The following is a 113,622-nucleotide window of genomic DNA, read 5'->3' as shown; positions in this document are numbered from 1 at the left end:
CGGACTGGGCCTGGCCGAGGACGTCGCCCTCGCGGCGCTGCTCCAAGTCGATCCGGGAGAGCTCGAAGCCGTCGAGGGTGGAGGCGACGGCGGCCAGGCGCTGCCGGGCGGGGCTCGCCTCGGGCATCTCGGTGACCAGCAGGCACAGCCCCGGCGCCGAGCCGCGGCCGACACGGCCGCGCAGCTGGTGGAGCTGGGAGACGCCGAAGCGGTCGGCGTCCATGATCACCATGGCGGTGGCGTTCGGGACATTGACGCCGACCTCGATGACGGTCGTGGCGACGAGGACGTCCGTGTCGCCGGCGGCGAAGCGGCGCATCACGGCGTCCTTGTCGTCGGGGTGCATCCTGCCGTGCAGCACCTCGACCGTGAGGCCCTTCAGGGGGCCCTTGACGAGCTGGTCGGCGACGTCGAGGACGGCCAGCGGCGGGCGCTTCTCGGCCGCGTCCTCGGGCGAGGCGGCCTTGGCCTTCTTCGGGTCGTCCTCCTCGTCACCGATGCGGGGGCAGACGACGTACGCCTGGTGCCCGTTCTCCACCTCCTCGCGCACCCGCTGCCAGGCGCGGGTGAGGAAGTGGGGCTTGTCGGCGGCCGGGACGACATGGGAGGCGATCGGTGAGCGGCCGGCGGGGAGCTGGTCGAGGACGGACGTCTCCAGGTCGCCGAAGACCGTCATCGCGACCGTGCGGGGGATGGGGGTGGCCGTCATGACCAGCAGGTGCGGGGGTTGTTTGCCCTTGCCGCGCAGGGCGTCGCGCTGCTCCACGCCGAAGCGGTGCTGCTCGTCGACGACGACCAGGCCGAGGTCGTGGAACTGGACCTTGTCCTCGATCAGGGCGTGGGTGCCGATGACGATCCCGGCCTCGCCGGTGACGAGGTCGAGCAGGGCCTGGCGACGGGCGGCGGCCCCCATGGACCCGGTGAGCAGCACGACCTTGGTGGCGTGCTCGGCGCCGCCCAGGGTGCCGCCCTCGGCGAGGTCGCCCATCATCTCGACGATCGACCGGTGATGCTGCTGCGCCAGCACCTCGGTGGGCGCGAGCATCGCGGCCTGCCCGCCGGCGTCGACGACGGCGAGCATCGCGCGCAGCGCCACCAATGTCTTGCCGGAGCCGACCTCGCCCTGGAGCAGCCGGTGCATCGGGTGTTCAGTGGCCAGGTCGGCGAAGATCTCCCGGGAGACCTGCTGCTGGCCGTCGGTGAGGGTGAAGGGCAGGCGGGCGTCGAAGGCGGTGAGCAGCCCGTCGGGTGCGGGGCGCCGGGCGACGGCGGGGAGTTGGGCGTCGGCGTGCCGGCGGCGGGCGAGCGCGACCTGGAGGACGAAGGCCTCGTCCCACTTGAGGCGGGCGCGGGCGTCCTCGATGTCCGCCTTGGTGTGCGGGCGGTGGATCTTGAGCAGGGCCTCCGGCAGGGGGACCAGGCCGCGGCCTTCGCGCAGGGACTCCGGGAGCGGGTCGACGGCCTCCTGGGCGCTGGGCAGGACCGTCTGGATCGCCTTGCCGATCTTCCAGGACTCCAGTTTGGCGGTGGCCGGGTAGAGCGGGATCAGCGCGCCGGCCCAGGTCTCGACGGCCTCCTCGGAGTCCGCCCGCAGCAGTTCGTACGCGGGGTGCGCGAGTTGGAGGCGGCGGTTGAAGACGGAGACCTTGCCGGCGAACATCGCGCGGGTGCCGGGCAGGAGCTCCTTGTGCGGCTTGTGGACGCCGTTGCCGAAGAAGACCAGTTGGAGGCGGCCGCTGCCGTCGGTGATGGTGACCTCCAGGCGCTGGCCCTTGCCGCGCGGCGCCCGCGAGGAGGCGAAGCTGTGCAGCCGGGCGTCGGCGACCATGGCGACCACGGTGACGTGCTCGTCCATGGGGAGGTCCGCGAGGTGGGTGAGCTGGCCGCGCTCCTCGTATCTGCGGGGATAGTGGTGCAGCAGGTCCCCGACGGTGTGCAGGCCGAGGTGCTCGGCCATCACCTTCGCGGTGGGAGGGCCGAGCACCTTCTTCAGTGGTTCGTCCAGTGCGGGCACGAGATCCATTCCACACCACGGCACTGACATCGCGGCGGGCGCCGCCGTGAGCTTGTGGGTAAACGTCCCGGAAACCCCTGGTCAGCCGGTTCGTCTCGGATCTAGGATGACGCGCCCCGGCCATCCCTTTCGCGGTCACCGCCCAACCGGGACCGCCCGACCCCGCGCCGTCGCCCCTCCCCCCACCGGCGCTGCGACGATGGACTCCCAGACCCCACAGTCATCCCAGGCCCCCGCGGCCTCCCCGTCTCCCCGTTCCTTCCAGGTCGACCTGCGCGGTCTGGTGGACCTGCTCTCCCACCACCTGTACTCCAGTCCGAAGGTCTACCTGCGCGAACTGCTCCAGAACGCGGTCGACGCCATCACCGCCCGGCGTGCCGCCGAGCCGGACGCGCCCGCGCGCGTGCGGCTGTTCGCCGAGCCGGGCGCGCTGCGGGTCGAGGACTCCGGGATCGGGCTGACCGAGGCGGACGTGCACGACCTCCTGGCGACGATCGGGCGCAGCTCCAAGCGGGCGGAGGGGCTTCAGGAGGCGCGCTCGGACTTCCTCGGGCAGTTCGGCATCGGGCTGCTGGCCTGCTTCGTCGTCGCCGAGCGGATCCGGGTGGTCAGCCGCAGCGCGCGTACGCCGGACGCGGCGCCCGTGGAGTGGACGGCGACCGACGACGGTTCGTACACCGTGCGCACGCTGCCGGACGAGGCGCGCCCCGAGCCCGGCACGACCATGCACCTGGTGGCCCGGGCGGGCGCCGCCGAGTGGCTGGCCGAGGACCGGGTGCTGGCGCTGGCGCGGGACTTCGGCTCGCTGCTGCCGTACGACGTGCGGGTCGGCGAGGAGGCGGTCACCGATCTGCCGGCGCCCTGGGACCGGCCGTACCCCTCCCCCGCCGCCCGCCGGGTGGCGCTCGGGCGGCACTGCCACGACCTGTTCGGCTTCACGCCGCTGGACGCGATCGAGCTGGACGTGCCGCTCGCGGGGATCCGCGGGGTGGCGTACGTCCTGCCGTCGGCGGTCAGCCCGGCGCAGCGGGCGGGCCATCGCGTCCACCTCAAGGGCATGCTGCTGACCGAGCGGGCCGAACAGCTGCTGCCCGACTGGGCGTTCTTCGTGCGGTGCGTGCTGGACACCGACAGCCTGCGGCCGACGGCGTCCCGCGAGTCGCTGTACGAGGACGAGACGCTGGCGGCGGTGCGGGAGGCGCTGGGGGAACGGATCCGGGCCTGGCTGACGGGGCTGGCGGCCGGTGACCCGGAGCGGCTGGCCGCGTTCCTCGCGGTGCACCATCTGGGCGTGAAGTCCCTGGCGCGGCACGACCGGGAGATGCTGCGCACGATGCTGCCCTGGCTGCCGTTCGAGACGACCGACGGCCGGCTCTCCCTGGAGGAGTTCGCGCGGCGGCACCGGGTCGTGCACTTCACCCGGACCGTCGAGGAGTACCGGCAGGTCGCGCCGATCGCGTCCGCGCAGGGCGTCGGCGTGATCAACGGCGGCTACACGTACGACAGCGAGCTCGTCGAGGCGCTGCCGTCGGTGCGGCCGGGCACGGTCGTCGCCGAGCTGGACGCGGACACCGTGACCGCCCATCTGGACGCGGTCGACCCGGCGGTGGAGCTGGCCCTGTCGGGTTTCCTGGCGACCGCGCGGGCCACGCTCGACCCGCTGGGCTGCGACGTGGTGCTGCGCGCGTTCCATCCGCTGTCGGTGCCCGCGCTGCACCTGGACGACCGGGCCGCCCGGCACGAGCAGGCCCGTGCGCGGGCCGAGGAGGAGGCCGACGACCTGTGGGCGGGCATCCTCGGCTCGCTGCGCGGCGAGGCGCCCCGCGCGCGTCTGGTGCTCAACCACCTCAGCCCGCTGATCCGGCGGATCGGTTCGCTCGGCGGGCCGGAACTGATCGGCACCGCCGTGGAGTCCCTGTACGGGCAGGCGCTGCTGATGGCGCAGCGCCCGCTCAGGCCCGCGGACTCGGCGCTGCTGAACCGGGCCTTCATCGGCCTGCTGGAGTGGGCCACGAACGGGGAGGGGGACCGCTGATGACGGAGATCACCGACCTCGACGCGCTGCGCCGGGCGATGGCGGAGAACGGCGAGCAGCCGGAGGGCCCGGCCCGCAACGCGCGCGCGGAGCAGCTGCTCGCCGAGGCGGAGCGGCTGGGCGAGCCGCTCGCCGTGATCGAGGCCCTTGGGCACCAGCTGAAGGTCTACAACTACAGCTCCGAGAAGGCGAAGATGTTCGTCCCGTTCGCGCGGCTGCTGCGCATGTGGGACGAGCGGCCCGAGGACTTCGACGAGTACGAGACGCACAGCCTGCACTGGGTCTTCAAGTGGATGTCGGCCGGGATGCTCGACCAGCCGCACATCCCGCTCTCCTCGATCGAGAAGTGGCTCGGCGAGATGGAGCACCGCTACCGGCTGGCCGGGCACTCCGAGCGGGCGGTGCGCGGCGCCGAGTTCAGCGTGGCCGCGCACGTCGGTGACCTGGAGCGGGCGGAGCGGGCGTACGCGGCGTGGCTGGCGGCCGACCGGGACTCCATGGCCGACTGCCACGCGTGCGAGCTGCACGGGCAGGGCTGGTGGCAGGCGGTGCGGGGCCGGGACGCGGAGGCGGTCCGGCTGTGGCGGCCGGTCCTGGACGGCGAGTACGCCTGTGCCCACGAACCGCACACCGTGCTCGCGTCCTCGCTGGCCCCGCTGCTGCGCCTGGGCCGGGTGGACGAGGCCCGCGCCAACCATCTGCGGGGCTTCCGGCTGGTGCGGCCGATGGAGAGCATGCGGGGCGCGTACGCGGACCATGTGGAGTTCTGCGCGCTGACGGGCAACGAGGCGCGCGGTCTGGAGCTGCTGGCGGAGCGTCCGGCGTACTTCACGGACGACGGGCAGCCGCGCAGCAGGCTGGACTTCATGGCGGCGGTGACGCTGCTCATGGACCGGTTGACGGTGCTGGGGCTGGGCGGGCAGCAGGTGCCCGGCCCGGCGGACCGGACGTGGACGGCGCGCGAACTGGCCGCCCACGCGCGTGCGGAGGCGCTGGCGCTGGCCGCGCGCTTCGACGAGCGCAACGGCACGTCGTACACGAGTGAGCGGGTGCGGCTGCGTATGGCGCAGGAACCGCTGGTGGAGCGGCTGCCGCTGGGGGTGCGGACGGCGAACCGCCCGGCGCCGGCGGCCCCGGCGGCTGCCGTGGTGCCTTCCCCCGCTGCCAAGGAGGCGCCGGGTCTGCCGGAGCTGCTCGCGGAGGCGCGGCGGCTGTCGGACACGCTGCGGCCCAGTGCCATCGAGGCGTGGGCGGCGGTGTCGCGGGCCGCCGAGGGCGTCGAGCTGGAGGCGCGGGACCGGGCGGAGATCGCCGACCACCGGGGGATGGACCTCGGCCCGGAGGGTGTCCCCCTGTTCGAGGAGGCCGCCGCGCTGTACGCGGAGGCGGGCGATCCGGGCGAGGCGCTGGCGGCACGCGCGCGTGGGGCGTACGTCGAGGCGCTCACCGGCGAGGTGTCCGCGGCGATCGAGGCGGTCGGCGCCCTGTACGACCAGGTTCTGGCCCTGTACGCCGAGGACGGCACGGGTGTGCGGCAGACGGCGGCCGTCCTGATGAGCCGCGCGCGGATCCTGATGCGCCGGGTGCACGAGGCGGAGGAGGGCGCCGAGAGCGCCGCGCTGTCCGCCGCGGAGTCGGCCGTCCGGGAGGTGCTGGCGTTCGTCTCGGGGCGCACCGGGGACGACGTACGGCTGCTCGCGCGGGTCGCGGAGGCCTGGGCGATGCTGGCCGAGCTGGCGGCGCTGTCCGGTGACGTGGAGGGGGCCGCGGAGCTGTTCGCGCGGGCCTCGGGCGAGTTCGTCGCGGCGGGGCTGCCGTGGTTCGCGGTCGAGTACGAGGCCCGGCTGGCCGGTCTCGCCCACCATCTCGGCGACACGGCCAGGGCCGAGCGGGCGCTGCGGGCCGCCCTGGAGCACGGCGGGCCGTACCTGGAAGCGACCGGGCGGGCCCAGCTGCATCTCCAGCTGGCCGAGGTGCTGGGCGGCACCGGGGTGTCCGAGGAGGCCGCGGAGCACGCCCTGGAGGCGGCGCACTGGGCGGACGAGGCGGGTGAGAGCCGCACGCTGGGCGCCTGGGCGCGGCACCAGCTCGGGGGGTTCCTGGTGCGGCAGCAACGATTCGCCGAGGCGGCGGAGGTGCTGGAGTCCGCGCTGCCCGACCTGTCCGCCGAGACGCACGGCGACGGGGCGGTCGTCCAGACGCTGTGGTGGCTCGGTGACTGCCTGGAGGAGCTCGGCGACCACCGGGACGCGGCGGAACGGCGGCTGCAGGCGGCCGCGATCGCCCGGGAGTGGCCCGAGCAGCACGACCACGCGACACTGGCGCACCTGGCCGCCGAGTCGCTGGGCCACGCGGGGCTGCACACGGACGCCGACCGCGCGTACACGCGCGCGGGCGAGCTGTGGCGCTCCCTGGGCAACGTCCACGGCCTGGTCCGCTCGCTGCGCGCCCGCGCGTGGCTGGCGCTGCGGGTGGAGGACGGCGACGGGGCGCGGGCGGCCGAGCTGATGAAGGGCGCGGTCGAGGAGTGCGCGGCGGCGCTGGACGAGGCCGACGACGAGGAGGCGCGGCAGCGGCTGGTCGCCGAACTCGGCCAGACACACCGCCAGTTCGGGGACCTGCTGGCCCGCTCGGCGGCCGAGGACGCGGAGGACGACTCGATCCGCACGGCACTGGAGGAGGCCCTGGCGCAGATGTCCCGGGCCGTGACGGTGTTCGCGTCCCTCGGCGACGACGCCCTGCACAGCCGCACCGGCGCCGAACTCGCCGCCGGCTGGCTGCAGGCCGACCTCAGCCGCCCCGCCGACGCGGCGGCACACGCGCGTGCCGTGCTCGCCGCCTACGAGAACGCCGACGGACGGGACGACACGGTCCGCCGACGCCGGGCCGAGGCCGAACAGATGCTCCAGGTCGTGGCGGAACAGGACCAGGAGTGACGCGCGCCGGGGTCACTCCACGCCGATGAGCAGGAGCGCTCCCTGGCGGCCGCCCCGGTACACCACCGTGTCGACGGCGAGGTACGCCTCCCGTACGCGGCTCTCGAGGTGCTCGGCGATCGGGCCGGGGGCGTCGTCGCCGAGGACGAGGGTGACGAGTTCGCCGCCGGCGGCGAGCATGCGGTCGAGGACGGTCTCGGCGACGGCGGTGACGTCGGCTCCGATCACGGCCACGTCGCCGTCGATGAGCCCGAGGACGTCCCCTGCCTGGCAGATGCCGGCCGAGGTCCAGGACCGGTGCTCGGCGACGGCGACCTCGGCGTGCCGGGTGGCGCCGGCCGCGGAGGTCATCGAGACGACGTCCTCGTCGAAGCGGCGCTCGGGTTCGTGCACGGCGAGCGCCGCTATGCCCTGGACCGCGGAGCGGGTGGGGATGAGGGCCACGCGGATGCCTTCGGCGCGGGCCTGCTCGGCGGCCGCGGCGGCGGTGTGCCGCAGATCGGCGTCGTTGGGGAGCAGGACGACCTCGCGGGCGTGGGCCCGCCGTACGGCCTCGACGAGCTCGCCGCTGGCCGGGGGCTCCCCGGGACGGGCCAGCACGGTGGTCGCGCCGGCCTCGCCGTACAGCCCGGCCAGTCCCTCACCGGGCACGACGGCGACGACGGCCCGCTGGACCCGTTCGCGGGGCGTGCGCTCGCCGGTGCTGTGCGCGTCCCCGGCCCCGAAGTGGGTGATCCGGATCCGGTACGGCCGTCCGGCCTCCACGCCGGCCTCCACGGCGGCGCCCGCGTCGTCGACATGGACGTGGACGTTCCACAGGCCGTCCCCGCCGACGACCACGAGGGAGTCGCCGAGAGCGTCGAGGCGGTCCCGCAGCCGGGCCACGGCCGCGTCCTCCGCCTCCAGCAGGTAGATGACCTCGAACGCGGGGCCGCCCTCGCCGGGGCCGTCGGCGCAGTCCTCGGCACCGGCCGGCCCGTCCCCCGCACCGGCACGCGCGCGCGTGGCCGTCGCCCCGGCGACCACGGGTGCCGCCTCCCCGGTGAACGTCTCGACCAGCGCGCCCAGGACCGCGACGAGGCCACGCCCTCCGGCGTCGACCACCCCGGCGCGCTCCAGCGCGGCCAGTTGCCCGGGGGTGGCGGCCAGCGCCGCGCGCGCCCCGTCGAAGGCGGCCCGGGCGATCGCCCCGCAGTCCTCGCCGGTGGCCGCGCCGGCCGCGTCGGCGGCGGCCGAGGCCACCGTGAGGACCGTGCCCTCCACGGGGTGGGCCACGGCCTGCCGGGCGGAGTCGGCCGCGGTCCGCAGCGCCAGCCGCAGCCCGGTGCCGTCGGTGTGGGCCGTCTCCCCCTCGGCAGCGAGCACCTGGGCCATGCCCCGCAGCAGCTGCGCGAGGATCGTCCCGGAGTTGCCGCGCGCCCCGATCAGGGCGCCGTGCGCCATGGCGCGGACGGCGTCGGCGAGTGTGGGCTTGCCCACGTCGTAGGCGGTGAAGACGGCCTCCACGGCGGCGGCCGCGGACTCCACGGTCAGGTACAGGTTCGTCCCGGTGTCGCCGTCCGCCACGGGGTAGACGTTGATCGCGTCGATCTCCTCGCGCGCCCTGCCCAGCGACTCCAGCGCGAGGCCGCACCAGGTACGCACCGCGAGAGCATCGAAGAATGTCTGCGGCACCTGCGCCACCTGCGCCTCCTCGGACTGCTGGACGTGGGACGCAGCGTAGACCCAGGGCCGGGGCCCGCCGGAGGTGGGCCGGGACCGCCCCCCGGGCAGCCATGGTAGTTTCGTTGTACTGGCGCAGCCGTTGTATGCTGCTCCGGTTGCCCGATCCAATCGGGCCATTCCCCTGGCAACGCCACTCAGATCTCTGATCCTACGATCTCGATCCCGGCCTGCCGGGATCAACCGTAAGTGCATCTGAAGTCTTTGGAGTGACCCGTGGCTGCCAACTGCGACGTCTGCGGCAAGGGGCCGGGCTTCGGCAACAACATCTCGCACTCGCACCGCCGTACGCCCCGTCGCTGGAACCCGAACATCCAGCGCGTGCGTACCGTGGTCGGCGGGACGCCGAAGCGCGTGAACGCCTGCACCTCGTGCATCAAGGCCGGCAAGGTCTCGCGCTGACGCCCACAGCTGAGCGCGCGGCCACTGCTGGTTCGCTGCAAACAGCCGGTCCACCCTCGGGTGGGCCGGCTTTTCGCATGCCCTAGCTCAGGTTCCAGCCGTGGTGCACGGGCCCGATCCCGGCGCCCAGGGCGAACCCGGCGGCGATCGCCCCGGTGACGTACTCCTTGGCGGCCTTCACGGCCTCCGGCACGGACTGCCCCTTGGCGAGCTGGGAGGCGATCGCGGAGGCGAGGGTGCAGCCGGTGCCGTGGGAGTGCCGGTTGTCGTGGCGCGGGGCGCGCAGCCAGTGCTCCTGCGAGCCGTCCGTGAGCAGGTCCACGGCGTCCCCGGCGAGATGGCCGCCCTTGATCACGACCCAGCGCGGCCCGTACGCCAGCACGGCCTCCGCCGCCCGCCTCAGGTCGTCCTCCGACGCGACCCGCACCCCCGTGAGGTGCGCCACCTCGTCGAGGTTGGGCGTGGCCACGGTCGCCACCGGCAGCAGCGCGGTCCGGACGGAGTCGAGGGCCGACGGGGCGAGCAGCGGGTCCCCGTGCTTGGAGACCCCGACCGGGTCGACCACGGCCGGCGCGTCCGTCCCGGCGATCAACTCGGCCACCGCGTGGACCAGTTCGGCCGAGGACAGCATCCCGGTCTTCACGGCCCGTACGCCGATGTCGTCGACGACGCTGCGGTACTGGGCGCGGACCGCCTCGACCGGCAGTTCCCAGGCCCCCTGGACGCCGAGCGAGTTCTGCGCGGTGACCGCGGTGACCACGCTCATGCCGTGCACGCCGAGCGCCAGCATCGTCTTCAGGTCGGCCTGGATGCCGGCCCCGCCCCCGGAGTCGGACCCGGCGACCGTGAGCACGCCGGGTATCACGACTCGATGCCCCCTCCGAAGTGGTCCCAGCCGCCCTTGCGGGTCCAGGGCGCGCCGTCGACCGTGACCTGCGGGAGCGCCGACGGGTTGAGGACCTCCCCGATGACCTTCCAGCGGGCCGGGAGCTTCACGTCGGGCGGGAAGGTCGCCACGATCGCGTGGTCCTCTCCCCCGGTCAGCACCCACTGCATGGGGTCGACGCCGACGGCCTGCCCGATGTCGTTCATCTGGGTGGGGATGTCGATGGCGCCGGAGCGGATGTCGATACGGACCTTGCTGGCCTCGGCGATGTGCCCGAGGTCGGCGATCAGCCCGTCGCTGACGTCGCACATGGCGGTCGCGCCCAGCCCGGCGGCGGCCGGGCCGGCGTGGTACGGCGGCTCGGGGCGCCGGTGGGCCTCCACGAAGGCGCGGGGCGAGCGGAAGCCCCGGGCGAGCACGGCGTATCCGGCGGCGGACCATCCGAGCCAGCCGGTCACGGCGACGAGGTCGCCGGGCTGGGCGCCGGCGCGGGTGACGGGCTCCTGGTTGCGCAGATCGCCGAGCGCGGTGATGGACACCGTGATGGAGTCGCCGCGCACGACGTCGCCGCCGACCACCGAGGCGCCCGCGACCTGGCACTCGTCGCGCAGCCCGTCCATCAGTTCGCTCGCCCAGGTCACCGGGAGTTCGGCCGGTACGACCAGGCCGAGCAGCAGCGCGGTGGGCACCGCGCCCATGGCGGCGATGTCCGCGAGGTTCTGGGCGGCGGCCTTGCGGCCGACGTCGTAGGCGGTCGACCAGTCGCGGCGGAAGTGCCGCCCCTCGACCAGGATGTCGGTGCTGGCCACCACCCTGCGGTCGGGGGCGGCCACCACCGCGGCGTCGTCGCCGGGGCCGACCCGGACCGCCGGGGTGGTGGTGAGACGGGAGGTGAGCTCCCTGATGAGCCCGAACTCCCCTAGCTCACCAACAGTGCCCTTCATTGCCCTTACGCCCCTTCTATCCCTGTTCGCACCCGGTCGCGCGTCCCTGCTGCCCTCGCTACGGTCGAGGTGCACGTCAACTTCTGCCGTGCGTGCACCCCGGCGCGCAAGCCCCGGCCCTCGCGGGTCTCCCCGCGGCGAGCGGCGACGCGATACCGTGGCGTTCCTTTTCCCCACATGATCCTCGTGGCCGCCCTGGAGGTTCCGTGGTACAGGCGTACATCCTGATCCAGACCGAGGTCGGCAAGGCGTCGACCGTCGCCGAGACCATCGGCAAGCTCCCTGGAGTCATCCAGGCCGAGGACGTGACGGGACCGTACGACGTCATCGTCCGCGCCCAGGCCGACACCGTCGACGACCTCGGTCGCATGGTGGTCGCCAAAGTCCAGCAAGTGGACGGCATCACCCGCACCCTGACCTGCCCCGTCGTCCATCTGTAGCCCCCGTCTACCCTTGGCCGGTGAACTCTTTCCGTCACCGGCGCGCTGTCGTCCTCGGGCTGCCCGCACTCGCCGTTCTCGTCACCGCCGCGGGCTGCTCCTCGGCAGACGGCGGTGCGTCGGCTGCGGTTCCCAGTCCCGGTGCGAAAGCCACGGAGCTGTGCCGGAACCTCGACAAGGTGCTGCCGGCCGAGGTGGACGGGGCGGACCGTGAGGATCCCTCGCCCGCGTCCGCGTTGACCGCGGGCTGGGGAGACCCGGCGATCATACTGCGGTGCGGTGTCGAACGGCCGCCCAAGATGCTGGACCCGAAGGTGGCCGAGGGCAGGGACCCCGACGCGGTGGCCGGCGGCGTGGAGGGCGTCCGCTGGCTGATGGAGAAGCGCGACGACGGGGGGTACCGGTTCACCTCGGCTCTGCGCAAGGCGTACGTCGAGGTGGACGTGCCCGAGGGCCGGGACACCTCGGGCGTGCTGATCGACCTGGCCCCGGCCATCAAGAAGGCGATCCCCGAAGGGATCGCCGACTGAGGTTCCGGAGCTGCTGTCAGCGCAGTCCGGTCGAGCGCCGCAGCGCCGCCTTGATGAGCCGGTCGATCAGCTCCGGGTACTCGACCCCGGTGGCCTGCCACATCTGCGGGTACATCGAGATCGGCGTGAAGCCGGGCATCGTGTTGATCTCGTTGATCACGAACTCCCCGTCCTCGGTGAGGAAGAAGTCCGCCCGCACCAGGCCCTCGCACGAGGCCGCCTCGAAGGCGTCCACGGCCAGGCGCCGCACCTCTGCCGTCTCCTCGGCCGTCAGCGGCGCCGGGACGATGCCGGGCGTGGAGTCGATGTACTTGGCCTCGAAGTCGTAGTACGCGTGGGCGTCGGGCGGCGGGATCTCGGCGGGGACGGAGGCCCGCGGGCCGTCCTCGAACTCCAGCACCCCGCACTCGATCTCCCGGCCGCGCAGGGCCGCCTCCACGAGGAACTTCGGGTCGTGCCGGCGCGCCTCGGCGATCGCCTCGTCCAGCCCGGACAGGTCGTCGACCTTGGTGATGCCGATGGAGGAGCCCGCGCGCGCGGGCTTCACGAACAGCGGCCAGCCGTGGTCGCCCGCCAGGTCGATGATCTTCTTGCGGGCGGCGGACTCGTCCTGCTCCCACTCACGCGGCCGGATCACCACGTACGGGCCGACCTTGAGCCCGAACGACGTGAACACCCGCTTCATGTACTCCTTGTCCTGGCCGACGGCCGAGGCGAGCACACCCGAACCCACGTACGGCACACCGGAGAGCTCCAGCAGCCCCTGCAGGGTGCCGTCCTCGCCGTACGGGCCGTGCAGCACCGGGAAGACGACGTCGATCTCGCCCAGCGCCTTGGGCACCGAACCGGGCTCGCTGTAGACGACTTCGCGGTTCGCCGGGTCGACGGGCAGCACCACACCGCCGTCGTGGGACTCGGCGAGCTGGTCGACGCTGGGCGTACGGCGGTCGGTGATCGCCATGCGGTCCGGGTCGTCGGCGGTGAGCACCCAGCGGCCGCTCTGCGTGATGCCGATCGGCAGGACGTCGTACGTGGTCCGGTCGATCGCGCGCAGCACGGCCCCCGCGGTGACCGCGGAGATCCCGTGCTCGGAGCTGCGTCCGCCGAAGACGACGGCCACCCGCGGCTTGCGCGCCGGCCGGTCGGGGCTCTGGGGGAGGTTCTCGGTGCTCATATCGCGATGAGAGTACCCGGTGGTAGGGCGCCGAGTCAGCGTCCGTTGACGGGTGGCGGTTCGAGAGATGCCCCGAAAGGGTGGCTCAAGCGGAACCGGTCGCTCAGCGCCGCTCCGGTTTCGCGCTGCGCGACATCAGCTCCTTCAGCGCGACGACCGGCGGCTTGCCCTCGTGCACGATGCCGACGACCGTCTCCGTGATCGGCATGTCCACCCCGTGCCTGCGGGCCAGATCCAGCACGGACTCGCAGGACTTGACGCCCTCGGCGGTCTGCTTGGTGACCGCGATGGTCTCCTGCAGGGTCATGCCCTTGCCGAGGTTGGTGCCGAAGGTGTGGTTGCGCGAGAGCGGCGAGGAGCAGGTGGCCACCAGGTCGCCGAGGCCGGCGAGCCCGGAGAACGTCAGCGGGTCGGCGCCCAGCGCCATCCCGAGCCGGGTCGTCTCGGCGAGGCCGCGGGTGATGAGGGAGCCCTTGGCGTTGTCGCCGAGACCCATGCCGTCCGCGATGCCGACGGCGAGGCCGATGACGTTCTTCACGGCACCGCCGAGCTCGCAGCCCACCACGTCGGTGTTGGTGTACGGGCGGAAGTACGGCGTGTGGGAGTGCGCCTGGAGGCGCTGGGCGACCGCCTCGTCGGTACAGGCGACGACCGCGGCGGCAGGCATCCGCGCGGCGATCTCCCGTGCCAGGTTGGGTCCGGTGACCACGGCGATGCGGTCCGGGCCGACCTTGGCGACGTCCTCGATGACCTCGCTCATCCGCATCGCGGAGCCGAGTTCGACGCCCTTCATCAGGGAGACGAGGACGGTGCCCGGGGCGAGCAGCGGGGTCCAGTCGGCGAGGTTGGCGCGCAGCGTCTGCGAGGGGACGGCGAGGACGGTGAAGTCGGCGTCGCGGGTGGCCTCGGCGGCGTCCGTGGTGGCCCGCAGATTGCGGGGCAGTTCGACGCCGGGGAGGTAGTCCGGGTTGGTCCGGGTGGAGTTGACCGCGTCGGCCAGGCCGGCGCGCCGGGCCCACAGGGTCACCTCGCAGCCGGCGTCGGCGAGGACCATGCCGAAGGCGGTGCCCCACGATCCCGTGCCCATGACGGCCGCCTTGACGGGCTTGCTCACGTGCCCTGCCCCTCCTCCTGCTCGGCCTGCTCCTCCCGAGCCGGCCGGCTCTGCGCTGTGGTCCTGCGGCGCTGCTCGATGCGCTCACGGCGCGGGTCGTAGGGCACGTCGGGCGCCTTCTCCCCGCGGATCTCCTCGAGCTGGCGGGTGATCGCGGCCATGATGACCTCGGTCGCCTCCTTCAGCAGCTCGGGAGTCATCTCCTGGTCGTAGAACGCCGAGAGGTCGACCGGGGGTCCGGCGAGCACGCGGTGCGTCTTGCGCGGGAACAGGTGCGGCTTCTTGGCGTAGGGCGGCAGCAGTTCGTTGGCGCCCCACTGGGCGACCGGGATCACCGGGCACCTGGTCTGCAGGGCGACCCGCGCGGCACCGGTCTTGCCGGTCATGGGCCACAGGTCCGGGTCGCGGGTGAGGGTGCCCTCCGGGTAGAACGCCACGCACTCGCCGCGCTCGACCGCGTCGATCGCCGCGCGGAAGGCGCTCAGCGCGTCCGTGGTCTCCCGGTAGACGGGGATCTGCCCGGTGCCGCGCATCGCGGCGCCGACGAATCCCTTCTTGAAAAGGCCGCTCTTCGCGAGGAATCGCGGAACCCTGCCGGTGTTGTACTGAAAGTGCGCGTACGCGAAGGGATCGATGTGCGAATTGTGGTTCACCGCGGTGATAAATCCGCCCTCGGCCGGAATGTGCTCCATTCCACGCCAGTCCCGCTTGATCAGAGCCACCAGCGGTGGTTTGCAGATCACCGCGGCGAAGCGGTACCAGAAGCCGATTCTGCGGCGGGGCACGCGGACACCTTCCTCTAGGAAATCGACGACATCGGGCCGGGGGGCCGCACAAGTGTCGCCCCAGGCCGCCGGTCTGTCGAGAACACTACGCCCGCCCGTTGCGCGCCCCCACCCCTCCAGGGCCCTCCGTCCGCCGCCGCGCCCCGCGGCCGCCGGACGCCTCCGGGGACGGCTGGGCGACAATGACCGCGACGAGAGAGGGACGGAACACCGGTGCAGTGGACCTTGGTCGTACCCCTGAAGCCCTTGGCACGGGCGAAGAGCAGGCTGTCGGACACCGCGGCCGACGCGCTGCGCCCGGAGCTGGCCCTCGCCTTCGCCCAGGACACCGTCGCGGCGGCACTGGCCTGCTCGGCGGTGAAGGATGTGGCCGTCGTCACGGACGACGAGCGGGCGGGCCGCGAGCTGGCGCTGCTCGGCGCCCACATCGTCTCCGACGAACCGCGCGGCGGTCTCAACGCGGCGCTGGCGCACGCGGCCGCCGCCGTGCGCGCCCCCCGCCCCGAGGCGGCGGTGGCCGCCCTGAACGCGGATCTCCCCGCCCTGCGCCCGCTGGAATTGGCCCGGGTCCTGGACGCGGCGGCGGAATTCCCGCGCGCCTTTCTCGCGGACGCGGCGGGCATCGGTACGACCCTGCTGGCGGCGGCGCCCAGGAATGCGCTGCGGCCGGAGTTCGGGGAGAACTCGCGCGCCCGGCACCGCGCCTCCGGCGCATGGGAACTGCCCCTCCACGATGTGGACTCCGTACGCCAGGACGTGGACACCGGCGCGGATCTGCGGGCCGCCCTGGCGCTGGGCGTCGGCCCGCGCACGGCCCAGGTGGCGGCGCGGCTGCTCACCGAGGGCGCGTAGGACGGGCGGACGCACCGCACCCGGCGAACACCCCCTCGCGGCCCCCCGGCAGAGCGCATAGGCTGCGAACATGCAGGCCACCGCATACACCTACGACGCCGACACCCGCTCCGGCAGCGTGCTCCTGGACGACGGGACCCCCGTCCCCTTCGACGCCCCGGCCTTCGACGCGGGCGGCCTGCGGCTGCTGCGGCCCGGGCAGCGGGTCCGCATCGAGACGGAGGGCGACGGCGGTTCGCTGCGCGTGACGCTGGTGACGCTGCAGACCTTCTGACGGGGCCCGGGAACGCCGCGGGCCGGACTCCGTGCGGAGTCCGGCCCGGCGCGTGAGTGCCCCTGCGGTTCTACCTCTTGCGGGCGGTCGCCTTGGCGGTGGTCTTGCGAGCCGTCGACTTCTTGGCGGGCGCCTTCTTGGCGGTGGCCTTCTTCGCCGGGGCCTTCTTCGCGGCCGTCTTCTTCGCCGTCGCCGTGGTCTTCTTCGCCGTCGTCTTCTTGGCGGCGGCCGTCGTCGTCTTCTTCGCCGGCGCCTTCTTCGCGGCCGTCTTCTTCGCCGTCGCCGTGGTCTTCTTCGCAGTCGTCTTCTTGGCGGCGGCCGAGGTCTTCTTCGCGGCGGCCTTGGTGGTCTTCTTGGCGGCGGCCTTCTTGACCGTGGCCGAGGCGCCGCCGGTGAGGCTGCCCTTGGGTGCCTTCTTCACGGAGACCTCTCCGCCGCGCGGCAGCTTCTTCGAGCCGCTCACCAGGTCCTTGAAGCCCTGACCGGCGCGGAAGCGGGGAACCGAGGTCTTCTTGACCCGAACCCGCTCGCCCGTCTGAGGGTTGCGGGCGTACCGGGCCGGGCGGTCGACCTTCTCGAACGAACCGAAGCCGGTGACCGAGACCCGCTCCCCCGCCACGACGGCGCGGACGATCGCGTCCAGTACGTGGTCGACAGCATCGGCGGCCTGCTGGCGGCCGCCCATCTTGTCGGCAATCGCTTCTACGAGCTGCGCCTTGTTCACGTCTTCCCCTTCGGAGACATCGCCAGAACGAAAGTGTTCAAGCTTTTTCGCACGTTAGGCAGATATATACCGCAAATCAAACACGAAACGGGCTAATCACCCTTGTGCCGCAACAGACTCGACTGCCTCGAAGGTGTTCTCAGCGTTCCTCTTCGGGGAATCGCCCCGCGTCGAGGTCCGCGACGAACCGCTCCAGACGCCTTGCCGCTTCGGCGACGTCGTGCTTGGCCGCGGCCGTAATGACCAGCAGCTTCCGGGTCAGCGCCATCCGTACGCCCTCCGGGACTTGCAGTGCGCGCACGCTCGCGTGCGCTTCCTTGAGTTGGTCCGCGACCGCCGCATAGAGCTCGAGTTGGCCGTCGTGTTCCATGCACAGATTGTGCCATCTGGGGCGAGTTGTCGCCTGCCAGGGGTGCAACTCCGGCCTCAGTTGGCCTTCCGGGCACTTGCGGAAGCCGCGGTGACATGTCTCGCGTACCCCGGCAACACCCTTCGTAACGTGGGGTGTTGTGAGCGGCGCCCCGATCGCGCAGGGCCGTTCGGGTGCAGACATGGCAGTACCCCCGATCGGACCGATCGGGGGTACTGCGGGTGTGTTGGGGTGGCCGAAAGTCGCCTTGCGCGACGTCCGGATCAGCCCTGGAGGGTGCGCGGCTTGAACGACGGCCGCTTCGCCTCGTAGGCCGCGATGTCGGCCTCGTTCTGGAGGGTGATCGAGATGTCGTCGAGGCCGTTCAGCAGCCGCCAGCGGGAGTTCTCGTCCAGCTCGAAGGCGGCGGTGATGCCCTCGGCGCGCACCTCACGCGCCTCGAGGTCCACCGTGACCTCGGCCGTGGGGTCCTTCTCGGTGAGCTCCCACAGCGCGTCCACGATCTTCTGGTCCAGCACGACCGTGAGCAGGCCGTTCTTCAGCGAGTTGCCGCGGAAGATGTCGGCGAAGCGGGACGAGATCACGGCCTTGAAGCCGTAGTTCTGCAGCGCCCACACGGCGTGCTCACGGGAGGAGCCGGTGCCGAAGTCGGGGCCGGCGACCAGCACCGTGGCGCCTTCGCGCTCGGGGCGGTTGAGCACGAACTCCGGGTCCTTGCGCCAGGCCTCGAACAGCCCGTCCTCGAAGCCGTCCCTGGTCACCTTCTTGAGCCAGTGAGCAGGGATGATCTGGTCGGTGTCGACGTTGGAGCGGCGCAGCGGGACGGCCCGGCCGGTGTGCTTGGTGAATGCTTCCATGACTGATCAGACTCCAGCGGGCGTACGGGTCTCGGCGTCGGACAGGTCGGCCGGGGAGGCCAGGTGGCCCAGGACCGCGGTGGCCGCCGCGACCTGCGGCGACACCAGGTGCGTACGGCCGCCCTTGCCCTGCCGGCCCTCGAAGTTGCGGTTGGACGTGGACGCCGAGCGCTCGCCGGGGGCCAGCTGGTCGGGGTTCATGCCCAGGCACATCGAGCAGCCGGCGTGCCGCCACTCGGCGCCGGCCTCCTTGAAGACGACGTCCAGGCCCTCGGAGACGGCCTGCAGACCGACCCGGGCGGAGCCGGGGACGACCAGCATCCGTACGCCGTCGGCGACTTTGCGGCCCTTGACGAGCTCGGCGGCGGCGCGCAGGTCCTCGATGCGGCCGTTGGTGCACGAGCCTACGAAGACGGTGTCCACCTTGATGGAGCGCAGCGGCTGACCGGCCTCCAACCCCATGTACTCCAGGGCCTTTTCGGCGGCCAGACGCTCCGAGGCGTCTTCGTACGAAGCCGGGTCGGGGACGGACGCCGAAAGCGGCGCGCCCTGGCCCGGGTTGGTGCCCCAGGTGACGAACGGCGACAGCTCGGAGGCGTCGATGACCACCTCGGCGTCGAACTCGGCGTCGTCGTCCGTCCTCAGCGTCTTCCAGTACGCGACGGCCGCGTCCCAGTCCTCGCCCTTCGGCGCGTGCGGACGGCCCTCGAGGTAGTCGAAGGTGGTCTGGTCGGGGGCGATCATGCCCGCGCGGGCGCCCGCCTCGATCGACATGTTGCAGATGGTCATGCGGGCCTCCATCGAGAGCTTCTCGATGGCGGAGCCGCGGTACTCCAGGACGTAGCCCTGGCCGCCGCCGGTGCCGATCCGGGCGATGATCGCCAGGATCAGGTCCTTGGCGGTGACGCCCTCGGGCAGCTCGCCGTCGACCGTGATGGCCATGGTCTTCGGGCGGGCCATGGGCAGCGTCTGGGTGGCCAGCACATGCTCCACCTGGGAGGTGCCGATGCCGAACGCCAGGCCGCCGAACGCGCCGTGCGTGGAGGTGTGCGAGTCGCCGCAGACCACGGTCATGCCGGGCTGCGTCAGACCGAGCTGCGGGCCGACGACGTGGACGACGCCCTGCTCGACGTCGCCCAGCGGGTGCAGCCGGACGCCGAACTCGGCGGCGTTCTTGCGCAGGGTCTCCAGCTGGACGCGGGAGACGGGGTCCGCGATGGGCTTGTCGATGTCGAGGGTCGGGGTGTTGTGATCCTCGGTCGCGATGGTGAGGTCGAGCCGGCGCACCTGCCGGCCGCTCTTGCGCAGACCGTCGAAGGCCTGCGGACTGGTCACCTCGTGCAGCAGGTGCAGATCGATGAAGAGGAGGTCGGGCTCGCCCTCGGCGCGCCGGACGACGTGGTCGTCCCAGACCTTCTCCGCGAGTGTCCTACCCATCGCTTTCCCTTCGGCCGGTCTACGGTCCACCGGCCCAACTAGAGATCTTGAGAGGGCGACCGCCGTCCGTGCCCCTGCTTCCGGACGTCCGCCGCCAGGCCCGTTCTGGTCCACGGGCCGCTGTGCCTTCGTGACATCCAGAGTGGCGTGTTCCACGGGAAATTGAACTTGCGTTTCACAGAGTGAGACGCGAGTATCGTTGCATGGACAACAGTAGCGGCGTCGGCGTCCTGGACAAGGCAGCCCTTGTCCTGAGCGCCCTGGAGTCCGGACCGGCCACCCTCGCGGGACTCGTCTCGGCCACCGGACTCGCACGACCCACGGCCCACCGGCTGGCCGTGGCATTGGAACACCACCGGCTGGTGGCGCGCGACATGCAGGGCCGATTCATTCTCGGCCCCCGCCTCGCGGAACTGGCCGCGGCGGCGGGTGAGGACCGTCTCCTCGCGACCGCCGGCCCGGTCCTCACGCATCTGCGGGACGTCACGGGCGAGAGCGCCCAGCTCTACCGCCGCCAGGGCGACATGCGCATCTGCGTCGCCGCGGCGGAGCGGCTGTCCGGCCTGCGGGACACGGTCCCGGTCGGCTCGACGCTGACGATGAAGGCGGGTTCCTCCGCGCAGATCCTGATGGCCTGGGAGGAGCCCGAGCGGCTGCACCGCGGCCTGCAGGGCGCCCGCTTCACGGCCACCGCCCTCTCCGGCGTACGGCGCCGCGGCTGGGCCCAGTCGATCGGCGAGCGCGAGCCGGGTGTCGCCTCGGTCTCCGCGCCGGTGCGCGGCCCGTCGAACCGCGTGGTGGCCGCCGTGTCGGTCTCCGGCCCCATCGAGCGCCTCACGCGCCACCCCGGCCGCATGCACGCCCAGGCGGTCATCGACGCCGCCTCCCGCCTGTCCGAGGCCCTGCGCCGCACGGGCTGACCCCGCCGGCGACGACGTACGCACGCCGTCGGTCCTGGACGCGCCTCAACGCCGCGGCGCCTCCCGGACCGACGGCACCGATCTCTCAGGAGCCCGCGCCGCCCGACCGGTGGGCGAAGCGGTCCTTCGCGGACCGGCCGCGCCGCTCCACCGGCACCTGTCCGTGCGCGGCCGCGAGGCCGAACGCCGGCATGTCCCCGTAGATGGACTCGTACGACCCCTCCGGCACGACGTACGACTCGTGCCAGATCCCCACGTGCCCGCGGACCCTGCCGGCCCGCTCCTTGCGGTTCACGATGCCCCACACCTTGTGGTGGAACATGTCCGGCGAGGCGGCGTACGCGTACAGCTTCTCCTTGGACTCCCAGTACTGGACGACGTAGTACGTCCGCGGCGAGGCCGTCAGGAGCACCCGCCCCAGCAGCCCCCGGTCGCCGTCCTTCGCGAGCTCCGCCAACATGCGGAACATCGCCAGCATGACCGGGAGCCACTGGTGCACCGCCCAGAAGTGGTTGATCCGCATGCCGATGAGCAGCACCACCACATCGCCCTCGGTGTCGGCCGTCGTACGCCCCAGCACCGGTTTCGCGACCATGTCGCCCCCTGGTTCCGCCATCGGATAGCGGCACTATCCATCTGTTCGGTGGTTGGATAGTGGCACTGTCCAAGGGGAGGCGCAAGAGATGCGGCTGGCGGAGCTGAGCGAGCGCAGTGGCGTGCCCATCGCGACGATCAAGTACTACCTGCGCGAGGGCCTGTTGAGCCCCGGCCGCCAGATCAACGCCCGCACCGCCGAGTACGACCAGGAGCACCTGCGCCGGCTGCGGCTGGTGCGCGCCCTGATCCAGGTGGGGCGGCTGCCGGTGGCGACGGTCCGGGAGGTGCTCGGGCACGTCGACGACGACGCCCTGCCCCGGACGATCCGGATGGGCGCGGCCCTGTGGGCCCTCCCCCAGGTCCCGGAGCCGGACGAGGACGACGAGTACGTCCGGGGCGCCCACGAGACGGCGGACCGGCTCCTGGCGGAGCTGGGCTGGTCCCACGCCCAGGCGCTGGTGTCGATCTCCCCCGCCTATCGCTCGCTGGTCGTGGCGGTGGCGGCCCTGCGGCGCCTCGGCTACGACTGGGACCCTCAACTGCTGCTGTCCTACGCCCGGTTGATGCACGGGGCGGCCGTCCTCGACCTGGACTTCGTGGAGACCCGGGCGTCGGAGGCGGAGAAGGTCGAGACGGCGGTGCTGGGCGCGGTCCTGGTGGAGCCGATGCTTCAGGCCCTGCACCGGCTGGCGCAGGAGGAGGAGTCCGCGCGGCGCTACGGCTTCGAGTGAGCGGAGACACGAGCGAGCGGGGACACGCCGAAGGCCCCCCGCCGAAGCGGAGGGCCTTCTCGCTGTACCCCCGACCGGATTCGAACCGGCGCTACCGCCTTGAGAGGGCGGCGTGCTAGGCCGCTACACAACGGGGGCGAGGATCGTACGTTTCCGCAGATCCGAGCTGGTCTACCTGGACTCGAACCAAGACTAACTGAACCAGAATCAGTCGTGCTGCCAATTACACCATAGACCAATGTGGTTTAGACCAGTTTGTACCCCCGACCGGATTCGAACCGGCGCTACCGCCTTGAGAGGGCGGCGTGCTAGGCCGCTACACAACGGGGGCCCTAGCGATCCTGCATCGAGGTCGGTGGGAGCTACCCGAGCCGTCCTCGCGGGAAGGATCTGTACCCCCGACCGGATTCGAACCGGCGCTACTGCCTTGAGAGGGCAGCGTGCTAGGCCGCTACACAACGGGGGCTTTGCGGATGGAACTCCGCGGCGCAGATAAGCTCTGCGAGCTGGCCTACCTGGACTCGAACCAAGACTAACTGAACCAGAATCAGTCGTGCTGCCAATTACACCATAGGCCACTGGAACGCAAGCCCCTGAGGGGATCTTGTTCTAGTTCGCTCCCCCGGTTCCCGGCCTTTCGGCCCGCTCCCCGGCGGCGCAGGAAGAACATTACCTGAACGTGGGCCGGGCTCCAAAACGGGTATCGGCGCCGAGCAGGGCGGGGAGTTCGGCGAGCGAGGCGATCCGGTGGGGGCCGGAGGCCCCGTCATCGGCGGTGTGCACGCCGTCACGGTCGATCCAGACCGACAGCAGCCCGGCGTCCGCGGCGCCCCGCCCATCGATCAGCGGATGGTCGCCGACGTACGCCACCTCGTGCGGGGCGAGCCGCAGGGCGGCGCAGGCGGCGTGGAAGGCGCCCGCCTCCGGCTTGGACACGCCCAGCTCGGCCGCGCACAGGATGGCCTCGAAGCGGTCGTGGACGCCCAGCACCCGCAGTTTGCGGTCCTGGACGTGCAGGCTGGAGTTGGACAGCACCGCGTGCCGGTGGCTGGCCGCGAGGGCGTCCAGGACCGGCAGCACGTCCGGGAACAGCGCCCAGGCCGTCTCGTAGTGCGCCACGTACCGATCGAACCAGGCGTCCGCCTCGGTGTCGTCCAGTTCCTCGCCGAGGAAGACCCGCACCCGGTCGCGGCGCTGCGCCGGGAAGGTCGCCTCGCCGGCCGCGTAGCGGGCCCACTGCGCCTCGGTGACCTCGCGCCACAGCGTCAGGGCCCGCTCGGCGCTCCCGTACCGCTCGAGCAGCCCCTCGGCCGCCAGGTGCGCGCGCATCCCGGCCCGGTCGGCCGCGGTGTAGTCGAAGAGGGTGTCGTCCACGTCCCAGACCACCGCGCGAATGCCCATGATCCGACGGTAGCGCGCGGCACCGGGGCGTGTCCGGGGATCCGCCGGGGGGCCGGTCAGACCAGGGTCTCCGCGGGGTCCGGGGCCACGAAGAAGTCGGTGACGAGGCAGGTGACCTCCCCGTCGGCGCCCCGGCCCGTCCAGGTCGGGTAGGCGCCGTCGCCCCAGCCCGAGGTGAAGGCGGCCAGGGTGTGCCCGGTGGCGGGGGACCTGACCAGGTGGGGTCCGCCGGACCAGTCGCTGTCCTCGAAGGCGTCCCACAGCGGCCCCTCGTCCGCCTGCGCCTCCGGGAAGCCCTGCTCGGCCGCGGCGTCGTAGAAGCAGCCGGTCCCGGCGTCGACGCCGTAGCCGTAGAACTCGTCCTCCCCGAGGTCGGCCGGGTCCTGGCCGGGGAGCAGGGCCGGCTCCCACGTGACGGTGGGTTCGTCGCGGATCACCAGGCGGGCCGCCGCCACCCGGCGGTGGGGGCGGTCGGAGGGGGCCTCGCCGGGGTGGGTGAGGGTGGCGACGGCGGCCTCGACGCGGTAGCGGCCGGGGGCGACGGTGACCGTGAAGGGCTCCACGTCGCCGGTGCCGAGGCAGACGAAGGGGTCGCAGGCGACGATCCGTCCGGTGGGCAGGTCCAGCTCGCCGCCGTCGGCCACGTGGATCACGCCGGTGGGACCGGAGGGGTGGCTGAACGTGCTGCCCGGCGTGAACAGCCAGGTGTAGTCGCGAGGGGACATCGGCATGACGGCGCGCCTTCCTGATCAAGGAACTTGATGCCAGGAACCGTAGCCGCGCCCACTGACATCGGCGCCGATGCCTGAGGGGCGGCAGCCGCGGTCCGCGGCTGCCGCCCCTCGGGGCCGTGCGTGGGATCAGGCGGCGGACAGCTTCGCCAGCGCCGCGTCGATCCGGGCCAGCGTCTTCTCCTTGCCCAGGACCTCCAGGGACTCGAAGAGCGGCAGGCCGACCGTGCGGCCGGTGACCGCGACGCGGACCGGGGCCTGGGCCTTGCCGAGCTTGAGGCCGTGGGCCTCACCGGCGGCCAGGACGGCCTCCTTCAGCGACTCGGCGGAGGACCAGTCGGCGGCCTCCAGCTTCTCGCGGGCGGTGCGCAGCAGGGCGTCGGAGCCCTCCTTCATGGCCTTGGTCCAGGACGCCTCGTCGAAGACCGGCTCCGGCAGGAACAGGAAGTCGACGTTGTCGGTGATCTCGGAGAGGACCTTGAGCCGGGTCTGCGCGTGCGGGGCGATCGCCTGCCACTTCGCCTCGTCGAACGCCTCCGGGGCCCACGGGGCGACGGGGGCCTGGAGCCACGGACGGCAGCGCTCGGCGAAGTCCTTCACGTCGAGCATCCGGATGTGGTCGGCGTTGATCGCCTCGCACTTCTTGAGGTCGAAGCGGGCCGGGTTCGGGTTGACGTCCTCGATCTCGAAGGCCGCGACCATCTCGTCGATGGTGAAGATGTCCTGGTCGGCGGAGAGCGACCAGCCGAGCAGCGAGAGGTAGTTGAGCAGGCCCTCGGGCAGGAAGCCGCGCTCGCGGTAGAGGTTCAGCGAGGACTGCGGGTCGCGCTTGGAGAGCTTCTTGTTGCCCTCGCCCATCACGTACGGCAGGTGGCCGAAGGCCGGGGTCCCCTTGGCGACGCCCAGTTCGGTGAGCGCCTTGTAGAGGGCGATCTGGCGGGGGGTGGAGGAGAGCAGGTCCTCGCCGCGCAGGACGTGGGTGATCTCCATGAGGGCGTCGTCGACCGGGTTGACCAGCGTGTAGAGCGGGGCGCCGTTGGCCCGGACGATGCCGTAGTCCGGCACGTTCTCCGGGAGGTAGGTGATCTCGCCGCGGACCAGGTCCGTGAAGGTGATCGGCTCGTCGGGCATCCGGAAGCGGACGATCGGCGTGCGGCCCTGGGCCTTGTACTCCTCGATCTGGGCGTCGGTGAGCTCGCGGCAGTGCCCGTCGTAGCCGGACGGCTTGCCGGCGGCGCGGGCGGCCTCGCGGCGGGTGTCCAGCTCCTCCTGGGAGCAGTAGCAGTGGTAGGCGTGGCCGGCGTCGAGCAGCTTGGCGGCGACGTCCTTGTAGAGGTCCATCCGCTGCGACTGGCGGTACGGCGCGTGCGGGCCGCCGACCTCGGGGCCCTCGTCCCAGTCGAAGCCCAGCCAGCGCATGGCGTCCAGCAACTGGTTGTAGGACTCCTCGGAGTCGCGGGCCGCGTCGGTGTCCTCGATACGGAAGACCAGCGTGCCCTGGTGGTGCTTGGCGAACGCCCAGTTGAACAGGGCGGTGCGGACCAGGCCCACGTGGGGGTTACCGGTGGGCGACGGGCAGAAACGGACGCGTACAGGTGCGCTAGCCACGCTTGACAACCTTGTTGGTGAGAGTGCCGATGCCTTCGATGGTGACGGCGACGTCGTCGCCGACGTTGAGGGGTCCGACGCCTGCCGGGGTGCCCGTGAGGATGACGTCGCCGGGGAGCAGCGTCATGGCCTCGGAGATGTTGACGATCAGATCCTCGATGCCGTGGATCATCTCGCTGGTGCGGCCCAGCTGGCGCTGTTCGCCGTTGACCGTGAGCTGGATCGTCAGGTCGGAGGCCGTCCCGATGTCCAGTCCGGTCTCCACCCAGGGGCCGAGCGGGCAGGAGCTGTCGAAGCCCTTGGCCCGGGCCCACTGCTTCTCGCGCTTCTGGACGTCCCGCGCGGTGATGTCGTTGGCGCACGTGTAGCCGAAGATCACGTCCTTGACGCGCTCGCGCGGGACCTCGCGGCACAGCCGGCCGATGACGACGGCGAGTTCCGCCTCGTGGTGGAGGTCCTGGGTGAAGGACGGGTACTGGATCTCGTCGCCGGGGCCGATCACCGAGGTGGACGGCTTGAAGAAGGCGAACGGGGCGTCGGGCACCTCGTTGCCGAGTTCACGGGCGTGCTCGGCGTAGTTGCGGCCGAAGGCGACGACCTTGTTGGGGAGGACCGGCGGCAGCAGCCTGACCTTGCTCAGCGGCACCTTCGTGCCGGAGAGCTCGAAGTCCGTGAACGGGATGCCCTTGATGATGTCGAGGACGTGTTCGTCCGGCCTGTCGCCCTCGACCGCGCCGAAGGCGACGTTCCCGTCGATGGAGAATCTGGCGATGCGCACGGGATCCTGCGCCCCTCACTTGAAGCCGGCTGGAGTCTGACGCTCCAGGCTAGCGCGGTGAGGCGTCCGCGCCTCGCGCGAGCGGCGCGGACGCCGGGGCCGTCGTGACGGATCCCTCCGACGGGCGGTCGTCCGGCGATGAACGACATGCCGCCCGTGTCCGTACTAACCGGCGACGGTGGTCGCGGGGAGTTCCTGGAGGATGGTGCGCTTGGGGTTGGCGGTCTGAGCGGGGAGGTCGAGGGAGTGCTCCGGCTGCTCGGGGAGACGCAGTTCGTCGGCGCTGTCGAGGTGGGCCAGCTTCGTGCGCCGCGGGTTGGCTATCGTGTGGATCATCGTCGTCTTCACGGTCGTACTGAGTCCTGTCGTGACGAAGCGCCCGGATACGGGCCTGTCGAGGCCTGCGTCCGGACGCGGGTGGGCAGAAACATCCCTCTTGTAAAGCGTCAGGCTAAACATCCGCTTCCCGGAGAAGTCGTGAAGACCCCTTGATCTGGGTGTGAGTTTCCTCACGCCCCGATGCATAATCCGGGCAATTCAGGCCTGCCCCCCTGGGTGGAGAAACGGACAATCGCCCCCTGAACCCATCATTCCGCTCCTGATCATGGCGACTTGGGCACCTTGCGCCGTAAAGCGACTCGCGGACCTATGTCCGTTCTGAGGTGAATGACGATCCACGGCAGGTAATTCCCCCCTCACGCGGTGTCACGTATGTCACGGCTCGGCCTACGGGCCTTGTTGGCGATCCTGCACTGTGCTGGAATTCCACGGACCGCCGCAGGATCGAGCCGGCGCACAGGGGGCGCATCGACGCGCCGAGTGGCGGCGAGAAGGGGGAGCCAGCGCCGGTCACTCACGACCACCAGGGAGCGTGTTCAGGACGCTCCCCAATACGCCGACACCGTGTCCGACCGCTCACGCGGAAGGGCGCCTGGTCCAGAGGTTGCGACGCTAGTGCAGGGACGTTTCAAGAGGGATGGCAGCGCTTCGGCGGAGCCGGAGCACGGCGGGACCGACCGAGGTCCCTCGCCCCAGCACGCCCAGACCCAGGGCCCGGCCCCGTCGGTCGACAGCGGTGAGCGCTCCGGGCGCCCCGCCGTGTCGGCGTCCCCGGGTGCCGCGGTTCCCCCGCCTCCGACGAAGAAGCCGGCCAAGGGCGAGGTCGGCCCGGGCTCACGAATAGCCCTGCGCAACTGGCGTATCTCCACGCGCCTCGTCGCGCTGCTGACGCTCCCCGTGGTCGCGGCCACCTCGCTGGGCGCCCTGCGTATCAGCGACAACATGGACGACATCCAGCAGCTGGAGAACATGCGGCTGCTGACGGACATGACCAAGCGGGCCACCGAGCTCGCGCACGCGCTCCAGGAGGAGCGCGACCAGTCCGCCGGTCCGCTCGCCCACGGCGCCAAGTCGACCGACTACACGGTCAAGGGCTACCGCGACAAGACGGACCGCGCCGCGCAGAGCTTCCGGGACGCCTCCGAGGAGATCGACGACCAGAGCAAGGACGGCAGCCTCAAGGGCGTCCGCGACAACATCGTCCAGCTCATCCGCGAACTCGGCACGCTCTCCGAGGTCCGCGGCACGGCGTACCAGGCCGACGGCAACTCCACGCAGACCGTCGAGGCCTACCACCGGCTGATCACCCACCTGCTGGACCTCTCCCAGGACATGGCCGAGGCGACCAGCAACCCCGACATGATCCAGAGCACCCGCGCCCTGGCGTCGTTCTCCTCCGCCAAGGAGTACGCCTCCATCCAGCGCGCGGTCCTCGCCGCGGCCCTCCCGGCGAACAACACCACCGACGCCGACCTCTCGGACAACGACCGCCTCTACGCCGACTCCGCGCTGGAGAGCCAGAAGTCCGAGCTTCGCTCCTTCAAGAGCATCTACGGCAGCGAGCCCGCGGACGAGCTGCTGAAGCCGATCGGCGACGGCAACCCGACGATCAAGGCCAGTGACACCTACGCCACCCGCGCCCTGACGTCGGCCACCGGCCTCGCCTCGCTGGACAAGCGCTCCTACCGGGACTGGGTGGACGACAGCACCACCAAGATCCAGGGCATGCGCGCCATCGAGACCACGCTGCTCGAGGAGATGGAGCAGAAGGCCCGCGAGCTGCGCAACGAGTCCGAGCGCGAAGCGATCATCTCCGGTGCGCTGATCCTGCTCGTGCTCGGTGTGTCGCTGGTCGGCGCCTTCGTCGTGGCCCGCTCCATGATCCGCTCGCTGCGCCGGCTGGAGGAGACCGCCACCAAGGTCGCCCAGGACCGTCTGCCCGAGCTGGTCAAGCAGCTCTCCGAGGCCGACCCGCAGGACGTCGACACGTCCGTGGAGTCGGTCGGTGTGCACTCCCGGGACGAGATCGGCCAGGTGGCCGCGGCCTTCGACGACGTGCACCGCGAGGCGGTCCGCCTCGCCGCCGAGCAGGCCCTCCTGCGGGGCAACGTCAACGCGATGTTCACCAACCTCTCGCGCCGCTCCCAGGGCCTCATCCAGCGTCAGCTCTCGCTCATCTCCGAACTGGAGTCCCGCGAGGCCGACCCGGACCAGCTGTCCTCGCTCTTCAAGCTCGACCACCTCGCGACGCGTATGCGCCGTAACGGTGAGAACCTCCTCGTCCTCGCGGGTGAGGAGCCCGGCCGCCGGTGGACCCGCCCGGTCCCCCTGGTCGACGTGCTCCGCGCCGCCGCGTCCGAGGTGGAGCAGTACGAGCGCATCGAGCTGGCCGCCGTGCCGACCACCGAAGTGGCCGGCCGTGTGGTCAACGACCTCGTGCACCTCCTCGCCGAGCTGCTGGAGAACGCGACCTCGTTCTCCTCGCCGCAGACCAAGGTCAAGGTCACCGGTCACGCGCTGCCCGACGGCCGCGTGCTGATCGAGATCCACGACACCGGTATCGGCCTCTCCCCCGAGGACCTCGCGGCGATCAACGAGCGGCTCGCCTCGCCGCCCACCGTGGACGTCTCGGTCTCCCGCCGCATGGGTCTGTTCGTGGTCGGCCGTCTGTCGCAGCGCCACGGCATCCGCATCCAGCTCCGCCCGTCCGACTCCGGTGGTACGACCGCGCTGGTCATGCTGCCCGTCGACGTCGCCCAGGGCGGCAAGCCGGCCGGCGGCAAGCCCGGCCCGAACGGCCCCGGTGCCTCCGGCGGTCCCGCCGCCGCGCAGGCCGCCGCGGGTGCGGCCGCCGCGCGCCGTCAGGTGCAGTCCGGTGGCGGTGCCTTCGGCGGGGGTGCGCCGGGTGGCGGTGCCCCGGGCGGTGGCCGGCTCGGCGCCGGTCAGGGCCCGCGTGCGGCGCTGCCCGGACGTGACGGCGACGGTATGCAGGGCGGGCCGGGCGCGCCGCGCGGACCGCAGGGCGGTCCCGGTGCTCCCGCGCAGGGCCGGCCGGCCCAGGCCGGTGCCATGTTCGGCGGCCCCTCGCAGGGCGCCGGGCAGGGCATGCAGAGCAACGGTGCCGGTCAGGACATGTTCGGCGGCTCCCGCGGGACCGCCCCCGGACGCGACCAGTCCCGTCAGAGCGCCCCGACGCCTCCGCAGGCGCCGCCCGCCGGCGGCGAGCAGGGCCCCCGCCGTGGCCGCCGGCCGCAGCTGCCGCCGCGCGGTGGCGCGCGGGCCGAGCTGCCGGGCGGCAACCAGCCCTCGCGTCCCAGCTGGAGCGACGAGAACGCGCAGCCCCCGGTGCCGCGCGCCTCGCTCGACGCCCCGCGCGGGCACGACGAGGACCCGGCGCAGCAGACCTCGCGGATGCCGCGGATCGACGACCGGCAGGGCCCGGCCTCCACCTCGGAGTTCGCCCGCCCGGACTTCGACGCCCAGGCTCCCGGCGGTTACGACCCGCAGAACACGGGTCAGTTCGCCCGCCCCGGCGCCGACGCGCAGCAGGACACCGGCCAGTTCGTCCGCCCGGACGTCTTCGGCACCAACGGCTCGGGGCAGAACAACGCCTCGCAGACGGGCCAGTTCGCCGTGCCGCAGTCGTACGACAACAGCTCGACGGGCCGGCACTCGCTGCCGGGCCGCCAGAGCCCGGAGTCGACCGGCCAGTTCGAGCGGCCCCAGGTCAACGGCGGTTCGTACGGCGGCAACAACGGCTACGGCGCGGGCCAGCAGCCCCCCGTCCCGCCGCAGCGTCCGCAGCAGCGTCCCGTGCGTCAGGAGCCCGAGGCCCTGCCGCCGGCGACCGGTCCCGGCGACGGCCGTACCCCGCTGTACGACACGCTCGAGACCAACTGGTTCCACGGCGGTCCGCAGGGACGCCAGCCGGGCACCGACACCCCGGCCGCCGCTCCGCAGCAGGAGCGTCCGGCCCCGGCGGAGCGGCCCCAGCCGTCCTCCGCCCCCCAGCGCTCCGCGTCGACCGCCTGGCGCAGCTCGCCGAACGACGACCTCGTCCGGCAGGCTGAACGCGTCAGGCAGCCCGCCGCGGGCGGAGTCACCACCTCCGGCCTGCCGCGCCGGGTGCCCCGGGCGAACCTCGTCCCCGGCACGGCTCAGCAGCAACAGCACCAAAGCGGTCCGCAGGTCTCGCGTGCGCCCGATGACGTACGCGGCCGGCTGACCAATCTCCGTCGGGGCATCGCTCAGGGCCGTCAGGCCGGCAGCGGCCAGACCGGCAGCTTCCCGAGCCCCACTCACCAGCAGGAGCGTTAGTTGAGCCAGATGAGCCAAGCGGCACAGAACCTCAACTGGTTGATCACCAACTTCGTGGACAACACCCCCGGGGTGTCCCACACCGTCGTCGTGTCCGCCGACGGCCTTCTGCTGGCGATGTCGGAGGGGTTCCCCCGCGACCGTGCCGACCAGCTGGCGGCCGTCGCGTCGGGTCTGACCTCGCTGACGGCGGGTGCCAGCCGGATCTTCGAAGGCGGGGACGTCGCACAGACCGTCGTCGAGATGGAGCGAGGATTCCTCTTCCTCATGTCCATCTCGGACGGGTCGTCCCTCGCCGTACTCGCTCACCCGGAGGCGGACATCGGCCTCGTCGGGTACGAGATGGCACTGCTGGTCGACCGTGCGGGCGCGGTCCTCACCCCCGACCTGCGTGCCGAGCTCCAAGGCAGTCTGCTCCACTGACATCTCCCGGATCCACCCGTCTCACCAAATCACCGTCCGGCCGCCACAATCCCCCCACTGGCCCCCTCACGACGGCTTGACCGACCGACTGTGTTCCAGCCCGGAGGATTCATGACCCCGCCCACCGCCTCTCATGATCCGTACGCGGAGCCGTACGAGGATGAGGGCGACCAGCCGCTGGTACGTCCGTACGCGATGACCGGCGGCCGGACCCGGCCGCGTTACCAGCTGGCCATCGAGGCACTGATCAGCACCACGGCCGACCCGGCGGCGCTGATGGGGCTCCTCCCGGAGCACCAGCGCATCTGCCACCTGTGCCGCGAGGTGAAGTCGGTCGCCGAGGTCTCCGCGCTCCTGTCCATGCCTCTCGGCGTGGCCAGGATCCTCGTGGCGGACCTCGCGGAGGCGGGCTTGGTCGCCATCCACCAGCCGGGTGGCGACGAGAACAACGGTGGCGCACCGGACGTGACGCTGCTCGAAAGGGTGCTCAGTGGACTTCGCAAGCTCTGAACCAAGCCGGGCGACCACCTCCGCGAAGATCGTGGTGGCGGGTGGCTTCGGCGTGGGCAAGACCACGTTCGTGGGTGCCGTCTCGGAGATCAACCCGCTGCGCACGGAGGCCGTGATGACCTCCGCGAGCGCGGGGATCGACGACCTCACGCACACCGGGGACAAGACCACCACCACGGTGGCCATGGACTTCGGCCGTATCACCCTGGACCAGGACCTGATCCTCTACCTGTTCGGTACGCCGGGTCAGGACCGCTTCTGGTTCATGTGGGACGACCTGGTGCGCGGTGCCATCGGCGCCGTCGTGCTGGTGGACACCCGCCGTCTCGCGGACTGCTTCCCCGCGGTCGACTACTTCGAGAACAGCGGCCTGCCGTTCGTCATCGCCCTCAACGGCTTCGACGGGCACCAGCCGTACACACCGGACGAGGTGCGCGAGGCGCTGCAGATCGGACCGGACGCGCCGATCATCACGACGGACGCCCGGCACCGCGCCGATGCCAAGAGTGCGCTGATCACGCTGGTGGAGCACGCGCTCATGGCACGACTGCGGTAGTGGAAGTCTGCGGGCACATACGGCAGTTGTCGTAGATGTCCCGGAGCCGGCTGTGGCCTTTGACACGGTCGGCTCCGCTGTTCATAACGTTTCGGCAGAGGAATCGGGTGGTACGGCAACTCGTCGCGGTCAACCGGTCTCGCTGCGCGCACAACCGCCCCGTCTTTTGACGGGGCTCGCTCTTTATGACCGTTTTATCTGGGACTTACATCGCGCGGAATCCTCCTCTTCCACTGTTTGGAAGAGCGCGGGCCCCCGTGCTGGAATGCCAGAACTGCCCACTGGTCGAAGACGTACTCATCAGTAATGCGTACTTCAAGGCGATGGGCTCTGAGACACAGCGGCACGACCTAGGTGCCGACCCCGCCGGAAGGTTGTTGGTCGAGTGAGGCGAAGCAAGAACAGTCCCGAGCCGTCGGCCCGGGGCAACTTCACCCCGCCGCCGCGCGGAGCGGCGCCCGCCCCTGTGCCCGGATCCGAGCCCACGGCCGCGCCGGCCCGCAGCGGCGGCCGCTTCTCGCCGCGCAACTGGCGCGTGCCGACCAGGCTGAACGCGATCCTGCTCATACCCGTGATGGTCGGCCTCGTCATGGGCGGCTTCCAGGTGAAGAGCTCGATCGACACCTGGCAGGAGGCCGAGGACGCCGAGAACGTCGCCCTCCTCGTGCGCTCCGCCGCCGAGTACGGCAACGCCCTGCTGGACGAGCGCGACCTCACCGCGGCCGACCTGCTCCAGGGCAAGGGCACCACGGACACCGTGACCCAGCTGCGCTCCGCAACCGACAGCGCCAAGGCGAAGTTCGACGAGGCCGCGCAGAACCTCCCGCACACGGCCGCGCTCGACCGCCGTATGCAGCTCTTCCGGTCCAACGAGACCAAGCTGGCGCCCCTGCGTCAGGCGGCCTACACCAAGTCCATGGACCCGGTGAAGACCGAAGAGGGATACGTCGCCGTCCAGCACTCCCTGATGGAGTTCGCCAACGAGCTCAGCCTGGGAACCGGCAACGTCACCTCCTACGGCCGTACCGTCTACGCCGTGGCCCTCGCCAAGGCCGCCACCTCCCTCCAGCGCTCGATCGCCGTGCACATGCTGATACGGCCGAGCACCAAGGAGGCCGTGGTCCGCCAGCAGGGCATCTCCCTCGTGTCGTACCGCTACCTCGAGGGCATCGCGATCAACGAGTTCGTCTCGGGCGCCACCCAGGACGACGTCGACCAGCTCGACGACATCATGGCCGCGCAGCGAAAGAAGATCGGCGACAAGGGCACCGCCGTCAACGCCGGTGACAGCAGCTCCACGCAGGGCGGCGCCTACACCGCCATGCCGGCCGCCGACGCCATGCTCCAGGGCATCGCCGCGGGCACCTTCACCCCCGAGCAGCTGGCCGCCAAGGGCGTCACGCCCAAGGCGTGGCTGGGCGCCTCCACCGCCAAGTACGAGGGCTACCGCGAGATCGAGACGGACCTCGTCAGCAAGGCCGTGAACGACGCCGCGACCGTCTCCGAGGACGCCAAGACCGACGCCCTCATCACCGGTGCGGCCGTCGTGGTCGCCCTGCTCGTCGCGTTCATCCTGGCCGGCGCGGTCGCCCGCCAGATGTCCCGCTCGATGCGCCAGCTGCGCAACGCCGCCTTCGGTATCGCCGAGCAGCGTCTGCCGATGCTGGTCGACCAGCTCTCGCGCACCGACCCCGGCCGGGTCGACACCCGGGTCGCGCCCATCCCGATCACCACCCGCGACGAGATCGGCGAAGTCGCCCGCGCCTTCGACCAGGTCCACCGCGAGGCCGTCCGGCTCGCCGCCGAGCAGGCTCTGCTGCGGGGCAACATCAACGCGATCTTCACCAACCTGTCGCGCCGCAACCAGTCGCTGATCGAGGGCCAGCTGACCCTGATCACCGACCTGGAGAACAACGAGGCCGACCCGGACCAGCTGGAGAACCTCTTCAAGCTGGACCACCTCGCGACCCGTATGCGCCGCAACGGCGAGAACCTCCTCGTCCTCGCCGGCGAGGAGCCCGGCCGCCGCTGGGACCAGCCGGTCCCGCTGGTCGACGTGCTGCGCGCCGCCTCCTCCGAGGTGGAGCAGTACGAGCGCATCGAGCTGTCCGGCGTCCCGGAGGCCGAGATCCACGGCCGCGCGGTCACCGACCTCGTGCACCTGCTGGCCGAGCTGCTGGAGAACGCCACCACGTTCTCCTCGCCGCAGACCAAGGTCCGCGTCACCGCGACCCGTCTCCCCGACGGCCGCGTGATGATCGAGATCCACGACAAGGGCATCGGCCTCACCGCCGAGGACTTCGCGGACATCAACCACAAGCTGGCGAACCCGCCCACCGTCGACGCGGCGATATCCCAGCGCATGGGTCTGTTCGTGGTCGGCCGGCTGTCCGACCGGCACGGCATCCGCGTCCAGCTGCGCCCCTCGGGCGAGCAGGCCGGCACCACCTCGCTGGTCATGCTGCCGGACGCCATCACGCACGGTGGCGGCGGCGGTGAACAGCAGCCGTCGCAGGACGAGTTCACCGTCTCGCAGATCATCCCGGAGCAGCAGTTCCAGGGTGAGAACTTCGGTCAGCCGATGCGTACCGCGGCCGAGCTCGGCTTCGACGACAGCGCCTACACCGAGGTCCCGGACGACATCCGCGAGCTGGACCCCGTCGGCCGCTCCCTGATGCGCGAGGAGCGCCGGGCGGCCCTGGAGGCCCAGTCGCACGGCCCGGAGGGCTCCGAGGCCCCCGCCTACGACGAGTTCGGCCAGCCCGCCTACGACGAGCACAACGGCTACGCGGGGCAGCAGGACGGCTACGACCAGCAGCAGGCGTACGACGACCAGCGGCAGCAGTCCTACGAGGACCAGCAGCAGGCGTACGGCGAGCAGCAGCACTCCGGCTACGAGGAGCCCCAGCAGGCGTCGTACGACGACACGTACTACGCGCCGAACGGCGGCCTGCCCCGCGACGACTCCTTCTCGTCCCCCAACGGCTACCCGGACTCCGGCTATGCGGAGCCCGCCGCCGAGGAGCCGGTGGCCCGCAACGGCTCCGCACAGGACGGCTTCACGGCCTTCGACCAGCGGCGCCACCAGGACGACTGGCCTCAGCAGAGCGGCTACCGCGACGGCTACCAGGAGCAGTACGCTCCGGAAACGGAATCCGCGCAGGCCGGTGACGCGGGCGAGTCCGACGGCGTAGGCTTCGACCGTCCGGGACCGGCGCAATCCGCGCCCCACGCACTGACCGACGCCGGGCTTCCGCGTCGCGGCGCCGCCGCGAGCGGCACCAACGGCACGCGGCCCGTGCGGCAGGACGCGCCGGCGCCGGCTCCCACTCCGGAGAGCAACGGCGACAGCGCCTGGCGTTCGCAGAACGACGAGCGCTGGCAGCAGGCCTCGCAGCTCCGGAAGCCCAAGGCGGGCGGGGTCACCTCCTCCGGCCTGCCGCGGCGGGTCCCGAAGGCCAACCTGGTCCAGGGAGCCGCCGAAACCACCCCCCAGGGGGGCCCACAGGTCTCCCGTGCTCCCGAGGACGTCCGGGGCAGGCTGAGCAACCTGCGCCGCGGTGTCCAGCGGGGTCGCAGCGCGGGAAGTGAAACGAACGGCCAGGGCTTCGGTCCTGACAGCACCTACAACCAGGAGCGTTAGTGTGAGCCCGATGAGCCAGGCGGCACAGAACCTGAACTGGTTGATCACCAACTTCGTGGACAACACCCCCGGGGTGTCCCACACGGTGGTGGTCTCCGCCGACGGACTCCTTCTGGCGATGTCCGAAGGCTTCCCGCGCGACCGCGCCGACCAGCTCGCGGCCGTCGCCTCCGGTCTGACGTCACTGACGGCAGGCGCCTCCCGCATCTTCGAGGGCGGCAGCGTGAACCAGACGGTTGTGGAGATGGAGCGGGGATTCCTCTTCATCATGTCCATCTCCGACGGTTCGTCCCTCGCGGTCCTCGCACATCCCGAGGCGGACATCGGCCTCATCGGGTACGAGATGGCGCTTCTGGTCGACCGTGCCGGTACGGTCCTGACGCCCGATCTGCGGGCGGAACTCCAAGGGAGCCTGCTCAACTGAACGGACAGCGGTGCGTTTTGGCGTCCCGGGGCCGTAAGGTTTCGGGACGCGGCTCCACATGATGGGTGCCAGGCACAGTCGGAGGAGGAGAGAAAGTGGCAACACCCCCAGACGGTTCGTCATCGGGCAACTGGTCGTACGGCCCTGCCCAGGGCCAGAACGACGGTTCCCAGAACCGGTACTTCCCCTCCCAGCCGAACCAGCGGCAGCCGTACGCCCCGCAGGGCCCCGGGCCCTCGCCGTACGACCAGCCGCCGGCGCCGCGCATCCAGCCGGTGCAGCCGCAGCGACGCGCCCCTGAGCCGACGCCCGCCGGGGCGTCGAACAACCCCCTGGTGCGTCCGTACGCCATGACCGGCGGCCGGACCCGCCCGCGCTACCAGCTCGCCATCGAGGCGCTGGTGCACACCACCGCGCAGCCGCACCAGATGCAGGGCCAGCTGCCCGAGCATCAGCGGATCTGCAACCTCTGCCGAGAGATCAAATCGGTGGCCGAGATCTCGGCCCTCCTCACGATCCCCCTCGGCGTGGCCAGGATCCTCGTCGCCGACTTGGCGGAGGCAGGACTGGTCGCGATCCATCAGCCCGGCGGCGACGAGAACGCCGGCGGCCAGCCAGACGTGACACTGCTCGAAAGGGTGCTCAGTGGACTTCGCAAGCTCTAGCGGCGGTCCTTCCCGCTCCACCACCTCCGCGAAGATCGTGGTGGCGGGCGGCTTCGGCGTGGGCAAGACCACGTTCGTCGGCGCCGTCTCGGAGATCAACCCGCTGCGCACGGAGGCCGTCATGACGTCTGCTTCGGCGGGCATCGACGACCTCACCCACACCGGGGACAAGACGACCACGACGGTCGCCATGGACTTCGGCCGTATCACCCTGGACCAGGACCTGATCCTGTACCTCTTCGGTACGCCCGGCCAGGACCGCTTCTGGTTCATGTGGGACGACCTCGTGCGCGGCGCCATCGGCGCGATCGTGCTGGTGGACACCCGCCGTCTCGCCGACTGCTTCCCCGCGGTCGACTACTTCGAGAACAGCGGCCTGCCGTTCGTCATCGCGCTGAACGGCTTCGACGGCAACCAGCCGTACAACCCGGACGAGGTGCGCGAGGCGCTGCAGATCGGCCCCGACACCCCGATCATCACGACGGACGCCCGGCACCGCGCGGACGCCAAGTCGGCGCTGATCACGCTCGTGGAGCACGCGCTGATGGCGCGGCTGCGCTAGACACGGGTCTCCTCGCTCCACAGGGATGCCCCGGACGGTCGTTCACCGTCCGGGGCATCCCTGTGTCCGTCGCGCGGCTCCAGGCGCCCCTCAGGGACGCGGAAGGGCCCCTCTCCCGGGAGAGGGGCCCTTCGTGGTCGGTCGCGGGTCAGCGCCAGCTGTGGGGGGCGCGGAAGCCGCCCTCGCGCTCCAGGCGGCGCCAGCCGGCCTTCGGGCGGCCCCGGTGGGCCGGGGCGGCGGCGGGCCGGGCGGCGGCGCGGGCCAGGAGGATCGCCGTGATGGCGGCGACTTCCTCGGGCTCGGCGTGGCCCTTCTCGACGCGGATGTCAGGGACGTTCATGGGCTCAGTCTCCATGGATGAGGTTTCCGCACGGATACCGGTGGGTTACTGCGGAGGGTTGCCGTGCTTGCGGGACGGCAGGTCGGCGTGCTTGGTGTGCAGCATCGCCAGGGAGCGGACGAGGACCTCGCGGGTCTCGGAGGGGTCGATCACGTCGTCGACCAGGCCCCGTTCGGCCGCGTAGTACGGGTGCATCAGCTCGGACTTGTACTCCTTGACCATGCGCGCCCGCATGGCCTCGGGGTCCTCCGCCTCGGCGATCTGCCGGCGGAAGATGACGTTGGCGGCGCCCTCGGCGCCCATCACGGCGATCTCGTTGGTCGGCCAGGCGTAGGTGAGGTCGGCGCCGATGGACTGGCTGTCCATGACGATGTACGCGCCGCCGTACGCCTTGCGCAGGATCAGGGAGATCCGGGGCACGGTCGCGTTGCAGTAGGCGTACAGCAGCTTGGCGCCGTGGCGGATGATGCCGCCGTGCTCCTGGTCGACGCCCGGGAGGAAGCCGGGGACGTCGAGGAACGTGATGATCGGGATGTTGAAGGCGTCGCACATCTGCACGAAGCGGGCGGCCTTCTCGGACGCCTCGATGTCGAGCACGCCCGCCAGCGTCTGGGGCTGGTTGGCGACGATGCCGACGACCTGGCCGTCGAGGCGGGCCAGCGCGCAGATGATGTTCCGCGCCCAGCGCTCGTGGACCTCCAGGAACTCGCCGTCGTCGACGATCTCCTCGATGACCTTGGTCATGTCGTACGGCCGGTTGCCGTCGGCCGGGACCAGGTCGAGGAGCGTCTCGCTGCGGCGGTCCGCGGGGTCCGACGGCTCCACGCGGGGCGGGTTCTCCCGGTTGTTCTGCGGGAGGAGCGAGAGGAGGTAGCGCACCTCGGCGATGCACGTCTCCTCGTCGTCGTACGCGAAGTGGCAGACGCCGGAGGTCTCGGCGTGCACGTCGGCGCCGCCGAGGCCGTTCTGGGTGATCTCCTCGCCCGTCACGGCCTTGACCACGTCGGGGCCGGTGATGAACATCTGCGAGGTGTCGCGGACCATGAACACGAAGTCCGTGAGGGCGGGGCTGTAGGCCGCGCCGCCCGCGCACGGGCCGAGCATCACGCTGATCTGCGGGATGACGCCGGACGCCTTGGTGTTGCGCTGGAAGATGCCGCCGTACCCGGCGAGGGCGGAGACGCCCTCCTGGATACGGGCGCCGGCGCCGTCGTTCAGGGAGACCAGCGGGGCACCGGCCGCGATGGCCATGTCCATGATCTTGTGGATCTTGGTGGCGTGGGCCTCGCCCAGCGCGCCGCCGAAGATCCGGAAGTCGTGCGCGTACACGAAGACCGTGCGGCCCTCGACCGTGCCCCAGCCGGTGATGACACCGTCGGTGTACGGCTTCTTGGACTCCAGGCCGAAGCCCTGGGCCCGGTGCCGGCGCAGCTGCTCGACCTCCCGGAAGGTGCCCGGGTCCAGGAGCAGCTCGATGCGCTCCCGGGCGGTCAGCTTCCCCTTGGCGTGCTGCGCCGCGGTGGCCTTCTCGCTCGGGCCGGCCAGCGCCTGGGCACGGATCTCGTGCAGCTCGGCGGTCCGTCCACGGGCGTCGATCGGCTCACCCGGTGCCTCATCCAAAACGGTCATGTAGTGACCTTACGAAGGACCCGGCGCAATGCGAGCCGTCGACTCCTCACAGTCTCCGGAGCGTTTTCCTGGTAGCACTGAACAGAACCACGGCGGCATGCAGCCTTTCCGACTGCTCAGAGGGCCTGTGCGTTGTGGGGGTCGCACAAACCCGTCAGGCGAGAACCACCTCACATCGGTGGGTCCGGCATACCGTCCCCGGAGTGACGCGGAGCCTGAGCCGGGGTCCGGTGGCGACGATCGCGACCGTCTCGTCGGCGTGCGTCACGTGCCGTACGGGGTGGTCGAGGACGATCTCCAGGGGCTCGCCCGTGCGGGGCGGCTCGCTCACCCAGAGGGTAGCGGTCCGGCCGCGGCGCCGGAGCAGCACGCTCGCTCCCGCGTCGGCCGTGAGGGGGCCCGCGGTGCCGGGCTGCCGGAACAGGGCCGCCGTGACGCCGAGGGAGGGGACGTGGACGGCCTGGCGGGCCGCGTCATTGGCGAGGACGGTCAGCCAGCCGCGGTCGGCCGCCCGCGCGGCGACCTCCCGCCGGCTCGCGCCCGGCATGAGCACGTACTGATAGGTCGCGTCCCGCGGATCGGTGCCGTGGTCGAGCCAGAGGGTCTGCCAGCGGCGGGTGCGGCGCTCGGTGGTGCTGGTCGTGTTGATGTCGGCCCACGCGCCGGTGCGGTCCTCGCGCAGGGCGCGCAGCCGGCCGTACGGGACGATCCAGCCGCCGTGGCCCTCCAGGTGGGCCCAGCCGGGGCCGCGCGTCAGGGCCTGGGTGCCGTTCTCGCCCAGGTTCCGGTTGTCGACGACGGTCTCCACGGGGACGCCGTCGGCGCAGCTGATCCCGGCGCCGAGGCAGACCACGGCGTCCGCGAGGCAGAACCACGCCTTGTGGGCGCGGAGTGTGGAGCCCAGGCCCTCCAGCTCCTGGCCGATCGCCGCGTACGTGCCGTCCGTCGTGCCGCCGACCCAGCGTGCGGCGGGCCGGGCCTCGCCCCATTCGCCGCCCGCCCGGTCGGGCAGGCGGCGGGTGGAGACGGTCGTGCCGGGCAGCCGGTACCAGTCGACGGTCGGCCAGTACCAGTCGGTGTACTGGTCGCCGAGGCCGTCGGCCCACCAGGAGACCATGCCGGCGCCGGTGTGCCAGCCGCGCGGGTTCTCGCCGTTGCCGCACTCGTAGTGGGCGATCCGGTCACTGGCCATGGCGATGCTCGCGACGAAGCGCGGGCGGCGGTGGACGGCGCGGTCCATCGCGGCGAAGAGGTGGTGCCCGGTCGGCTCGGGTGCGGCGGGGACCGGCGCCCGTGCGACGGCGTGCAGACGGGCGAGGTCGGCCACCCCGAACTGACGTGACGTCAGGACCGGTGTCACGGCGTCCCGTTCGATCCAGCCCTTGACGCGCGCGTGCCACCGGTCCCGTTCGGCCGGACTCGCGCCGTCGGCGAGAAGGGCGATCGCGGCGATGAGGCCGTGCCCGTGGTAGTGGTCGCCGCGCATGACCCGCCGCTCGTCGTTCTTCAGGTACCCCCGGCTGATGGCCCGCCCGTTGACGGCGTCCACGACCAGTCCGTCGTGGATCAGCGGGGCGTAGGCGCGTTCGACGCTGTCGAGGACGATCCGCCGGTTCGGGTCGGTGACCTCCCAGGCGGAGCCGGCGAGCAGGGCGAAGAGACGTCCGAGTCCGTCGAGGAGGACCTGGCCGTAGGTGCCGGAGTAGGCGACCCAGGTGTGCTGCACGAAGGAGCCGTCGGCGTACAGGCCGTCGCCCGCCGTGACGTACGGGAAGACCGGGGAGAGCGCGTCCCGCGCGAGCGCGATCCGGTCCGGGGCGCGCCCGAGGACGCCGCGCAGGACGACGGAGCGGCACAGGTCGACACGGTTGGCGCCGGTGGAGGTGCCGGAGTAGTCGGTGAGCAGGGTGTCGGGGACGAAGTGGTCGACGGCGGCGCAGGCGGCGTCGATCCGGGCCTGCCCGAGGTGGCCGTACAGGGCCGCCGTGATGTCCATGAGCAGGCGCGGGCTGCCGATCTGCCACTCCCACCAGTTGCCGTAGCGGGTGGTGCCGGGGTGGTAGACGGTCGCGGAGAGGTGGTCGAGGCCGCGCAGGACGTCGGCGAGCAGGGCGGGGTCGGCGGTGGCTCCGGTGCCGGGCTGGACGTAGGCCTGGGTCATGGTCCACAGGCGGGTGTAGCTCTGGGTGATCCCGGCGGGCGGGTCGAAGGGGTGGCCGGGCCACAGGGAGGTGGGGGTGGGGTCCATGGCCCGCTGGAACGTGCGGGCGAGCGTGCCGGTCTCGGCGAGGCGCCCGGCGTAGGGCTCGGCGGCGGGGTCGTAGCCGGTGCCGAGGGCGATGCCGAGCCAGCGGGCGCGGAGGGTGTCGTAGGGGTCGGCAGCACCGGCGTGGGCCGGGGTCGCGACGGTGCGGCCGAGGGCCGCGGCGAGGGCGGCGGCGGTCAGCAGGGCTCGGCGCGAAGGGGTCATGTCCATGCCCTACCACGTCACGTCGGGTGACACCAGGAACACACCGCGGATGATGTTGAAAGTTGAAGGGAATGCGTCTACGGTGATGTGCGTTAGGTGGTTAAACATTCAACGAACCCCCTCCGAGGAGAACGTCATGGGCATCTTCAACCGCAAGGACTCCGCCGCCACCGCCACGGCCGCCCCGGCCGCCGTCGCCCCGGAACTGGCCGCGCTGACCGGCGACTACACGATCGACCCGGCGCACTCGACGCTCGGGTTCGTGGCCCGGCACGCCATGGTCACCAACGTCAAGGGCAAGTTCCTCGACTTCACCGGCTCCCTGCACCTGGACGGCACGGACCCGGCCGCGTCCACGGCGTCCCTGGACATCACGATGGACAGCATCGACACCGGTTCGGCGGACCGTGACGGGCACCTGAAGAGCGCGGACTTCTTCAAGACGGACGAGTTCCCGACGATGACGTTCCGCTCCACCAAGGCGGAGGCCCTGGGCGGCGAGGACTACCGCATCACCGGTGACCTGACGATCCTCGGCACCACCCGGCCGATCACCATCGACCTGGAGTTCAACGGCGCCGCGAAGGACCCGTTCGGCAACGAGCGCGTCGGCTTCGAGGGCAAGGCGGAGCTCCTGCGCTCGGAGTGGGGCCTGACCTGGAACGCCGCGCTGGAGACGGGCGGCGTGCTGGTCTCCGACAAGATCAAGCTGAACTTCGACATCTCGGCGATCAAGAACGCGTGACCCTCGCGACCTCCGGGTCGCCGTTTCCGAGCACACCCGTCCCCCGGTTCCCGCCGGGTGGGCGGGTGCTCTGGTTCTCGGCCACGGGACCGACGCCGCGACCCGTTGTCAGTGCCGGGTGGCAGGCTCTGGCGTCATGGACAGAGAGCGGTTCTGACACCTTGGCGGACCTTCCCGTCGTGCGGGCGTGTGCGGCCGACGGCGGTTTCCTCGAGTGCGAGGACGTCCTGGGCGTCGCCTGGAACGCGCATCTCGCCGCGACCGGTGAGCGGATTCCCCAAGGTACGTGCACCATCCGGTACCCCACGCCGGCTCCCGCCTGGGACTTCGACGATGCCGGTGAGATGGCGCGGCGGCTGCCCCGGCTGGCGGGGCTCTTCCTGGAGTAGGGAGCCGGCCCCGGCCGGGGGGCGGGTGGCCGGAATCCGGCTCTTGTGGGGGGTGTCACAGGGTTCTCATAATCCAGCAACGGAAACGGCCGGGGTGTGCCAGCCGCGCTTGGTTGACATGTTCCTGTCATTTGCACTTCTCGCGTTCGTATGTCGAACCCCCCACGGAAGGCATCACGTTGAAGAAGCTCCTCACCGCGCTCAAGAGATGCGCGGTCCTCGGCGCCGCCGCGCTCGCGATCGTCAGTCTCCAGCCCGTGTCCGCCGCGCAGGCCGCGGACTCGCGGGTCGTCGGCGGGACTCGCGCCGCGCGGGGCGAGTTCCCGTTCATGGTCCGGCTCTCCATGGGCTGTGGCGGCGCGCTCTACACCCAGCAGATCGTCCTCACCGCCGCCCACTGCGTCGGCTCGACCGGCCGGAACACCAGCATCACGGCCACCGCCGGTGTCGTGGACCTCCAGAACAGCAGCGGCCGCGTCCAGGTCCGCTCCACCTACGTGTACCGGGCGCCCGGCTACAACGGCACCGGCAAGGACTGGGCGCTCATCAAGCTCGCGCAGCCCGTGAATCTGCCGACGCTGAACATCGCCACCACCACCCAGTACAACACCGGCACCTTCACCGTCGCCGGCTGGGGCGCCAACCGCGAGGGCGGGGCCCAGCAGCGCTATCTGCTCAAGGCCGACGTGCCGTTCGTCAGCGACGCCCAGTGCCGCTCCTACAGCGGCTACAGCGGGCTCGTCGCGAACGAGGAGATCTGCGCCGGGCTGCCCTCCGGCGGCGTGGACACCTGCCAGGGCGACTCCGGCGGCCCCATGTTCCGGCGCGACGCGAACAACGCCTGGGTCCAGGTCGGCATCGTCAGCTGGGGCATAGGCTGCGCCCGGCCGAACGCGCCCGGCGTCTACACCGAGGTCTCCACCTTCGCCTCCGCCATCGCCTCGGCGGCGGCCGGCCTCTGAACCGATGAATGGACGGGTCCGGTACCGCGGGGCGCCGGGCCCGTCCGCCGCGTTTCAGAAGCCGCCGCCGTCGAAGCCGCCTCCCCCGCCGAAGTCCCCGCCGCCCCCGAAGCCTCCGTCGCCGAACCCGCCGCCGAAGTCACCCGGGTCGAAGTCCGCGCCCGAGACGTCACCGCCCCCGTACCCACCGAAGTCGCCGTACCCGGAGCCGTAGTCGGCCCCGTACGCCGGCCCCGCCATCATGCTGCCCAGCAGGGTGCCGACGAGCAGGCCCGGGAGGATGCCGCCGCCGAAGTAGCCGCCCGCCCAGGGCCCGTACGCCGGCCCGGCCTCCCAGTACGGCCGCCGGCCGTACTCGGTGTCGACCTCGCGGACCTGGGGATCGCGACCGTCGGCCAGCCGGGCCCGGTCCGCCGCGCACACCGGCACCTCGCGCGGCGCGCCACCGGGCGGCGTCCAGGTCTCGTCGGCCACCGACGGGCCGTGACGGGGGTCGAAGAAGCAGGGCGGCCGGCGCTCGGGCAGCGGCCGGCCCTCCCGGCGGGCGGCCAGCTGGGCGAGGGAGAAGCGGCCGTCCGCCAGGGCCTGGGTGACCGCCTTGACGTCCTCCGGTCTGCGCGCGGTGTCCATCAGCCGCTTGGCCTGCTCGTAGGAGTCGAGGGCGCGTTCGTAGTCCGCGCGCATCGCGTCGTCGGCGCCGGGTTCGGCCGGGTGGAAGTCGAGCCGGTCGAGTTCCTCGCCGTAGGCGGTGATGTCCTCGTCGACGACGACCCGCAGCTTCTCCAGCGCGGCCCGCTGCTCCTCCTCGTGGCGCCGCCGGTTGCGCCGGACCAGGGCGTAGGCGCCCGCGCCGCCCGCCGCGACCACCGCCCCGGCGACGATGAGGCCGCCGGTGTCCACGCCGCCTCCGCCGCCGTCGCCCCAGGAGGCGGGGGCCGAACCCCGGGCGCTGCGCAGCGCCGCGTCGACGAAGTCGTTCAGCTGGGCCTTGGGGTCGTCGACGCCCCGGACGGCCGTGACGAGGTTCTGGACCCCGCGCGGCGGCAGGACGACCGTGTCGGCCCGCGCGCCGAAGCGGTCGCCGCTGCGGATCGCGTACAGGCCGGTGATGCCGGTCTCCGTCCGCAGGTTCAGGAAGATGTCCCGGTCGGGCTGGTCGGCGGGCAGGACGGCCACGAAGACCGGTTTCCCGGCGTCCTTGATCTTGTCGGAGAGCGCCTCGGCGTCCGCCGACGACAGCTGGTCCGAGGCGGCGGGATCGACGTACACGGGATCCTCGCGGAGCGCCTCGGCCACCGTGGAAAGGTCCGTGGCCGCATGTGCGCCGGGCGGACCGGTCAGGAGCACCATCGCGGTGGCGGCGACCGGCACGAGCAGGGAGCGCATGAGGCCCCTCAAGCGCGGAGTCCTCATGTCTTCGACGCTACCCGATGAGGCGGCCCCGGGCGTCCGGGACCGCCGTGCGCCCCTACCGGGCGGGGGCGACGCCGGCCCGCAGCAGGCCGTACGTGTACGCGTCCTCCAGGGCCTGCCAGGACGCGGCGATGACGTTCTCCGCCACCCCGACCGTGGACCACTCCCCCGCCCCGTCCGACGTGGAGATCAGGACGCGGGTGGTGGACTGGGTGCCGTGGACGCCCTCCAGGATGCGGACCTTGTAGTCGACGAGGTCGAGGGCGGCGAGCTGGGGGTAGATCTTCTCCAGGGCGACGCGCAGCGCCCGGTCGAGGGCGTTGACCGGGCCGTTGCCCTCCGCGGTGGCGACGATCCGCTCGCCCTTGGCGAAGAGCTTGACGGTGGCCTCGTTGGCGTGGCTGCCGTCGGGGCGGTCCTCGACGATCGCGCGCCAGGACTCGACGTCGAAGTACTTCAGCGGCCTGCCCTCGACCTCGGCGCGCAGCAGCAGCTCGAAGGAGGCGTCAGCGGCTTCGTAGGTGTAGCCCCTGAGCTCGCGCTCCTTGACGCGCTCGACGACCCGGCCGACCAGCTCGCGGTCGCCGCCGAGGTCGATGCCGAGCTCCTTGCCCTTCAGCTCGACGGAGGCGCGGCCGGCCATGTCGGAGACAAGCATCCGCATGGTGTTGCCGACCTGCTCGGGGTCGATGTGCTGGTACAGGTCCGGATCGACCTTGATCGCGGAGGCGTGCAGTCCGGCCTTGTGGGCGAAGGCGGAGACGCCGACGTACGGCTGGTGCGTGGAGGGGGTGAGGTTCACGACCTCGGCGATGGCGTGCGAGATCCGGGTCATCTCGCGCAGCCGGCCCTCGGGCAGGACCTTCTTGCCGTACTTGAGCTCCAGGGCGGCGACGACCGGGAAGAGGTTGGCGTTGCCGACGCGCTCGCCGTACCCGTTGGCCGTGCACTGGACGTGGGTGGCGCCCGCGTCGACGGCGGCGAGGGTGTTGGCGACCGCGCAGCCGGTGTCGTCCTGGGCGTGGATGCCGAGCCGTGCGCCGGTGTCGGCGAGGACGGTGGAGACGACCGCCTGGACCTGGGCGGGGAGCATGCCGCCGTTGGTGTCGCAGAGGATGACGACGTCGGCGCCGGCCTCGGAGGCGGTCCGTACGACGGACTTGGCGTACTCGGGGTTGGCGCGGTAGCCGTCGAAGAAGTGCTCGCAGTCCACGAAGACGCGGCGGCCCTCGCCGACCAGGTACGAGACGGTGTCGCGGACCATCTCCAGGTTCTCGTCGAGAGTGGTGCGCAGCGCCAGCTCGACATGCCGGTCGTGGGACTTGGCGACCAGGGTGATCACCGGGGCGCCGGACTCCAGCAGCGCCTTGACCTGCGGGTCCTCGGAGGCCTTGCCGCCCGCGCGCCGGGTGGCGCCGAAGGCGACGAGCTGGGCGTGCCGGAAGTCGATCTCCTGCTGGGCGCGGGCGAAGAACTCGGTGTCGCGCGGGTTGGCGCCGGGCCAGCCGCCCTCGATGAATCCCACGCCGAAGTCGTCCAGGTGCCGGGCGATGGCCAGCTTGTCGGCGACGGTGAGGTTGATGCCCTCCCGCTGGGCGCCGTCGCGCAAGGTGGTGTCGAAGACGTGGAACGAGTCGTCGAGCTCGTTGGTCGGCGTCATGGTCGTAAGGCTCCTGTATTGGATCTCGGTCTACCGGAATGACCGGCTCCACCGTCCCCACCTATGGTCCCTCACGCTCTCCGCCCGGCTGCTGGTGGGCCGGGAAACAGAAAAACCCCTCGCGGGTGCGAGAGGTCTGCGCGCGGGTCGAGGACGACGGTGTCCACCCGTACCTGGTCGTACGTGGTGGTCACTGCGGACCGGCGCGCCTGCTGCCAATAATCATGGCGAACGAGAGCACGGAGGCAGTCTGGCACACCCGCACCCCGCGCTCACCGTCCGTCTCAGGATGCGAACACTGCGCTGATCATCGGCGGGGCGGTCTCAGGCGTCCGCGACGAGGCTGTCGTCGAGGAACTCCCGCACATGGCGCAGGACCCGCGCGCGGTCGGTGCCGCGCAGGCCGATCGCCACATGGATGGAGAAGCCGTCGAGGAGGGCCCGCAGCCGGGCGGCGAAGCGGTCCGGGTCGACCGCCCGGAACTCCCCGCGCGAGACGCCCTCCGCGACGAGCGCCACGAGGTCCCGGTGCCAGGCGCCCTCGATGGCGGCCTGCCGGTCGCGGGCGTCGTCGTCGGCGTTCTGCGACCGGTTCCAGACCTCCAGCCACAGGGTCCAGTGCGGGTCGCCCCGGCCGTCGGGGACGTACAGGTCCACGTAGGCGTCGAGCCGTTCCCGCGCCGGGGAGCCCTGGGCGAGCAGACGGCCGCGTTCGGCGCCGAGCCGGCCCTCGCTCCACTCCAGGGTGCGCAGCAGCAGCTCGTCCTTGGAGCGGAAGTAGTACAGGAGGTGGCCGCTGCTCATGCCGACCTCGCGGCCGAGCGCGGCCATGGTCAGCTTCTCCAGACCGCGCTCGGCGATCATCTCCATGGCGGCGGCCAGGACCCGCTCGCGCGGCGGGGCGTTCCGGCGCGCACCGGCCATGGGTCAGGCTCCTAGGGTTTCGGCTGCTGCTGGGTGATGCAGTGGATGCCTCCACCGCCCGCGAAAATGGTACGGGCGTCCACCAGGGTGACCGTGCGCCCGGGGTACAGGCGGCGCAGGATGCCGGCCGCGATCTCGTCGTGCGGGTCGTCGAAGGCGCAGAGCACGACACCGCCGTTGCAGACGTAGTGGTTGATGTAGGAGTAGTCGGCCCAGTGGCCGTCCTCGTCCTTCAGCACGGCCGGCGCGGGCACCTCGACGACCTCCAGGCGGCGTCCCCGGGCGTCGGTCGCGCCGCGCAGGATCTCCAGGTACTCCTGGGAGCGGGCGTGGTCCGGGTGTCCGGGGTCGCGCTGGCTGTGGACGACGACGGTGCCGGGCCCGGCGAAGGCGGCCACGATGTCGACGTGGCCCTGGGTGCCGTAGGTGCCGTAGTCGCCGGTCAGGCCGTGCGGGAGCCAGATCGCCTTGGTGGTGCCGAGCCGGGCGTGGATCTCGGCCTCGACCTGCTCGCGGGTCCAGCCGGGGTTGCGTCCGGCGCCGAGCTGGACGGTGTCGGTCAGCAGGACCGTGCCCTCGCCGTCGACGTGGATCGCGCCGCCCTCGTTGACCAGGGGCGAGGAGTGGACGGGGACGTCCGCGAGGCCGGCGACATGGCGGGCGATCCCCGCGTCGTGCTCCCAGCGGGCCCAGTCCTGGCCGCCCCAGCCGTTGAACACCCAGTCCACGGCGGCCAGTCGGCCGTCCTCGTCCTGGACGAAGGTCGGTCCGATGTCCCGCATCCACGCGTCGTCGAGGTCGCCCTCGGCCAACTCCACGTCCGGGCCGAGCAGTTCGCGGGCGGAGGCCGCGTCGCCGGGGGCGTGGACCATGGTCACGGGCTCGAACCGGCGTACGGCACGGGCGACTTCGGCCCAGGCGGCGCGCGCCTCGGCGAGTTCGGCGTCGGTGGTGAAGGTCGGGTTGGGGCGGGGCCAGGCCATCCAGGTGCGCTCGTGCGGGGCCCACTCGGGGGGCATGCGGAAGGTCATCACCACGTCCTAGAGGACTAGAGGACTAGAGGAAGTACAGGCGGTTGAGGGGGACGGAGTCAGCGGGGTCCGAGCGCAGTGGCTCGCCGTCGAGGGTGACCAGGCCGGTGCGCCGGTCGACGTCGACGGCCCCGGTACGGGTGTTCAGGCGCAGGTCGGCCGGTCCGATGCCCCGGGTGCCGCGCACGGCGACCCGGCGCCGGCGGGTCGGCATCGAGTCGGCGCCCTGGTCGAGGGCCGCCTGGGCGACGAAGGCCACCGAGAGGTCGGCGGGGGTGGCGCCGTACGCCCCGAACTGCGGTCCGAGCACGAGGGGCTCGCAGGTGTCGGTGGCCGCGTTGGGGTCGCCGACCACCCCGTACGCGGGGAAGCCGGCCTTGAGGACCAGCTGCGGCTTGGCGCCGAAGAACTCGGGGCGCCACAGCACGATGTCGGCGAGCTTGCCGATCTCCAGGGAGCCGACCTCGTGGGAGAGGCCGTGGGCGATGGCGGGGTTGATCGTCAGCTTGGCGATGTAGCGCAGGACGCGCTCGTTGTCGTGCTCCGCGGGCGCCCCGAACCGGGCCTTCATCTTCCCGGCCATGGCGAGGGTGCGCCGGACGGTCTCCCCTGCCCGGCCCATGCCCTGCGCGTCGGACGAGGTGATGCCGATGGCGCCCAGGTCGTGCAGGACGTCCTCGGCGCCCATCGTCCCGGCGCGGATGCGGTCGCGGGCCATGGCGGCGTCGCCGGGCAGGTCGGTCTTGAGGTCGTGGACGGAGACGATCATGCCGTAGTGCTCGGCGACGGCGTCCCGGCCGAACGGCAGGGTGGGGTTGGTGGAGGACCCGATGACGTTCGGCACGCCGGCCATCTTCAGGACGTTCGGGACGTGCCCGCCGCCGCAGCCCTCGATGTGGAAGGCGTGGATGGTGCGGCCCTCCAGGACCCGCAGGGTGTCCTCGACGGACAGGCACTCGTTGAGGCCGTCGCTGTGCAGGGCGACCTGGACGTCGTGCTCCTCGGCGACGCGCAGCGCGGTGTCCAGGGCACGGGTGTGGGCGCCCATGTCCTCGTGCACCTTGAAGCCGGACGCGCCGCCCTCCGCCAGCGCCTCCAGGAGGGGCGCCTCGTGGGAGGACGAACCCCGGGCGAGGAAGCCGATGTTGACCGGCCACGCGTCGAAGGCGCCGAACGCGTGCCGCAGCGCCCAGGGCGAGTTGACGCCGACGCCCCACACCGGCCCGAACTCCTGGCCGATGATCGTGGTGACGCCGGAGGCGAGCGACGCCTCCATGACGCGCGGCGACAGCAGATGGACATGGGTGTCGACGGCGCCCGCGGTGGCGATCAGCCCCTCGCCGGACACGATGGACGTGCCGGTGCCGACGACGACGTCGACCCCGTCGAGGGTGTCCGGGTTCCCGGCCCGCCCGACGGCGCTGATGCGCCCCTGCCGGATGCCGATGGACACCTTGCGGATGCCGAGGACCGCGTCGACGACCACGACGTTGCTGATGACGACGTCGCAGGTCTCCCGGACCGGCGCGGCCTTCAGGTGCAGCCCGTCCCGGGCGGTCTTGCCGAACCCGGCGAGGAACTCGTCGCCGGGGCGCTGGGAGTCGGACTCGACGCGGATCGTCAGCCCCGAGTCGCCGAGCCGGACGCGGTCGCCGGCGCGGGGGCCGTGGGTGGCGGCGTACTCGTGCGGGGTGAGGCGGCGGGCCTCGGCGGGATGTCCTCCGGGACGGCTCATCGGCCGGCCTCCTTCTCGTGTACGCCCAGGTAGCCGCAGGCGGCGGCGCGGCGCAGTGCCTCCTCGCGGGCGCCGGGCGCGTCCAGCGGCCCGTCGACGAGGCCCGCGAAGCCGATGGCGATCCGGTCGCCGCCGAGGGGCACCAGGCCGACCTCGGCGCTCTCCCCCGGCCCGAACCGGACGGAGGACCCGGCGGGTACGGCGAGCCGCATGCCGTACGCCCGCGCGCGGGGGAAGTCGAGGCGCGGGTTGGCCTCGAAGAAGTGGAAGTGGGAGGTGACGGAGACCGGCACGTCGGCGGTGTTGGTGACCGTCAGCCGCAGGGCGGGCGCGGGTTCCTCGTGCCCGGGGCCGGGGAGCAGGGCGCCGGGGGCGCGGTCGCCGAGGCCGCCGCCGATCGGGTCGGTGACGACCGCGAGCCGGGAGCCGTCGTCGAAGACGGCCTCGACGTGCACCTCGGTGACGATGTCCGCGACGCCGGGCAGCACGTCGTCCGGGCCGAGCACGGAACGGGCCCGCTCGATGGCGTCGGCGAGCCGGGCGCCGTCGCGGGCGGCCTCGCACACCGTGTCCGCGATGAGCGCTGTCGCCTCGGGGACGTTCAGGCGCAGTCCGCGCGCACGGCGGGCCCGCGCCAGTTCCGCGGCGCCGAAGAGCAGCAGCCGGTCACGTTCCGTGGGCGTCAGTCTCATGCCGCGGCCTCTCCCTGCATGACGAAAGTTAGATCGACACTCTAAACATGGAAAGCCCTGCGATCCAAGGGTTGACGACGACCACATCCCTCCCCCAGATTGAACGCCACTCTAACCGAGGGAGATCAGCCATGCCGAGGGAACAGCGCGGAGTCGACACCATCCCGGAGGAGGAACGCACCAGCGGACCGAAGGACCTCGTCTCGATCCTGCTCGGATCGAACCTGTGCCTCGGCGTGATCGTCTTCGGCTGGCTGCCCCCGTCGTTCGGGCTCGGCTGGTGGGCCTCGGTCAGCTCGATCGTGCTCGGCACCCTGGCCGGTACGGCCCTCACCGCCCCGCTGGCCCTCGTCTCGCTGCGCACGGCGACCAACCTGTCGACCTCCTCCGGCGCCCAGTTCGGGGTGCGCGGCCGCCTGGTCGGCTCGGTGGTCGGGCTGCTGCTGGCGCTCGGGTACTCCGCGCTCACCGTGTGGATCGGCGGCGACGTGATGGTCGGCGTCCTCGGCCGCCTGACCGGCATGCCGGCGAACGACGTGTCGTACGGCGTGATCTACGCGCTGCTGGCCGCCGCGACCGTCGCGGGCGCGGTGTACGGCTACCGCGTGCTGCTCGCCATGTCCCGCGTCCTCGCGTTCGGCATGACGGCCCTGCTGGTCCTCGGCGTGCTCGCCTACGCCCCGCACTTCACGACGGCGGCGCTGCCGGAGGCGGGCGGCCATCTGCTGGGCGGCTTCTGGCCGACCTGGCTGCTGGCGGCGGTCGCGGCCGGCCTGTCGGGGCCGATCGCCTTCATCACCCTGCTCGGCGACTACACCCGCTACATCTCACCGGTCCGCCACTCCCCGCGCCGGGTGCTGCACGCCACCTGGCTCGGTCTGATCCTGGGGCTACTGGTGCCGCAGCTCTTCGGCACCTTCACGGCGTACGCGGCGCGCGCTGCGCTCGACTACGCGGGGCCGCTGGTCGACGCCTCCCCCGGCTGGTACCTGCTGCCGCTGCTGCTGGCCGCCTCGGCCGGGTCGGTCGGCAACGCGGGCCTGATGCTCTACTCCATGGGCCTGGACCTGGACGCGATCCTGCCGCGCGCCTCCCGCGCGACGGCCACGTACGCGGTCGCCGTCGTCGCCACCGTGTGCGTGTTCGCCGGTCACTACGCCTCCAGCACCCAGGACGCCATGACGTCGTTCGTCCTGCTGCTGACGGCGATCGGCACGCCCTGGGCGGTGATCACCCTCATCGGCTTCGTCCGCTGCCGGGGCGTGTACGACGCGGAGGCCCTCCAGGTGTTCAACCGCCGGGCGCGGGGCGGGATCTACTGGTACCGGGCCGGCTGGAACGTGCGGGCGACGGTGTCCTGGGCGCTGGGCGCGGTGGTGGGCGTGCTGGCGGTCGCGCTGCCGTCGTACGAGGGGCCGCTGCTGGGCCTGACCGGCGGGGTGGACTGCAGCTTCCTGCTGTCCGGTCTGGTCGGGGGTGTGGCGTACGCGCTGCTGACCGGTCGCGGCGGCGCGTCCGCGGACGGAACGGCCGCCGTGGACATGGGGTCCGCGGCGGCCGTGAAGGTCCCGTCCGAAAACTAGGCCAGCTTGTGCATCCAGCCGTGCCGGTCCTCGGACGTGCCGCGCTGGATGTCGAGGAGGGCCTGGCGCAGCTTCATCGTCACCTCGCCGGGCTCGCCCCCGCCCTGCTGCCACTGGGCGCCGGTGCGCTTGACGGTGCCGACGGGGGTGATCACCGCGGCGGTGCCGCAGGCGAAGACCTCGGTGAGGGTGCCGTTCTCCGAGTCGCGCTGCCACTGGTCGACGGAGACCCGGCCCTCCTCGGCGGTGTAGCCGAGGTCACGGGCGACCTGGAGCAGGGAGTCACGGGTGACGCCCTCCAGGATGGAGCCGGTCAGGGACGGGGTGACGATCCGGTCGCCGTACACGAAGTACAGGTTCATGCCGCCGAGTTCCTCGACCCACTTGCGCTCGACCGCGTCGAGGTAGCAGACCTGGGCGCAGCCCTCGGCGGCCGCCTCGGCCTGGGCCAGCAGGGAGGCCGCGTAGTTGCCGCCCGTCTTGGCGTCGCCCATGCCGCCGGGCACCGCGCGGACGTGGTCCTCGGAGACCCAGATCGACACCGGCTTGACGCCGCCCGGGAAGTAGGCGCCGGCCGGGGAGGCGATGACGATGAACAGGTACTCGCCGGCGGGCTTGACGCCCAGGCCGACCTCGGTGGCGAACATGAACGGACGCAGGTACAGGGACTCCTCGCCGCCGTGCGCGGGGACCCATCCCTGGTCCTGCTTCACCAGCGCGTCGCACGCCTCGATGAACGTCTCGACCGGAAGCTCGGGCATGCCGAGCCGGCGGGCCGAGCGCTGGAAGCGTTCGGCGTTCTTCTCGGGGCGGAAGGTGGCGACGGTCCCGTCGGGCTGGCGGTACGCCTTCAGGCCCTCGAAGATCTCCTGCGCGTAGTGCAGGACCATGGTGGCCGGGTCGAGGGAGAGCGGCGCGTACGGCACGAGCTGGCCGTCGTGCCAGCCGCGGCCCTCGGTCCACTTGATGGTCACCATGTGGTCGGTGAAGTGGCGGCCGAACCCCGGGTTGGCCAGGATCGCGTCGCGCTCGGCGGAGGAGAGCGGGCTGGCGGAGGGCTTGAGCTCGATCGTGGGCGTCGTCATGAGTGGTTGTCCTTCACCGGTTGTGTGTGACGGGCCGCGCTCACGCCTGTACTGCCCGTGGCCAGTGCTAGGACGTCCGAGCATTGCCTCATTCCGCGGCTCCTTGTTCGATTATCGCAAGAGCGAGCCGTGGACGAAATCGGCCTGTTCGGTGTGATCGGCGTGGTGTGCGACCCAGGGTCGATGGTGTCACCCGGCGGCGGACATGCGGAAGCCGCCGGGTGCGATGTGACCCGGCGGCTTCGAGGTGTGCGAGCGGCGCGGGTCAGCCGGCTACTCGTACGGCCAGCGCGTCGCCGATCTCCGACGTGCTGCGGGCGGGCTTGCCGGTCCGCTCGGCCAGGTCGGCGGAGACCGCCTCGTCGATCCGGGCGGCCTCGGCCTCGTAGCCGAGGTGGCGCAGGAGCAGGGCGACGGACAGGACCGTGGCGGTGGGGTCGGCCTTGCCCTGGCCGGCGATGTCGGGCGCGGAACCGTGGACCGGCTCGAACATCGAGGGGTACGCGCCGGAGGGGTTGATGTTGCCGCTCGCGGCGACGCCGATGCCACCGGAGACGGCCGCGGCGAGGTCGGTGATGATGTCGCCGAAGAGGTTGTCGGTGACGATCACGTCGAACCGCTCGGGCTGGGTCACCAGGTAGATGGTGGCCGCGTCGACGTGCATGTACTCGGTGGTGACCTCGGGGAACTCCTCGGCCACCCGGTTGAAGACGTCGGTCCACAGGTGACCGGCGAAGGTCAGCACGTTGTTCTTGTGGATCAGCGCGAGCTTCTTGCGCGGGCGGGCCTGGGCGCGGGCGAACGCGTCCCGGACGACACGCTCGACACCGAAGGCCGTGTTGACGGAGACCTCGGTGGCGACCTCGTGCTCGGTGCCCTTGCGGATGGTGCCGCCGTTGCCGGTGTACGGGCCCTCGGTGCCCTCGCGGACCACGACGAAGTCGATGCTCGGCTCACCGGCGAGCGGGGTGGCCACGCCCGGGAGGAGCTTCGAGGGGCGCAGGTTGACGTGGTGGTCGAAGGCGAAGCGGAGCTTCAGCAGGAAGCCGCGCTCCAGGACGCCGGACGGCACGGACGGGTCCCCGATGGCGCCGAGCAGGATGGCGTCGTGGCCCTTGAGGGCGTCGAGGTCGGCGTCGGTGAGGGTCTCACCGGTGGCGTGGTAGCGCCGGGCGCCGAAGTCGTACTCCTTGGTCTCCAGCTTCACATCCTGCGGGAGGACGGCGGAGAGGACCTTCAGGCCTTCGGCCACGACCTCCTGGCCGATGCCGTCACCGGGGATCACTGCGAGATCGATGCTGCGAGACATGTCGGCACCCTACTGCTCGTCCCATGGGATGACACACGCCGTCCGCCATACGGACAACGTGTGTCGGGCGAACGAGGGCCGGGGGCTACGCGCGGGCTACGCGGCCTGGTGGCCGGTGGCGCCGCCGTTGTCCCTGCGGTCGAGGGCGCGCTGGAGGGCGGCCGCGGCGTTCTTGCGGTCGCTGTCGCTGGTGCGGGAGAGGTGACGGACTCGACGGCGGGCGGTCGTCTCGGCCATGGGAAATCGACTCCTTCGGCAAGCACGGGAGTGCGGGAGGGGTTACGAGACGCCGGAAGGGGCGGGGAGCGGGCCGCAGGGGTTGCCTGCGCGGGGCCCGGCTCACGACCGCCATTCGCTGGATCGAGCGAGACGTTCGGCTCCTACAAAGCTAAGGGAGCCGGGCGCGTCTGTCTCCACAATTACTCGGACTTCCTACTATCTGAGACGGCGGATCGGGTCACACCGCGCTGAGCTGCGGTTTCCTCGTCCACCCGGCAGAGCGCGTCAGCCGGTCGGCTGATCCTCCGGGCGGTCCGGGAGGCGGCGCCGCGCCCCTCGGGGAACGCTGGGTGCATGAACGACACGGCGAAGGTGTTCCTGGAAGGCGGCCCGGACGATCTGCCCGACCGCGTCGTCCCGGCCCCGTCCCCCGGCCCGGACGTGAAAGTCGAACTGCGAAACGGCTACGAGCACTTCCGGCCGACGTCGCGCCGCACGGACACCCCGCAGGGGGAACTGCCGGTGTACGAGTGGTGGGAGCGCACGGAGATGCCCGGCTAGCGGGACGGAGACGCGGAAGGGGCCGGGCGCAGAAGCGCCCGGCCCCTTCTCACGCACGTCGGACGGTCAGCCCATGTGCGGGTACGCGTAGTCGGTCGGCGGGACCAGCGTCTCCTTGATGGCGCGGGTCAGCGTCCAGCGCATCAGGTTCTGCGGGGCACCGGCCTTGTCGTTGGTGCCGGAGGCACGGCCGCCGCCGAAGGGCTGCTGGCCGACGACGGCGCCGGTCGACTTGTCGTTGATGTAGAAGTTGCCGGCCGCGTAGCGCAGCTTCTCCATGGTGTGCGCGGTCGCCGCGCGGTCCGTCGAGATGACCGAGCCGGTCAGCGCGTACGCGGACACCGACTCCATCTGGTCCAGCATCTCCTCGTACCTGTCGTCCTCGTAGACGTGCACGGCGAGGATCGGGCCGAAGTACTCGGTCGTGAAGACCTCGTTCTCCGGGTCGGAGCACTCGATGACGGTCGGGCGGACGAAGTAGCCGACCGAGTCGTCGTAGGAGCCGCCCGCGACGATCGTGCAGGACGGGTCGGCCTGGGCGCGGTCGATGGCGGCCTTGTTCTTGGCGAAGGCGCGCTCGTCGATGACGGCGCCGATGAAGTTCGACAGGTCGGTGACGTCACCCATGGTCAGGTAGTCGACCTCGGCCGCGAACTCCTCCTTGAACCCGGAGTTCCAGATCGACGCCGGGATGTACGCCCGGGAGGTCGCCGAGCACTTCTGGCCCTGGTACTCGAAGGCGCCACGGGTCAGGGCGGTCTTCAGGACGGCGCGGTCGGCGCTCGGGTGGGCGACGACGAAGTCCTTGCCGCCGGTCTCGCCGACGATGCGCGGGTACGAGCGGTACTTCTCGATGTTGTTGCCGACCGTCTTCCACAGGTACTGGAAGGTCTTGGTCGAGCCGGTGAAGTGGATGCCCGCGAGGTCGCGGTGCTCCAGCGCCACCTTGGAGACCTCGATGCCGTCGCCGGTGACGAGGTTGATGACGCCCTTGGGCAGCCCGGCCTCCTCCAGGAGCTGCATCAGCAGCACGGCGGCGTGGGTCTGCGTCGGGGACGGCTTCCAGACGACGACGTTGCCCATGAGCGCGGGCGCGGTCGGCAGGTTGCCCGCGATGGCCGTGAAGTTGAACGGCGTGATCGCGTAGACGAAGCCCTCCAGCGGGCGGTGGTCGAGGCGGTTCCACACACCCGGGGAGTTCGCCGGGGGCTGCTCGGCGAGCAGGTCACGGGCGTACTTGACGTTGAAGCGCCAGAAGTCGACGAGCTCGCAGGGGGTGTCGATCTCGGCCTGCTGCGCGGTCTTGGACTGGCCGAGCATGGTGGAGGCGGCCAGCGTCTCGCGCCAGGGACCGGCCAGCAGCTCGGCGGCGCGCAGGATGATCGCGGCGCGGTCGTCGAAGGACATCGCGCGCCAGGCCGGCGCGGCGGCGAGGGCCGCGTCGATGGCGTCCTGGGCGTCCTGCTGGGTGGCGGTGCCGAAGGTGCCGAGGCGGGCCTTGTGGTTGTGCGGCTGCACGACGTCGATCCGCTCGCCGCCGCCCATCCGCTTCTCACCGCCGATGGTCATCGGCAGGTCGATCGGGTTCTCGGCCAGCTCCTTGAGCTTGGCCTCCAGCCGGGCGCGCTCGGGCGAGCCGGGGGCGTAGCCGTGCACCGGCTCGTTGACGGGGGTGGGGACCTGGGTCACAGCGTCCATGGGTTCCGTAACTCCTTACTGAGCGGTGTGTGTCGAGCCGTTGTGCAGGGGCCGGGGTCGGGCCGCTGTGCGGGGGCTCAGCCCTTGCTGACCATGGAGCGGACGAAGAACCGCAGGTTGGCGGGCTTCTCCGCGAGCCGCCGCATGAAGTAGCCGTACCAGTCGGTGCCGTAGGCCGTGTAGACGCGCATGCGGTGGCCCTCGGCGGCCAGGCGCAGGTGCTCGTCGCTGCGGATGCCGTACAGCATCTGGAACTCGTACTCGTCCAGTTTGCGCCCGGCGCGCCGGGCGAGCTCCTGTCCGATGGAGATCAGCCGGGGGTCGTGGGAGCCGATCATCGGGTAGCCGGAGCCCTCCATCAGGATCCTGAGGATCCGGACGTACGCCTTGTCGATGTCCTGCTTGCGCTGGAGGGCGACCTCGGCGGGCTCCTTGTAGGCGCCCTTGACCAGGCGCACCCGGCTGCCGTTCGCGGCGAGGCGGCGGGCGTCGTCCTCGGTGCGGAACAGGTAGGCCTGGATGACGCAGCCGGTCTGCGGGAAGTCCTTCCGCAGCTCCTCGTGGATGGCGAACATCGAGTCGAGGGTGGTGTGGTCCTCCGCGTCCAGCGTGACCGTCGTGCCGATGGCGGCGGCGGCCTCGACGACGGGGCGGACGTTGGCGAGGGCGAGCTCGTGGCCGCCCTCCAGCGCCTGGCCGAACATGGAGAGCTTCACGGACATCTCGACACGCTCGCCGAGCTCCAGGTCCTTGATCCGGTCGACGAGGCGCAGATAGGCGTCCCGGGCGGCGGCCGCCTGCTCGGGGCGGGTGATGTCCTCGCCGACGACGTCCATGGTCAGCTCCAGGCCCTTGCCGGTGAGCTCCTGGACGATCGGCACGATCTCGTCGACGGTCTCGCCGGGGATGAACCGGTCGACGACCTGCTTCGTCACCGGGGCCGCCGAGATCAGGCGTCGCATCCGGTCGCTGCGCGACGCGGCGAGAATCACGGGACCCAGCACGGGGCACCTCCACAGACAACGAAAGGCGGCCGCGATCCCGACCATTCGGGTACGGCACGGAGAACCACCGTGAAACCTAGGGATCCCTCCGATCGTGGGCCATCGACAGCTGTCACGCATCCGTGCCGGAGATCTCAGACAGATGTATGAAGGCCCCGGGGGAATGAGGGAGAATGCCCGGGTGACGCCCGCAGACAAGGCCGACTATCAGGAGCTCGTGGACGAGATCTCGGAGCTCCTGGGCGCCCCCGCGACGCTGGAGAACCGCGACTTCGAGCTGATCGCGTTCGGCGCGTACGACAGCGAGGACGACCTCGACGCGTCGGCCCTGGATCCCGTGCGCACCCGCTCGATCCTGACCCGGCGCTCCACGGCGGCCGTGCGGACCTGGTTCGAGGGGTTCGGCATCACCCGGGCGAGTGGCCCGGTGCGCATCCCCCGCACCCCGGAGGCCGGCGTCTACCGGGCCCGGATCTGCCTCCCGGTACGCCATCGGGGTGTCGTCCTCGGCTATGTGTGGCTGCTGGACGGCGATCCCGGCCCCACCGACCGGCAGCTGGACGACGCGATGGCGGTGACCGCGCGGATCGGCGCGCTGCTCGCGGACGAGGCGCAGCACGGGGCGGACCTCAGCCGGGAGCTGCGCGCGGTGCTGACCGCGGAGCGCGGCTGGCAGAGCGACATGGCGGTGGCCGAGCTGCGCACGGCGCTCGGCTCGCGCGCGGACGGCGTCCACACGGTGGTCTGTGTGGCGCCCTGGCCCTCGGCACACCCGGACGACGCCCCGTCGGTCCGGACGGTCCCGCACGCGACCGCGCTGTGCACGGTGCCGTGGGGCGCGGCCGGGCACAGCCTCGCCGTCCTCGTCCGGCTGCGCTCGGCGGACGTGCGGACGGCGGCGCACGCGGCGGCGGCCCGGCTGCTGAAGGACGACACGGGTCCGGCCCGCCCGGCGGCCGGCCTCGGTGAACCGCGCACCGGGCTCGCCGAGTTGGCCGGGTCCTGGCGGGAGGCGTCGGCGGCGGCCCGCGCGGCGCTGGCGGAGCCGCGGCTGGGTCCGGTGGCCGAGTGGTCGCGCGTCGGCCCGTACCGCCTGCTGACCGCGCTGCCTCCGGAGGCGTCCCGCGACGCGGCGATCGCCCCGCTCCTGTCCCCCGCCCAGCGCGAACTGGCGCACACCGCCGAGGTCTACCTGGACCGCGCGGGCCAGGCGGGCCGCACGGCCGCCGAACTCGGCATCCACCGCCAGACCCTGTACTACCGCCTCTCCCGCGTCGAACAGCTCACGGGCCTGGACCTGGACGACGGCGAGGACCGGCTGCTGCTGCACATGGTCCTGAAGGGACGCAGGCTCGACTCCCCCTAGCGGGCGACGGCCTCCGCTCGCCAGTGGTCGACGTTGCCCCGCAGGACGGACACGTCCACGTCGTCGAAGCCCAGCGGCCCGAGATCGTGGTCGAGCAGCCCGGCGAACGCGTCGGCCGCTCCGGCGGCGTCCCCCTCCTTGGCCCGGAGCATGCCGAGGAACCAGCGGGTCGTGAGCGTGTTCGGATGGCCGGGCCCGGACGCGCGTTCCTGCTCCGCGAGGCGCTGCTCGTAGGCGGGGAGTGTGCCGGGGTGGTCGGGGCTGAGGATCGGGTACTGGCCCGCGCGTGCCTCCGTGGACGCGGCGGCGGCTCCGTGCGTGTCGCCCTGCCGCTCCCGCCACTGGGCGAGGCTCTTGCGGGTGGCGAGCGTGGCGGTGTGGCCGGGGCCCAGCACCCGCTCGTAGTCGGCACTCAGGCGGGTGAAGGCGGAGACCGCTCCCGCCACATCCCCGGAGTCGCCCCGCAGCCAGGCGAGTTCGTAGCGGGTGTCCAGGACCTCGGGGTGATCGGGGCCGAAGATCCGCTCCTGGTCCGCGCACAGGGCACGGAACGCCGCGGCGGCTCCGGCCTTGTCCCCTGCCTGGGCCCGCAGCCAGGCGAGGTTGTGACGGATACCGAGGGTGCCCTCGTCGTCCGGGCCCACGACCCGGGCCGCGTCGACGGCCAGCGCCTCCAGGATCTCCACCGCTCCCGCGTGGTCCCCCGCCTCGGCGTGCAGGGTGGCGAGCTGGGCCCGGGCAGAGAGCACCTCGGGGTCGTCGGCACCCTTCTCCCGGGTCAGCACGGCGATCTCCCGCTCGTGCTCGGCGGCCATCGCCGTGAGGACCTCCGCCTCCCGGAACAGGTCGGCGGGGGTCTTCAGCCCGGTGACCCAGTCCGGGGAGTCGGAGCGCTGGTGACGGCACATGTGGGGCAGGAAGACCTCGACGAAGTGGACGCGCCAGCTGTGGTGCGCCTTGCGGTACCGGACGTCGCGGTCCTCCCACATGAACGGGCCGTACGCCGGTGCCAGCACTTCCTCGCGCACCCGCTGGACGTACTGCTGGATGTAGGGCAGGCGCAGCGAGGTGGTCATCAGGCGCCGCGAGGCGCCGTCGTCACCGCGCCGGAACGCGAGGTCCCCGAGGATCGCGATGGCCGAGTAGTAGGCCTCGCACGCCTCGGTCGCGCGGCGTGCGCCGTGCCAGGCCGTCACGCGGTGCCGGCCGTCCCACTTGAGCCGTCCGAGGGTGCCCAGCAGGCCGGTGGGCCGTTTGTTCGTCATGAGCCACACGCCCACGAAGTAGTTGAAGCATGTCGTGAACGTCGCCGCGTCCGCCCGGAGCTCCTCGTTCTCCTCGTCGGAGATCCGCAGATGCGGGGCGAGGCGCTCGGAGAGGAACGCCTCCGTCTCACGGCCCTCCACGGACAGCAGATCCCCGTGGTCGAGGTGGGCGAGCTCGTGCGCGAGGGCGAAGGTCATCGCGGCGATATAGAAGTCACGCGGCCCACGCGCGTGCGTGGTGGCCCCGTGCTGCATCGCGACGTCGAGCGCGCTCAGCGACACCGGCCCGCCGTCGGGCACCTCCAGGGCGCGCACATAGCGCTGAAGGTTGAGGGCGAGCGATTCCTGCGCGTGCATGGTGGCCGCCTCCCATCCGCGGGGAAGCGCCTCGGGCTCGTAGGGGTGTGCCAGTTCCAGGCCCCAGGCGATCTCGGCGGTCAGCTGGACGGCGGCCGGGGAGATGCCGATGAGGTGGCCGGGCGTCCCTCCGGGACTGGCGAAGACCCGTGATTCGAGCGCGCCGGAGGGCAGCACGAACGCCTCGACGGAGCCGGCCAGTTCGGCCGCGCGGTCCCGGTCCTCCGGGGGGAACGTGGCAAGGAGTCCGTCGAGCAGCCCGCGCACTTGGGGCTGGGTGTGGGCGAAGTACATCTCCCACGCACGCTCCGGGTCCTCCTCACCGGTGGCCCGGCGCAGATGGGCGAAGTCGGCGAAGGTGAGGCTCATCTCGCGTGCCTCCGCCATCAGTTCCGGGTTCTGGTGGTGGGCGAACAGGACGCTGCGGCCGGGGTCGCCGCCCGGGTCAGGCACCGGAACCGCCGCTGCCCTGGCCCGTGCCGTCACCGCCGCGCGCGGGGAGCGCCGCGGTGATGACGTCGGTCAGCCCGGCGCCGTCGCGCACGGTCACCTCGCCCGACTTCGAGCGGACGACGACGAGGCCGCGCGGCAGGGCCGAGTCCTGCCGGATGGTGATCCGTCTGCCGATCGCGTCGATCACGACGCCCTTGCTCCACGCCTTGCGCAGGGTGTTGACCAGATAGGCGAGCGCGTGCGTCGCGACCGAGCCGATCAGCAGCACGTCGCCCAGGGGGACGGTGCCGCGGGCCTCGACGTCCTTGGCGACGCTCTCGGCCTGGCTGAACGCCTCCCTGGCGGCAGCCAGCGACTCCGGATCTCCGGGCGCGAAGACGTTCACCTGGATCCGATCGGTCCCCACCACGTCCACTCGATCCCCCATTGAGCGTACGAACTCGGTCAACGCGACTGTAACGCAGATCACTTACCCGGACGGGCGGCTTCCATCACCCGGCGCAGGCCCTCCGTGAGGTGGGCCGCATCCGGGGCGCGGTCGGGGTCGAAGGTCCACTGCATCATCAGTCCCATGAGCAGGGTCGTGTAGAACTCGCCGAGGGTGTCCGCGGCGTCCTGGGTGACGTCGTCCTCGGAGCCGCCCACGAAGAGCGCGACGATGCCGCGCGAGGCCTCCCGCTGAGCCTCCGCCAGATGAGCCCTGACCTCGGGCAGTTCGTCACCCATGGCCACGATCTCCACGCTGAGCCGCCACAGCGAGCCGGGGTCCTTCATGGTGCCGATGATGTTGGACCACACCTCCTCGAAGCGGTCCAGGGACCCCGGTTCACCCCGGATGCCGTCCACCCCGTCGAAGGCCTCGGACATCCCCTCGACCAGGGAGACGTACGCCTGGGCGAGCAGCGCGTCCTTCGAGCCGTAGTGGTAGCCGATCGAGGCCAGGTTGGTCCCCGACTCCTTGACGATGTCGCGCGCGGTCGTGCGCGCGAACCCCTTCGCCAGCAGGCAGCGCTTGGCGCCTTCGAGCAGATCCTCACGGTGTCCCATACGGCACACCCTACCGCCGATCCATACAGCCGTCCTATACAGCCGTCCTATACAACCGTTCTAGACAAGCGTTTGAGACGCGCGTACATTCACCGTCATGACTTCCGAAGCGAAGAGCACCACCCCTGCCAACGCCCGCGCCGGGCGCCGTGAATGGACCGCCCTGGGCGTCCTGATGCTGCCGCTGCTGCTGGTCTCCATGGACGTCTCCGTCCTCTACTTCGCCATCCCGGCGATCAGCGCGGACCTGCGGCCCAGCGGCACCCAGCAGCTGTGGATCTTCGACATCTACGCCTTCGTCCTCGCCGGACTGCTGATGACGATGGGCTCGCTCGGCGACCGCGTCGGACACCGCCGGCTGCTGCTCGCCGGCGCCGCCGCCTTCGGTGCCGCCTCGCTGGCGGCGGCCTACGCCGGCAGCGCCGAGATGCTGATCGCGGCCCGCGCGGTCCTCGGCGTCGGCGGCGCGACCCTCATGCCGTCCACCATGGCCATGCTGCGCGCGATGTTCACCGACCCCGGGCAGCGCGCGAAGGCGATCGGCCTGTGGTCGGGCGTGATGACGGCGGGCATCGCCCTGGGCTCCGTGATGAGCGGGGTGCTGGTGGAGTTCTTCTGGTGGGGCTCGGTCTTCCTGGTCAACCTGCCCGCGATGGCCCTGCTGCTGGTCCTCGGCCCGCTGCTGCTCCCCGAGTCGCGGACGGCCCGCCCCGGCCGCTTCGACCTGCTGAGCGTCCCGCTGTCGCTGGCCGCGGTGCTGCCCGTGATCTACGGGCTGAAGGAGATCCCCTCCGAGGGCTGGAACGTCCGCTACGTCGTCTCGATCACCGTCGGCCTGCTCTTCGCCGCCCTGTTCGTGCACCGCCAGCGCACGGCCGCCGCCCCGATGATCTCCCCCGCGCTGTTCCGTGGGCGGGGCTTCGCGCCCTCGGTCGCCCTGAACCTGCTCTCGGCGTTCGGGGTGATGGGGTCCGCCTACTTCACCACGCAGTACCTGCAGTCGGTGCTCGGCAGGAGCGCCCTGGAGGCGGCCCTGTGGGCGCTGCTGCCGTCCGTGCCGATCGGCGCGGCCGCCCCGATCGCCGGGGCGCTGGTGAGCCGGGGCGTGCCCCGGGCCCATGTCGTCACGGTGGGCTTCGCCGTGGCCTCCGCGGGCTTCGTGGTGCTGTCCCTCGCGGGCACCGACTCGCTGGCCGTGGTGCTCACGGCCAGCGCGATCCTCGCGGTCGGCGCCGTCGTCGTGATGTCCCAGATCATGGACCTGGCCCTGGGCACCGTCCCCGTGGAGCGGGCGGGCGCCGCGTCCTCCCTGATGGAGACGTCCAGCGAGTTCGGCGGGGCGATGGGCATGGCGGTGCTCGGGTCGATCGGTGCCGCGGTCTACCGCCACGAGATCCCCGCGTCGGCGCCGGACGCGGCCCGGGAGACCCTGGGCGGCGCGCTCACCGTCGCGGACGGGGTGCCGGGGCTGGCGGCGGCCGCACGGGAGGCGTTCACCAGCGGGATGCAGGGCGCGGCGATCGCCGGGGCCGTGGTGCTGGCCGGGGCGGCGGTGCTGGCCGGCCTCACCCTGCGGCGGGTCCGCGACGGTGAGCGGACATGCGGAACGCCGGACGAGCCGAGCACGCTCAGCCCGTCCGGCGTATGAGGACGGAACCCCTCCGGGGCGCCGGGGCGGGCCGGGACGACTGTCCCGGCCCGTCGGCTCAGGTCAGGTTCACCGCACGCGCGGACGTCGCGCCGATCTCGGCCGCGACCTCGGTCAGCACCCCGGCGGGCACCGTGTCGTCGACGGTGAGGACGGCCAGCGCCTCGCCGCCGGCCACGGCCCGGGAGACCTGCATGCCGGCGATGTTGAGACCGGCCTCGCCGAGGATGCGGCCGACGGTCCCGACGACACCGGGCCGGTCCTCGTACCGCAGGACCGCCATGTGGTCGGCCAGCGCGAGGTCCACGTCGTACTCGCCGACGGCGACGATCTTCTGGAGGTGCTTCGGGCCGGCCAGCGTGCCGGAGACCGACACCTCCTCGCCGTTCGCGAGGGTGCCGCGCACGGTGACCACGTTGCGGTGCTCGGCCGACTCGGAGCTGGTCGTCAGCCGCACCTCGACGCCGCGCTCCTGCGCGAACAGCGGGGCGTTGACGTACGACACGGTCTCGTCGACGACGTCCTCGAAGACACCCTTGAGGGCGGACAGCTCCAGGACCTTCACGTCGTGCTGGGTGATCTCGCCGTACACCTCGACGTCGAGGCGGACCGCGACCTCACCGGCGAGCGCCGTGAAGATGCGGCCGAGGCGCTCGGCGAGCGGCAGGCCCGGCTTGACGTCCTCGGCGATGACGCCGCCCTGGACGTTCACCGCGTCGGGGACCAGCTCACCGGCGAGCGCGAGCCGCACGGAGCGGGCGACGGCGATGCCGGCCTTCTCCTGCGCCTCGTCGGTGGAGGCGCCCAGGTGGGGGGTGCTGACGACCTGGTCGAACTCGAACAGCGGGGAGTCCGTGCAGGGTTCCTTCGCGTACACGTCGAGGCCGGCGCCGGCGACGCGGCCCTCCTTGAGGGCGGAGTACAGCGCCTCCTCGTCGACGATGCCGCCGCGCGCGGCGTTGACGATGCGCACGCTCGGCTTGACCTTGCGCAGCGCCTCGTCGCCGATCAGGCCGACCGTCTCGGGGGTCTTCGGCAGGTGGACGGTGATGAAGTCGGAGACCTCGAGCAGCTCGTCCAGGGACAGCACCTTGACGCCCATCTGCGCGGCGCGGGCCGGCTGGATGTAGGGGTCGTAGGCGACGACCTTCATGCCGAAGGCGGACATGCGCTGGGCGACGAGCGCGCCGATGCGGCCGAGGCCGACCACGCCGAGCGTCTTCTCGGCCAGCTCCACGCCGGTGTACTTGCTGCGCTTCCACTCGCCGTTCTTCAGCGCGGCGTTGGCCTGCGGGATGTTGCGGGCGGTGGCGAGCAGCAGACCGCAGGCCAGCTCGGCGGCGGTCACGATGTTCGAGGTGGGGGCGTTGACGACCATCACGCCGGCCTTGGTGGCGGCGGAGACGTCGACGTTGTCCAGGCCGACGCCGGCTCGTGCGACGACCTTCAGCTTGTTCGCGGCGGCGATCGCCTCGGCGTCGACCTTGGTCGCGGAGCGGATCAGGATCGCGTCCACGTCGGCGATGGCGGGCAGCAGCTCGGCCCGGTCCGCGCCGTTGCAATGCCGGATCTCGAAGTCCGGACCAAGCGCGTCCACGGTCGCGGGCGAAAGCTCTTCAGCGATGAGTACGACGGGTTTCGAGCTCACGTGAGTCCTCACAAGTCCATTGCGGACGGCCGTCCCGACGGCCGCAGGCGGTGGAGGGTTGCTAGCCGCGTGGAAGACGCACGACGCTGTGGGCCTGACGCGTATGTAGTACGGCAGTGTAGTGCCGTGACGGAGACGGTCTCACGCCTCCGTGGAAGGATCACTCGTCCGTGGTGGGACGAGGTGGACAAGAGGGCCGGAGCGGCTGCTCCGGCCCTGTCGCCCTGAGGCTCACGCCTCCTCGTTCACCCAGCTCATGAGCTTGCGCAGCTCCTTGCCGGTGGTCTCCAGCAGGTGCTCGGAGTCCTGCTGCTTGTACTCGTTGTACTTCTTCAGGCCGCCGTGGTACTCGTCCATCCACTGCTGCGCGAAGGTGCCGTCCTGGATCTCGCCGAGGACCTTCTTCATCTCCGCCTTGGTGGCGTCGGTGATGATCCGCGGGCCGGTGACGTAGTCGCCCCACTCGGCGGTCTCGGAGATCGACCAGCGCATCTTCTCCAGGCCGCCCTCGTACATGAGGTCCACGATCAGCTTCAGCTCGTGCAGGCACTCGAAGTACGCGATCTCCGGCTGGTAGCCGGCCTCGGTCAGCGTCTCGAAGCCGGCCTTGACCAGCGCGGCCGTACCACCGCAGAGGACGGCCTGCTCACCGAACAGGTCGGTCTCGGTCTCCTCGGTGAAGGTCGTCTTGATGACGCCGGCGCGGGTGCCGCCGATGCCCTTGGCGTACGACAGGGCGAGCGCGAAGCCGTTGCCGGAGGCGTCCTGCTCGACGGCCGCGATGCACGGGACGCCGCGGCCCTCCTCGTACTGACGGCGCACCAGGTGGCCCGGGCCCTTGGGGGCGACCATGCAGACGTCCACGCCGGCCGGGGGCTTGATGAAGCCGAAGCGGATGTTGAAGCCGTGGCCGAAGAACAGGGCGTCGCCGTCGTTGAGGTTGTCCTTGATGGACTCCTCGTAGACCTGGGCCTGGATCGGGTCCGGGACGAGGATCATGATGACGTCGGCCTCGGCGGCGGCCTCGGCGGGCGTCACCACGCGCAGGCCCTGCTCCTCGGCCTTCGCCTTGGACTTGGAGCCCTCGTGCAGACCGACGCGGACGTCGACACCCGAGTCGCGCAGCGACAGCGCGTGGGCGTGGCCCTGGCTGCCGTAACCGATGACCGCGACCTTGCGGCCCTGGATGATGGACAGGTCGGCGTCGGCGTCGTAGAACAGCTCGGCCACTTTGGGTTCTCTCCTTGGGTGCAGGTGTTGCGTCCCACCGTATGACGGTGGGGGTGGGGGAGGTCTCGGGGTCTCGGAATGCGGGCGGCCGGATTCCCCCGGCCGCCCGAACGGCGTCCTACGCCGACCGGTCCAGGGCGCGCAGCGACCGGTCCGTGATCGAACGGGCGCCGCGGCCGATGGCGATCGTGCCGGACTGGACGAGCTCCTTGATGCCGAAGGGCTCCAGCATCTTCAGCATGGCCTCCAGCTTGTCGCTGGAGCCGGTGGCCTCGATCGTGACGGCCTCCGGGGAGACGTCGACGGTCTTGGCGCGGAACAGCTGGACGATCTCGACGATCTGGGAGCGGGTCTCGTTGTCGGCGCGGACCTTCACGAGGACGAGTTCACGCTGGACGGCCGATCCGGGCTCCAGCTCGACGATCTTCAGCACGTTGACGAGCTTGTTGAGCTGCTTCGTGACCTGCTCGAGCGGGAAGTCCTCGACGCTGACCACGATGGTGATGCGGGAGATGTCGGGGTGCTCGGTGACACCGACCGCGAGCGAGTCGATGTTGAAGCCGCGTCGGGAGAACAGGGCGGCGATCCGGGCCAGGATGCCCGGCGTGTTCTCCACCAGGACGGAGAGCGTGTGCTTGGACATGATCTTTTACGTCTCTCTCGCTCAGTCGTCTTCGTTGTCGCCGAAGTCGGGGCGGACGTCCCGGGCGGCCATGATCTCGTCGTTGGAGGTGCCGGCGGCGACCATCGGCCACACCATGGCGTCCTCGTGGACGATGAAGTCGACGACGACGGGGCGGTCGTTGATGGAGTTCGCCTCCTCGATCACCTTGTCCAGCTCGTCCGGCGACTCGCAGCGCAGGCCGACACAGCCCATGGCCTCGGCGAGCTTGACGAAGTCCGGCACGCGCGTGCCCTTGGCCTGCGGGTTGACGTCGTCCGGGCCGGAGTGCAGCACGGTGTTGGAGTAGCGCTGGTTGTAGAACAGGGTCTGCCACTGGCGGACCATCCCGAGGGCGCCGTTGTTGATGATGGCGACCTTGATCGGGATGTTGTTCAGGGCGCAGGTGGTGAGTTCCTGGTTGGTCATCTGGAAGCAGCCGTCGCCGTCGATCGCCCAGACGGTCTGCTCCGGGACGCCGGCCTTGGCGCCCATGGCGGCCGGCACCGCGTAGCCCATCGTCCCGGCGCCGCCGGAGTTCAGCCAGGTGGCGGGCTTCTCGTACTGGACGAAGTGCGCGGCCCACATCTGGTGCTGGCCGACGCCCGCCGCGAAGACGGTGCCCTCGGGGGCGAGCCGGCCGATGCGCTCGATGACCTGCTGCGGGGAGAGCGAGCCGTCCTGGGGCAGGTCGTAGCCGAGCGGGTAGGTGTCGCGCCAGCGGCTGAGGTCGTTCCACCAGGCGGTGTAGTCGCCCCGGTGGCCGTCGGCCTGCTCCTTCTGGACGGCCTGGACGAGGTCGGCGATGACCTCGCGCGCGTCCCCGACGATCGGCACGTCGGCGGCGCGGTTCTTGCCGATCTCGGCGGGGTCGATGTCGGCGTGGACGATCTTGGCGTACGGGGCGAAGCTGTCCAGCTTGCCGGTGACGCGGTCGTCGAAGCGGGCTCCGAGGGCGACGATCAGGTCGGCCTTCTGCAGCGCGGTGACGGCGGTGACCGAACCGTGCATGCCCGGCATTCCCACGTGCAGCGGGTGGCTGTCGGGGAATGCGCCGAGCGCCATCAGTGTGGTGGTGACGGGCGCTCCGGTGAGTTCCGCGAGGACCTTCAGCTCGGCGGTGGCGCCGGCCTTGATGACGCCGCCGCCGACGTAGAGGACGGGCCGCTTCGCGGAGGTGATGAGCTTGGCGGCCTCCCGGATCTGCTTGGCGTGCGGCTTGGTGACGGGCCGGTAGCCGGGCAGGTCCATGACGGGCGGCCAGGTGAAGGTGGTCTTCGCCTGGAGGATGTCCTTGGGGATGTCGACCAGGACCGGTCCCGGGCGGCCGGTGGAGGCGATGTGGAACGCCTGCGCGATCGTCCGGGGGATGTCCTCCGCCTTGGTGACGAGGAAGCTGTGCTTGGTGATCGGCATGGTGATGCCGACGATGTCCGCCTCCTGGAAGGCGTCGGTGCCGATCGCCTTGGAGACGACCTGCCCGGTGATCGCGACGAGCGGCACGGAGTCCATGTGCGCGTCGGCGATCGGCGTGACCAGGTTGGTGGCGCCCGGACCGGACGTCGCCATGCACACCCCGACCTTGCCGGTGGCCTGCGCGTACCCCGTGGCCGCGTGGCCGGCGCCCTGCTCGTGGCGGACCAGCACGTGGCGGACCCGGGTGGAGTCCATCAGGGGGTCGTACGCCGGCAGGATGGTGCCCCCGGGGATGCCGAACACGGTGTCGGCGCCGACCTCCTCGAGCGAGCGGATGAGGGACTGCGCACCCGTGACGTGCTCGGGCATGGACTGCTGTCCTCCGGATCGGGGCCGGGGCTGTGGGTGAGCCCCGGAGGCCTGCTCGGTCATCGGCATTCTCTTCTCGATGCTGAGGGTTTTTGCGAGGTTTGGGCGGAGTTTCGGCGTCGCACCACAGGTGCTGGTGCAACAAAAAACCCCTCGTGCCATAAGGCAAGCGAGGGGAGCGCGCCGGGTGTGGGTCGCTGGGATTCCGGGTCGGTCCGGACGTCACCAGCTTCAGCCGACGCGCTTTCCAAGTACGAGAATTCGGGTGCGCATGGCACTGACCCTCCCCCCGGCGCGCACCCGGTGTCAAGTGGGTGGGACGGGAGTCTCATTATGTGAACGCAGGCCCGTCCCGCCGCCGAGGACGGCGGGCACCCCTGTGGTGTACCTCCCCGTACCCCGTTCGGCGGGCTCCCGCGCACTGCCCACGAACGCGGGTTCGACGGGGCCGTTCGGCACCGGGTAGTGGCCGGCGGTGAGCGCCCGGCGCAGCCGGTACTCGTCCAGCGGCCCGGAGAAGGCCATGCCCTGTCCATGGGTGCAGCCCATGGAGCGCAGGGCGACGACCTGCTCGGGGAGGTCCACGCCGTCGGCCACGGACTGGAGCCCCAGGTCGCCCGCGATCCGCAGCAGCCCGCCGGTGATCTTGTGCAGCCGGGCGGACTCGACGACGCCCTCGACCAGGCCCCGGTCGAGCTTGAGCACATCGACGGGGAGCCGGCGCAGGGCGGTGATGGCCGCGTAGCCGCTGCCGAAGCCGTCCAGGGCGATCCGGACGCCGAGCCGGCGCAGCCCGCTGAGCCGGCGCTCCAGCTCGTCCAGCGGGATCCGCGGATCGAGGTCGGCCAGCTCGATGACGAGCGACCCGGACGGCAGCCCGTACCGGGTCAGGAGCGTCTCCACGGAGCCGAGCGGCATCGACCGGTCGAGCAGCCGGCGCGCGCCCACGCGTACGGCGACGGGGACGGCGTGGCCGGTCGCGGTGCGCTCGGCGGCCTGCTCGACGGCCTCCTCCAGCATCCAGCGGCCCAGCTCGGCGGTCTTGTCGCTGTCCTCGGCGACCCGCAGGAACTCGGCGGGCGTGAACAGCACCCCCTGCGAGGAGCGCCAGCGCGCCTGGGTGGCGACCGACGCGATCCGGCCGGTCTCCAGGCACACCACCGGCTGGTGCAGCAGCGCGAACTCGCCGTCGTGCAGCGCGGCCCGCAGACGCGTGGCCAGCTCCGCCTTGCGGACGACGTCCTGCTGCATATGCGGCTTGTACAGCTCGACGCGGCCCTTGCCGCCCGCCTTGGCCCGGTACATGGCCAGGTCGGCGTTGCGCAGCAACTCCCCGGCGCCCAGGCCCGGTTCGGCGAAGGCGACGCCGATGGATGCGTTGACGCGGACATCGTTGCCGTCGATGAGGTAGGGCTGGGACAGCGTCACCCTGAGGCGGTCGGCGAGCTCCAGGATGTGCCGTTCCCGGGCGGCGCGGTCGCGGGTGCCGTCCCCGGTGATCAGGGCCGCGAACTCGTCGCCACCCAGCCGCGAGGCGATGTCCCCGCCGCGGACCGCGTCCTGGAGTCTGCGGGCGGCCTGGACGAGCAGCTCGTCCCCGGCCTGGTGTCCGATCGTGTCGTTGACGCCCTTGAAGCCGTCGAGGTCGATGAAGAGCACGGCCGTGTTGCGCAGGGCGGTGCCCCGGTCGGTGGCGCGGCGGCCGGACAGGGCCTGCTGCACCCGCTTGGTGAACAGGGCGCGGTTGGGCAGGTCCGTGAGCGGGTCGTGCTCGGCGTTGTGCTGGAGCTGGGCCTGCAGGCGGACCCGCTCGGTGACGTCCCGGCTGTTGAAGATCAGGCCGCCGTGGTGCCGGTTGACCGTCGACTCGACGTTGAGCCAGCCGCCGTCGCCGGAGCGGAACCGGCACTCGATGCGTGTGGTGGGTTCCTCCAGCGGGCTGGCGGCGAGGAAGCGGCGCACCTCGTGCACCACGCAGCCCAGGTCCTCCGGGTGGATGAGGCCGGCCAGCTCCGAACCGACCAGTTCCTCGGCGGAGCGGCCGTAGACGCCGGCGGCGGCCGGGGACACGTACCGCAGGATGCCGTTGGGCGCGGCGATCATGATGACGTCGCTGGAGCCCTGCACCAGGGACCGGAAGTGGTTCTCCTTCTGGGCGAGTTCCTGGGTGAGGGTGATGTTGTCGAGCAGCATGATGCCCTGGCGCACGACGAGGGCGAGCACCACGGTGCCGCCGGTGATCAGCACGACGTGGTCGACGCTGCGGCCGTTGAGGACGTTGTACAGGATGCCCAGGGTGCAGACGGCGGCGGCGAGGTAGGGCGTGAGGGCGGCCAGGGAGCCGGCGATGGGCCGGGTGAGCGGATACCGCGGCTGGTCACCCGGCTGCGGGACCGGTGGCGGGGCGGGGTGGTGGTGGCCGGCGCCGCGCTGGCCCGGCAGATGCTCGTGGACCACGCGGGAGTGCCCGCCGTCCTCGCGCCGGGCGTCGGCGGGCCCGCGCCTGGGGGCGGCCCAGGGCGCGTAGGCGAGGAGCAGGGAGCCCGCGAACCATCCGGCGTCGAGCAACTGCCCCGACTGGTACGCGTGGTGGAGCAGCGGCGAGGTGAACAGCGCGTCGCACATCACGGTCAGGGCGAGCGCGCCGATCGCGGTGTTGATCGCGGTCCGGTTGGTCGAGGAGTGCCGGAAGTGCAGGGCGAGCACCATGCTGACCAGGGCGATGTCCAGCAGCGGGTAGGCGAGCGAGAGCGCGGTGTGGGCGACACTGGGGCCCTCGGACTTGGCGGCCTGGGCGAGGGCGAGACTCCAGGCCAGCGTCAGCAGCGAGCCGCCGATCAGCCAGGCGTCCAGCCCGAGGCAGACCCACCCGGCCTTGGTCACGGGCCGTTTGGCGAGCACCAGGAGGCCGACGATGGCGGGCGGCGCGAAGCACAGGAAGAACGCGTCGGCGTACGAGGGGCTCGGCACGGGCCGCTCCAGGACGACCTCGTACCACCCCCAGACCAGGTTGCCGACGGCGGCCATCGCCGAGGAGAGCGCGAACAGCAGCCAGGCGGGCCGGAAGCGGATGCGGCGGCTGCGGGCGTAGCGGAAGCAGGAGACGGCGGCCACCGAGGCGGCCGCGGCCAGTCCGAAGTCGCCCATGATCAGGGCGAGTCGGTCCGAGCCCCAGCCGACGGCGGCCCCGACGGCGTAGGCCGCGCACACCAGGGCCAGAACGCACTGCTGGGCGAGGGCGGAGCCGCCGAGCAGGGGGCTCGGCAGGATCAGCCGCGGTGTGCGCCGGTCCCGCACTCCGTCGACGCGCGTCGGGGAGGGCGGTGGCGAGCTCACCGGTCCCTCCCGGTGCGCGCCGCTCGTGGGTCCCGCGGGTCCCGGTGGGCCGGGCGGGTCTGCCGCCTCCGGCCGCCGGGCCCGCGTGGATGCTGTCCGTGACGGCAGCCGTGACCGGTCTGGTGGCCGCGTCCGCGGGCGGCCGTCCGCCAGGGTCGCCGTCGGCGGCCCCGCAGCGTCGGATCGATCGTCCATAGGCCGTGCATCGCCCGTCGCCCCCCTCACACATCTGGTCTGTCCGTCCCCGGCGCCGAACGGTGCGCGGCGCAGCCCCTGTCCGGACGATACACCAGTCTCGTCACTCAGGGACATAGCATCTCTACTCTCCGTGACGACCAGCGCATATGCGCGTACGGACCGCTTCCGAAGGGTCGCGGACGGTACTCGAAGCGGATTTCCGGCTTGTTGCGTGGCGGCGAGCGCGTCACCCCGCGCACGGTCGGCCGGTGGGCGTCACGCGCGGTTCGCACCCGTCGTAAGGATCACGTTGCGCAACGGCTCCCGGTTCACCCAACGAGTCAACTGGTCCACCAGCAACCGCTTCGCGCGCGGCAGGAACGCGGACGTGGGCCCGCCGACGTGCGGGCTGATCAGGACGCCGGGGGCCCGCCACAGGGGGTGCGCCGGCGGGAGCGGCTCGGGGTCGGTGACGTCCAGGGCCGCCGTGATGCGGCCGGTCTCCACCTCCGCCAGCAGGGCCTTCGTGTCCACGACGCCGCCGCGGGCGACGTTGACCAGGAGCGCGCCGTCCTTCATACGGGCGAGGAAGGCGGCGTCGACCAGGTGCCGGGTCGCCTCCGTGAGAGGCGTGGAGAGGATGACGACGTCCGCGTCGGGGAGCAGGGCGGACAGATCGGTGAGTGGATGCACGGGTCCGCGCGCCGTGGTGCGCGCCGAGCGCGCGACGCGCGCCACCCGCGCCACCTCGAAGGGAACGAGCCGGTCCTCGATGGCCGCGCCGATCGAGCCGTATCCCACGATGAGGACGTTCTTGTCGGCGAGCGCCGGGCGGAATCCTCCGCGCCACTCCCCCTTGTCCTGCGCCCGCACGAAGTCCGGGATGCCGCGCAGGGACGCGAGGACCAGCGCGAGCGTGAGCTCGGAGGTGCTCGCCTCGTGCACCCCGCGCGCGTTGCACAGCCGCACGCCGGGCGGCAGGTGCCTGAGGCCCGGCTCCACGTGGTCGGTGCCGGCGGACAGCGTCTGCACGACCTCCACGGCGGTCATCGCGGGCAGGGGGCGCTGACCGACCTCCGGCGCCTTCATATAGGGAACGACGTAGAACGCGCACTCCGCGGGATCGGCGGGGTAGTCCTCGCCGCCGTCCCAGAAGCGGTACGCCGGACCTGCGGGAAGGCCGTCGATCTCGTCCGGCCGGAGCGGGAGCCACACGTCAGCAGTCATGCCTGGAGGCTATGTCAGGCGAACTGGTGTGCAGAGGTTAGGTTGGGGTGCCGGAAGAGGGAGGGTTACGGCCAGGTGGAGCGCAGGACGATCGGCGCGGGCGCACTCGCGGTGGGAGCCGTCGGCCTCGGCTGCATGCCGATGAGCTGGGCCTACAGCTCGTCACGGCAGCGGGGCGAGGAGTCGCTGAGAGCGGTGCACCGCGCACTCGATCTGGGCACGACGCTGCTGGACACGGCCGACATGTACGGCCCGTTCACCAACGAGCTGCTGGTGGGGCGGGTGTTGAAGGAGCGGCGGCCGGACGCCTTCGTCTCGACGAAGGTCGGTCTGCTGGTCGGCGAGCAGCACATCGTGGCCAACGGCCGCCCCGGCTATGTGAGACGGGCGTGCGACGCCTCGCTGCGCCGGCTCCAGACCGACGTCATCGACCTGTACCAGCTGCACCGCGCCGACCCGGAGGTGCCCGTCGAGGAGACGTGGGGCGCGATGGCCGAGCTGGTGCAGGCCGGCAAGGTGCGGGCGCTGGGGCTGTGCGCGGTCGGCGCCCGCGGCGGGCGGCGGTCCGGCGCACGCCTGCACGACGCCACGATCCGCCAGCTCCAGCGGGTGCAGCAGGTCTTCCCGGTGAGCGCGGTGCAGGCCGAGCTGTCGGTGTGGTCGCCCGAGGCGCTGGAGACGCTGCTGCCGTGGTGCGAGGCCCGCGGGGTCGGCTTCCTGGCCGCGATGCCGCTCGGCAACGGCTTCCTGACCGGCACCCTCACCCCGGGCCAGGGCTTCGAGCCCGACGACGTGCGCGCCCGGCACCCGCGCTTCACCGCCGAGATGATGGCGGCGAACCAGCCGATCGTGGTGGGGCTGCGCCGGATAGCCGCCCGGCACGGGGGCGGGGTGACACCGGCGCAGGTGGCGCTGGCGTGGGTGCTGGCGCAGGGACGGCACGTGGTGCCGGTGCCGGGGGCGAAGCGGGAGCGCTGGGTGACGGAGAACGCGGGGGCCGAGGGGCTGCGGCTGACGAGCGAGGACCTGGCCGAGGTGGCGGAGCTGCCCCGGGCGCGGGGATCCTGGGACTGACGGCGGGGTCGCCCCTCCGTCGGAGCCCCGGACCCGTGATCGATGATCGGTGACCGGTCCCAGGAGATCGGGAACCCGGGAGGCCCGAGCGGTGTATGAAGAGTGAGACCCGCCGCGTCGAAGGGACCGTGATCGTGCAACGTCGAGCCGTGTCGGCCGTGTTGGCCGCCGCCGCACTCCTGCTGACGGCCGGATGCTCGTCCGGCGACGGTGACACGCCGGAGAAGAACGGAGGCGCGCGGCCGAGCGCCACCGCCGGTTCCGAGGCGCCGCCGAGCGCGCGGGCGACCGCGACCCCGCCCGCGAAGGGCACGGTCTCCGTGGTGCGCACGGTCGCCGAGGGCCTGAAGACCCCCTGGGGTCTCGCCCCGATCCCGGGCGGCGATCTGCTGGTGTCCTCCCGTGACGAGGCCACGATCACCCGGGTCGACCCGGAGACGGGGAAGAAGACCGAGCTGGGCGAGGTGCCCGGGGTGTCGGCGGCCGGCGAGGGCGGGCTGCTGGGCATAGCGCTGTCCCCGGACTTCGCCGCGGACCGCATGATCTACGCCTACTTCACCTCCGCCTCGGACAACCGCATCGTGCGGATGCTCTACGACGCGAAGCGGCCCGCGGGCGAGCAGCTGGGCGCCCCGGACACGGTCTTCAAGGGCATACCGAAGGGCTTCATCCACAACGGCGGGCGGATCGCCTTCGGCCCGGACCGCATGCTGTACGCGGGCACCGGCGAGAGCGGCGACACCGGGCTGTCCCAGGACAAGAAGTCCCTGGGCGGCAAGATCCTGCGGATGACGCCCGAGGGCGAGCCCGCGCCGGGCAACCCGTTCCCGGACTCCCCGGTGTACTCCTACGGCCACCGCAATGTGCAGGGCCTGGCCTGGGACCGTGAACAGCGGCTGTTCGCCTCGGAGTTCGGCCAGGACACCTGGGACGAGCTGAACGCGATCAAGCCCGGCGACAATTACGGCTGGCCCGAGGCCGAGGGCAGGACCGATGACAAGGACGTCCACAGTCCGCTGGCCCAGTGGGCGACCGACGACGCCTCCCCCAGCGGGCTGGCCCACGCCAAGGGCTCTCTGTGGATGGCCGGGCTGAAGGGCCGGACCTTGTGGCGGGTCCCGCTCGACGGCGTCAAGGCGTCGGCCGACCCCCAGCCCTTCCTGAAGGGCGAGTACGGCCGGCTGCGGACGGTCGTGGCCGCGGGCGGCGACAGGCTGTGGCTGGTGACGAGCAACACCGACGGAAGGGGTGACCCGAAGAGCGGCGACGACCGCATCCTGGAGCTCAAGGTGAGCTGAGGCGCCCGCTACCCTCACCGCTCTCCCCGCCGCCGTCCTCGCCACCCTCGTCGTCCTCCTCGGGGGACGCCGGGTCCGTACGCCGTACGACGACCTTTCCGGAGGCGAGGTCTATCGGCCCGCGTCCGGGGTCGTTGTCCCCTACGTCCTCGCGGCTCAGTTCCAGGCGCTTCTGTTCGTCGTGCTGGTGCTTGCGGCCTGGCGCGAAGAGCTCTTCGAACGCGTTGAACACGGGACCTCCTCCGACCGGCGTCCCTTGCAGCGTATGCCTCAGCCGCGCGATCCGGAGGTGAGCGTCTCCATCGGGAAGAGGCCCATCCGGTGTGCCACGGCGGCCGCCTCGCCCCGGCCGGAGACGCCGAGCTTGCCCAGGATGTTCGACACGTGGACGCTCGCCGTCTTCGGGGAGATGAAGAGCTCCTCGGCGATCTGGCGGTTGGTGCGGCCCGCGGAGACCAGGCGCAGCACATCGCGCTCGCGGCTGGTGAGGCCGAGGGTGTCGGCCGGGTCGGCGGGCGGCGGGGCCGTGGTGAGGCTGAGGCGGGCCCGCTGGGCCAGCAGGGTCGTGGCGTCGGCGAGCGGGCGGGCGCCCAGGTGGACGGCGGTGGCCCGGGTCAGCCGGAGCAGTTCCGTGGCGCGGGCCCGCTCGTCGTCGCCGCCCTCCGTCAGCAGCGCCTCGGCCAGGCGGTGGCGGACCCGGGCGAGGTCGTAGGGGCGTTCCAGGGGCTCGAAGGCGGTGACCACGTCGGACCAGGTGCCGGGGTCGGTGCCGTCCTCGGCCCGGGCGAGCTCGGCGCGGGTCCAGCGCTCATAGGCCCGCCACACGGGAGCGCCCGTGGCGAGGGTGCGGACGGCCTCGAAGAGCCGCCCCAGGAAGGCGGTGCGTCCGTCGCCTGCGCCGGGCGTCGGAAGGGCGCGGGCGTCGGCCTCGGCGACGGCGGCGTCCAGCAGCAGGGGCCAGACATAGCGCTGGGTGCCGGGCGGGAAGCCGGCGTCGAGGACCCGGTCGGCCTCGGCGCGCGCGTCGAGGACGCGGCCCTCGGCGGCGGCCGTCCCGAAGGCGAGGCGGGACATGGGCAGGTTGTGCTGCGGCATCGGGTCGTGGGTGCCGTAGGAGGCGCGCGCGGCGGCGAGGTGGCGGGCGGCCTCGGCGGTCTCGCCGCGGTCGAGCGCGAGCTGGGCGAGGCGTGCGGCGGCGCCGCCGCGCGGCTTGGCGGACTGGCTGGTGCGCTGGGCGGCGACGGCGGCCTCGGCCGCCTCGTCCCAGTGGCCGAGGGAGACCAGGGACTCGGCGAGGTTCACCCACACCCAGGCCTCGGAGTCGCGCAGGCCCCACTCCTGGGTGAGCCGCAGGCCCTCGCGAAGGATGCCGACGGCCTCCGCGGAGCGGCCGACGCCTTCCAGGACGGACGGCAGGTTCACATGGCTGCGGCCCACCACGGAGATGAGGCCGCGTTCCAGGACCGCTTCCTTGACCTCGTACATCTGGTCGAGGCCGGCGCCGTCCCCGGCCTCGACCATGAGTCCGCCGAGGGTGAGGCGGGCGTTCAGCTCGATGTCCTCGGCGCCCACCATGCGCGCGTACTCCACGGCCCGTTCGGCAGCGGACACGGCGTCGGGGCCGGGGTCGCGCAGCATGGACCAGCTCGCGGCGGTGGCGAGCACCTCGGCGTGCACCTCGGACGGCGGCAGGCCGCGTACGAGGTCCTGGGCGGTGCCGATCTCCTTCCAGCCGTCCCCGCGGGCCAGGGCCTGCACCAGCCGGGAGCGCTGGATCCAGAACCAGGCGGCGCGCAGCGGGTCGTGGTCCTCCTCCAGCAGGTGCAGGGCCCGCTTGGTGATCTTCAGGGCGCGTTCGCGTTCCCCGCAGCGGCGTCCGGCGACGGCCGCCTCGGCCATCAGGTCGAGGTAGCGCAGCGGGGCGGCGGGCTCGGCGGTGCCGCCGTGCCGCTCGGACAGCGGCGGCGGATAGGCCTCGGTGTAGTCGACGGGGCGCAGGGTGGCGCGGATGCCGGCGGGGGTCGCGTCCCAGAGTTCCATCGCGCGTTCCAGCAGCCGGAGTTGCTCGGAGTGGGCGCGTCGGCGGCGGGCGGTGACGGCGGCGTCGAGGGCGGCGGGCAGGGCCTTGGCCGGGTCGTTCGCGTGGTACCAGTAGCTGGCCAGCCGCATCACGCGCTCACCGGCGGGGACGAGCGTCGGGTCGGCTTCGAGGGCTTCGGCGTAGCGGCGGTTGATGCGGGAGCGTTCGCCGGGCAGCAGATCGTCGGCGACGGCCTCGCGGACGAGGGAGTGCCGGAAGCGGTAGCCGTCGTCGCCGGACGCGACGGTGAGGATGCTGGCGTTGACGGCGGCCCGCAGCGCCTCGATCAGATCGTCCTCGGCGAGGTCGGCGACGGCGGCGAGGAGCCGGTACTCGACGGTGGAGCCGCCCTCGGCGACGAGCCGGGCGATCCGCTGGGCGCTTTCGGGCAGCCGTTCGACACGGACGAGGAGCAGGTCGCGCAGGGAGTCGGTGAGGCCGGTGCAGCCGCCCTCGTGGGCGGCGACGGCGAGTTCCTCGACGAAGAAGGCGTTCCCGTCGGAGCGTTCGAAGATCGCGTCGACCTGGGCCGGGTCGGGTTCGCGGGCGAGGATGCCGGCGATCTGGCAGCCGACCTCGTCGCGGGTGAAGCGGCCGAGTTCGATGCGGCGGACGGTGCGCAGCCGGTCGAGTTCGGCGAGGAGCGGGCGCAGCGGGTGCCGGCGGTGGATGTCGTCGGAGCGGTAGGTGGCGAGGACGACGAGGCGGGCGGTGCGCAGGGTGCGGAAGAGGTAGGTGAGCAGGTGCCGGGTGGAGGCGTCGGCCCAGTGCAGGTCCTCCAGGGCGACGACGACCGTGCGGTCGGCGGCGAGGCGTTCCAGGAGGCGGGCGGTCAGTTCGAAGAGGCGGGCCATGCCCTCCTCGCCGGAGCGGTCGGCGCCGAGGCCGGCGGGGCTCTCCCCCACCTCGGGCAGCAGGCGCGCCAGCTCCTCCTCCTGGCCGGCGGCGGCCGCGGCCAGTTCCCCGGGCAGTTGGCGGCGCAGGGCGCGCAGGGCGGTGGAGAAGGGGGCGAACGGCAGGCCGTCGGCGCCGATCTCGACGCAGCCGCCGAGGGCCACGACGGCGCCCGCGCGGGCGGCCGCGGTCGCGAACTCCTCGACGAGGCGGGTCTTGCCGACGCCGGCCTCACCGCCGATGACCAACGCCTGCGGCTCGCCCGTGGTGGCACGGGCGAGCGCGTCGTCCAACGTCTCCAACTCGGTTGTCCGGCCGACGAACACGGGGCTTACGGAGCGGCTCTCCACAGGCCCGAGCATCGCACGCGGCGCGGGCGGCGCGGCACCGGTTTTCCCGGGGCCGGGCCCGGCCCCCGGCGGCCTCACGCGGCGCGTGCGGCTCGCCGGTGGCCGGGGTGGGCGCTATGCGAGGGCGTGTCCTCCGCGTTCCGGGCGGGGCGCCGGGCGGCGCGGCGCGCGGCGCGGCGGACCCGGACGGCCTCGCGGACCAGGCGCTCGTGCTCGGCCTGGCGGATCAGCTCGTCGGTGCGGAGGTGGTGCATCTCGTGGTCGTACATGGTGTCCCCCTGGTGGATCCGGGCTGTCATCGCTTCTTGCGATGCCTCCACCTTCGTCTCCCAGGGGGGTCCGCCACATCGGGAGAGTGCCGCATCTTCCCGGCCGGGCGGGTGCCTTAGAGACGGCGAAGGGGCCTCAGGCCGCCGTCTAAGGTGCTTACGGCGGCCCTGAGGCCCCTTCGGTCCGCGGTGACTCAGCCCGCCGAGGGCAGGCCGAGCAGCGCGTCGGTGTACTTGAGGACGGCCAGGAGCAGACCGATGACGCCGAGGACGACACCGCCCCAGGCGACGGACTTGATCCAGGCGGGCTGCGGTGCGCCGGGGGCCCCGAACGCGGGCCGGGCGAGCACCACGACACCGACGATCAGCGCGACCACCGCGAACAGGCCGGCGACCAGCGCGGAGGTCTGCCAGGCGTCGCCGTAGACCGCCTTGATCTGGGTGGCCACGTCCGCCTGGGACGACGTCTCCAGCTGGCCGATGAGCGTCTCGCGGGCGGCGGCGACCGTGCCGAGCCAGCCGCCGGTCAGGGACACGAGGGCGAGCGCGGCGGAGACCACCGCGGCGGCGCCCTGGCCGACGAAGGAGGGCGCCGCTTCCGTCGCCTCGGCGGCCACCTCCTCGGGCTCTTCGCCGGCGACGGCGTCGGCCTGGGCCTCGGCCGCCTCGGTGGCGTCCACGGTCTCTTCGTCGGCCTCGGCCGCGGTCACGGTCTCGTCCACTGTCTTCGTTCCCATGCTCGGCACCGTACGGATACTTCCTGAGAGGTGTCTTAATGATCGCTGTGCGCGGTACGCGCGCGTGCTTCGCGCCACTCCGGGGCGAGGACCGACCAGATCTCCAGGTCGTGCCGGACCCCGTCGTGGAGGTGGGCCTCGCGGCGCACGCCGTCCCGGGTCATGCCGAGGCGGCGGGCGACGTCGAGGCTGGCGGTGTTGCCGGCGGCGGCGACCCATTCGACGCGGTGGATGCCGCGCTCCTCGACGGCCCAGTCGATGAGGACCCGCATGGCCCGTGTGACGAGGCCGCGCCCGGTCGCGGCGGGCTCCAGCCAGCAGCCGACCTCGCAGGTCCCTGCCGCCGCGTCGAAGTGCAGGGTGAGGACGCCGCCGACGAGCTGCCCGTCCAGCCAGATGCCGTGGTACGAGGCACTGTCCGCGGCGCGCAGGTCGGCGTACCGCTGGAGCGTGGCGCGGGCGGACGCCGGGTCGGTGACGGCCGAGCCGAACGGGATGAACCGTCCGATGAACTCCCGGCCGCGCTCCAGATGGGCCAGGAACGCGTCGGCGTGCCACGGCTCCAGCGGCCTCAGTTCGGCGCCGTCGTCACCCAGGGATATCGCGTACATCGTCCCGCTGCTCCTTCTCGAGTTCCGCCACGACGTCGGTGAGCCTCTCATGGGCGGCGCGGCACTCGGGCGGCTCGATGCTGATGCGCGGCATGCGCTGGTCGAGCCAGCGGGGCAGCCACCAGTTGGCGCCGCCGAGCAGGTGCATGAGCGCGGGGACGAGGAGGGTGCGCAGCACGAACGCGTCCAGGGCGACGGCCGCCGCCAGGGCGATGCCGAACATGGCGATCACGCGGTCGCCGCTGAGGACGAAGGCGAGGAACACGGAGATCATGATGACGGCGGCGGAGTTGATCACCCGGCTGGTCTCGGCGAGGCCGATGCGTACGGCCCGCCGGTTGTCGCCGGTCTCCAGCCACTCCTCGTACATCCGGCTGACCAGGAAGACCTGGTAGTCCATGGAGAGTCCGAAGAGCACGGACACCATGATCACGGGGAGGAAGGGCTCGATCGGCCCGGCCCGGCCCAGGCCGAGCAGTTCGCTCCCCCAGCCCCACTGGAAGACGGCCACGACGACGCCGAACGCGGCGGCCACGGCGGCCACGTTCATCACGGCGGCCTTCAGCGGGATGCCGAGGGACCGGAAGGCGAACAGGAGCAGCAGACAGCCGAGGCCGATGACGGCGCCGACGAAGAGGGGCAGCTTGCCGACGATCACGTCGGCGAAGTCGTCGTAGCCGGCCGTCATGCCGCCGACGTGCACGTCGAGGGAGGTGCCGGTCTCGGCGCGCGGCAGGACGTCGTCGCGCAGCCGGTCCACGAGGTCGCTGGTCCGGTGGGACTGCGGGGACGAGTCGGGGACCACGGTGAGGTAGGCGGTGTCGCTGTGCGCGTCGTACGTCACCGGGGTCACGGAGGCGACGCCCTCGGTGGTGCGCAGGGTGGCGTCGAGGTTGTCGAGGGCGAGCTTGTCCTCGGCGCCGCCGACCTGGGTGACGAGGGTGAGCGGCCCGTTGACGCCGGGCCCGAAGCCGTCGGCGAGGAGGTCGTAGGCCTGACGGGTGGTGGAGCCGGCCGGGTTGTTGCCCTGGTCGGAGGTGCCGAGGCGCAGCCCCAGGGTGGGCAGGGCGAGGACGGTGATGACGGCGAGGGCGATCGCGCCGAGGGCCTTGGGGTGGCGTTCCACGAAGGCGGACCAGCGGGCGGCGAGGCCGGTGGGCAGTTCGGGCTGGGGGCCGTGCTCGGCGAGCCGGCGCCGCTCGCGGCGGCTGAGGGCGCGCATGCCGATGAGGGACAGCAGGGCGGGCAGCAGGGTCACGGAGGCCGCGACGGTGAGCACCACGGTCAGGGAGGCGGCGATCGCCACGCCGTTGAGGAAGCTGAGCCGCAGGATCAGCATGCCGAGCAGGGCTATGCACACCGTGGCGCCCGCGAACACCACCGCGCGCCCGGTGGTGGCGACGGCGTTGGTGATCGACTCGGCCACGGGCAGGCCGCGTTTGAGGCCGCGGCGGTGCCGGGTGACGATGAACAGCGCGTAGTCGATGCCGACGCCGAGCCCGACGAGCATGCCGAGCATGGGGGCGAAGTCGGCGACCGTCATGGCGTGCCCGAGGAGCGCGATCCCCGCGTAGGCGGTGCCGACGCTCACCAGGGCGGTGGCGATGGGCAGCAGCGAGGCGGCGAGCGAGCCGAAGGCGAGGAAGAGCACGACGGCGGCGACGGCCACGCCGACGATCTCGGCGGTGTGCCCGCCCGGTGACTCGGTGAGGGCGACGGCGGACCCGCCGAGCTCGACCTGGAGCCCGTCGGTCTCGGCGGCCTTCGCGGTGTCGACGACGGCCCGGGCCTCGCCCTTGTCGAGGTGCTCGGCGCCGTCGCGGAAGGTGACGGTGGCGTAGGCGGTGTGCCCGTCCTCGCTGATCCGGGCGGCGCCCTGCTTGCCGTAGGGGCCGTCCACGGACGCGACGCCGGGCAGGTGCGCGATCTCGTCCAGGGTGCGTGTCATGGTCTGCTGGACGGCGCCGGCGCGGACGGTGCCCGACGTGGTGTGCCAGACGACGCTGTCGGTGTCGCCGCCGAGGCCGGGGAAGCCCTCCCGCAGCAGCTGGGTGGCGCGGCCGGACTCGGTGCCGGGGACCTCGTAGTCGTTGGAGTACGCGGAACCCGTGACGGCGGCGGCCGCGGTCACCCCGCCGAAGGCGAGGAGCCAGAGCAGTACGGCGACGAGGCGGCGTTGGACACACCAGCGTGCAAGAGCTGCCACGGACGTGCTCCCAGGGGGACGATGTGTGGATCTTTGACCGGGAACAGTCGTTCATGGAGTGAACAGCCCGCAAAGAACACATGAGCGATGTGAAACAACCCTTGCATCAGAAAATGATCGTTTGCCGCGATCGTGGGGTTGTTCACAGGAATAGGAGGAAGATCACAGGCCGGTAACGGCGTTTGTGTCGTCGCAGGTGGCGCCTCTCACAGAAATGCCTCCGCACACCGGGAACTTATTCCGAGCACCCGGCCGGGCTTCTCCGTATTCTTTTCCGCCGCCCCGGACCCAAGGAGCCCGTCCACCCATGCCGGACCACACCCCGCACACTCCGAGTGAGCCCCTCGCCGCACGGCTGACCCATCCCCGCTATCCGCGCTCCGGCCGCTACGACCCCCGCTGGGTCGTCGACAACCAGATGGGGCCGAACGCGCTCTGGCTGCTGGAGTGGCTGGCCCCCGCCCTCGGCCTGGACGCGCTGCGCCCCGGCGCCCGCGTCCTGGACCTGGGCTGCGGCCGGGCCATGACCTCCGTCTTCCTGGCCAGGGAGTACGACGCCCAGGTCACCGCCGCCGACCTGTGGATCGAGCCCGACGACAACGCGCGCCGGGTCGCCGAGGCCGGTTTCGCCGACCGGGTGCTGCCCGTGAAGGCGGAGGCGCACGACCTGCCGTTCGCGGAGGGCTGCTTCGACACGATCGTGAGCGTCGACGCCTACCAGTACTTCGGCACCGACGACCTCTACCTGCCCACCCTGACCCGGCTGCTGCGCCCCGGCGGCCGGATCGGTGTCGTCGTCCCCGCGCTGCGCGAGGAGCTGGACGGCGTGGAGCCGCCGGAGCATCTGCGGCCGTACTGGGAGCCCGCGTACTGGTGCTTCCACAGCGCCGGCTGGTGGCGGCGCCACTGGACCCGCAGCGGGGCCGTGGAGGTCGAGGCCGCCGACTGGCTGGACGACGGCTGGCGGGACTGGCTGCTGTGGTGCGAGGTGGTCGCCGAGGAGAGCCCCGAGGAGTTCCACCGCACGATGGCCCGCCAGGTCGCCGAGATGGTCCGCCGCGACGAGGGGCGCACGCTCGGCTTCGTCCGCGTGGTGGGGCGCCGCCGCTGACGACGAGGGGGACGCGCCGGTGTCCGGTGCGTCCCCCTCGTGGGTGTCCTGCCGCGGGCTCAGCCCTCGGTGACGCCCAGCTTCTCCAGGATCAGCTCCTTGACGCGGGCCGCGTCGGCCTGACCACGGGTGGCCTTCATGACCGCGCCGACCAGGGCGCCGGCCGCGGCGACCTTGCCGGAGCGGATCTTGTCGGCGATGCCCGGGTTGCCGGCGATGGCCTCGTCGACGGCGGTGCCGAGGGCGCCCTCGTCGGAGACGACCTTCAGGCCGCGCTTGTCGACGACCTCGTCCGGGGTGCCCTCGCCCGCGAGCACGCCCTCGATGACCTGACGCGCCAGCTTGTCGTTCAGGTCGCCCTTGGCGACGAGCTCGGTGACCCGGGCGACCTGCTCCGGGGTGATGGGGAGCTCGTCGAGCGCCTTGCCCGACTCGTTGGCGCTGCGGGCCAGCTCGCCCATCCACCACTTGCGGGCGGAGGCCGCGTCGGCGCCGGCGTCGATCGTGGCGACGATCAGGTCCAGCGCGCCGGCGTTGAGGATCGCCTGCATGTCGGTGGCGGAGATGCCCCACTCGGCCAGCAGCCGGGTGCGGCGGGCCAGCGGGAGCTCGGGCAGGGCAGCCCGGATCTCCTCGACCCACGCGCGCGAGGGGGCGACGGGGACCAGGTCCGGCTCGGGGAAGTACCGGTAGTCCTCGGCCTCCTCCTTCACGCGGCCCGAGGTCGTGGACCCCGTGTCCTCGTGGAAGTGCCGGGTCTCCTGCACGATCGTGCCGCCGGACGACAGCACGGCCGCGTGCCGCTGGATCTCGAAGCGGGCCGCGCGCTCCACGGACCGCAGCGAGTTGACGTTCTTCGTCTCCGAGCGGGTGCCGAACTTCTCGGTGCCGTGCGGGCGCAGCGACAGGTTCACGTCGCAGCGCATCTGGCCCATCTCCATACGGGCCTCGGAGACGCCGAGCGCCTTGATGACCTCGCGCAGCTCACGCACGTACGCCTTGGCGACCTCGGGGGCGCGCTCGCCGGCGCCCTCGATCGGCTTGGTGACGATCTCGATGAGCGGGATGCCGGCGCGGTTGTAGTCCAGCAGGGAGTGGGACGCGCCGTGGATACGGCCGGTGGCGCCGCCGACGTGCGTCGACTTGCCGGTGTCCTCCTCCATGTGGGCGCGCTCGATCTCGACGCGGAAGGTCTCCCCGTCCTCCAGCTGCACGTCGAGGTAGCCGTTGAAGGCGATCGGCTCGTCGTACTGGGAGGTCTGGAAGTTCTTCGGCATGTCCGGATAGAAGTAGTTCTTCCGGGCGAAGCGGCACCATTCGGCGATCTCGCAGTTCAGCGCGAGGCCGATCTTGATGGCGGACTCGACACCGGTCGCGTTGACGACCGGGAGCGCGCCCGGCAGGCCGAGGCAGACCGGGCAGGTCTGCGTGTTGGCGTCCTGGCCGAGCGCGGTCGAGCAACCGCAGAACATCTTGGTCTTGGTGCCGAGTTCGACATGGACCTCGAGGCCCATGACGGGGTCGTACGACGCGAGTGCGTCCTCGTACGACACCAGGTCGGTCGTGGTGGTCACGGTGAAACTTCCCTCTCAGCCCAGCAGGACGTCGTCGTCGCCCAGCCGCTTCAGCTCGCGGTAGAGGATGGCGAGGCCGGTGACGATCGCGGTGGCGGAGACGGCGGCGTCGATCAGACGCAGCGTGTCGCTCTCCCCGCGGGCCTTCTTGGCCTGCTTGACGACGTTGACCGCACCGAACGCGGTGGTGGCCATGGACAGGTACAGACCGGACTTCGACTTCTTGAAGCCCTTGGCCTTCGACATTGCCTTGCTCACAGCGACGGAGCCTCCTCGATCAGCGGGTGACCCCACTTTTCCACGAAGGCCGCCTCGACGGCCGCGCCGACCTTGTAGAGCCGGTCGTCCTTGAGTGCCGGGGCGATGATCTGCAGGCCGACCGGGAGGTTGTCCTCCGGGGCCAGACCGCAGGGCAGCGACATCGCCGCGTTGCCCGCGAGGTTCGTCGGGATGGTGCACAGGTCGGCGAGGTACATCGCCATCGGGTCGTCGGCGCGCTCGCCGATCGGGAAGGCGGTGGTCGGCGTCGTCGGGGAGACGATCACGTCGACCTGCTCGAAGGCCTTCTCGAAGTCGCGCGTGATGAGCGTGCGGACCTTCTGGGCGCTGCCGTAGTACGCGTCGTAGTAGCCGCTCGACAGGGCGTACGTGCCGAGCATGACGCGGCGCTTCACCTCGGGGCCGAAGCCCGCCTCGCGGGTCAGCGAGGTGACCTCCTCGGCGGAGTGCGTGCCGTCGTCGCCGACGCGCAGGCCGTAGCGCAGGCCGTCGAAGCGGGCGAGGTTGGAGGAGCACTCGGACGGGGCGATCAGGTAGTAGGCGGAGAGCGCGAGGTCGAAGGACGGGCAGTCCAGCTCGACGATCTCGGCGCCGAGTTCCTTCAGCAGGGCGACGGACTCGTCGAAGCGCTGGATGACGCCGGCCTGGTAGCCCTCGCCGCGGAACTGCTTGACCACGCCGACGCGCATCCCCTGGACGCTGCCGTTGCGGGCGGCCTCGACGACCGGCGGGACCGGGGCGTCGATGGAGGTGGAGTCCATCGGGTCGTGCCCGGCGATGACCTCGTGCAGCAGGGCCGCGTCGAGGACGGTACGGGCGCAGGGGCCGCCCTGGTCCAGCGAGCTGGAGAAGGCGACCATGCCGTAGCGGGAGACCGCGCCGTACGTCGGCTTGACGCCGACCGTGCCGGTGACGGCGGCCGGCTGGCGGATGGAGCCGCCGGTGTCGGTGCCGATGGCGAGGGGCGCCTGGAAGGAGGCGAGCGCGGCGGAGGAACCGCCGCCGGAGCCGCCGGGGATCCTGGTGAGGTCCCAGGGGTTGCCGGTCGGGCCGTAGGCGCTGTTCTCGGTGGAGGACCCCATGGCGAACTCGTCCATGTTGGTCTTGCCGAGGATGACGACGTCGGCGGCCTTCAGCCGCTTGGTGAGCGTCGCGTCGTACGGCGGGATCCAGCCCTCGAGCATCTTCGAGCCGACGGTCGTCGGGATGCCCTCGGTGGTGAAGATGTCCTTCAGCGCGAGGGGGACGCCGGCCAGCGGGCCCAGCTTCTCGCCGCGCTCCCGCTTCTCGTCGACGGCGCGGGCCTGCGCGAGGGCGCCCTCGCGGTCGACGTGGAGGAAGGCGTGGACCTTCTCGTCGACGGCCTCGATCCGGGCCAGGTGGGCCTCGGTGACCTCGACGGCCGTGAGCTCGCCGGAGGCGATCTTCGCGGCGGTCTCGGCGGCGGTGAGCTTGATGATGTCCGTCATGACTAGTCCTCCCCCAGGATCTGCGGCACCTTGAAACGCTGCTGCTCCTGGGCCGGGGCGCCGGAGAGCGCCTGCTCGGGGGTGAGCGAGGGACGGACCTCGTCCTCGCGCATGACGTTCGTCAGCGGGAGCGGGTGCGAGGTCGGCGGTACGTCTTGGTCGGCGACCTCACTGACGCGGGCGACCGCGCCGATGATGTCGTCCAGCTGTCCCGCGAAGTGGTCGAGCTCTTCGGGCTTCAGCTCCAGACGCGCCAGCCGGGCGAGGTGGGCGACCTCCTCGCGCGTGATGCCAGGCATGCAGCGATCCTCTGGGGTGAGTGTGTGTGGTTTGGCCCAATCCTATGGGTCGGGGGGGCGTGCCCGTGCATCGGTTTCCCCGCGGCACCCGCAGGGGGCTGCTCAGGGCCTCACCAGGTCACTCGGCGGCCGGGAGTGCCGCCTTCGGGCGCTGCCAGCCGCGTGAGCCGCGTGCCCGCAGCCAGGCGGTCGTCTCCTCGGGCGGCATGGCGGCGGCCACCAGCCAGCCCTGGACGGCGTCGCAGCGCAGATCGCGCAGCCGCTCCCAGGTCTCGTCGTCCTCGACGCCCTCGGCGACGACCAGCAGGCCGAGGGAGTGCGCCAGGTCGATCGTGCAGCGCACGATCTCCGCGTCCTCGGTGTCCACCGCGAGCCGGGCCACGAACGAGCGGTCGATCTTCAGCTCGCTCACCGGGAGCCGCCGCAGATGCACGAGCGAGGAGTAGCCGGTGCCGAAGTCGTCGAGGGACATCTTCACGCCGTGCCCGGTGAGGGCGGCGAGGGTGTCGGCAGCGCGGGTCGGGTCCTCCAGCAGGACGTGCTCGGTGATCTCCAGCTGGAGCGCCCCCGCGGGCACCCCGTGCCGGGCGAGGCGCGCGGCGACGGACCCGGCGAACCCGGGGGTGTGCACGTCGCGCGGGGAGACGTTGACGGCGACCGGCACGAACAGGCCCTGGGAACGCCAGCGCGCCACCTGGCCGAGCGCGGTCTCCAGGACGTACTCGGTGAGGTGCGGCATCAGCCCGGAGGACTCGGCGATGGCGATGAACTCGTCGGGCGGCACCCTCCCGCGCTCGGGGTGCACCCAGCGGACCAGCGCCTCCAGGCCGGCTACCTGTCCGTCGAAGCGGACCTTGGGCTGGTAGTGCAGCTCGACCTCGTGGGCGTCGAGGGCGCGGCGCAGATCGCCGAGGAGCCCGAGCCGGTCCGGGGTGTTGGAGTCCCGTTTGGACTCGTAGACCTCGACGCCCGTGCGGTCCCGCTTCGCCTGGTACATCGCCACGTCCGCGCGCCGCAGCATCCCTTCGGCGTCGAGCGCGTGGTCCGGGAAGACGGCGACGCCCGCGCTGGCCTCCAGCACCAGGGTGAGGCCGTCCAGGTCGAGCGGTGAGCTGAGCGCCGCGACCAGGCCGCGGGCGACCCGGGTCGCGGACGTGGTGGAGTCCGCGACCGGCAGCAGGACGGCGAACTCGTCTCCCCCGAGCCGCGCGGCCTCCGCTCCGCGCGGCAGGGCGAGCCGCAGCCGGTCGGCGATCTGCAACAGCAGCCGGTCACCGGCGAGATGCCCCAGGGTGTCGTTCACCGACCGGAAGCGGTCCAGGTCGATCAGCATCAGCGCGGAGCGGGCGCCCACGCGTTCGGCGTCGTCCAGCGCCGTCCAGATGCGCTCCTGCAGCCACTGCCGGTTCGGCAGCCCGGTCAGCGGATCGCGCAACTGCTCCTCCGCCCGGGCCCTCGCTATCCACAGCGTGGAGTCGAGGGCTATCAGCGGGATGGAGAACAGCGGCAGCAGCAACGGCTTGGCGACGGCCACCACGCACACCAGCGGGGCGATGCACAGCAGGGCGACGGCGACCAGCCCCTGTCTGACCAGGGCGGTGCGGGCGACGGTGGGCAGACCGCCGCGCGGGGCGTGCAGGTACCAGTGCAGGACGCGGGTGACGAGGAGATACGCCACGGCGACCAGCACGACGCCGGGCGCGGTGTAGAGCGTCCAGGTGTCGGGGCTCCAGGGTCTCTCGACGCTCGGGACCCGGCCGAACGCGGCCAGCACCAGGGCGCCGGAGGCGATGCCGAGGATGTCCACCGCGCCGTGCAGCACGCCCAGGCGCCAGTGGCCCCGGCGGGCGACACCGACCAGGACGACGACGGTGAGGCTGACCATGCCGGCCGGCACCCAGCCGTACAGCAGCAGCACGGCGAGGGTGAGGGCGGCGCCGGAGCCCGTGCCGCCCCACCAGCGGGCGCGGCCCAGGGCCACCAGGTGGCCGACGATGATGCCGGTCAGCACGGCCAGGGACCAGCCGACGGTGCCGGACGGGAAGAGGGCGTGGCCGCCGGTGAACGCCCGGTAGAAGCCCGCGCCGAGGACGAGGGCGGCGGCCGCGACCACCGAGGCGGGCAACGCGGGCCAGTACAGGTGCCGTTCCTGGTCGGGGTCCGACAGCCCCGCCGCGTGCTCGCCGTCCCGCAGGGCGGCACCGCCGTCCGGGGTCTCCCGCCCGCTGCCCGCACCGGGGCGATCCGCGGTCCGTGTCGCCCACCCGCGCCATGCGCCGGCCGTCCGGCGCAGCCGTGAGTGCGGGGCGGCACTCTCGGTCGGTTCCATTCCCGTCCCTCTCACAGCCGGCGGTGCCCACGCCACGCGGCCCGTCGCCCGACGACTGCCCTCGACGGCCCCGCGCTGGAAAACCCTTCCCCTCGCCCTTCCTTGCTCCTCGGACGCTTCTCGGACGCTTGTCGGAGCCTTCTCGGAGCGAAGGGATGCCCCGACCGCAACTGGGCACGGCAGGCGCACATCTCAACAGTAGGCCGCCGAAGGCGTGTACGGGCAGCGGTCGTCGACGGTTGCCCGAATGCGCCCCAGCCACCCGTATGCATCTGATATGCGCCCATCGGGCCGGGTTCAACCGTTACTGCTCCGGGGACAGGGCAACTTCGGCCGCGGCTTCCGGCCCCTGTTCCAGCAGGACGGCGAAGCCGTCCTCGTCCAGGACCGGCACCTTCAGCTGCATCGCCTTGTCGTACTTGGAGCCCGGGCTGTCGCCCACGACGACGAAGGACGTCTTCTTCGACACCGAACCGGTCACCTTCGCGCCGCGGCTCTCCAGCGCCTCCTTGGCCCCGTCTCGCGTGTAGTTCTCCAGCGTGCCGGTGACGACGACCGTCAGCCCTTCCAGCGGGCGGGGGCCCTCGTCCTCCCCGGAGGACTGCTCCTCCAGCGGGACGCCGGCCGCCTTCCACTTGCGGATGATCTCGCGGTGCCAGTCCTCGGCGAACCACTCCTTGAGCGCGGCGGCGATGATGGGGCCGACTCCGGCGGTCGCCGCGAGCTCCTCCTCCGTGGCCTGTTCGATGCGGTCGATCGAGCGGAACTCACGGGCGAGGGCCTGCGCGGCGACCGGGCCGACGTGCCGGATGGACAGTCCGTTGATGAACCGCGCGAGCGGGCGCTGCTTGGCCGCCTCGATGTTCGCCAGCAGGGCGAGGGTGTTCTTCTTCGGCTCGCCCTTCTGGTTGGCGAAGACCGTGACGACCTTCTCCTCGCCCGTCTTCGGGTCGCGCTTGGGCAGACCGCTGTCGGGGTCGAGGACGTACGCCTTGATGGGCAGCAGCTTCTCCACCGTCAGGTCGAACAGGTCGCCCTCGTCGGCCATCGGCGGTTCGGCCGGCTCCAGCGGGCGGGTGAGCGCGGCGGCGGCCACCGCGCCGAAGTGCTCGATGTCCAGGCACTCACGCCCGGCGAGATAGGTGAGCCGCTCCCGCAACTGGGCCGGGCAGGCACGGGCGTTGGGGCAGCGGAGGTCGATGTCGCCCTCCTTCATGGGCCGCAGCGGGGTGCCGCACTCGGGGCACTCGCTCGGCATCACGAACTCCCGTTCGCTGCCGTCGCGCAGGTCGACGACCGGGCCGAGGATCTCCGGGATGACGTCCCCGGCCTTGCGGATGACCACGGTGTCCCCGATGAGGACGCCCTTGGCCTTCACGACCTCCTGGTTGTGCAGGGTCGCGAACTCGACCTCGCTGCCCGCGACGGTGACCGGCTCGACCTGGGCGTAGGGGGTGACCCGGCCGGTGCGGCCGACGCCGACCTTGATGTCGATGAGCTTGGTGTTGACCTCCTCCGGCGCGTACTTGTACGCGATGGCCCAGCGCGGGGCGCGCGCGGTGGAGCCGAGGCGGCCCTGGAGCCGGATCTCGTCCAGCTTGACGACGACGCCGTCGATCTCGTGCTCGACGGAGTGGCGGTTCTCGCCGTAGTACGCGATGAACTCCCGGATGCCCGCGAGGTCGTCGACCACGCGGTTGTGCGGGGAGGTGGGCAGGCCCCAGGTCTTCAGCAGGTCGTAGGCCTGGGAGAGCCGGGTCATGCCGGAGAAGCCCTGGAGGGCGCCGATGCCGTGGACGACCATGTGCAGCGGGCGGGTCGCGGTGACGCGCGGGTCCTTCTGGCGCAGCGAACCGGCGGCGGCGTTGCGCGGGTTGGCGAAGGGCTTGTCGCCGGCGGCGACCAGGCGTTCGTTGAGCTCGAGGAACTTCGCCATCGGGAAGTAGACCTCGCCGCGGATCTCGACCAGCTCGGGGACCTCGTCGCCGTGCAGGCGCTCCGGGATCTCCGCGATGGTGCGGACGTTGGGCGTGATGTCCTCGCCCGTGCGGCCGTCGCCGCGGGTGGCCGCGCGGGTGAGACGGCCGTTCTCGTAGGTGAGGTTGACGGCGAGTCCGTCGACCTTCAGCTCGCACAGGAAGTGGTACTCCTGGTCGCCCAGTTCACGGGCGATGCGGTCCACCCAGGCGGCGAGCTCCTCGTCGTTGAAGGTGTTGTCGAGCGACAGCATCCGCTCGCGGTGCTCGACCGCGGTGAACTCCGTCTCGTACGAACCCGCGACCTTCTGGGTCGGCGAGTCCGGGGTGCGCAGCTCCGGATACTTCTCCTCGAGGGCCTCCAGCCTCTTCAGCAGCGTGTCGAACTCGGCGTCGCTGACGACCGGAGCGTCCTTCACGTAGTACCGGAAGCGGTGCTCCTCGACCTGCTCCGCCAGCTGCGCGTGCTCTTCGCGGGCCTCGGCGGGCACCGCCGTCGTCTCCGCCTGCTTGTCGCCGGCCACCGTGTTTCCTCCCGTTACTCTGGGTTGTCCGCGAGGGATCTCGCCGCCTGGACGCAGTGGGCGAGTGCCCGGCGCGCGTAGTCGGGGGACGCGCCCGCGAGTCCGCACGCCGGCGTGATCGTGACCGTCTCCGCGAGCAGCCCCGGTGACAGCCCCAGCCTGCGCCACAACGTCCTGACACCCATGACGCTACCGGCAGGGTCTGACAACGGGGCGTCCGTGCCGGGGACGACACCGGCGAACAGCCGCGTGCCGCCTTCCACCGCCTCGCCGATCGCTTCGTCGTCACGCTCCGTGAGGAGGGAGAGGTCGAAGGAGACCGCGGCCGCGCCCGCCCGGCGCAGCAGCGCGAACGGGACGTCCGGCGCGCACGAGTGGACCACGACCGGGTCCTCGCCGTGCACCCCGACGACGTCGCGCAGGGTGGACTCGACGATCTGCCGGTCGACGGCGCGGTGGGTGCGGTAGCCGCTGGCGGTTCTGACCTGCCCGCGCAGCACGGCGATCAGGGAGGGCTCGTCGAGCTGGAGGACGACCCGGGCGCCGGGGACGCGGCGCCGTACCTCCGCGAGATGCTCGCGCAGGCCCTCGGCGAGCGAGGCGGCGAGGTCGCGGCAGGCGCCCGGATCGGACAGCGCGGCCTCGCCGTTGCGCAGTTCGAGGGCGGCGGCGAGCGTCCAGGGCCCCACGGCCTGGACCTTGAGCGGCCCCTCGTAGCCCTGGGTGAACTCCTCCAGCGCGTCGAGGTCCTCGCCCAGCCAGGACCGGGCGCGCCGGGTGTCCCGGCCGGGCCGGTCGCCGAGCCGCCACCCGCTGGGCTCCACGCGCGCGTACAGCTCGACGAGCATCCCGGCGGTCCGCCCGATCATGTCGGCGCCGGGCCCGCGGGCGGGCAGTTCGGCCAGGAACGGGAAGTCGTCGAAGGAGCCGGTGGCGGTCTTCGCGGCCTCGCGGGTGTCGCCGCCGGGCAGCGAACCGACGCCGGTGGCCGCGCCGAAGAGGTGGTCAGTGCTGTTGCTCACCCGGAAAGCCTATGCAACGCGGCGCGGCCACCGCGCCGGTCACCTGCCCGGCCGGACCGTCAGGTCGTTCACCTCCGCGTCCCGGGGCAGGTCCAGGGCCATGACGATCGTCGTGGCGACCGACTCGGGGTCGATCCAGCGCGCGGGGTCGTACTCCTTGCCCTCCTGCTGGTGCACCTTCGCCTGCATGGGGCTCGCCGTGCGGCCCGGGTAGACCGAGGTGACCCGGACGCCGCCCGCGTGCTCCTCGGCCCGCAGCGAGTCCGCCAGGGCCTTCAGCCCGTGCTTGGAGGCCGCGTACGCCCCCCAGCCGGCGTGGGCGGTGAGCCCGGCGCCGGAGTTCACGAACAGCACGTGCCCGCGCGTGGCGCGCAGCTGGGGCAGGAAGTGCCGGGTCAGTTCGGCGGGGGCGATCAGGTTGACGTTCAGCTGGTGGCGCCAGGTCTTGGGGGTGAGGTCGCCGATGGAGCCCAGGTCGACGACGCCGGCGATGTGCAGCAGGGAGTCGACCCGGTCGGGCAGCGACTGGTGGGAGAAGGCCCAGGACAGCCGGTCCGGGTCCGCCAGGTCGCCGACCAGTGTCGCCGCGCCCGGGTACTGGGCGGCGAGCTCCTTCGCGCGGGCGGCGTCGCGCGCGTGGAGGACGAGTTCGTCCCCGCGCGCGTGCAGACGGCGGGCGACGGCCGCGCCGATTCCGGAGCCCGCTCCGGTGATCACATGTGTAGCCATACCCGCCATGCTCGCACCGGCCCGGATCAGGCGATGCCCTGGCTCTCCTCCAGGTAGGCGAGCGCCCCGACCGGCTCCTCGGCGAAGAAGACCAGGTCGGTGAGCGGGCGGGGCAGGAAGCCCTCGTCGTCCATGCGCCGGAACTGCTCCTTGAGGCCGTCGTAGAACCCGGCGGTGTTGAGCAGGACCACCGGCTTGTCGGTGTGGCCGTGCTTCTTCAGCTCCAGGATCTCGGTGGCCTCGTCCAGGGTGCCGGTGCCGCCGACCATGATCACGACGGCGTCGGCCTTCTCCAGCAGCAGCCGCTTGCGCTCGGCGAGGTCCTTGGCGACCACCATCTCGTCGACGCCGGGCCGGGCCTTGGCGGCCAGGAACTCCACGGAGACCCCCACGAGCCGGCCGCCCGCGTCCTGCACGCCGTCGGCGACGACCTTCATCAGGCCGACGTCGGAACCGCCCCAGACGAGCGTGTGGCCGCCCTTGCCGAGCAGTTCCGCGAACTCGCGCGCGGGGCCGGTGTAGCGGTCGTCGAGGTCGGCGGCGGAGAGGAAGACGCAGATACGCATGGGCCCCACGGTACGCGGGAAGAACGGGGCTCCCGCGCGCGCTGTCCCCACATGACCCTTGGACACACGATCACGATCGAGCAGGGGACCCGGCGCGTCCGGGTCGTGCACGACGGCCAGGTGCTGGCGGAGAGCGACCGGCCGCTGGTGCTGCGGGAGACGGGCTGTCCCGTGCGCTACTACATCCCGCCGGAGGACGTCCGCCTGGATCTGCTGACTCCCTCGGCGACCCACACCCACTGCCCCTTCAAGGGCGACGCCTCCTACTGGTCGCACGGGGACACCGCGGATCTCGTCTGGGCGTATCCGGATCCGAGGACGGACATCGCCGCGATCAAGGACCATCTCTGCTTCTACGAAGTCGAGGTGTCGTAGGCGATTACTTCCGTGCCGTACGGCAATCTGCACAGGCATGGACAAGAAGACCATTTCGGCCGACGGCACCTCCCTCGCCTACGCGAGCCGGGGCGAGGGACCGCCGGTGATCCTCGTCAGCGGCGCGATGTCCACCGGCGACACGATGGCACCCCTCGCGGAGGCACTCGCCGACCGCTGCACGGCCGTCGTCTACGACCGCCGGGGGCGCGGCGGGAGCGGTGACACCCAGCCGTACGCGGTGGAGCGCGAGGTCGAGGACCTGGCGGCGCTGATCGACGCGGTCGGCGGCGAGGCGGCGCTGTACGGCGTCTCGTCGGGCGGCGCGCTGGCGCTGCGGGCGGCGGCGAGCGGGCTCCCGGTGCCCCGGATCGCTGTGTACGAGGTGCCGTTCGCCGTCTCCGAGGGCGGCGCCGGGGAGCGGGCGGAGTACACCGAGCGGCTGACGGCCGCGCTGGCCGAGGACCGGCGCGGGGACGCGGTCGAGCTGTTCCTGCGGCTCACCGGACTCGGCGAGGGGATCATCCGGGGCGCCCGGCAGTCCCCGATGTGGCCCGGCATGGAGTCGATCGCGCCGACCCTGGCCTACGACGACGCCGTGATGGGCGGCGGACCGGTGCCGGAGGCGCGGCTGGCGTCCATCACGGCCCCGGTCCTGTCGCTGGCGGGCGGCGCGAGCCCCGACTGGATGCGCGAGGCGGCCCGCACGGTCGCGGACACGGCCCCTCAGGGGACGTACCGGGTGCTGGAGCGGCAGTCCCACATGGTGGAGCCGCAGGTGCTGGCGCCGGTGCTGGCGGAGTTCTTCGCGGGGTGACCGGCGCCCCGCACGCGCGCGTGCGGGGCGCTCGCGCGCGGGGTCTCAGCCCGCCGGGGTGCTCTCCTTCACCCGGACCGTCGACGCGATCGTCGCCGAGCCCACCACGCGCGTGCCGTCGTACAGCACGATCGCCTGGCCGGGGGCGACCCCGCGCACGGGCTCGGTGAACGACACCTCCAGGGAGCCGTCGACGAGTTCCGCCGTCACCTCGGTCTCGCCGCCGTGGGCGCGCAGCTGGGCGGTGTAGGTGCCGGGGCCGGTGGGCGCCGCGCCGCACCAGCGGGGCTTGATCGCGGTGAGGGCGGAGACGTCGAGGGCGGACGCCGGGCCGACGGTGACCGTGTTGTCCACCGGCGAGATGTCCAGGACGTAGCGCGGCTTGCCGTCGGGCGCCGGGGTGCCGATGCGCAGCCCCTTGCGCTGGCCGATGGTGAAGCCGTACGCGCCCTCGTGGCTGCCGACCTTGGCACCGGACTCGTCGACGATGTCGCCCTCGGCCTTGCCGAGCCGCTTGGCGAGGAAGCCCTGGGTGTCGCCGTCGGCGATGAAGCAGATGTCGTGCGAGTCGGGCTTCTTGGCGACGGCGAGGCCCCGGCGCTCGGCCTCCGCGCGGATCTCGTCCTTGGTGGTGACCGTGTCGCCGAGCGGGAACATCGCGTGGGCGAGCTGCCGGTCGTCGAGCACGCCGAGGACGTAGCTCTGGTCCTTGGCCATGTCGGAGGCGCGGTGCAGCTCGCGGGTGCCGTCCTCGCGGACGATCACCTGGGCGTAGTGGCCGGTGCAGACCGCGTCGAAGCCCAGGGCGAGCGCCTTGTCCAGCAGCGCCGCGAACTTGATCTTCTCGTTGCAGCGCAGGCAGGGGTTGGGGGTGCGGCCGGCCTCGTACTCGGCGACGAAGTCCTCGACGACGTCCTCGCGGAAGCGGTCGGCGAGGTCCCACACGTAGAACGGGATGCCGATGACATCGGCGGCGCGGCGGGCGTCGCGGGAGTCCTCGATGGTGCAACAGCCCCGCGCGCCCGTGCGGAAGGATTGAGGGTTCGCGGAGAGCGCGAGGTGGACGCCGGTCACGTCGTGTCCCGCCTCGGCCGCGCGGGCGGCGGCGACGGCGGAGTCGACCCCGCCGGACATGGCGGCGAGGACGCGGAGGGGGCGGGAGGGCTGCGCGGTGTCAGTCATAACCCCTCCAGGGTACGGGGACGCGGGAACCAGAGCCCCCGGGTATCCGTTGACGAGCACATGGGACAGGGGAACGCGTCGAAGGACGGCGACCGCAAGGTCGGGCGCCGCGCCGTGCTGATCGGCGGGGCGGTGGCCGCGGCGGGTTCGGCCGTCCTGGCCCGTGACGAGCTGTCCCGCCTGTGGTGGCGGACGCCGGGCGTGCAGAAGCCGCGCAAGGAGGGCGAGGTCGACTACGCCGGGGCGCGGTGGGTGGCGGCCTCGGAGGCCAACTGGCGGCGGGCGGACCGGCCCGCCGACTACGGCATCGACATGGTGGTCGTCCATGTCACGCAGGGCAGTTTCGCGAGCGCGGTGAAGGTGTTCCAGGACCCGGAGCACAAGGCGGCCGCGCACTACATCGTCCGCAAGGACGGGCACATCACGCAGATGATCCGCGAGCTCGACGTGGCGTACCACGCGGGCAACCGCTCGTACAACGAGCGCAGTGTCGGCATCGAGCACGAGGGGTTCGTGGAGCGCCCCGAGGACCTCACGGACGCCATGTACGAGGCGTCGGCCCGGCTGACGGCCCGGATATGCGCGCGCTACGACATCCCGGTCGACCGGGAGCACATCATCGGGCACGTGGAGGTGCCGGGCACGGACCACACGGACCCCGGCAGGCACTGGGACTGGGACCGGTACATGAAGCTGGTGCGGGCGGCCCGGACGGCACCCGCGTAGGAGTCAGGTGAGACCGGCCGCGCGGGCCCGTTCCACCGCCGGTCCGATCGCCCGGGCGACCGCCTCCACGTCGGCCTCGGTGGAGGTGTGGCCGAGGGAGAAGCGCAGGGTGCCGCGGGCCAGGTCCGGGTCGGTGCCGGTGGCGAGCAGGACGTGGCTGGGCTGGGCGACGCCCGCGGTGCAGGCGGAGCCGGTGGAGCACTCGATGCCCTGGGCGTCCAGCAGCAGGAGCAGGGAGTCGCCCTCGCAGCCGGGGAAGGTGAAGTGCGCGTTGGCCGGCAGCCGTCCGCCGGGCTCGGGGTCGCCGCCGAGGATCGCGTCGGGGACAGCCGTACGGACCGCGTCGACGAGGGAGTCGCGCAGGGCGCCGATCTCGCGGGCGAACCATGCACGCTGCTCGGCGGCGAGACGTCCGGCGACGGCGAAGGAGGCGATGGCGGGGACGTCGAGGGTGCCGGAGCGGACGTGCCGTTCCTGTCCGCCGCCGTGCAGGACGGGCACAGGGCTCTGGTCGCGGCCCAGGAGCAGCGCGCCGATGCCGTAGGGGCCGCCGATCTTGTGGCCGGAGACCGTCATCGCGGCGAGGCCCGCCTCGGCGAAGCCTACCGGCACCTGGCCGAAGGCCTGGACGGCGTCGGAGTGCAGCGGCACCCCGAACTCGGCGGCGACCTCGGCCAGTTCACGGATCGGCATGATCGTGCCGATCTCGTTGTTGGCCCACATCACGGTGGCCAGGGCGACGTCGTCGGGGTTGCGGGCGATGGCCTTGCGCAGGGCGTCCGGGTGGACCCGGCCGTGCGTGTCGACGGGCAGGTATTCGACGGTGGCGCCCTCGTGCTCGCCGAGCCAGTGGACGGCGTCGAGGACGGCGTGGTGCTCGACGGGGCTGGCGAGGACGCGGGTGCGGGCCGGTTCGGCGTCGCGGCGGGACCAGTACAGGCCCTTGACCGCGAGGTTGTCGGCCTCGGTGCCGCCGGAGGTGAACACCACCTCGCTGGGGCGGGCGCCGAGCGCTTCCGCGAGCATCTCGCGGGCCTCCTCGACGGTGCGCCGCGCGCGGCGGCCGGATGCGTGCAGGGAGGAGGCGTTGCCGGTGACGCCCAGCTGGGCGGTCATAGCCTCAGCCACCTCCGGGAGCATCGGAGTGGTCGCGGCGTGGTCGAGGTAAGCCATGGTGGCCACGATTCTAAGGGGCCCCGGCGGGCGGCCTCGTGTCAAGGCCGCCGCTCAGAAGCTCCAGGACAGCGTGTCGTCCATCTGCATGACGGCCAGCAGGACCAGCAGGTCGGCGACGCCCAGGCCCATGCCCAGGTAGGCGCGGCCCTTGCGGGAGGTGCCCCGCCACAGGGAGACCGCGGCCAGGACGACGGCGGTCGGGCCGAGGAAGACGTTGAAGACGAGGAGGCCCAGGAGGCCGAGGATGAAGGACGCGACGGCCATGCCGTCGGCGTCGCGGGTGCGGGTCCGGGTGCGCGGCCGTTCGGCGGCCGGTGCGGTGAGTTGCATGGGTGTCAGCTCCTGTGGGGTCGTCGGGAAGGACCGGCCGGCGGTGCGGGTGACGGCCGGGTCAGTTACCGGCGGGGTCAGTGCCGGCGGGCGTGGCGCTCGCGGGCAGCGAAGACGGCCAGCCAGCAGGCGATGACGACGGCGGCGACGGCGCTGAGGGCGAGCGGCGCGTGGGCGACGGCGCCCAGCACCACGCCCAGCAGCAGGAGCGCTGCGACGAGGAACAACATGGTCGGATCCCCCTCCGAGATCACGTGTCGATCTCTCTCAATTCGGTGAACAGTTGTGGTTACACTTGTTCACTGACTTCAGAGTACCCCGCCCCACGACTTCCCAACTCCAGAGAACAGTTGTTAACTGCATGGCATGAGTCACACCCTCGGCATACGGCAGGCCCAGAAGCAGAAGACCCGGCAGGCGCTCCTGGACGCCGCGTTGGCGCTGCTGGAGGACCAGAGCCTGAGCAGCCTGGGTCTGCGCGAGGTCACCCGGGCCGTGGGCGTCGCGCCGACCGCCTTCTACCGGCACTTCCGCTCCACCGCCGACCTGGGCGTCGCCCTGGTCGAGGAGGCCCTCGGCAGCCTGCACCCGACGATCCGCGGCATCGTCGCCCCCGACGGGGAGAGCGAGCGGCGCATCGAGCGGGCGGTGGAGCTGATCGCGGGTCATGTGGAGACCCATCCGGCCCATGTGCGGTTCATCGCCCGGGAGCGGCACGGCGGGGTGCAGCCGGTGCGCGCGGCGATACAGGACCAGCTCGCCCTGTTCGGCGAGGAGGTGAAGGCCGCGCTGGCGCAGGACCCGGTCTCGGCGGGCTGGCAGGAGGACGACCTGCGCATGCTCGCGCATCTGTACGTCGATCAGATGCTGGTGACGGCCTCGCTGTTCCTGGAGGCCCTGGAGGGCCCCGAGGACGCCCGCCGCCAGGTCGCCGACGACGCGATCCGGCGGATGCGGCTGATCACCCTCGGCCGGCAGCACTGGCTGGACTGAGCGGCGGCGGGAACACCGAAGGGCGGCACTCCGGCCGGACCGGGAGTGCCGCCCTTCGGCGAGCGGGGAGGGGCCTCAGCCGAGCCGCACCCGCGCCAGTTGCCGGGACTGGGCCACGAGCCGGTCCTCGCTGTCCCAGACCTCCGCGTCCTCCTCCAGGAAGCCCCCCGCGAGGTTGCGGGTGGTGATGGAGACGCGCAGAGGGCCGGGCGCGGGACGGTGGCGCACATGGACCGTCAGCTCGACGGTCGGCACCCAGCCCGAGATGCCGATCTCGAACGCGGTGGGCGGCAGGGCGTCCACGGCGAGCAGCAGCGAGAGCGGGTCGGCGTCGCGGCCGTCGGCGAGACCGAACCAGGCCCGCATCTCGCCCTTGCCGGACGGCCGGCCGATCGCCCAGCCGACGGTGGCGGGGTCCAGCTTGAGCATCAGCCGCTCGGTGATGGCGGAGCTGCCGGAGACCGGGGCGGGGCCGTCGTCGGCGCCGAAGCAGTGCTCGACGGGCGGGATCGCCGGCGGCACGGCCGTCGTCCGGACGTCGTCGGGGAGGGCGTCGAGGTCGCCGTAGGAGGCGAGGACGCGGATGCGCTCGACCTCGTTGCCCTCGTCGTCGTACTGGAAGAGCGAGGCCTGGCCGGTGGAGAGGGTGCGGCCGGTGCGGACGACGTCCGTGCGCACGACCGCGGGGCCCGGCTGGGACGCGGTCAGGTAGTGCGCGGAGATGGTGAACGGGTCGCTGTGCGGCAGGGCGTCCGCGAGGGCGCGGCCGAGGACGGCCAGCAGATAGCCGCCGTTGACGGCGCTGATGATGGTCCAGCCGGCGGAGAGGTCGATGTCGTACACGCCGGGCTCGCGCCGCGTGAGCGCGGTGTCGCGGTCGAACTCGCTGTCGCCGATCGTGGCCCGCTGGGCCGTGGTGGCGGAGGCTGCTTCTGGCATGGCTGAACGGTACAACAACTAACTACTAAGCGGTAGCTTTTCGGTCATCGGGGGCGCCTCGGTGAACCCGGGGGCCCGCTTCGCCCCTCTATGAGGACATGAGTCTCACCGGGACCCCGTTCCTCGTCACGCTCGCCGTGCTGTGCGCCGCCGCCGTCGCCCTGCCGCTGGCCCTCTGGTCACGGGTGCCCGGACCCCGGTTCGCCCGGGCCGCCGCCCGCCTGGCCATGCTGCTGTTCGCCCAGGCCACGGCGGTCGCCCTGGTCTTCACGCTGGTCAACAACTCCAACCAGCTCTACGACAGCTGGGACGACCTCCTCGGGACCGGCGACCACGTCCGCGAGGCCGTCGACCTCGGCGCGAGCGGCACCGGCGGGATAGCCCTGGAGACCCTGCCCCGGGTCCGCCAGACCTTCGAACGGGGCCGGGGGCCCGGCATGCGCGCCGAGGGCGGGGTGCTCGTCACCCAGCTCGAGGGCCGCGTGTCCGGGGTCCACGCCGAGGTCAACGTCTGGCTGCCGCCCCAGTACGACGACCCCGCCTACCGGGATCACCGGTTCCCGGTCGTCGAGCTGCTGCCCGGCTACCCGGGCTCCTCGAAGGCGTGGTTCGGGTCGATGGACGCCACCGAGCAGCTCGCGCCGCTGATGCGCGCGGGGCGGATCGAGCCGTTCATCCTCGTCTCGCCGCGCACCAACCTGCTGCCCGGGGTGGACACCGGGTGCGCCAACATCGCGGGGCGGGTGAACGCCGACACCTGGCTGAGCGTGGACGTGCCGAAGATGGTCACCGACAACTTCCGGGCGCGGGCCGCGCCCGAGGGCTGGGCCGTGGCCGGCTACTCGGCGGGCGGGCACTGCGCGGTCAAACTGGCCGTGGCCCACCCCGACCGCTACCGCGCCGCCGTCAGCCTGTCCGGGTACAACGACCCCGCCGCCGAGGCCGGCTCGCTCGCGGCCCGCACGCCCGCGCTGCGCGCCGCCAACGACCCGTACACGCTGCTGACCCGCTCCCCCGCGCCGCCGCCCGTCGCGCTGTACCTGTCCGGGCAGCCCGGCGACGGGTACGAGGCCGCGCAGGCCCTCGACCGCGCCGCGCGGCCGCCCACGCGCGTGGACGTGGTGTTCGTCCCGCCGGGCGCCGGAGGCCACACCATGGCGCTGTGGAAGCCGCAGGTGGTGCCCGCCTTCCAGTGGCTGAGCGAGGTGATGACCGCCGGGGACTCGCCCCGCGCTACTCCTCCCGCACGGTCGAGCGCCGGTTCCACGCTCGCGGAGCCCGCCAGTGGAACCGCATGGCGAGCAGCCGCAGCACGAAGGCCGTGACCGCCGCGGCCGTGCCGGTGACGGGGGTCAGGGCGTCGTAGTGGATGCACAGCACGGTCAGCGAGGCGCCGACGATCGCGGGGACGGCGTACAGGTCGCGGTCCCAGCGCAGCAGGGACGGCACCTCGTTGGCCAGCACGTCGCGCAGCACACCGCCGCCGACGGCGGTGGCGAGGCCCAGCGCGACGGAGGCGGTGAGGTTCAGCCCGTAGTCGTAGGCCTTCGCCGTCCCGGCGACGCAGAACAGGCCGAGGCCCGCCGCGTCGAAGACGTTCACGCCGGTCTGGATGCGCTCCACGTGCGGGTGGAGGAAGAACACCAGGAGCGCGGCGAGCAGCGGGGTGAGGAAGTACCCCAGGTCCGTGAACGCGGCGGGCGGCACCGCGCCGATGATCACGTCGCGGAACAGTCCGCCGCCCAGGGCCGTGACCTCGGCGAGGACGGCTATGCCGAAGACGTCGAAGTTCTTGCGGACCGCGAGCAGGGCGCCCGAGATCGCGAACACGAAGATTCCGATCAGGTCGAGCGTGTGCTGGACGGACGGGGTGAACAGTTGCTGGAGCACCCGTACATTCTTACGCAGCAAACGGCCCCCGCCTTACAAAAGAAGGCGGGGGCCGTGGCGTGGCTACTTGTCGTCACCCTCGGCGGGGGCTTCGGAGGGCGCCTCGGCTGCGGGCTCCGGGTCCTCGGCGGCGGGCTCGACGTCCGTCGCAGCGGGCTCGGCGGCCTTCTCCTTCACCGGCAGGACCTCCGCGGCCACCGCGGCCGACGTCTGCGCCGACTCCGCGAGCACCTCGTCGGCCACCAGCTCGGCGGCCTCCTTGGCGGCGGTGAGCAGCACCGTGTCCTGCGGCTGCTGGTCCTCGAAGTTCTCCGGGTGGTGGCACGCCACGCGCTGGCCGGGCCGCAGCTCCAGCAGCGGCGGCTCCACCGTCCGGCAGACCTCGGTCGCCTTCCAGCACCGCGTGTGGAAGCGGCAGCCGGGCGGCGGGGCGATCGGCGAGGGCACGTCCCCGCGGAGCAGGATGCGCTCGCTCTTGGCGCCCCGGCGCTTGGGGTCCGGCACCGGCACGGCCGACATCAGGGCCTTGGTGTACGGGTGCATCGGCGCCTCGTACAGCGAGGTGCGGTCGGCGAGCTCGACGATCTTGCCCAGGTACATCACCGCGATGCGGTCCGACACGTGCCGGACGACCGAGAGGTCGTGCGCGATGATCACGTAGGTGAGGCCGAGCTCCTCCTGGAGGTCGTCCATGAGGTTGACGACCTGCGCCTGGATGGAGACGTCCAGCGCGGAGACCGGCTCGTCCGCCACGACCAGCTTCGGCTTCAGCGCGAGCGCCCGGGCGATGCCGATGCGCTGGCGCTGGCCGCCGGAGAACTCGTGCGGGTAGCGGTTGTAGTGCTCGGGGCTCAGGCCCACCAGCTCCAGGAGCCGCTGGACCTCCTTCTTCACCCCGCCCTCGGGCTCGACGCCCTGGAGCCGGAACGGCGCCGAGACGATCGAGCCGATGGTGTGCCGCGGGTTCAGGGAGCCGTAGGGGTCCTGGAAGATCATCTGGATGTCCCGCCGCAGCGGGCGCATCCCCGCGGTGTTCAGCCGCGTGATGTCCTTGCCCTCGAAGTGGATCGAGCCGCCCGTCGGGTCCTGGAGGCGGGTGATGACCCGGCCCATGGTCGACTTGCCGCAGCCGGACTCGCCGACCACGCCCAGCGTCTCGCCCTTGCGCACCTCGAAGTCGATGCCGTCGACGGCCTTGACCGCGCCGACCTGACGCTGGAGGACGCCCTTGCGGATCGGGAAGTGCTTCTGCAGGCCCTCGACCTTCAGCAGCACCTCGCGCTCGGCGGCGGGGGCCGGCGCCTGGGCCGGGACGGCCGCGTCCGATTTCTTCGTCTCACTCACAGCTTCGGCGCAATCTCTTCGGTCCAGATCCGCGTGCGGTCCTCAGCCGAGAGGTGGCAGGCGGAGAAGTGTCCGCTGCCGACCGGCTGGAGCTCCGGGCGCACGGTACGGGTGACATCGCCCTTGGGGATGTCGGCGTACGGGCAGCGCGGGTGGAAGGCGCAGCCCGACGGGACGTTGATGAGGCTCGGCGGCTGGCCCTTGACGGGGATGAGCCGCTCCGAGGTCTCCCGGTCGATGCGCGGCATCGAGCCGAGCAGGCCCCAGGTGTAGGGGTGCTGCGGCCGCTCGAAGACGTCGGCGACGGAGCCCCGCTCCACGCACCGGCCGCCGTACATCACGAGGACGTCGTCGGCGATCTCGGCGACCACGCCCAGGTCGTGCGTGATGAGGACGACCGCGGAGCCGAACTCCTTCTGCAGGTCGCGGATGAGGTCGAGGATCTGCGCCTGGACGGTCACGTCCAGGGCGGTCGTCGGCTCGTCCGCGATGAGCAGTTCGGGGTTGTTGACCAGCGCCATCGCGATCATCGCGCGCTGGCGCATACCGCCGGAGAACTCGTGCGGGTAGTTGTCGACGCGCTTGCCGGGCTCGGGGATGCCGACCCGGTCGAGCATCTCGATGGCCCGCTTGCGCGCGGTCTTCTTGTTGACGTCGTGGTGGACGCGGTACGCCTCCACGATCTGGCTGCCGATCGTGTAGTACGGGTGCATCGCGGACAGCGGGTCCTGGAAGATCATCGCCATCTCGCGGCCGCGCAGCCGGCGCACCTCGTCCGGGTCGGCGGAGATGAGCTCCTTGCCGCCGAGCCAGATCTCGCCGGACATCCGCACGTTCTTGCCGCGTGCGCCGAGCCGGTGCAGGCCCATGACCGCGAGGGAGGTGACCGACTTGCCGGAGCCGGACTCGCCCACGATGCAGAGGGTCTTGCCCTTCTCCAGCGAGAAGGTCAGCCCGTCGACGGACTTGACCAGACCGTCGTCGGTCGGGAAGTACACCTTGAGGTCACGGACATCGAGGAACGCCGTGGACGCGTCGGAGGCGCCCTTCACGGGCTCCCCCACTGCGGCACCGGTCTTGGAGAGTTCGGTCACGAGATCCTCACCCGCGGGTCGGCGGCGGCGTACAACAGGTCCACCAGGAAGTTGGCGAGTACGACGAAGAAGGCGGCCAGGAGCGTGACGCCGAGGATCGGCGGCAGGTCGTTGTCCCGGATGGACTGCACCGCGTACTCGCCGATGCCGTGCAGGGAGAACACCGTCTCGGTGATGACGGCACCGCCGAGCAGGAGTCCGAGGTCCATGCCGAACACGGTGATGATCGGCGTCAGCGCGGCCCGCAGACCGTGCCGGACCACGACCTTCCGCTCCCGCAGGCCCTTGGCGCGGGCGCTGCGGATGAAGTCCTCGTTCATCGTCTCCAGCATGCCCGAGCGGGTGAGCCGGGCGTAGATGGCCGAGTACAGCAGGGCCAGCGAACACCACGCGGGGAAGAGGGTGTTGGCCCACTGCGAGGGGTTCTCGGTGAACGGGACGTACTCGCGGCCGAAGATCGGCCACTGGAAGGTGAAGAGGAACAGCGCGAGCTGGCCGGTGAAGAACATGGGCAGCGAGACACCCGCGAGGGCGATGCCCATGAACGTCCGGTCGGCGAACGACCGCGGCTTGAGCGCGGAGATCACACCGGCCGTGACACCGCCCACCAGCCACAGCACGGCGGCACCGGCGGCCAGGGAGACCGTCACGGGCAGCCGGTCGGTGAGCTGGGGCCAGACCTCGACGTGCGTCTTGAAGGAGTAGCCGAAGCAGGGCGCGCTGCAGTGCGCCGTGGTGGGGCCGAGGTCGTAGGTGGCGCCGGAGACGATCCCCTTGATGAAGTCCCAGTACTGGACGTACACGGGCTGGTCGAGACCGAGGTTCTGCTTGACCGCCTCGATGTCGGCCTGGGTGGGGCTCTTCCCGATGTACTGCTGCGCCAGCTGGTCGGCCGTCTGGCCGGCGAGCCTGGGCAGCAGGAAGAAGATCGCGAAGGTGACCGCGGTGACGACCAGCAGCAGGATCACTGCCGCGAGCGTCCGGCGGAGGATGTACGAGATCACGGGGATCGGCGCTGGTGCCCGCGGGCCGCGAGGCCCGCGGGCACCAAAGCCTTCACCTGCCTTCCGGGGCTACTTCTTGGTCGTGCCGATGTTGAGGTAGTCGTACTGACCGCTGAAGGCCGCGGTGGACACCAGGTTGGTGAAGCCGGCGGGGCGGTACAGCAGGACCTTGAAGTAGGTCAGCGGAACGAGGGCCGCCTCCTCCATCGCCTTCTTGTCGATCTCGGCGTAGAGGCTGTCGCGCTCGCCCTGGTCCTCGCTGGCGATCGCCTTCTCCAGCAGGGAGTCGACGTCCTTGTTGTCCAGCTGCGACAGGTTCGTGTTGCCGGACTCGCCGATCGCGTCACTGTGCAGGATCTGCTGCAGGAAGCCGTAGCCGGACGGCCAGTCGGCACCCCACTGCATCATGTGCAGGCCGATGTTCTGCTTCTTGTTGAACTTCGGGACACCCGCGGCGTCGGTGAAGTACTTGCCCGACGGGAACTGCTTCAGGCTGGCGTTGATGCCGACCTTCTTCAGCGAGTCGATGATCGCGGTGGCCGCGTCGATCTCCGCGGGACGGTCGCTGCGCGCCGAGATGTTGGTGTTGATCGACGTCTTGCCGCAGGCCTGCAGCTGCTCCTTGGCCTTGGCGACGTCGCCCTTGTTGCCCGGCGTGGCGTACAGCTCGGACTTCTGGTAGCCCGGGATGTCCGGCGGCAGGACGGTGTTGGCGATGTCACCGCGGATCGGGCCGCCGAGGGCCGTCTGCACGGAGACCTTGTTGACCGCGTACTCCACGGCCTTGCGGCACTCGACCTTGTCGAACGGCGCGAGCTTGGTGTTGATCGCCATGTAGACCAGGCGGCCACCGTAGGTGTTGTCGGTGTTGGCCTTCTGGTCCGAGGAGTTGACGACCTTCGCCTGGGTCGCGGCCTGGACGCCCGTACCACCGAGGTCGATGGCCTTGCCGGCCATGACGTCCTGGTCGATGGTCTCGGCGTTGACCTTCAGCTTGACGACGACCTTGTCCGGGTACTGCTTGCGCAGCGGGTCGGTCTTGGCGTCCCAGTTCTCGTTGCGGACCAGGACGGCTTCCTTGCCCTCCTGGTAGCTCTCGAACTTGTAGGAGCCCGACGACACGATCTTCTTGACGTAGTCGACGCCGGTGTCCTTCGCCTTCGGCACGGGGGCCGTCTGCGGGGTGGCGACCAGGTAGTCGAACTCCTGGAAGGCGCGGTTCAGCTTGAAGACGATGGTGGTGTCGTCCGGGGTCTGGATGGACGAGATGCCCTTGTCGCTCTTGTCCTTGTACGGGCCCTTGTACTTGTCGCCGCCCTCGAGGAACTGCTGGAAGTAGCTCGGGCCGAGGGAGAGCACGTCACGCGCGAAGTTGGAGCGCTCGACGGCGTACTTCACGTCCTTGGACGTGATCGGGGTGCCGTCCTCGTACTTCAGGCCCGGACGCAGCTTGTACGTCCAGGTCTTGCCGCCGTCGCTGGGCTCGCCCGGGGCGGAGGCCAGGTCCGGGACCAGCTCGTTGCCGGACTCGCCGGCGCCCGGCTTGAACGTCATCAGCGGGCGGGCGTAGAGCCGGCTGAGGTTGTACATGTACGCGTAGTACGTGTTGCCCGGGTCGAAGGAGTCCGGGACGTCGGAGTACTCGTACGTGACCGTCCCACCCTTCTGGGTGGAGGCGTTGACGACGTCCTTGGTCGCGGCGTTGGCCCCAGCCGACTTCGATCCGTTGTTGTCCGACTTGTCATCGGCCTTGCTGCAGGCCGAAAGCAGCAAGCTCGCACTGCCGACGACCGCAACCGCGGCCAGCACTGACCTTCGCATGATGGTCTGCTTCCCCTCCATTGTTGGAAATCTCTGGGTCTCTCGATGCGGCCGCGGGTCAGCGGCTGCGCGGGTCGAGAGCGTCACGAAGACCGTCGCCGAGCAGGTTGAACGCCAGGACGGTGACGAAGATGGCGAGGCCGGGCACGATCATGAACTGCGGGTCGACCTCGTAGAAGTCGACCGCCTGGTTGAGCATGCCGCCCCACGATGCCTGCGGGGGCTGGATGCCGACACCGAGGAAGCTCAGGCTGGCCTCGAAAAGGATGTTCGTCGGGATGAGCAGCGTCGAGTAGACGATGATCGGGCCGACCAGGTTCGGGAGGAGCTCCCGGAAGAGGATGTACGGCCCCTTGGCCCCCATGCCCCGGGAGGCGTCGACGAACTCGCGCTCCCTGAGGGCCAGGGTCTGGCCGCGGACGATGCGGCCCAGATACGGCCAGTTGAAGAAACCGATGATGAAGATCAGCACGCTGATGTGCAGCGGCAGGCCCTCCAGGCCGAAGGCACCGCCCTGCAGGGTGGCCGAGATGGCGATGGCGAACAGCAGCAGCGGGAAGGCCAGGAAGGTGTCCATCAGGCGGCTGATGATCGTGTCCACCCGGCCGCCGTAGTAGCCGGCGACGACGCCGAGGATGGCGCCGATCGTGTTGGACAGCAGCGTGGCGCCGAAGGCGACGACCAGCGAGACCCAGGAGCCCTCGAGGATGCGGGTGGCGATGTCGCGGCCGAACTTCGGCTCGACACCCAGCGGGTGGTCCCAGCTCATGCCGCCGAAGTCGCCCTTGGGCAGCGAGGTGTTGGGGTCGATGAGGTCCTGGTTGAGGGCGTTGGGGTCCAGGCCGAGCATCGCCTGGATGGGACGCGACAGGATCGCGAGCAGGATCAGCAGGACGACGATGACGCCGCCGGCGACGGCCGCCTTGTCCTTCTTGAAGCGGGACCAGGCGATCTGCCCCAGGGAGCGCCCCTCGATCTGGCTCTTCTCGATCCCGGAGAGCACGGCCTCAGGCTGTGCTCCAGCCTCCGCTCCCGTTGTCTCGATCGGTGCGGTCACAGTGGAATTGACCCCTCTCGGCCGGCGGTTGCCGACCCCCCTGGCTGCCGCGGTAGCGGTTGCTCTCACTCGCACACAGGGCCGACCGGCCCTGCCTAGCGGGGAGTCTTCAATGCGGGAGTGATCAGTCGCCAGAGCCAACGGGGAAAGGATGCGCAACCGTGATGCTGTTTGGGGGATTCCGTTATCCGAACAGTGGGTAACAGGGGCCGGACGCGCACCAGTTGGGGCGTATACGGGCGGACCAGGACCTTCCGATCGCATCTACGCGCGGAGATTCACCTGCGAAACCGTGCCGGGAAGGCGCTCACACCTGCGACAGAGGGGGATGGGACGAAACGGCGCAAGGTCAAGTGAATGCTCAGTAACGGCCCTGTGCCGGAGGGTAGCCATAGCCTCCGGCGGGGGCGGGGGCGTGCGCCTCGCGGTCGTAGAACGGCCGCGCGGCCGCCCGCATCCACAGCGCCACCGGGTCGTCCTCGTCGGCCAGGGCGACGGTCGAGACCGGCAGTCCGTCCGGAACCGCGGTGACCGACTGGAGCATCATCGAGCGCACCGCGTCGACCGCGGGCGGGCTGGTGTCGTACACGTCCAGGCCGATCGCCAGATACGGCGCCCCGAGCGCGGGCTGCACCCAGGCGCGGCGCAGGGTGCGCACGGCCGGGGTGCGGTGGGCGTTCTGCGCGAGGAGGGCGTAGAACTGCGGGATCTCGATGGCGGGCTCCGACAGCCGCAGCGGGCCCGCGGGCTGGCGGTCCAGGCCGGTGGCGATCCGGCGCAGGTCGAGCCAGGGGATGCCGACGCCGCCGCCGGGGGCGTGCGGGTTCAGCCAGAGGCCGTAGTGGTCGGGGTAGAGGGTGCGGGCCACGTCGAGCCCGTCGACGACCTCGTAACTGCGGTTCCAGCCACTGGCGGACAGCTCCTGGGCGGAGGTGACGCACGGGGCGTAGCCGTGCCCGTCGACCTCCATGTTCCCGTACTGGGCGTCCGGGGAGCCCGCCTGACCGTGCCACAACAGCATCCAGACCTGGCCGGTGGCCGGGGTGGCGAGCGCGCGCAGGAGGGCCTCGTAGGCGTCGTAGCGCCCGGGGGTCACCTGGCGCAGCATGTGCTCGACCTGCCCGGTCGAGGTTGTGCCGCTCGCGCTCACCTTTTACCGCCCCTTCGGGAAACCATGGCTTCGATCCCAGCTTAAGGGCTGTCCCCTCATTCCCGGCGGGACAGCTCTCAGGCCTGCCGTTCGGATCCTGGGCGCTGCGCCGGGGGTCTCAGGGCTCGCGGGTGTAGAAGGGGCGGACCTTCGCCCGCATCCACTCGATGACCGGGTCCTGGGCCACGTCGAGGAGGACCAGGTTGACCGGCCAGGGCACGGGGACCCGGCCGAGGGCGCGGCCCAGGGCGTCCGTGGGGGCCGCCCTCAGATCGCCCTCCCAGTGGGTGAGTTCGACGCCGACGAACATGACCGGCGGGCCCGTCTCGATCGCGGCGAGGCAGCGGCGGGCGGTGGCGACGACGCCGATCGCGGCGAACTCGGCGGAGGCGGCGGACAGGAAGTCGACCGGGTCGTCCTGCCAGTCGGGCTCGTAGAGCTTGACGCGGCCGCCGGAGGCGGGCCCGTCCAGCGGGGAACGGCCCGCCCGGCACACCTCGGCCACCGCCGCCGGGGGCAGCGGAACGCCCACCACACCGCCCGGGTTGACGGCGATGCCCACGTGCGGGGGCAGCCCTCGGGCGAACTCCACGGCGGGGGCGACGGTGTACGCCATGTGGGAGCCGACGACCTGCCGGAACTGCTCCTCGGAGGAGAACACCGGGACATAGCCCTGGCCGTCGATCTCCATGCCGGGCAGGTCGAGCGGACCGCTGTGCGGGCCACCGCCGTTGGGCAGCGGGACCCAGACGAAGCTGCGGCCGAGCACCTCCACGATCCGGGCGCCTGCCGAGGGCTGCCCGAGGGAGGCGGAGAGCACCTCCTCCAGTTCGTTGCCGGGCCAGCCGCCGTGCGGGTGGAGAGGTGAGCCTGCCGGGAAGTCCGCGGGGAGATCCGCTGCGAAGTCCATCTGTGGGTGACCGCCTGCTGTGAATCACGTCTGAGGGTCGAAAGGCTACCGGGGTCCCCGCCGTCCG

General features: G+C 71.8%; 100 protein-coding genes and 5 tRNA genes (1 of these 105 cut by a window edge). 32 read left to right on the top strand and 73 right to left on the bottom strand.

What is annotated here, in order from left to right; genetic code table 11:
* A protein-coding gene (gene recG / locus F8R89_RS25120; RefSeq protein WP_151786063.1) for an ATP-dependent DNA helicase RecG crosses the window boundary here: on the bottom strand, positions 1–2,023 show its 5' portion. It extends 182 nt beyond the left edge of the window; 2,023 of the gene's 2,205 nt are visible here — the first part of the coding sequence; the start codon lies at positions 2,021–2,023; its stop codon lies beyond the left edge, outside the window.
* A 190-nt stretch (positions 2,024–2,213) separates the two neighbouring features.
* On the opposite strand from recG, the gene F8R89_RS25115 reads away from it, so the two are divergent.
* Both F8R89_RS25115 and F8R89_RS25110 read left to right on the top strand, forming a co-directional pair.
* Positions 2,214–4,049: an HSP90 family protein gene (locus F8R89_RS25115; RefSeq protein WP_151786062.1), complete on the top strand. Its 1,836-nt coding sequence runs from the start codon at positions 2,214–2,216 to the stop codon at positions 4,047–4,049.
* Positions 4,049–6,985 carry a tetratricopeptide repeat protein gene (locus F8R89_RS25110; RefSeq protein WP_151786061.1) on the top strand — a complete coding sequence of 979 codons (2,937 nt, stop codon included), beginning with the start codon at positions 4,049–4,051 and terminating at the stop codon, positions 6,983–6,985. The genes F8R89_RS25115 and F8R89_RS25110 overlap by 1 nt, the downstream gene beginning before the upstream one ends.
* Positions 6,986–6,997: 12 nt before the next feature.
* On the opposite strand, the gene F8R89_RS25105 is transcribed toward F8R89_RS25110, so the two are convergent.
* On the bottom strand, positions 6,998–8,668 hold the full coding sequence (locus tag F8R89_RS25105) for a DAK2 domain-containing protein (protein WP_151786060.1): 1,671 nt from the start codon (positions 8,666–8,668) through the stop codon (positions 6,998–7,000).
* 255 nt (positions 8,669–8,923) lie between these two features.
* Here F8R89_RS25105 and rpmB point away from each other — a divergent pair, with 255 nt between their 5' ends.
* On the top strand, positions 8,924–9,109 hold the full coding sequence (rpmB, locus tag F8R89_RS25100) for a 50S ribosomal protein L28 (protein ID WP_004924906.1): 186 nt from the start codon (positions 8,924–8,926) through the stop codon (positions 9,107–9,109).
* Between the two features lie 82 nt (positions 9,110–9,191).
* Here rpmB and thiD read toward each other — a convergent pair whose 3' ends face one another.
* Positions 9,192–9,974, bottom strand: coding sequence for a bifunctional hydroxymethylpyrimidine kinase/phosphomethylpyrimidine kinase (gene thiD, locus F8R89_RS25095; RefSeq protein ID WP_151786059.1), 783 nt, complete (start codon positions 9,972–9,974; stop codon positions 9,192–9,194).
* On the bottom strand, positions 9,971–10,939 hold the full coding sequence (locus tag F8R89_RS25090; RefSeq protein WP_151786058.1) for a thiamine-phosphate kinase: 969 nt from the start codon (positions 10,937–10,939) through the stop codon (positions 9,971–9,973). The genes thiD and F8R89_RS25090 overlap by 4 nt, the downstream gene beginning before the upstream one ends.
* Before the next feature lie 206 nt (positions 10,940–11,145).
* Between F8R89_RS25090 and F8R89_RS25085 the strand changes: the two genes are divergently transcribed.
* Positions 11,146–11,379, top strand: a complete 234-nt coding sequence (locus F8R89_RS25085; protein WP_055623321.1) for an Lrp/AsnC family transcriptional regulator — start codon at positions 11,146–11,148, stop codon at positions 11,377–11,379.
* 20 nt (positions 11,380–11,399) lie between these two features.
* Positions 11,400–11,909, top strand: a complete 510-nt coding sequence (locus tag F8R89_RS25080) for a DUF3515 domain-containing protein (protein ID WP_151786057.1) — start codon at positions 11,400–11,402, stop codon at positions 11,907–11,909.
* A 16-nt stretch (positions 11,910–11,925) separates the two neighbouring features.
* Here the strand turns inward: F8R89_RS25080 and F8R89_RS25075 are convergent, their stop codons facing one another.
* From F8R89_RS25075 to F8R89_RS25065, 3 genes are all read right to left on the bottom strand, one after another.
* A complete protein-coding gene (locus F8R89_RS25075) occupies positions 11,926–13,083 on the bottom strand; it encodes a D-alanine--D-alanine ligase family protein (RefSeq protein ID WP_151786056.1) in 1,158 nt (385 codons plus the stop codon).
* Positions 13,084–13,186: 103 nt separating this feature from the next.
* Entirely contained in the window at positions 13,187–14,197 is a 1,011-nt protein-coding gene (locus tag F8R89_RS25070; RefSeq protein ID WP_062666639.1) for an NAD(P)H-dependent glycerol-3-phosphate dehydrogenase, read from the bottom strand.
* Positions 14,194–14,982, bottom strand: a complete 789-nt coding sequence (locus tag F8R89_RS25065) for a lysophospholipid acyltransferase family protein (protein WP_151786055.1) — start codon at positions 14,980–14,982, stop codon at positions 14,194–14,196. Before F8R89_RS25065 ends, F8R89_RS25070 begins: the two co-directional genes overlap by 4 nt.
* Before the next feature lie 213 nt (positions 14,983–15,195).
* Between F8R89_RS25065 and cofC the strand changes: the two genes are divergently transcribed.
* Positions 15,196–15,834 carry a 2-phospho-L-lactate guanylyltransferase gene (gene cofC, locus F8R89_RS25060; protein WP_151786054.1) on the top strand — a complete coding sequence of 213 codons (639 nt, stop codon included), beginning with the start codon at positions 15,196–15,198 and terminating at the stop codon, positions 15,832–15,834.
* A gap of 70 nt (positions 15,835–15,904) precedes the next feature.
* Positions 15,905–16,108, top strand: coding sequence for a hypothetical protein (locus F8R89_RS25055; protein WP_055623327.1), 204 nt, complete (start codon positions 15,905–15,907; stop codon positions 16,106–16,108).
* A 70-nt stretch (positions 16,109–16,178) separates the two neighbouring features.
* Here the strand turns inward: F8R89_RS25055 and F8R89_RS25050 are convergent, their stop codons facing one another.
* The 4 genes from F8R89_RS25050 to leuC all read right to left on the bottom strand — a co-directional run bounded on the left by F8R89_RS25050 (position 16,179) and on the right by leuC (position 19,496).
* The gene (locus F8R89_RS25050; RefSeq protein ID WP_151786053.1) at positions 16,179–16,832 is read right to left on the bottom strand and encodes an HU family DNA-binding protein; all 654 of its coding nucleotides are present in this window, start codon (positions 16,830–16,832) and stop codon (positions 16,179–16,181) included.
* A 139-nt stretch (positions 16,833–16,971) separates the two neighbouring features.
* The gene (locus F8R89_RS25045; protein ID WP_055623329.1) at positions 16,972–17,202 is read right to left on the bottom strand and encodes a hypothetical protein; all 231 of its coding nucleotides are present in this window, start codon (positions 17,200–17,202) and stop codon (positions 16,972–16,974) included.
* 263 nt (positions 17,203–17,465) lie between these two features.
* A complete protein-coding gene (gene leuD / locus F8R89_RS25040; RefSeq protein WP_151786052.1) occupies positions 17,466–18,059 on the bottom strand; it encodes a 3-isopropylmalate dehydratase small subunit in 594 nt (197 codons plus the stop codon).
* Positions 18,060–18,065: 6 nt separating this feature from the next.
* Entirely contained in the window at positions 18,066–19,496 is a 1,431-nt protein-coding gene (gene leuC / locus F8R89_RS25035) for a 3-isopropylmalate dehydratase large subunit (RefSeq protein WP_151786051.1), read from the bottom strand.
* A 203-nt stretch (positions 19,497–19,699) separates the two neighbouring features.
* Between leuC and ndgR the strand changes: the two genes are divergently transcribed.
* The gene (gene ndgR, locus F8R89_RS25030) at positions 19,700–20,416 is read left to right on the top strand and encodes an IclR family transcriptional regulator NdgR (RefSeq protein ID WP_055623332.1); all 717 of its coding nucleotides are present in this window, start codon (positions 19,700–19,702) and stop codon (positions 20,414–20,416) included.
* Between the two features lie 85 nt (positions 20,417–20,501).
* Here ndgR and F8R89_RS25025 read toward each other — a convergent pair whose 3' ends face one another.
* Complete coding sequence (locus tag F8R89_RS25025; protein ID WP_151786050.1) at positions 20,502–21,011, bottom strand: DUF4188 domain-containing protein; 510 nt, start codon at positions 21,009–21,011, stop codon at positions 20,502–20,504.
* An 88-nt stretch (positions 21,012–21,099) separates the two neighbouring features.
* Between F8R89_RS25025 and F8R89_RS25020 the strand changes: the two genes are divergently transcribed.
* On the top strand, positions 21,100–21,744 hold the full coding sequence (locus F8R89_RS25020) for a MerR family transcriptional regulator (RefSeq protein WP_151786049.1): 645 nt from the start codon (positions 21,100–21,102) through the stop codon (positions 21,742–21,744).
* Positions 21,745–21,809: 65 nt separating this feature from the next.
* On the opposite strand, the gene F8R89_RS25015 is transcribed toward F8R89_RS25020, so the two are convergent.
* The 10 genes from F8R89_RS25015 to F8R89_RS24970 all read right to left on the bottom strand — a co-directional run bounded on the left by F8R89_RS25015 (position 21,810) and on the right by F8R89_RS24970 (position 26,610).
* Positions 21,810–21,882: transfer RNA gene (locus tag F8R89_RS25015), tRNA-Glu, on the bottom strand.
* A 28-nt stretch (positions 21,883–21,910) separates the two neighbouring features.
* Positions 21,911–21,982: transfer RNA gene (locus F8R89_RS25010), tRNA-Gln, on the bottom strand.
* Between the two features lie 20 nt (positions 21,983–22,002).
* Positions 22,003–22,075, bottom strand: a tRNA-Glu gene (locus tag F8R89_RS25005).
* Between the two features lie 62 nt (positions 22,076–22,137).
* Positions 22,138–22,210, bottom strand: a tRNA-Glu gene (locus F8R89_RS25000).
* Positions 22,211–22,250: 40 nt separating this feature from the next.
* A tRNA-Gln gene (locus F8R89_RS24995) sits at positions 22,251–22,322 on the bottom strand.
* A gap of 91 nt (positions 22,323–22,413) precedes the next feature.
* Entirely contained in the window at positions 22,414–23,145 is a 732-nt protein-coding gene (locus F8R89_RS24990) for an HAD family hydrolase (protein WP_151786048.1), read from the bottom strand.
* 56 nt (positions 23,146–23,201) lie between these two features.
* Complete coding sequence (locus F8R89_RS24985) at positions 23,202–23,876, bottom strand: DUF4241 domain-containing protein (RefSeq protein ID WP_151786047.1); 675 nt, start codon at positions 23,874–23,876, stop codon at positions 23,202–23,204.
* Between the two features lie 129 nt (positions 23,877–24,005).
* Entirely contained in the window at positions 24,006–25,493 is a 1,488-nt protein-coding gene (gltX, locus tag F8R89_RS24980; RefSeq protein ID WP_151786046.1) for a glutamate--tRNA ligase, read from the bottom strand.
* Positions 25,477–26,262: a fumarylacetoacetate hydrolase family protein gene (locus F8R89_RS24975; RefSeq protein ID WP_151786045.1), complete on the bottom strand. Its 786-nt coding sequence runs from the start codon at positions 26,260–26,262 to the stop codon at positions 25,477–25,479. The genes gltX and F8R89_RS24975 overlap by 17 nt, the downstream gene beginning before the upstream one ends.
* A gap of 165 nt (positions 26,263–26,427) precedes the next feature.
* A complete protein-coding gene (locus F8R89_RS24970; RefSeq protein ID WP_192806419.1) occupies positions 26,428–26,610 on the bottom strand; it encodes a hypothetical protein in 183 nt (60 codons plus the stop codon).
* Between the two features lie 606 nt (positions 26,611–27,216).
* Between F8R89_RS24970 and F8R89_RS24965 the strand changes: the two genes are divergently transcribed.
* The 8 genes from F8R89_RS24965 to F8R89_RS24930 all read left to right on the top strand — a co-directional run bounded on the left by F8R89_RS24965 (position 27,217) and on the right by F8R89_RS24930 (position 37,701).
* Positions 27,217–30,918: a nitrate- and nitrite sensing domain-containing protein gene (locus F8R89_RS24965; protein WP_151786044.1), complete on the top strand. Its 3,702-nt coding sequence runs from the start codon at positions 27,217–27,219 to the stop codon at positions 30,916–30,918.
* A 9-nt stretch (positions 30,919–30,927) separates the two neighbouring features.
* The gene (locus F8R89_RS24960) at positions 30,928–31,341 is read left to right on the top strand and encodes a roadblock/LC7 domain-containing protein (protein WP_055624380.1); all 414 of its coding nucleotides are present in this window, start codon (positions 30,928–30,930) and stop codon (positions 31,339–31,341) included.
* A gap of 111 nt (positions 31,342–31,452) precedes the next feature.
* Entirely contained in the window at positions 31,453–31,851 is a 399-nt protein-coding gene (locus tag F8R89_RS24955) for a DUF742 domain-containing protein (protein WP_003997626.1), read from the top strand.
* Entirely contained in the window at positions 31,832–32,407 is a 576-nt protein-coding gene (locus F8R89_RS24950) for a GTP-binding protein (RefSeq protein ID WP_055624289.1), read from the top strand. Before F8R89_RS24955 ends, F8R89_RS24950 begins: the two co-directional genes overlap by 20 nt.
* Positions 32,408–32,792: 385 nt before the next feature.
* Complete coding sequence (locus F8R89_RS24945; RefSeq protein WP_151786043.1) at positions 32,793–36,050, top strand: nitrate- and nitrite sensing domain-containing protein; 3,258 nt, start codon at positions 32,793–32,795, stop codon at positions 36,048–36,050.
* 10 nt (positions 36,051–36,060) lie between these two features.
* Complete coding sequence (locus F8R89_RS24940) at positions 36,061–36,474, top strand: roadblock/LC7 domain-containing protein (protein ID WP_004983065.1); 414 nt, start codon at positions 36,061–36,063, stop codon at positions 36,472–36,474.
* Between the two features lie 95 nt (positions 36,475–36,569).
* Complete coding sequence (locus F8R89_RS24935) at positions 36,570–37,139, top strand: DUF742 domain-containing protein (protein ID WP_151786042.1); 570 nt, start codon at positions 36,570–36,572, stop codon at positions 37,137–37,139.
* Entirely contained in the window at positions 37,120–37,701 is a 582-nt protein-coding gene (locus F8R89_RS24930) for a GTP-binding protein (RefSeq protein ID WP_026248371.1), read from the top strand. Before F8R89_RS24935 ends, F8R89_RS24930 begins: the two co-directional genes overlap by 20 nt.
* A gap of 148 nt (positions 37,702–37,849) precedes the next feature.
* Here F8R89_RS24930 and F8R89_RS24925 read toward each other — a convergent pair whose 3' ends face one another.
* The 3 genes from F8R89_RS24925 to F8R89_RS24915 all read right to left on the bottom strand — a co-directional run bounded on the left by F8R89_RS24925 (position 37,850) and on the right by F8R89_RS24915 (position 42,140).
* Complete coding sequence (locus tag F8R89_RS24925) at positions 37,850–38,041, bottom strand: acyl-CoA carboxylase subunit epsilon (RefSeq protein WP_062666609.1); 192 nt, start codon at positions 38,039–38,041, stop codon at positions 37,850–37,852.
* A 45-nt stretch (positions 38,042–38,086) separates the two neighbouring features.
* Complete coding sequence (locus F8R89_RS24920) at positions 38,087–39,670, bottom strand: acyl-CoA carboxylase subunit beta (protein WP_151786041.1); 1,584 nt, start codon at positions 39,668–39,670, stop codon at positions 38,087–38,089.
* Positions 39,671–39,824: 154 nt separating this feature from the next.
* Positions 39,825–42,140: a polysaccharide lyase 8 family protein gene (locus tag F8R89_RS24915; protein ID WP_192806221.1), complete on the bottom strand. Its 2,316-nt coding sequence runs from the start codon at positions 42,138–42,140 to the stop codon at positions 39,825–39,827.
* 136 nt (positions 42,141–42,276) lie between these two features.
* Between F8R89_RS24915 and F8R89_RS24910 the strand changes: the two genes are divergently transcribed.
* The 3 genes from F8R89_RS24910 (at position 42,277) to F8R89_RS24900 (ending at position 44,236) form a co-directional block, all read left to right on the top strand.
* Positions 42,277–42,885 (top strand): YceI family protein, encoded by a 609-nt coding sequence (locus F8R89_RS24910; RefSeq protein WP_151786039.1) that lies wholly within the window; start codon positions 42,277–42,279, stop codon positions 42,883–42,885.
* 161 nt (positions 42,886–43,046) lie between these two features.
* Entirely contained in the window at positions 43,047–43,274 is a 228-nt protein-coding gene (locus tag F8R89_RS24905; protein WP_151786038.1) for a hypothetical protein, read from the top strand.
* A 179-nt stretch (positions 43,275–43,453) separates the two neighbouring features.
* Positions 43,454–44,236, top strand: coding sequence for a serine protease (locus F8R89_RS24900; RefSeq protein WP_151786037.1), 783 nt, complete (start codon positions 43,454–43,456; stop codon positions 44,234–44,236).
* A gap of 54 nt (positions 44,237–44,290) precedes the next feature.
* Here the strand turns inward: F8R89_RS24900 and F8R89_RS24895 are convergent, their stop codons facing one another.
* The 6 genes from F8R89_RS24895 to ureA form a co-directional block, all read right to left on the bottom strand.
* Positions 44,291–45,649, bottom strand: coding sequence for a hypothetical protein (locus F8R89_RS24895; RefSeq protein WP_151786036.1), 1,359 nt, complete (start codon positions 45,647–45,649; stop codon positions 44,291–44,293).
* A 55-nt stretch (positions 45,650–45,704) separates the two neighbouring features.
* Complete coding sequence (gene cimA / locus F8R89_RS24890; RefSeq protein ID WP_151786035.1) at positions 45,705–47,309, bottom strand: citramalate synthase; 1,605 nt, start codon at positions 47,307–47,309, stop codon at positions 45,705–45,707.
* Positions 47,310–47,633: 324 nt separating this feature from the next.
* Positions 47,634–48,233 carry a TetR/AcrR family transcriptional regulator gene (locus tag F8R89_RS24885; RefSeq protein ID WP_151786034.1) on the bottom strand — a complete coding sequence of 200 codons (600 nt, stop codon included), beginning with the start codon at positions 48,231–48,233 and terminating at the stop codon, positions 47,634–47,636.
* 11 nt (positions 48,234–48,244) lie between these two features.
* A complete protein-coding gene (locus F8R89_RS24880; protein WP_151786033.1) occupies positions 48,245–49,264 on the bottom strand; it encodes an agmatine/peptidylarginine deiminase in 1,020 nt (339 codons plus the stop codon).
* Between the two features lie 25 nt (positions 49,265–49,289).
* A complete protein-coding gene (locus tag F8R89_RS24875) occupies positions 49,290–50,999 on the bottom strand; it encodes an urease subunit alpha (protein ID WP_151786032.1) in 1,710 nt (569 codons plus the stop codon).
* A complete protein-coding gene (gene ureA / locus F8R89_RS24870; protein WP_151786031.1) occupies positions 50,996–51,691 on the bottom strand; it encodes an urease subunit gamma in 696 nt (231 codons plus the stop codon). The genes F8R89_RS24875 and ureA overlap by 4 nt, the downstream gene beginning before the upstream one ends.
* Positions 51,692–51,822: 131 nt before the next feature.
* Between ureA and F8R89_RS24865 the strand changes: the two genes are divergently transcribed.
* Positions 51,823–53,274 (top strand): cytosine permease, encoded by a 1,452-nt coding sequence (locus F8R89_RS24865; RefSeq protein ID WP_151786030.1) that lies wholly within the window; start codon positions 51,823–51,825, stop codon positions 53,272–53,274.
* Here the strand turns inward: F8R89_RS24865 and F8R89_RS24860 are convergent.
* The 3 genes from F8R89_RS24860 to F8R89_RS24850 all read right to left on the bottom strand — a co-directional run bounded on the left by F8R89_RS24860 (position 53,271) and on the right by F8R89_RS24850 (position 55,905).
* Positions 53,271–54,359: a branched-chain amino acid aminotransferase gene (locus F8R89_RS24860; RefSeq protein ID WP_151786029.1), complete on the bottom strand. Its 1,089-nt coding sequence runs from the start codon at positions 54,357–54,359 to the stop codon at positions 53,271–53,273. The two genes, F8R89_RS24865 and F8R89_RS24860, sit on opposite strands and share 4 nt — an antisense overlap.
* A 265-nt stretch (positions 54,360–54,624) precedes the next feature.
* Positions 54,625–55,668, bottom strand: coding sequence for a 3-isopropylmalate dehydrogenase (locus F8R89_RS24855; protein ID WP_151786028.1), 1,044 nt, complete (start codon positions 55,666–55,668; stop codon positions 54,625–54,627).
* 96 nt (positions 55,669–55,764) lie between these two features.
* Positions 55,765–55,905: a hypothetical protein gene (locus F8R89_RS24850; protein WP_107115595.1), complete on the bottom strand. Its 141-nt coding sequence runs from the start codon at positions 55,903–55,905 to the stop codon at positions 55,765–55,767.
* Positions 55,906–56,241: 336 nt separating this feature from the next.
* On the opposite strand from F8R89_RS24850, the gene F8R89_RS24845 reads away from it, so the two are divergent.
* Positions 56,242–56,448, top strand: a complete 207-nt coding sequence (locus F8R89_RS24845) for a DUF5988 family protein (protein WP_151786027.1) — start codon at positions 56,242–56,244, stop codon at positions 56,446–56,448.
* A 66-nt stretch (positions 56,449–56,514) separates the two neighbouring features.
* Here F8R89_RS24845 and pruA read toward each other — a convergent pair whose 3' ends face one another.
* Both pruA and F8R89_RS24835 read right to left on the bottom strand, forming a co-directional pair.
* Complete coding sequence (gene pruA, locus F8R89_RS24840; protein ID WP_151786026.1) at positions 56,515–58,146, bottom strand: L-glutamate gamma-semialdehyde dehydrogenase; 1,632 nt, start codon at positions 58,144–58,146, stop codon at positions 56,515–56,517.
* A 77-nt stretch (positions 58,147–58,223) separates the two neighbouring features.
* On the bottom strand, positions 58,224–59,150 hold the full coding sequence (locus F8R89_RS24835) for a proline dehydrogenase family protein (protein ID WP_151786025.1): 927 nt from the start codon (positions 59,148–59,150) through the stop codon (positions 58,224–58,226).
* 142 nt (positions 59,151–59,292) lie between these two features.
* On the opposite strand from F8R89_RS24835, the gene F8R89_RS24830 reads away from it, so the two are divergent.
* Positions 59,293–60,516, top strand: a complete 1,224-nt coding sequence (locus F8R89_RS24830) for a PucR family transcriptional regulator (RefSeq protein ID WP_192806220.1) — start codon at positions 59,293–59,295, stop codon at positions 60,514–60,516.
* On the opposite strand, the gene F8R89_RS24825 is transcribed toward F8R89_RS24830, so the two are convergent.
* Genes F8R89_RS24825 through F8R89_RS24815 form a run of 3 tightly spaced genes read right to left on the bottom strand, consistent with a single transcriptional unit; the run spans position 60,513 to position 63,638 of the window.
* Positions 60,513–62,591 carry a tetratricopeptide repeat protein gene (locus tag F8R89_RS24825; RefSeq protein ID WP_151786023.1) on the bottom strand — a complete coding sequence of 693 codons (2,079 nt, stop codon included), beginning with the start codon at positions 62,589–62,591 and terminating at the stop codon, positions 60,513–60,515. The two genes, F8R89_RS24830 and F8R89_RS24825, sit on opposite strands and share 4 nt — an antisense overlap.
* Positions 62,584–63,000 (bottom strand): hypothetical protein, encoded by a 417-nt coding sequence (locus F8R89_RS24820; RefSeq protein WP_151786022.1) that lies wholly within the window; start codon positions 62,998–63,000, stop codon positions 62,584–62,586. Before F8R89_RS24820 ends, F8R89_RS24825 begins: the two co-directional genes overlap by 8 nt.
* Positions 63,001–63,056: 56 nt before the next feature.
* A complete protein-coding gene (locus F8R89_RS24815; protein WP_151786021.1) occupies positions 63,057–63,638 on the bottom strand; it encodes a TetR/AcrR family transcriptional regulator in 582 nt (193 codons plus the stop codon).
* Positions 63,639–63,735: 97 nt separating this feature from the next.
* Between F8R89_RS24815 and F8R89_RS24810 the strand changes: the two genes are divergently transcribed.
* On the top strand, positions 63,736–65,286 hold the full coding sequence (locus F8R89_RS24810) for an MFS transporter (protein ID WP_151786020.1): 1,551 nt from the start codon (positions 63,736–63,738) through the stop codon (positions 65,284–65,286).
* A 58-nt stretch (positions 65,287–65,344) separates the two neighbouring features.
* Here F8R89_RS24810 and serA read toward each other — a convergent pair whose 3' ends face one another.
* From serA to F8R89_RS24780, 6 genes are all read right to left on the bottom strand, one after another.
* Positions 65,345–66,934: a phosphoglycerate dehydrogenase gene (gene serA / locus F8R89_RS24805; RefSeq protein ID WP_151786019.1), complete on the bottom strand. Its 1,590-nt coding sequence runs from the start codon at positions 66,932–66,934 to the stop codon at positions 65,345–65,347.
* A gap of 231 nt (positions 66,935–67,165) precedes the next feature.
* Positions 67,166–68,164, bottom strand: a complete 999-nt coding sequence (ilvC, locus tag F8R89_RS24800) for a ketol-acid reductoisomerase (RefSeq protein ID WP_151786018.1) — start codon at positions 68,162–68,164, stop codon at positions 67,166–67,168.
* Positions 68,165–68,282: 118 nt separating this feature from the next.
* Entirely contained in the window at positions 68,283–68,807 is a 525-nt protein-coding gene (gene ilvN / locus F8R89_RS24795; RefSeq protein WP_055624315.1) for an acetolactate synthase small subunit, read from the bottom strand.
* Positions 68,808–68,828: 21 nt separating this feature from the next.
* Complete coding sequence (locus F8R89_RS24790) at positions 68,829–70,673, bottom strand: acetolactate synthase large subunit (RefSeq protein WP_192806219.1); 1,845 nt, start codon at positions 70,671–70,673, stop codon at positions 68,829–68,831.
* Between the two features lie 243 nt (positions 70,674–70,916).
* Entirely contained in the window at positions 70,917–73,946 is a 3,030-nt protein-coding gene (locus F8R89_RS24785; RefSeq protein ID WP_192806218.1) for a putative bifunctional diguanylate cyclase/phosphodiesterase, read from the bottom strand.
* Positions 73,947–74,399: 453 nt separating this feature from the next.
* The gene (locus F8R89_RS24780) at positions 74,400–75,350 is read right to left on the bottom strand and encodes a 2-hydroxyacid dehydrogenase (RefSeq protein WP_151786015.1); all 951 of its coding nucleotides are present in this window, start codon (positions 75,348–75,350) and stop codon (positions 74,400–74,402) included.
* 75 nt (positions 75,351–75,425) lie between these two features.
* On the opposite strand from F8R89_RS24780, the gene F8R89_RS24775 reads away from it, so the two are divergent.
* Together F8R89_RS24775 and F8R89_RS24770 are read left to right on the top strand one after the other, a co-directional pair.
* On the top strand, positions 75,426–76,424 hold the full coding sequence (locus F8R89_RS24775; RefSeq protein ID WP_151786014.1) for an aldo/keto reductase: 999 nt from the start codon (positions 75,426–75,428) through the stop codon (positions 76,422–76,424).
* Positions 76,425–76,519: 95 nt separating this feature from the next.
* Positions 76,520–77,722, top strand: a complete 1,203-nt coding sequence (locus tag F8R89_RS24770; protein ID WP_151786013.1) for a PQQ-dependent sugar dehydrogenase — start codon at positions 76,520–76,522, stop codon at positions 77,720–77,722.
* Here F8R89_RS24770 and F8R89_RS24765 read toward each other — a convergent pair.
* The 6 genes from F8R89_RS24765 to F8R89_RS24740 all read right to left on the bottom strand — a co-directional run bounded on the left by F8R89_RS24765 (position 77,709) and on the right by F8R89_RS24740 (position 84,869).
* A complete protein-coding gene (locus F8R89_RS24765) occupies positions 77,709–77,954 on the bottom strand; it encodes a DUF6191 domain-containing protein (RefSeq protein WP_151786012.1) in 246 nt (81 codons plus the stop codon). The two genes, F8R89_RS24770 and F8R89_RS24765, sit on opposite strands and share 14 nt — an antisense overlap.
* 38 nt (positions 77,955–77,992) lie before the next feature.
* On the bottom strand, positions 77,993–81,058 hold the full coding sequence (locus F8R89_RS24760) for a helix-turn-helix transcriptional regulator (protein WP_151786011.1): 3,066 nt from the start codon (positions 81,056–81,058) through the stop codon (positions 77,993–77,995).
* A gap of 62 nt (positions 81,059–81,120) precedes the next feature.
* Positions 81,121–81,345: a hypothetical protein gene (locus F8R89_RS24755; RefSeq protein ID WP_413251267.1), complete on the bottom strand. Its 225-nt coding sequence runs from the start codon at positions 81,343–81,345 to the stop codon at positions 81,121–81,123.
* Positions 81,346–81,509: 164 nt separating this feature from the next.
* Positions 81,510–82,052 carry a hypothetical protein gene (locus F8R89_RS24750; protein WP_151786010.1) on the bottom strand — a complete coding sequence of 181 codons (543 nt, stop codon included), beginning with the start codon at positions 82,050–82,052 and terminating at the stop codon, positions 81,510–81,512.
* Between the two features lie 35 nt (positions 82,053–82,087).
* Entirely contained in the window at positions 82,088–82,663 is a 576-nt protein-coding gene (locus tag F8R89_RS24745) for a GNAT family N-acetyltransferase (protein ID WP_151786009.1), read from the bottom strand.
* Positions 82,641–84,869, bottom strand: a complete 2,229-nt coding sequence (locus F8R89_RS24740) for an MMPL family transporter (protein WP_151786008.1) — start codon at positions 84,867–84,869, stop codon at positions 82,641–82,643. The genes F8R89_RS24745 and F8R89_RS24740 overlap by 23 nt, the downstream gene beginning before the upstream one ends.
* Positions 84,870–85,176: 307 nt before the next feature.
* On the opposite strand from F8R89_RS24740, the gene F8R89_RS24735 reads away from it, so the two are divergent.
* The gene (locus tag F8R89_RS24735; protein WP_151786007.1) at positions 85,177–85,980 is read left to right on the top strand and encodes an SAM-dependent methyltransferase; all 804 of its coding nucleotides are present in this window, start codon (positions 85,177–85,179) and stop codon (positions 85,978–85,980) included.
* Between the two features lie 59 nt (positions 85,981–86,039).
* On the opposite strand, the gene gatB is transcribed toward F8R89_RS24735, so the two are convergent.
* From gatB to F8R89_RS24690, 9 genes are all read right to left on the bottom strand, one after another.
* Entirely contained in the window at positions 86,040–87,554 is a 1,515-nt protein-coding gene (gene gatB, locus F8R89_RS24730; protein WP_151786006.1) for an Asp-tRNA(Asn)/Glu-tRNA(Gln) amidotransferase subunit GatB, read from the bottom strand.
* A 15-nt stretch (positions 87,555–87,569) separates the two neighbouring features.
* Complete coding sequence (locus F8R89_RS24725) at positions 87,570–87,812, bottom strand: hypothetical protein (protein WP_062666542.1); 243 nt, start codon at positions 87,810–87,812, stop codon at positions 87,570–87,572.
* Positions 87,809–89,302 carry an Asp-tRNA(Asn)/Glu-tRNA(Gln) amidotransferase subunit GatA gene (gatA, locus tag F8R89_RS24720; RefSeq protein WP_151786005.1) on the bottom strand — a complete coding sequence of 498 codons (1,494 nt, stop codon included), beginning with the start codon at positions 89,300–89,302 and terminating at the stop codon, positions 87,809–87,811. Before gatA ends, F8R89_RS24725 begins: the two co-directional genes overlap by 4 nt.
* A gap of 2 nt (positions 89,303–89,304) precedes the next feature.
* The gene (gene gatC, locus F8R89_RS24715; RefSeq protein ID WP_019754397.1) at positions 89,305–89,601 is read right to left on the bottom strand and encodes an Asp-tRNA(Asn)/Glu-tRNA(Gln) amidotransferase subunit GatC; all 297 of its coding nucleotides are present in this window, start codon (positions 89,599–89,601) and stop codon (positions 89,305–89,307) included.
* 118 nt (positions 89,602–89,719) lie between these two features.
* Positions 89,720–91,930 (bottom strand): putative bifunctional diguanylate cyclase/phosphodiesterase, encoded by a 2,211-nt coding sequence (locus F8R89_RS24710; protein WP_151786004.1) that lies wholly within the window; start codon positions 91,928–91,930, stop codon positions 89,720–89,722.
* Between the two features lie 304 nt (positions 91,931–92,234).
* Positions 92,235–94,430, bottom strand: a complete 2,196-nt coding sequence (gene ligA, locus F8R89_RS24705) for an NAD-dependent DNA ligase LigA (RefSeq protein WP_151786003.1) — start codon at positions 94,428–94,430, stop codon at positions 92,235–92,237.
* A gap of 14 nt (positions 94,431–94,444) precedes the next feature.
* Positions 94,445–95,452: a methionine synthase gene (locus F8R89_RS24700; RefSeq protein WP_151786002.1), complete on the bottom strand. Its 1,008-nt coding sequence runs from the start codon at positions 95,450–95,452 to the stop codon at positions 94,445–94,447.
* Positions 95,453–95,491: 39 nt separating this feature from the next.
* Positions 95,492–96,190, bottom strand: coding sequence for an SDR family oxidoreductase (locus F8R89_RS24695; protein ID WP_151786001.1), 699 nt, complete (start codon positions 96,188–96,190; stop codon positions 95,492–95,494).
* A gap of 17 nt (positions 96,191–96,207) precedes the next feature.
* Positions 96,208–96,747, bottom strand: a complete 540-nt coding sequence (locus F8R89_RS24690) for a TIGR00730 family Rossman fold protein (RefSeq protein ID WP_151786000.1) — start codon at positions 96,745–96,747, stop codon at positions 96,208–96,210.
* 51 nt (positions 96,748–96,798) lie between these two features.
* Between F8R89_RS24690 and F8R89_RS24685 the strand changes: the two genes are divergently transcribed.
* Positions 96,799–97,122: a DUF427 domain-containing protein gene (locus F8R89_RS24685; RefSeq protein WP_151785999.1), complete on the top strand. Its 324-nt coding sequence runs from the start codon at positions 96,799–96,801 to the stop codon at positions 97,120–97,122.
* A gap of 37 nt (positions 97,123–97,159) precedes the next feature.
* Positions 97,160–97,939: an alpha/beta fold hydrolase gene (locus F8R89_RS24680; RefSeq protein WP_151785998.1), complete on the top strand. Its 780-nt coding sequence runs from the start codon at positions 97,160–97,162 to the stop codon at positions 97,937–97,939.
* Positions 97,940–97,984: 45 nt separating this feature from the next.
* Here F8R89_RS24680 and mnmA read toward each other — a convergent pair whose 3' ends face one another.
* Positions 97,985–99,121, bottom strand: coding sequence for a tRNA 2-thiouridine(34) synthase MnmA (gene mnmA, locus F8R89_RS24675; protein ID WP_151785997.1), 1,137 nt, complete (start codon positions 99,119–99,121; stop codon positions 97,985–97,987).
* 60 nt (positions 99,122–99,181) lie between these two features.
* Here mnmA and F8R89_RS24670 point away from each other — a divergent pair, with 60 nt between their 5' ends.
* A complete protein-coding gene (locus F8R89_RS24670) occupies positions 99,182–99,847 on the top strand; it encodes an N-acetylmuramoyl-L-alanine amidase (RefSeq protein WP_151785996.1) in 666 nt (221 codons plus the stop codon).
* A gap of 3 nt (positions 99,848–99,850) precedes the next feature.
* Here the strand turns inward: F8R89_RS24670 and F8R89_RS24665 are convergent, their stop codons facing one another.
* The 3 genes from F8R89_RS24665 to F8R89_RS36275 form a co-directional block, all read right to left on the bottom strand.
* Complete coding sequence (locus F8R89_RS24665; RefSeq protein WP_151785995.1) at positions 99,851–101,020, bottom strand: cysteine desulfurase family protein; 1,170 nt, start codon at positions 101,018–101,020, stop codon at positions 99,851–99,853.
* Positions 101,021–101,074: 54 nt separating this feature from the next.
* A complete protein-coding gene (locus F8R89_RS24660) occupies positions 101,075–101,353 on the bottom strand; it encodes a DUF4190 domain-containing protein (protein WP_151785994.1) in 279 nt (92 codons plus the stop codon).
* A 77-nt stretch (positions 101,354–101,430) separates the two neighbouring features.
* Positions 101,431–101,583, bottom strand: a complete 153-nt coding sequence (locus F8R89_RS36275; protein ID WP_192806217.1) for a hypothetical protein — start codon at positions 101,581–101,583, stop codon at positions 101,431–101,433.
* A 136-nt stretch (positions 101,584–101,719) separates the two neighbouring features.
* On the opposite strand from F8R89_RS36275, the gene F8R89_RS24655 reads away from it, so the two are divergent.
* Entirely contained in the window at positions 101,720–102,346 is a 627-nt protein-coding gene (locus F8R89_RS24655) for a TetR family transcriptional regulator (RefSeq protein ID WP_151785993.1), read from the top strand.
* A gap of 75 nt (positions 102,347–102,421) precedes the next feature.
* On the opposite strand, the gene F8R89_RS24650 is transcribed toward F8R89_RS24655, so the two are convergent.
* A complete protein-coding gene (locus tag F8R89_RS24650; protein ID WP_151785992.1) occupies positions 102,422–103,285 on the bottom strand; it encodes a thioesterase family protein in 864 nt (287 codons plus the stop codon).
* Positions 103,286–103,383: 98 nt separating this feature from the next.
* Between F8R89_RS24650 and F8R89_RS24645 the strand changes: the two genes are divergently transcribed.
* The gene (locus F8R89_RS24645; protein ID WP_151785991.1) at positions 103,384–104,610 is read left to right on the top strand and encodes an alpha/beta hydrolase; all 1,227 of its coding nucleotides are present in this window, start codon (positions 103,384–103,386) and stop codon (positions 104,608–104,610) included.
* Here the strand turns inward: F8R89_RS24645 and F8R89_RS24640 are convergent.
* The 8 genes from F8R89_RS24640 to F8R89_RS24605 form a co-directional block, all read right to left on the bottom strand.
* The gene (locus F8R89_RS24640) at positions 104,519–105,175 is read right to left on the bottom strand and encodes a trimeric intracellular cation channel family protein (RefSeq protein WP_151785990.1); all 657 of its coding nucleotides are present in this window, start codon (positions 105,173–105,175) and stop codon (positions 104,519–104,521) included. The two genes, F8R89_RS24645 and F8R89_RS24640, sit on opposite strands and share 92 nt — an antisense overlap.
* A 63-nt stretch (positions 105,176–105,238) precedes the next feature.
* Complete coding sequence (locus F8R89_RS24635) at positions 105,239–106,519, bottom strand: ABC transporter ATP-binding protein (RefSeq protein WP_151785989.1); 1,281 nt, start codon at positions 106,517–106,519, stop codon at positions 105,239–105,241.
* Positions 106,516–107,613: an ABC transporter ATP-binding protein gene (locus F8R89_RS24630; RefSeq protein WP_151785988.1), complete on the bottom strand. Its 1,098-nt coding sequence runs from the start codon at positions 107,611–107,613 to the stop codon at positions 106,516–106,518. Before F8R89_RS24630 ends, F8R89_RS24635 begins: the two co-directional genes overlap by 4 nt.
* Positions 107,610–108,617: an ABC transporter permease gene (locus tag F8R89_RS24625; protein ID WP_062666507.1), complete on the bottom strand. Its 1,008-nt coding sequence runs from the start codon at positions 108,615–108,617 to the stop codon at positions 107,610–107,612. Before F8R89_RS24625 ends, F8R89_RS24630 begins: the two co-directional genes overlap by 4 nt.
* Before the next feature lie 69 nt (positions 108,618–108,686).
* Positions 108,687–110,459 (bottom strand): ABC transporter substrate-binding protein, encoded by a 1,773-nt coding sequence (locus tag F8R89_RS24620; protein ID WP_151785987.1) that lies wholly within the window; start codon positions 110,457–110,459, stop codon positions 108,687–108,689.
* Positions 110,460–110,496: 37 nt separating this feature from the next.
* On the bottom strand, positions 110,497–111,495 hold the full coding sequence (locus F8R89_RS24615) for an ABC transporter permease (RefSeq protein ID WP_151785986.1): 999 nt from the start codon (positions 111,493–111,495) through the stop codon (positions 110,497–110,499).
* A gap of 361 nt (positions 111,496–111,856) precedes the next feature.
* Positions 111,857–112,645 carry an enhanced serine sensitivity protein SseB C-terminal domain-containing protein gene (locus tag F8R89_RS24610; RefSeq protein WP_151785985.1) on the bottom strand — a complete coding sequence of 263 codons (789 nt, stop codon included), beginning with the start codon at positions 112,643–112,645 and terminating at the stop codon, positions 111,857–111,859.
* A 118-nt stretch (positions 112,646–112,763) separates the two neighbouring features.
* The gene (locus F8R89_RS24605; protein WP_151785984.1) at positions 112,764–113,555 is read right to left on the bottom strand and encodes an enhanced serine sensitivity protein SseB; all 792 of its coding nucleotides are present in this window, start codon (positions 113,553–113,555) and stop codon (positions 112,764–112,766) included.
* Positions 113,556–113,622: the final 67 nt, after the last annotated feature.

It is taken from the genome of Streptomyces sp. SS1-1 (genome assembly GCF_008973465.1).
GTDB lineage: Bacteria > Actinomycetota > Actinomycetes > Streptomycetales > Streptomycetaceae > Streptomyces.
The sequence above is the reverse complement of the archived record's forward strand: the minus strand, read 5'-3'. Positions and strand labels throughout refer to the sequence as shown.

What these genes read in the sequence shown, in the direction of transcription:
- F8R89_RS25075 (WP_151786056.1), bottom strand. Translation starts at nt 13,083, where the DNA reads ATGAGCACCGAGAACCTCCCCCAGAGCCCCGACCGGCCGGCGCGCAAG.
- F8R89_RS24650 (WP_151785992.1), bottom strand. Translation starts at nt 103,285, where the DNA reads ATGCCAGAAGCAGCCTCCGCCACCACGGCCCAGCGGGCCACGATCGGC.
- F8R89_RS24830 (WP_192806220.1), top strand. Translation starts at nt 59,293, where the DNA reads ATGTATGAAGGCCCCGGGGGAATGAGGGAGAATGCCCGGGTGACGCCC.
- F8R89_RS25025 (WP_151786050.1), bottom strand. Translation starts at nt 21,011, where the DNA reads ATGGTCGCGAAACCGGTGCTGGGGCGTACGACGGCCGACACCGAGGGC.
- F8R89_RS24695 (WP_151786001.1), bottom strand. Translation starts at nt 96,190, where the DNA reads ATGGCGGGTATGGCTACACATGTGATCACCGGAGCGGGCTCCGGAATC.
- mnmA (WP_151785997.1), bottom strand. Translation starts at nt 99,121, where the DNA reads ATGACTGACACCGCGCAGCCCTCCCGCCCCCTCCGCGTCCTCGCCGCC.
- F8R89_RS24760 (WP_151786011.1), bottom strand. Translation starts at nt 81,058, where the DNA reads ATGCTCGGGCCTGTGGAGAGCCGCTCCGTAAGCCCCGTGTTCGTCGGC.
- F8R89_RS24915 (WP_192806221.1), bottom strand. Translation starts at nt 42,140, where the DNA reads ATGACCCCTTCGCGCCGAGCCCTGCTGACCGCCGCCGCCCTCGCCGCG.
- F8R89_RS24735 (WP_151786007.1), top strand. Translation starts at nt 85,177, where the DNA reads ATGCCGGACCACACCCCGCACACTCCGAGTGAGCCCCTCGCCGCACGG.
- leuC (WP_151786051.1), bottom strand. Translation starts at nt 19,496, where the DNA reads ATGGGTAGGACACTCGCGGAGAAGGTCTGGGACGACCACGTCGTCCGG.
- F8R89_RS24985 (WP_151786047.1), bottom strand. Translation starts at nt 23,876, where the DNA reads ATGCCGATGTCCCCTCGCGACTACACCTGGCTGTTCACGCCGGGCAGC.
- F8R89_RS24680 (WP_151785998.1), top strand. Translation starts at nt 97,160, where the DNA reads ATGGACAAGAAGACCATTTCGGCCGACGGCACCTCCCTCGCCTACGCG.
- F8R89_RS24780 (WP_151786015.1), bottom strand. Translation starts at nt 75,350, where the DNA reads ATGACTGCTGACGTGTGGCTCCCGCTCCGGCCGGACGAGATCGACGGC.
- F8R89_RS25020 (WP_151786049.1), top strand. Translation starts at nt 21,100, where the DNA reads ATGCGGCTGGCGGAGCTGAGCGAGCGCAGTGGCGTGCCCATCGCGACG.
- F8R89_RS24815 (WP_151786021.1), bottom strand. Translation starts at nt 63,638, where the DNA reads ATGGGACACCGTGAGGATCTGCTCGAAGGCGCCAAGCGCTGCCTGCTG.
- leuD (WP_151786052.1), bottom strand. Translation starts at nt 18,059, where the DNA reads ATGGAAGCATTCACCAAGCACACCGGCCGGGCCGTCCCGCTGCGCCGC.
- F8R89_RS24925 (WP_062666609.1), bottom strand. Translation starts at nt 38,041, where the DNA reads ATGAACGTCCCTGACATCCGCGTCGAGAAGGGCCACGCCGAGCCCGAG.
- F8R89_RS24910 (WP_151786039.1), top strand. Translation starts at nt 42,277, where the DNA reads ATGGGCATCTTCAACCGCAAGGACTCCGCCGCCACCGCCACGGCCGCC.
- F8R89_RS24885 (WP_151786034.1), bottom strand. Translation starts at nt 48,233, where the DNA reads ATGGCCGGTGCGCGCCGGAACGCCCCGCCGCGCGAGCGGGTCCTGGCC.
- F8R89_RS24865 (WP_151786030.1), top strand. Translation starts at nt 51,823, where the DNA reads ATGCCGAGGGAACAGCGCGGAGTCGACACCATCCCGGAGGAGGAACGC.
- F8R89_RS24655 (WP_151785993.1), top strand. Translation starts at nt 101,720, where the DNA reads ATGAGTCACACCCTCGGCATACGGCAGGCCCAGAAGCAGAAGACCCGG.
- gatC (WP_019754397.1), bottom strand. Translation starts at nt 89,601, where the DNA reads ATGCCTGGCATCACGCGCGAGGAGGTCGCCCACCTCGCCCGGCTGGCG.
- pruA (WP_151786026.1), bottom strand. Translation starts at nt 58,146, where the DNA reads ATGGACGCTGTGACCCAGGTCCCCACCCCCGTCAACGAGCCGGTGCAC.
- gatA (WP_151786005.1), bottom strand. Translation starts at nt 89,302, where the DNA reads ATGACGGACATCATCAAGCTCACCGCCGCCGAGACCGCCGCGAAGATC.
- F8R89_RS24790 (WP_192806219.1), bottom strand. Translation starts at nt 70,673, where the DNA reads ATGACCGAGCAGGCCTCCGGGGCTCACCCACAGCCCCGGCCCCGATCC.
- F8R89_RS24770 (WP_151786013.1), top strand. Translation starts at nt 76,520, where the DNA reads ATGAAGAGTGAGACCCGCCGCGTCGAAGGGACCGTGATCGTGCAACGT.
- F8R89_RS25045 (WP_055623329.1), bottom strand. Translation starts at nt 17,202, where the DNA reads ATGGAACACGACGGCCAACTCGAGCTCTATGCGGCGGTCGCGGACCAA.
- F8R89_RS36275 (WP_192806217.1), bottom strand. Translation starts at nt 101,583, where the DNA reads ATGTTGTTCCTCGTCGCAGCGCTCCTGCTGCTGGGCGTGGTGCTGGGC.
- F8R89_RS25115 (WP_151786062.1), top strand. Translation starts at nt 2,214, where the DNA reads ATGGACTCCCAGACCCCACAGTCATCCCAGGCCCCCGCGGCCTCCCCG.
- F8R89_RS24845 (WP_151786027.1), top strand. Translation starts at nt 56,242, where the DNA reads ATGAACGACACGGCGAAGGTGTTCCTGGAAGGCGGCCCGGACGATCTG.
- F8R89_RS24710 (WP_151786004.1), bottom strand. Translation starts at nt 91,930, where the DNA reads ATGGAACCGACCGAGAGTGCCGCCCCGCACTCACGGCTGCGCCGGACG.
- ilvN (WP_055624315.1), bottom strand. Translation starts at nt 68,807, where the DNA reads ATGTCCAAGCACACGCTCTCCGTCCTGGTGGAGAACACGCCGGGCATC.
- F8R89_RS24860 (WP_151786029.1), bottom strand. Translation starts at nt 54,359, where the DNA reads ATGACGACGCCCACGATCGAGCTCAAGCCCTCCGCCAGCCCGCTCTCC.
- F8R89_RS24990 (WP_151786048.1), bottom strand. Translation starts at nt 23,145, where the DNA reads ATGGGCATTCGCGCGGTGGTCTGGGACGTGGACGACACCCTCTTCGAC.
- F8R89_RS25090 (WP_151786058.1), bottom strand. Translation starts at nt 10,939, where the DNA reads ATGAAGGGCACTGTTGGTGAGCTAGGGGAGTTCGGGCTCATCAGGGAG.
- F8R89_RS24665 (WP_151785995.1), bottom strand. Translation starts at nt 101,020, where the DNA reads ATGGCTTACCTCGACCACGCCGCGACCACTCCGATGCTCCCGGAGGTG.
- F8R89_RS24880 (WP_151786033.1), bottom strand. Translation starts at nt 49,264, where the DNA reads ATGACCTTCCGCATGCCCCCCGAGTGGGCCCCGCACGAGCGCACCTGG.
- F8R89_RS24605 (WP_151785984.1), bottom strand. Translation starts at nt 113,555, where the DNA reads ATGGACTTCGCAGCGGATCTCCCCGCGGACTTCCCGGCAGGCTCACCT.
- F8R89_RS24875 (WP_151786032.1), bottom strand. Translation starts at nt 50,999, where the DNA reads ATGAGCCGTCCCGGAGGACATCCCGCCGAGGCCCGCCGCCTCACCCCG.
- ureA (WP_151786031.1), bottom strand. Translation starts at nt 51,691, where the DNA reads ATGAGACTGACGCCCACGGAACGTGACCGGCTGCTGCTCTTCGGCGCC.
- F8R89_RS24920 (WP_151786041.1), bottom strand. Translation starts at nt 39,670, where the DNA reads ATGACCGTTTTGGATGAGGCACCGGGTGAGCCGATCGACGCCCGTGGA.
- F8R89_RS24940 (WP_004983065.1), top strand. Translation starts at nt 36,061, where the DNA reads ATGAGCCAGGCGGCACAGAACCTGAACTGGTTGATCACCAACTTCGTG.
- F8R89_RS24960 (WP_055624380.1), top strand. Translation starts at nt 30,928, where the DNA reads ATGAGCCAAGCGGCACAGAACCTCAACTGGTTGATCACCAACTTCGTG.
- F8R89_RS24755 (WP_413251267.1), bottom strand. Translation starts at nt 81,345, where the DNA reads ATGACAGCCCGGATCCACCAGGGGGACACCATGTACGACCACGAGATG.
- F8R89_RS24670 (WP_151785996.1), top strand. Translation starts at nt 99,182, where the DNA reads ATGGGACAGGGGAACGCGTCGAAGGACGGCGACCGCAAGGTCGGGCGC.
- F8R89_RS24895 (WP_151786036.1), bottom strand. Translation starts at nt 45,649, where the DNA reads ATGAGGACTCCGCGCTTGAGGGGCCTCATGCGCTCCCTGCTCGTGCCG.
- F8R89_RS24620 (WP_151785987.1), bottom strand. Translation starts at nt 110,459, where the DNA reads ATGGAGGGGAAGCAGACCATCATGCGAAGGTCAGTGCTGGCCGCGGTT.
- F8R89_RS24660 (WP_151785994.1), bottom strand. Translation starts at nt 101,353, where the DNA reads ATGCAACTCACCGCACCGGCCGCCGAACGGCCGCGCACCCGGACCCGC.
- F8R89_RS25110 (WP_151786061.1), top strand. Translation starts at nt 4,049, where the DNA reads ATGACGGAGATCACCGACCTCGACGCGCTGCGCCGGGCGATGGCGGAG.
- F8R89_RS24645 (WP_151785991.1), top strand. Translation starts at nt 103,384, where the DNA reads ATGAGTCTCACCGGGACCCCGTTCCTCGTCACGCTCGCCGTGCTGTGC.
- F8R89_RS24690 (WP_151786000.1), bottom strand. Translation starts at nt 96,747, where the DNA reads ATGCGTATCTGCGTCTTCCTCTCCGCCGCCGACCTCGACGACCGCTAC.
- F8R89_RS24850 (WP_107115595.1), bottom strand. Translation starts at nt 55,905, where the DNA reads ATGGCCGAGACGACCGCCCGCCGTCGAGTCCGTCACCTCTCCCGCACC.
- F8R89_RS24745 (WP_151786009.1), bottom strand. Translation starts at nt 82,663, where the DNA reads ATGTACGCGATATCCCTGGGTGACGACGGCGCCGAACTGAGGCCGCTG.
- F8R89_RS24685 (WP_151785999.1), top strand. Translation starts at nt 96,799, where the DNA reads ATGACCCTTGGACACACGATCACGATCGAGCAGGGGACCCGGCGCGTC.
- F8R89_RS24750 (WP_151786010.1), bottom strand. Translation starts at nt 82,052, where the DNA reads ATGGGAACGAAGACAGTGGACGAGACCGTGACCGCGGCCGAGGCCGAC.
- F8R89_RS25055 (WP_055623327.1), top strand. Translation starts at nt 15,905, where the DNA reads ATGCAGGCCACCGCATACACCTACGACGCCGACACCCGCTCCGGCAGC.
- cimA (WP_151786035.1), bottom strand. Translation starts at nt 47,309, where the DNA reads ATGACGCCGACCAACGAGCTCGACGACTCGTTCCACGTCTTCGACACC.
- F8R89_RS24955 (WP_003997626.1), top strand. Translation starts at nt 31,453, where the DNA reads ATGACCCCGCCCACCGCCTCTCATGATCCGTACGCGGAGCCGTACGAG.
- ndgR (WP_055623332.1), top strand. Translation starts at nt 19,700, where the DNA reads ATGGACAACAGTAGCGGCGTCGGCGTCCTGGACAAGGCAGCCCTTGTC.
- F8R89_RS24855 (WP_151786028.1), bottom strand. Translation starts at nt 55,668, where the DNA reads ATGTCTCGCAGCATCGATCTCGCAGTGATCCCCGGTGACGGCATCGGC.
- F8R89_RS24810 (WP_151786020.1), top strand. Translation starts at nt 63,736, where the DNA reads ATGACTTCCGAAGCGAAGAGCACCACCCCTGCCAACGCCCGCGCCGGG.